104 protein-coding genes, 4 tRNA genes and 3 pseudogenes are annotated in these 115,343 nt (G+C 69.9%); 93 read left to right on the top strand and 18 right to left on the bottom strand.

Features of this window, described 5'->3' with window-relative positions; all coding sequences use genetic code 11:
• Positions 1-299 precede the first annotated feature (299 nt).
• The 3 genes from ACWC09_RS02875 to ACWC09_RS02865 are packed head-to-tail and all read left to right on the top strand — an operon-like array spanning position 300 to position 2,466.
• The gene (locus tag ACWC09_RS02875; RefSeq protein WP_450847836.1) at positions 300-1,076 is read left to right on the top strand and encodes a hypothetical protein; all 777 of its coding nucleotides are present in this window, start codon (positions 300-302) and stop codon (positions 1,074-1,076) included.
• 51 nt (positions 1,077-1,127) lie between these two features.
• Positions 1,128-1,616 (top strand): ribose-5-phosphate isomerase, encoded by a 489-nt coding sequence (locus tag ACWC09_RS02870; RefSeq protein WP_450847834.1) that lies wholly within the window; start codon positions 1,128-1,130, stop codon positions 1,614-1,616.
• 40 nt (positions 1,617-1,656) lie between these two features.
• The gene (locus tag ACWC09_RS02865; RefSeq protein ID WP_450847832.1) at positions 1,657-2,466 is read left to right on the top strand and encodes an Fpg/Nei family DNA glycosylase; all 810 of its coding nucleotides are present in this window, start codon (positions 1,657-1,659) and stop codon (positions 2,464-2,466) included.
• 1 nt (position 2,467) lies between these two features.
• Here ACWC09_RS02865 and ACWC09_RS02860 read toward each other — a convergent pair whose 3' ends face one another.
• Complete coding sequence (locus tag ACWC09_RS02860; RefSeq protein ID WP_450847830.1) at positions 2,468-3,697, bottom strand: GNAT family N-acetyltransferase; 1,230 nt, start codon at positions 3,695-3,697, stop codon at positions 2,468-2,470.
• 162 nt (positions 3,698-3,859) lie between these two features.
• Between ACWC09_RS02860 and ACWC09_RS02855 the strand changes: the two genes are divergently transcribed.
• From ACWC09_RS02855 to ACWC09_RS02845, 3 genes and pseudogenes are all read left to right on the top strand, one after another.
• Positions 3,860-5,038, top strand: coding sequence for a PP2C family protein-serine/threonine phosphatase (locus ACWC09_RS02855; RefSeq protein ID WP_450847828.1), 1,179 nt, complete (start codon positions 3,860-3,862; stop codon positions 5,036-5,038).
• Positions 5,039-5,113: 75 nt separating this feature from the next.
• A pseudogene (locus ACWC09_RS02850) lies at positions 5,114-5,296 on the top strand (hypothetical protein); the annotation flags it as partial.
• Positions 5,293-5,748 (top strand): HD domain-containing protein, encoded by a 456-nt coding sequence (locus ACWC09_RS02845; protein ID WP_450847826.1) that lies wholly within the window; start codon positions 5,293-5,295, stop codon positions 5,746-5,748. The pseudogene ACWC09_RS02850 and the gene ACWC09_RS02845, both read left to right, overlap by 4 nt.
• Positions 5,749-5,757: 9 nt before the next feature.
• Here the strand turns inward: ACWC09_RS02845 and ACWC09_RS02840 are convergent, their stop codons facing one another.
• The gene (locus ACWC09_RS02840) at positions 5,758-6,939 is read right to left on the bottom strand and encodes an acyltransferase family protein (protein ID WP_450847824.1); all 1,182 of its coding nucleotides are present in this window, start codon (positions 6,937-6,939) and stop codon (positions 5,758-5,760) included.
• Positions 6,940-7,419: 480 nt separating this feature from the next.
• On the opposite strand from ACWC09_RS02840, the gene ACWC09_RS02835 reads away from it, so the two are divergent.
• Both ACWC09_RS02835 and ACWC09_RS02830 read left to right on the top strand, forming a co-directional pair.
• Positions 7,420-7,614: a hypothetical protein gene (locus ACWC09_RS02835; RefSeq protein ID WP_026178055.1), complete on the top strand. Its 195-nt coding sequence runs from the start codon at positions 7,420-7,422 to the stop codon at positions 7,612-7,614.
• A 14-nt stretch (positions 7,615-7,628) separates the two neighbouring features.
• Positions 7,629-7,781, top strand: a complete 153-nt coding sequence (locus tag ACWC09_RS02830; protein ID WP_450847822.1) for a hypothetical protein — start codon at positions 7,629-7,631, stop codon at positions 7,779-7,781.
• A 258-nt stretch (positions 7,782-8,039) separates the two neighbouring features.
• Here ACWC09_RS02830 and ACWC09_RS02825 read toward each other — a convergent pair whose 3' ends face one another.
• Positions 8,040-8,459 carry a DUF6083 domain-containing protein gene (locus tag ACWC09_RS02825; protein WP_450847820.1) on the bottom strand — a complete coding sequence of 140 codons (420 nt, stop codon included), beginning with the start codon at positions 8,457-8,459 and terminating at the stop codon, positions 8,040-8,042.
• 199 nt (positions 8,460-8,658) lie between these two features.
• On the opposite strand from ACWC09_RS02825, the gene ACWC09_RS02820 reads away from it, so the two are divergent.
• Positions 8,659-8,877 (top strand): hypothetical protein, encoded by a 219-nt coding sequence (locus ACWC09_RS02820; protein WP_450847818.1) that lies wholly within the window; start codon positions 8,659-8,661, stop codon positions 8,875-8,877.
• 461 nt (positions 8,878-9,338) lie between these two features.
• Here the strand turns inward: ACWC09_RS02820 and ACWC09_RS02815 are convergent, their stop codons facing one another.
• Positions 9,339-10,097: a GntR family transcriptional regulator gene (locus tag ACWC09_RS02815; RefSeq protein WP_450847816.1), complete on the bottom strand. Its 759-nt coding sequence runs from the start codon at positions 10,095-10,097 to the stop codon at positions 9,339-9,341.
• Positions 10,098-10,287: 190 nt separating this feature from the next.
• Between ACWC09_RS02815 and ACWC09_RS02810 the strand changes: the two genes are divergently transcribed.
• From ACWC09_RS02810 to ACWC09_RS02740, 15 genes are all read left to right on the top strand, one after another.
• The gene (locus tag ACWC09_RS02810; RefSeq protein WP_450847814.1) at positions 10,288-10,617 is read left to right on the top strand and encodes an SCO3933 family regulatory protein; all 330 of its coding nucleotides are present in this window, start codon (positions 10,288-10,290) and stop codon (positions 10,615-10,617) included.
• Between the two features lie 2 nt (positions 10,618-10,619).
• Entirely contained in the window at positions 10,620-11,939 is a 1,320-nt protein-coding gene (locus ACWC09_RS02805) for an FtsK/SpoIIIE domain-containing protein (protein WP_450847812.1), read from the top strand.
• 12 nt (positions 11,940-11,951) lie between these two features.
• Positions 11,952-12,185 (top strand): hypothetical protein, encoded by a 234-nt coding sequence (locus ACWC09_RS02800; RefSeq protein ID WP_450847811.1) that lies wholly within the window; start codon positions 11,952-11,954, stop codon positions 12,183-12,185.
• 5 nt (positions 12,186-12,190) lie between these two features.
• A complete protein-coding gene (locus ACWC09_RS02795) occupies positions 12,191-12,361 on the top strand; it encodes a hypothetical protein (RefSeq protein ID WP_450847809.1) in 171 nt (56 codons plus the stop codon).
• A gap of 22 nt (positions 12,362-12,383) precedes the next feature.
• Positions 12,384-13,037, top strand: a complete 654-nt coding sequence (locus tag ACWC09_RS02790; RefSeq protein WP_450847807.1) for a DUF2637 domain-containing protein — start codon at positions 12,384-12,386, stop codon at positions 13,035-13,037.
• Positions 13,038-13,056: 19 nt separating this feature from the next.
• On the top strand, positions 13,057-13,245 hold the full coding sequence (locus tag ACWC09_RS02785) for a mobile element transfer protein (RefSeq protein WP_450847806.1): 189 nt from the start codon (positions 13,057-13,059) through the stop codon (positions 13,243-13,245).
• Positions 13,246-13,262: 17 nt separating this feature from the next.
• Complete coding sequence (locus ACWC09_RS02780) at positions 13,263-13,418, top strand: hypothetical protein (protein ID WP_450847804.1); 156 nt, start codon at positions 13,263-13,265, stop codon at positions 13,416-13,418.
• 24 nt (positions 13,419-13,442) lie between these two features.
• A complete protein-coding gene (locus ACWC09_RS02775; RefSeq protein WP_450847802.1) occupies positions 13,443-13,745 on the top strand; it encodes a SpdD protein in 303 nt (100 codons plus the stop codon).
• Position 13,746: 1 nt separating this feature from the next.
• The gene (locus tag ACWC09_RS02770; RefSeq protein ID WP_450847800.1) at positions 13,747-13,965 is read left to right on the top strand and encodes a hypothetical protein; all 219 of its coding nucleotides are present in this window, start codon (positions 13,747-13,749) and stop codon (positions 13,963-13,965) included.
• Positions 13,966-14,058: 93 nt separating this feature from the next.
• Complete coding sequence (locus ACWC09_RS02765; protein WP_450847799.1) at positions 14,059-14,238, top strand: hypothetical protein; 180 nt, start codon at positions 14,059-14,061, stop codon at positions 14,236-14,238.
• Positions 14,239-14,242: 4 nt separating this feature from the next.
• Positions 14,243-14,485, top strand: a complete 243-nt coding sequence (locus tag ACWC09_RS02760; RefSeq protein WP_450847797.1) for a hypothetical protein — start codon at positions 14,243-14,245, stop codon at positions 14,483-14,485.
• Entirely contained in the window at positions 14,478-14,672 is a 195-nt protein-coding gene (locus ACWC09_RS02755) for a hypothetical protein (RefSeq protein ID WP_450847796.1), read from the top strand. Before ACWC09_RS02760 ends, ACWC09_RS02755 begins: the two co-directional genes overlap by 8 nt.
• Positions 14,669-16,093, top strand: coding sequence for a replication initiator protein RepSA (repSA, locus tag ACWC09_RS02750; RefSeq protein WP_450847794.1), 1,425 nt, complete (start codon positions 14,669-14,671; stop codon positions 16,091-16,093). Before ACWC09_RS02755 ends, repSA begins: the two co-directional genes overlap by 4 nt.
• Positions 16,090-16,314, top strand: a complete 225-nt coding sequence (locus tag ACWC09_RS02745) for an excisionase family DNA-binding protein (RefSeq protein WP_450847792.1) — start codon at positions 16,090-16,092, stop codon at positions 16,312-16,314. Before repSA ends, ACWC09_RS02745 begins: the two co-directional genes overlap by 4 nt.
• The gene (locus ACWC09_RS02740) at positions 16,314-17,483 is read left to right on the top strand and encodes a tyrosine-type recombinase/integrase (RefSeq protein WP_450847790.1); all 1,170 of its coding nucleotides are present in this window, start codon (positions 16,314-16,316) and stop codon (positions 17,481-17,483) included. The genes ACWC09_RS02745 and ACWC09_RS02740 overlap by 1 nt, the downstream gene beginning before the upstream one ends.
• Positions 17,484-17,549: 66 nt before the next feature.
• Here ACWC09_RS02740 and ACWC09_RS02735 read toward each other — a convergent pair.
• Positions 17,550-17,623 (bottom strand) — tRNA-Gly (locus ACWC09_RS02735).
• Between the two features lie 177 nt (positions 17,624-17,800).
• On the opposite strand from ACWC09_RS02735, the gene ACWC09_RS02730 reads away from it, so the two are divergent.
• The 5 genes from ACWC09_RS02730 (at position 17,801) to clpX (ending at position 22,490) form a co-directional block, all read left to right on the top strand.
• A tRNA-Pro gene (locus tag ACWC09_RS02730) sits at positions 17,801-17,877 on the top strand.
• 148 nt (positions 17,878-18,025) lie between these two features.
• A complete protein-coding gene (tig, locus tag ACWC09_RS02725; protein ID WP_450847788.1) occupies positions 18,026-19,438 on the top strand; it encodes a trigger factor in 1,413 nt (470 codons plus the stop codon).
• Positions 19,439-19,685: 247 nt separating this feature from the next.
• The gene (locus ACWC09_RS02720; RefSeq protein WP_356345138.1) at positions 19,686-20,294 is read left to right on the top strand and encodes an ATP-dependent Clp protease proteolytic subunit; all 609 of its coding nucleotides are present in this window, start codon (positions 19,686-19,688) and stop codon (positions 20,292-20,294) included.
• Between the two features lie 50 nt (positions 20,295-20,344).
• The gene (locus ACWC09_RS02715; RefSeq protein WP_450847787.1) at positions 20,345-21,025 is read left to right on the top strand and encodes an ATP-dependent Clp protease proteolytic subunit; all 681 of its coding nucleotides are present in this window, start codon (positions 20,345-20,347) and stop codon (positions 21,023-21,025) included.
• Between the two features lie 178 nt (positions 21,026-21,203).
• Positions 21,204-22,490 (top strand): ATP-dependent Clp protease ATP-binding subunit ClpX, encoded by a 1,287-nt coding sequence (gene clpX / locus ACWC09_RS02710; protein WP_450847785.1) that lies wholly within the window; start codon positions 21,204-21,206, stop codon positions 22,488-22,490.
• 76 nt (positions 22,491-22,566) lie between these two features.
• Here clpX and ACWC09_RS02705 read toward each other — a convergent pair whose 3' ends face one another.
• Positions 22,567-23,511 carry a hypothetical protein gene (locus tag ACWC09_RS02705; RefSeq protein WP_450847783.1) on the bottom strand — a complete coding sequence of 315 codons (945 nt, stop codon included), beginning with the start codon at positions 23,509-23,511 and terminating at the stop codon, positions 22,567-22,569.
• A gap of 137 nt (positions 23,512-23,648) precedes the next feature.
• On the opposite strand from ACWC09_RS02705, the gene ACWC09_RS02700 reads away from it, so the two are divergent.
• The 15 genes from ACWC09_RS02700 (at position 23,649) to ACWC09_RS02630 (ending at position 42,528) form a co-directional block, all read left to right on the top strand.
• Positions 23,649-26,273, top strand: coding sequence for a valine--tRNA ligase (locus ACWC09_RS02700; RefSeq protein WP_450847781.1), 2,625 nt, complete (start codon positions 23,649-23,651; stop codon positions 26,271-26,273).
• Between the two features lie 89 nt (positions 26,274-26,362).
• Entirely contained in the window at positions 26,363-27,847 is a 1,485-nt protein-coding gene (folC, locus tag ACWC09_RS02695; protein ID WP_450847779.1) for a bifunctional tetrahydrofolate synthase/dihydrofolate synthase, read from the top strand.
• A gap of 5 nt (positions 27,848-27,852) precedes the next feature.
• Positions 27,853-28,209: a DUF4233 domain-containing protein gene (locus tag ACWC09_RS02690; protein ID WP_450847777.1), complete on the top strand. Its 357-nt coding sequence runs from the start codon at positions 27,853-27,855 to the stop codon at positions 28,207-28,209.
• Positions 28,210-28,287: 78 nt separating this feature from the next.
• Positions 28,288-28,701 carry a nucleoside-diphosphate kinase gene (ndk, locus tag ACWC09_RS02685; protein WP_450847775.1) on the top strand — a complete coding sequence of 138 codons (414 nt, stop codon included), beginning with the start codon at positions 28,288-28,290 and terminating at the stop codon, positions 28,699-28,701.
• A gap of 276 nt (positions 28,702-28,977) precedes the next feature.
• Positions 28,978-29,997, top strand: coding sequence for a rod shape-determining protein (locus ACWC09_RS02680; protein WP_004931372.1), 1,020 nt, complete (start codon positions 28,978-28,980; stop codon positions 29,995-29,997).
• Positions 29,998-30,129: 132 nt separating this feature from the next.
• Positions 30,130-31,074 (top strand): rod shape-determining protein MreC, encoded by a 945-nt coding sequence (mreC, locus tag ACWC09_RS02675; protein ID WP_450847773.1) that lies wholly within the window; start codon positions 30,130-30,132, stop codon positions 31,072-31,074.
• A 16-nt stretch (positions 31,075-31,090) separates the two neighbouring features.
• On the top strand, positions 31,091-31,771 hold the full coding sequence (gene mreD, locus ACWC09_RS02670; RefSeq protein WP_450847771.1) for a rod shape-determining protein MreD: 681 nt from the start codon (positions 31,091-31,093) through the stop codon (positions 31,769-31,771).
• An 80-nt stretch (positions 31,772-31,851) separates the two neighbouring features.
• Entirely contained in the window at positions 31,852-34,104 is a 2,253-nt protein-coding gene (gene mrdA / locus ACWC09_RS02665) for a penicillin-binding protein 2 (protein WP_450847769.1), read from the top strand.
• Positions 34,101-35,300 (top strand): rod shape-determining protein RodA, encoded by a 1,200-nt coding sequence (rodA, locus tag ACWC09_RS02660; RefSeq protein WP_450847768.1) that lies wholly within the window; start codon positions 34,101-34,103, stop codon positions 35,298-35,300. The genes mrdA and rodA overlap by 4 nt, the downstream gene beginning before the upstream one ends.
• Before the next feature lie 107 nt (positions 35,301-35,407).
• Positions 35,408-36,913, top strand: a complete 1,506-nt coding sequence (locus ACWC09_RS02655) for a CYTH and CHAD domain-containing protein (RefSeq protein WP_450847766.1) — start codon at positions 35,408-35,410, stop codon at positions 36,911-36,913.
• A gap of 92 nt (positions 36,914-37,005) precedes the next feature.
• Positions 37,006-38,967 (top strand): TIGR03960 family B12-binding radical SAM protein, encoded by a 1,962-nt coding sequence (locus ACWC09_RS02650; RefSeq protein WP_450847764.1) that lies wholly within the window; start codon positions 37,006-37,008, stop codon positions 38,965-38,967.
• Between the two features lie 726 nt (positions 38,968-39,693).
• Positions 39,694-40,545 (top strand): COG4705 family protein, encoded by an 852-nt coding sequence (locus ACWC09_RS02645; RefSeq protein WP_450847762.1) that lies wholly within the window; start codon positions 39,694-39,696, stop codon positions 40,543-40,545.
• Positions 40,546-40,766: 221 nt separating this feature from the next.
• Positions 40,767-40,925, top strand: coding sequence for a hypothetical protein (locus ACWC09_RS02640; protein WP_450847760.1), 159 nt, complete (start codon positions 40,767-40,769; stop codon positions 40,923-40,925).
• Positions 40,922-41,572 carry a cytochrome b N-terminal domain-containing protein gene (locus ACWC09_RS02635; protein ID WP_450847759.1) on the top strand — a complete coding sequence of 217 codons (651 nt, stop codon included), beginning with the start codon at positions 40,922-40,924 and terminating at the stop codon, positions 41,570-41,572. Before ACWC09_RS02640 ends, ACWC09_RS02635 begins: the two co-directional genes overlap by 4 nt.
• Positions 41,572-42,528 (top strand): hypothetical protein, encoded by a 957-nt coding sequence (locus ACWC09_RS02630; RefSeq protein ID WP_450847757.1) that lies wholly within the window; start codon positions 41,572-41,574, stop codon positions 42,526-42,528. Before ACWC09_RS02635 ends, ACWC09_RS02630 begins: the two co-directional genes overlap by 1 nt.
• Positions 42,529-42,616: 88 nt before the next feature.
• On the opposite strand, the gene ACWC09_RS02625 is transcribed toward ACWC09_RS02630, so the two are convergent.
• On the bottom strand, positions 42,617-42,973 hold the full coding sequence (locus tag ACWC09_RS02625; RefSeq protein WP_450847755.1) for a hypothetical protein: 357 nt from the start codon (positions 42,971-42,973) through the stop codon (positions 42,617-42,619).
• Positions 42,974-43,435: 462 nt separating this feature from the next.
• Here ACWC09_RS02625 and ACWC09_RS02620 point away from each other — a divergent pair, with 462 nt between their 5' ends.
• Positions 43,436-43,645 (top strand): hypothetical protein, encoded by a 210-nt coding sequence (locus ACWC09_RS02620; protein WP_450847754.1) that lies wholly within the window; start codon positions 43,436-43,438, stop codon positions 43,643-43,645.
• A 22-nt stretch (positions 43,646-43,667) separates the two neighbouring features.
• Here ACWC09_RS02620 and ACWC09_RS02615 read toward each other — a convergent pair whose 3' ends face one another.
• Positions 43,668-44,384, bottom strand: a complete 717-nt coding sequence (locus ACWC09_RS02615; protein ID WP_450847752.1) for a DUF899 domain-containing protein — start codon at positions 44,382-44,384, stop codon at positions 43,668-43,670.
• A 100-nt stretch (positions 44,385-44,484) separates the two neighbouring features.
• Positions 44,485-44,916 (bottom strand): annotated as a pseudogene (locus ACWC09_RS02610) (arsenite S-adenosylmethyltransferase); the annotation flags it as partial.
• A gap of 49 nt (positions 44,917-44,965) precedes the next feature.
• Between ACWC09_RS02610 and ACWC09_RS02605 the strand changes: the two are divergent.
• The 17 genes and pseudogenes from ACWC09_RS02605 (at position 44,966) to ACWC09_RS02525 (ending at position 69,262) form a co-directional block, all read left to right on the top strand.
• Positions 44,966-45,273, top strand: a pseudogene (locus ACWC09_RS02605) (phosphotyrosine protein phosphatase).
• A gap of 130 nt (positions 45,274-45,403) precedes the next feature.
• Positions 45,404-46,144, top strand: coding sequence for a GntR family transcriptional regulator (locus tag ACWC09_RS02600; protein WP_450847750.1), 741 nt, complete (start codon positions 45,404-45,406; stop codon positions 46,142-46,144).
• A gap of 8 nt (positions 46,145-46,152) precedes the next feature.
• Complete coding sequence (locus tag ACWC09_RS02595; RefSeq protein ID WP_450847748.1) at positions 46,153-47,373, top strand: MFS transporter; 1,221 nt, start codon at positions 46,153-46,155, stop codon at positions 47,371-47,373.
• Positions 47,374-47,392: 19 nt separating this feature from the next.
• A complete protein-coding gene (locus ACWC09_RS02590) occupies positions 47,393-48,490 on the top strand; it encodes a hypothetical protein (RefSeq protein WP_450847746.1) in 1,098 nt (365 codons plus the stop codon).
• Positions 48,491-48,538: 48 nt separating this feature from the next.
• Positions 48,539-49,303, top strand: coding sequence for a TIGR03936 family radical SAM-associated protein (locus tag ACWC09_RS02585; protein WP_450847744.1), 765 nt, complete (start codon positions 48,539-48,541; stop codon positions 49,301-49,303).
• 277 nt (positions 49,304-49,580) lie between these two features.
• Positions 49,581-53,690, top strand: coding sequence for an Rne/Rng family ribonuclease (locus ACWC09_RS02580; RefSeq protein WP_450847742.1), 4,110 nt, complete (start codon positions 49,581-49,583; stop codon positions 53,688-53,690).
• Positions 53,691-54,049: 359 nt separating this feature from the next.
• The gene (locus tag ACWC09_RS02575; protein WP_450847740.1) at positions 54,050-55,351 is read left to right on the top strand and encodes a hypothetical protein; all 1,302 of its coding nucleotides are present in this window, start codon (positions 54,050-54,052) and stop codon (positions 55,349-55,351) included.
• Between the two features lie 219 nt (positions 55,352-55,570).
• Positions 55,571-55,891, top strand: a complete 321-nt coding sequence (rplU, locus tag ACWC09_RS02570) for a 50S ribosomal protein L21 (protein ID WP_007381993.1) — start codon at positions 55,571-55,573, stop codon at positions 55,889-55,891.
• Between the two features lie 14 nt (positions 55,892-55,905).
• Positions 55,906-56,160: a 50S ribosomal protein L27 gene (gene rpmA / locus ACWC09_RS02565; protein ID WP_017944923.1), complete on the top strand. Its 255-nt coding sequence runs from the start codon at positions 55,906-55,908 to the stop codon at positions 56,158-56,160.
• A 123-nt stretch (positions 56,161-56,283) separates the two neighbouring features.
• Positions 56,284-57,726 (top strand): GTPase ObgE, encoded by a 1,443-nt coding sequence (obgE, locus tag ACWC09_RS02560; RefSeq protein ID WP_450847871.1) that lies wholly within the window; start codon positions 56,284-56,286, stop codon positions 57,724-57,726.
• 143 nt (positions 57,727-57,869) lie between these two features.
• Positions 57,870-59,351 carry a VCBS repeat-containing protein gene (locus tag ACWC09_RS02555; protein ID WP_450847738.1) on the top strand — a complete coding sequence of 494 codons (1,482 nt, stop codon included), beginning with the start codon at positions 57,870-57,872 and terminating at the stop codon, positions 59,349-59,351.
• A gap of 117 nt (positions 59,352-59,468) precedes the next feature.
• Entirely contained in the window at positions 59,469-60,947 is a 1,479-nt protein-coding gene (locus ACWC09_RS02550; protein ID WP_450847736.1) for an FG-GAP-like repeat-containing protein, read from the top strand.
• Positions 60,948-61,164: 217 nt separating this feature from the next.
• Positions 61,165-62,715 carry an alkaline phosphatase D family protein gene (locus tag ACWC09_RS02545; RefSeq protein ID WP_450847734.1) on the top strand — a complete coding sequence of 517 codons (1,551 nt, stop codon included), beginning with the start codon at positions 61,165-61,167 and terminating at the stop codon, positions 62,713-62,715.
• Positions 62,716-62,840: 125 nt separating this feature from the next.
• Positions 62,841-63,998: a hypothetical protein gene (locus ACWC09_RS02540; protein WP_450847732.1), complete on the top strand. Its 1,158-nt coding sequence runs from the start codon at positions 62,841-62,843 to the stop codon at positions 63,996-63,998.
• Between the two features lie 123 nt (positions 63,999-64,121).
• Complete coding sequence (locus ACWC09_RS02535) at positions 64,122-65,618, top strand: D-ribitol-5-phosphate cytidylyltransferase (RefSeq protein ID WP_450847730.1); 1,497 nt, start codon at positions 64,122-64,124, stop codon at positions 65,616-65,618.
• Positions 65,619-65,769: 151 nt separating this feature from the next.
• Entirely contained in the window at positions 65,770-67,854 is a 2,085-nt protein-coding gene (locus ACWC09_RS02530) for a hypothetical protein (protein WP_450847728.1), read from the top strand.
• 163 nt (positions 67,855-68,017) lie between these two features.
• Positions 68,018-69,262, top strand: a complete 1,245-nt coding sequence (locus ACWC09_RS02525; RefSeq protein WP_450847726.1) for a glycosyltransferase family 2 protein — start codon at positions 68,018-68,020, stop codon at positions 69,260-69,262.
• 75 nt (positions 69,263-69,337) lie between these two features.
• On the opposite strand, the gene ACWC09_RS02520 is transcribed toward ACWC09_RS02525, so the two are convergent.
• Entirely contained in the window at positions 69,338-70,723 is a 1,386-nt protein-coding gene (locus ACWC09_RS02520) for a polysaccharide pyruvyl transferase family protein (RefSeq protein WP_450847724.1), read from the bottom strand.
• A gap of 241 nt (positions 70,724-70,964) precedes the next feature.
• Here ACWC09_RS02520 and proB point away from each other — a divergent pair, with 241 nt between their 5' ends.
• The 5 genes from proB to ACWC09_RS02495 all read left to right on the top strand — a co-directional run bounded on the left by proB (position 70,965) and on the right by ACWC09_RS02495 (position 76,262).
• On the top strand, positions 70,965-72,071 hold the full coding sequence (gene proB / locus ACWC09_RS02515; protein ID WP_450847869.1) for a glutamate 5-kinase: 1,107 nt from the start codon (positions 70,965-70,967) through the stop codon (positions 72,069-72,071).
• A gap of 586 nt (positions 72,072-72,657) precedes the next feature.
• A complete protein-coding gene (locus ACWC09_RS02510; RefSeq protein ID WP_450847722.1) occupies positions 72,658-73,086 on the top strand; it encodes a hypothetical protein in 429 nt (142 codons plus the stop codon).
• Positions 73,087-73,147: 61 nt separating this feature from the next.
• Positions 73,148-74,434, top strand: a complete 1,287-nt coding sequence (locus ACWC09_RS02505; RefSeq protein ID WP_450847720.1) for a glutamate-5-semialdehyde dehydrogenase — start codon at positions 73,148-73,150, stop codon at positions 74,432-74,434.
• 84 nt (positions 74,435-74,518) lie between these two features.
• Positions 74,519-75,085: an SCO2584 family spore wall biosynthesis protein gene (locus ACWC09_RS02500; protein WP_450847718.1), complete on the top strand. Its 567-nt coding sequence runs from the start codon at positions 74,519-74,521 to the stop codon at positions 75,083-75,085.
• 106 nt (positions 75,086-75,191) lie between these two features.
• Positions 75,192-76,262 carry an SCO2583 family membrane protein gene (locus ACWC09_RS02495; protein ID WP_450847717.1) on the top strand — a complete coding sequence of 357 codons (1,071 nt, stop codon included), beginning with the start codon at positions 75,192-75,194 and terminating at the stop codon, positions 76,260-76,262.
• Between the two features lie 39 nt (positions 76,263-76,301).
• Here ACWC09_RS02495 and ACWC09_RS02490 read toward each other — a convergent pair whose 3' ends face one another.
• Positions 76,302-77,405, bottom strand: coding sequence for a M48 family metallopeptidase (locus tag ACWC09_RS02490; RefSeq protein ID WP_450847715.1), 1,104 nt, complete (start codon positions 77,403-77,405; stop codon positions 76,302-76,304).
• 129 nt (positions 77,406-77,534) lie between these two features.
• Here ACWC09_RS02490 and ACWC09_RS02485 point away from each other — a divergent pair, with 129 nt between their 5' ends.
• The 10 genes from ACWC09_RS02485 to ACWC09_RS02440 all read left to right on the top strand — a co-directional run bounded on the left by ACWC09_RS02485 (position 77,535) and on the right by ACWC09_RS02440 (position 82,602).
• Positions 77,535-77,696 carry a hypothetical protein gene (locus ACWC09_RS02485; protein WP_450847713.1) on the top strand — a complete coding sequence of 54 codons (162 nt, stop codon included), beginning with the start codon at positions 77,535-77,537 and terminating at the stop codon, positions 77,694-77,696.
• Positions 77,697-77,804: 108 nt separating this feature from the next.
• A complete protein-coding gene (locus ACWC09_RS02480; protein ID WP_450847712.1) occupies positions 77,805-77,960 on the top strand; it encodes a hypothetical protein in 156 nt (51 codons plus the stop codon).
• Positions 77,961-78,038: 78 nt separating this feature from the next.
• Entirely contained in the window at positions 78,039-78,725 is a 687-nt protein-coding gene (gene nadD / locus ACWC09_RS02475; protein ID WP_450847710.1) for a nicotinate-nucleotide adenylyltransferase, read from the top strand.
• Positions 78,726-78,742: 17 nt separating this feature from the next.
• Positions 78,743-80,446, top strand: a complete 1,704-nt coding sequence (locus ACWC09_RS02470; protein ID WP_450847708.1) for a LytR C-terminal domain-containing protein — start codon at positions 78,743-78,745, stop codon at positions 80,444-80,446.
• A 113-nt stretch (positions 80,447-80,559) separates the two neighbouring features.
• Positions 80,560-81,003 carry a ribosome silencing factor gene (gene rsfS / locus ACWC09_RS02465; RefSeq protein ID WP_450847706.1) on the top strand — a complete coding sequence of 148 codons (444 nt, stop codon included), beginning with the start codon at positions 80,560-80,562 and terminating at the stop codon, positions 81,001-81,003.
• Complete coding sequence (locus ACWC09_RS02460) at positions 81,003-81,674, top strand: histidine phosphatase family protein (RefSeq protein ID WP_450847705.1); 672 nt, start codon at positions 81,003-81,005, stop codon at positions 81,672-81,674. Before rsfS ends, ACWC09_RS02460 begins: the two co-directional genes overlap by 1 nt.
• 74 nt (positions 81,675-81,748) lie before the next feature.
• A tRNA-Ala gene (locus ACWC09_RS02455) sits at positions 81,749-81,821 on the top strand.
• 195 nt (positions 81,822-82,016) lie between these two features.
• Positions 82,017-82,190, top strand: coding sequence for a hypothetical protein (locus ACWC09_RS02450; protein ID WP_356357244.1), 174 nt, complete (start codon positions 82,017-82,019; stop codon positions 82,188-82,190).
• Between the two features lie 3 nt (positions 82,191-82,193).
• Positions 82,194-82,427: a hypothetical protein gene (locus ACWC09_RS02445; protein WP_019523121.1), complete on the top strand. Its 234-nt coding sequence runs from the start codon at positions 82,194-82,196 to the stop codon at positions 82,425-82,427.
• A 102-nt stretch (positions 82,428-82,529) separates the two neighbouring features.
• Positions 82,530-82,602, top strand: a tRNA-Ala gene (locus tag ACWC09_RS02440).
• 63 nt (positions 82,603-82,665) lie between these two features.
• Here ACWC09_RS02440 and ACWC09_RS02435 read toward each other — a convergent pair.
• Together ACWC09_RS02435 and ACWC09_RS02430 are read right to left on the bottom strand one after the other, a co-directional pair.
• Positions 82,666-84,282, bottom strand: coding sequence for an NADH-ubiquinone oxidoreductase-F iron-sulfur binding region domain-containing protein (locus ACWC09_RS02435; protein WP_450847702.1), 1,617 nt, complete (start codon positions 84,280-84,282; stop codon positions 82,666-82,668).
• Positions 84,279-85,607 carry a ferric reductase-like transmembrane domain-containing protein gene (locus ACWC09_RS02430; RefSeq protein ID WP_450847701.1) on the bottom strand — a complete coding sequence of 443 codons (1,329 nt, stop codon included), beginning with the start codon at positions 85,605-85,607 and terminating at the stop codon, positions 84,279-84,281. Before ACWC09_RS02430 ends, ACWC09_RS02435 begins: the two co-directional genes overlap by 4 nt.
• 425 nt (positions 85,608-86,032) lie before the next feature.
• Here ACWC09_RS02430 and leuS point away from each other — a divergent pair, with 425 nt between their 5' ends.
• The 9 genes from leuS to holA all read left to right on the top strand — a co-directional run bounded on the left by leuS (position 86,033) and on the right by holA (position 97,876).
• Positions 86,033-88,909: a leucine--tRNA ligase gene (leuS, locus tag ACWC09_RS02425; RefSeq protein WP_450847699.1), complete on the top strand. Its 2,877-nt coding sequence runs from the start codon at positions 86,033-86,035 to the stop codon at positions 88,907-88,909.
• A 176-nt stretch (positions 88,910-89,085) separates the two neighbouring features.
• On the top strand, positions 89,086-89,820 hold the full coding sequence (locus ACWC09_RS02420; RefSeq protein WP_450847697.1) for a hypothetical protein: 735 nt from the start codon (positions 89,086-89,088) through the stop codon (positions 89,818-89,820).
• A gap of 72 nt (positions 89,821-89,892) precedes the next feature.
• A complete protein-coding gene (locus ACWC09_RS02415; RefSeq protein WP_450847695.1) occupies positions 89,893-90,738 on the top strand; it encodes a DegV family protein in 846 nt (281 codons plus the stop codon).
• A gap of 127 nt (positions 90,739-90,865) precedes the next feature.
• Entirely contained in the window at positions 90,866-91,873 is a 1,008-nt protein-coding gene (locus ACWC09_RS02410; protein ID WP_450847693.1) for a helix-hairpin-helix domain-containing protein, read from the top strand.
• Positions 91,870-94,707 carry a ComEC/Rec2 family competence protein gene (locus ACWC09_RS02405; protein ID WP_450847691.1) on the top strand — a complete coding sequence of 946 codons (2,838 nt, stop codon included), beginning with the start codon at positions 91,870-91,872 and terminating at the stop codon, positions 94,705-94,707. Before ACWC09_RS02410 ends, ACWC09_RS02405 begins: the two co-directional genes overlap by 4 nt.
• 4 nt (positions 94,708-94,711) lie before the next feature.
• Positions 94,712-95,524: an arylamine N-acetyltransferase family protein gene (locus tag ACWC09_RS02400; RefSeq protein ID WP_450847689.1), complete on the top strand. Its 813-nt coding sequence runs from the start codon at positions 94,712-94,714 to the stop codon at positions 95,522-95,524.
• 136 nt (positions 95,525-95,660) lie between these two features.
• The gene (locus tag ACWC09_RS02395) at positions 95,661-96,542 is read left to right on the top strand and encodes a YceI family protein (protein WP_450847867.1); all 882 of its coding nucleotides are present in this window, start codon (positions 95,661-95,663) and stop codon (positions 96,540-96,542) included.
• A gap of 50 nt (positions 96,543-96,592) precedes the next feature.
• On the top strand, positions 96,593-96,838 hold the full coding sequence (locus tag ACWC09_RS02390) for a hypothetical protein (RefSeq protein WP_450847687.1): 246 nt from the start codon (positions 96,593-96,595) through the stop codon (positions 96,836-96,838).
• A 48-nt stretch (positions 96,839-96,886) separates the two neighbouring features.
• A complete protein-coding gene (gene holA / locus ACWC09_RS02385; protein ID WP_450847685.1) occupies positions 96,887-97,876 on the top strand; it encodes a DNA polymerase III subunit delta in 990 nt (329 codons plus the stop codon).
• A 224-nt stretch (positions 97,877-98,100) separates the two neighbouring features.
• Here the strand turns inward: holA and rpsT are convergent, their stop codons facing one another.
• Positions 98,101-98,367 (bottom strand): 30S ribosomal protein S20, encoded by a 267-nt coding sequence (gene rpsT / locus ACWC09_RS02380; RefSeq protein WP_450847683.1) that lies wholly within the window; start codon positions 98,365-98,367, stop codon positions 98,101-98,103.
• A 243-nt stretch (positions 98,368-98,610) separates the two neighbouring features.
• Between rpsT and lepA the strand changes: the two genes are divergently transcribed.
• Together lepA and ACWC09_RS02370 are read left to right on the top strand one after the other, a co-directional pair.
• Positions 98,611-100,479: a translation elongation factor 4 gene (gene lepA, locus ACWC09_RS02375; RefSeq protein WP_450847681.1), complete on the top strand. Its 1,869-nt coding sequence runs from the start codon at positions 98,611-98,613 to the stop codon at positions 100,477-100,479.
• A gap of 248 nt (positions 100,480-100,727) precedes the next feature.
• Positions 100,728-102,602 carry an AMP-dependent synthetase/ligase gene (locus ACWC09_RS02370; RefSeq protein ID WP_450847679.1) on the top strand — a complete coding sequence of 625 codons (1,875 nt, stop codon included), beginning with the start codon at positions 100,728-100,730 and terminating at the stop codon, positions 102,600-102,602.
• 101 nt (positions 102,603-102,703) lie between these two features.
• Here the strand turns inward: ACWC09_RS02370 and ACWC09_RS02365 are convergent, their stop codons facing one another.
• Positions 102,704-103,282 (bottom strand): response regulator, encoded by a 579-nt coding sequence (locus tag ACWC09_RS02365; protein ID WP_450847677.1) that lies wholly within the window; start codon positions 103,280-103,282, stop codon positions 102,704-102,706.
• A 12-nt stretch (positions 103,283-103,294) separates the two neighbouring features.
• The gene (locus tag ACWC09_RS02360) at positions 103,295-107,425 is read right to left on the bottom strand and encodes a HAMP domain-containing protein (protein ID WP_450847676.1); all 4,131 of its coding nucleotides are present in this window, start codon (positions 107,423-107,425) and stop codon (positions 103,295-103,297) included.
• A gap of 102 nt (positions 107,426-107,527) precedes the next feature.
• Between ACWC09_RS02360 and ACWC09_RS02355 the strand changes: the two genes are divergently transcribed.
• From ACWC09_RS02355 to ACWC09_RS02345, 3 genes are all read left to right on the top strand, one after another.
• Entirely contained in the window at positions 107,528-109,489 is a 1,962-nt protein-coding gene (locus ACWC09_RS02355; protein ID WP_450847674.1) for a SpoIIE family protein phosphatase, read from the top strand.
• 31 nt (positions 109,490-109,520) lie between these two features.
• Positions 109,521-110,753 carry a radical SAM family heme chaperone HemW gene (gene hemW / locus ACWC09_RS02350; protein WP_450847672.1) on the top strand — a complete coding sequence of 411 codons (1,233 nt, stop codon included), beginning with the start codon at positions 109,521-109,523 and terminating at the stop codon, positions 110,751-110,753.
• A gap of 99 nt (positions 110,754-110,852) precedes the next feature.
• Positions 110,853-111,431: a Uma2 family endonuclease gene (locus ACWC09_RS02345; RefSeq protein ID WP_450847671.1), complete on the top strand. Its 579-nt coding sequence runs from the start codon at positions 110,853-110,855 to the stop codon at positions 111,429-111,431.
• On the opposite strand, the gene ACWC09_RS02340 is transcribed toward ACWC09_RS02345, so the two are convergent.
• Positions 111,409-112,224 (bottom strand): DUF3097 domain-containing protein, encoded by an 816-nt coding sequence (locus tag ACWC09_RS02340; protein WP_450847669.1) that lies wholly within the window; start codon positions 112,222-112,224, stop codon positions 111,409-111,411. The two genes, ACWC09_RS02345 and ACWC09_RS02340, sit on opposite strands and share 23 nt — an antisense overlap.
• Before the next feature lie 43 nt (positions 112,225-112,267).
• Positions 112,268-112,999 (bottom strand): MBL fold metallo-hydrolase, encoded by a 732-nt coding sequence (locus ACWC09_RS02335; RefSeq protein ID WP_450847667.1) that lies wholly within the window; start codon positions 112,997-112,999, stop codon positions 112,268-112,270.
• Between the two features lie 152 nt (positions 113,000-113,151).
• On the opposite strand from ACWC09_RS02335, the gene hrcA reads away from it, so the two are divergent.
• Together hrcA and dnaJ are read left to right on the top strand one after the other, a co-directional pair.
• On the top strand, positions 113,152-114,168 hold the full coding sequence (gene hrcA, locus ACWC09_RS02330; protein WP_450847665.1) for a heat-inducible transcriptional repressor HrcA: 1,017 nt from the start codon (positions 113,152-113,154) through the stop codon (positions 114,166-114,168).
• Entirely contained in the window at positions 114,169-115,305 is a 1,137-nt protein-coding gene (gene dnaJ / locus ACWC09_RS02325; RefSeq protein WP_450847663.1) for a molecular chaperone DnaJ, read from the top strand.
• Positions 115,306-115,343 lie beyond the last annotated feature (38 nt).

Below are 115,343 nucleotides of genomic sequence, written 5' to 3'. Positions count from 1 at the left end.
CCCCCGACACATCCGCCACGCCCGCGCTCTCACCGGCGGCCTCCGCCACGCCCACGCGCTCGCCGGAGGCACCCGCCACATCCACTCCGCCCCACCCCGCGCCCCCACAGTCACCCCCCACCTCCAACGCCTCCACCGAAGTCCCCTCCGAACTCCGCTCCGAGGTCCGTTCCGAGAGCCCGTCGGCCGCCATCGCGCACCCGGCCACCCCGAGTCCCGCACACCCCACCGCCCCCAACCCCACGCAACCCTCCTCCACCCCTCGCCACGCCGGCATCTCCCTCATCCGAGCCCAGGCAGTGACCCAGCCTCGCCCCATCCGGGAAAACGGCGCCGCCCCTCAGCGCACCCCACACCCCCCGCAGAACCCGCCGGCCCCCCGCCCCAACCTCGGCCCCCACCCCCACCGCACCCTCCAGGCCGAACCCCTCGGCCCCACGACCCCCGCCCCTCCTCGCCGCCCCCGCCGCCGCACCGCACTCCTCGCCGGTATCGGCCTGCTCACCGCCGTCGGAGCCGTCGTCGCGGCGGTGCTCTTCTCGCACTCCGGCTCACCCGACGACAACAAGGCCGGTTCCTCGGCCTCCTCCACCTCTCCGACCTCCTCCGCCCCCACGGTCGAAGGCACTTCCAGGCCCCCCAGCCCCCCGCCGGGCACCGTCAACGAGTCCGGTCTGTTCAGCTGGGTGCCGCCCAAGGGCTGGAAGCGGACGGTGTTGAGCGGTTCGTCGGTGCAGTACACGTCGCCCGACGGCAACCAGGAGATCGTCGGCCGGGCCAGCTTGGCGACCAAGGGGACCACCCTCCTGGAGAACTGGCAGCAGGAGGAGGCCAAGCACACCAGCAAGGGCGCGGGCTACCAGCGGATCCGGCTGCGGGAGACCACCTTCAAGGGCCGTCCCGCGGTCGTCTGGGAGTACCTGGTCGACGTCCAGGGCGCCCCCTGGCACACCCGCCTCCTCGGCTTCCGCGAGGGAAAGATGTCGTACGAGATCAGCACCTGGTACCGGCCGGACGCCGAGTCCACGGCCCTCCCGGTCTACGACAAGGTCAAGGACACCTTCACCCCGCAGTGAGGCCACCACCCCGGGCTGCCGCCCCGAAACAGCCATGTCACACTCAAAGCCATGCGCGTGTATATCGGCTCCGACCATGCCGGCTTCGAACTCAAGAACCACCTCGTCGAGTGGCTCAAGGCGGCAGGCCACGACCCCGTCGACTGCGGCCCGCACATCTACGACGCCCAGGACGACTACCCGCCCTTCTGCCTCCGCGCCGCCGAGAAGGCGGCCGCGGACCCCGACTCCCTCGGCGTCGTGATCGGCGGCTCCGGCAACGGCGAGCAGATCGCGGCGAACAAGGTGAAGGGCGTGCGAGCCGCTCTCGCGTGGAGCGAGGAGACGGCGTCCCTGGGGCGCCAGCACAACAACGCCAACGTCGTCGCGGTGGGCGGGCGCATGCACACGACGGAGGAGGCGACGAAGTTCGTCGAGATCTTCCTGAACACGCCGTTCTCCGGTGACGAGCGCCACATCCGCCGCATCGACATGCTCGCGGACTATGAGACGACGGGCGAGCTGCCCCCGATCCCGGCGCACCACCCGCAGCAGGACTGAGCCGATCGCCCGGGGGGGGGCTGGGAAAGGAACAGGCACCGTGCCAGAGGGGCACACGATTCACCGGCTGGCGTCGGACTACGCCGACCGCTTCTCCGGCACGACACCACGGGTGACCAGCCCCCAGGGCAAGTTCTCCGACGCCGCCGCGCTTCTGAACGGCGCCGAACTCACCCGCACCGAGGCCCACGGCAAGCACCTCTTCCTCGGCTTCCGCGACACGGACTGGGTCCACATCCACCTCGGCCTCTTCGGCAAGGTCGACTTCGGCGCCGCCCCGCCGCCCCCGCCCACGGACACGGTCCGGCTGCGCCTCGCGAACGACACGTCGTACGTCGATCTGCGCGGCCCGACGACCTGCGCCCTCATCACGGACGCCGAGAAGCACGCCATACATGGCCGACTGGGTCCCGACCCACTGCGTGAGGACGCCGATCCGCGGGCGGCGTACCGGCGGATCTCCCGCAGTCGTACGACGGTCGCCGCGCTCCTCATGGACCAGAAGGTGATCGCGGGCGTCGGCAACGTCTACCGCGCCGAGGTCCTCTTCCGGCACGGCATCGACCCGTATCGCCCCGGCAAGGACGTCACCCCGGCCGAGTGGGACCTGATCTGGGCGGACCTCGTCGCGCTGATGCACGAAGGCGTCCGCAACAACCGCATCGACACCGTCCGGCCGGAGCACACCCCCGAGACGATGGGCCGCCCGCCGCGCGTCGACGACCACGGCGGCGAGGTCTACGTCTACCGCCGGGCCACCCTGCCCTGCCACATCTGCGGCGGCGAGATCCGCACCGCCGATCTTGCCGCCCGCAATCTGTTCTGGTGCCCCAACTGCCAGAAACGGTGACCTAGAAGCCGTGCGGCAGCCACGGCGCCACCGCGGACCCGAAGGCCAACGACGCCTCCGCGAGCGCGCCCTGGCGCAGTTCCCGTACTCGGCCGGCAGTCGCGAGTGCGTCGAGGGTCACCCCGCCGAGATACGCCGAGCCCAACTCCCGTACGGACAGGGCGAGATCGGCCGGATCCTCGGTGCGTTCACAGGACGCCCCCTTCGGGTCGCCGGTCAGCCGCCAACGCCCGCTGTTCCAGGGGCAGAAGGCGTCCTCGACCTCCACCACCATGTCCACCGGCGCCTGGTAGGTGCGGGCCTCGAGTGCGGCCGCGACATCCACCAGTCGTACGTGGAGCGAGTCCCGTATCCGCAGCGCGCACCGCCGGATGTCGGACACCATGTACTGCCAGGCCTCGTCCAGTGGCCGCGACCCCACGCTCAGCGTCGACGTCAGGTCGATCTCGAACAGGAAGCGCCACAGCGCGGCGTGCGCCGCCGGGTCCAGCGCGTCCACCTTCTGCGTCATCACCGTGCCCTTGGCCCCGGCCGGCTCCCAGTCCGCCTTGATCCGGAAGCGCGCGTACCCGACGACCCGGCCGTCCCGCTCCGCGAGCACGCACTGCAGCGGCGACGCACCGCCCCGGTCGCTCTCCGGGTCGAGCACCCCCAGCCGCTCCCAGCCCGGGGCCCGCACCAGCATCCCCGGCCGCCGCGGCACCAGTTGGGCGTACACCGCCTCGCAGGCGTCGAGCACCTCGGCCGGTTCCGCGTACCTGAGGCGTACGTCGTCGGTGCCGGGCGGCACGGTCAGCCGGACGCGGGTCGTGTCGATCTCGGCGTTCACGTGGTACGTCCCGACGCCGTAGCCGAACCGGCCGTAGATCCCGGGCTCGGAGGCCGTCAGCACGGCCAGCGGCTCGCCCCAGGACCGTACGTCGTCCAACTGCCGCCGCATCATGGACGTCAGGAGGCCGCGCCGCCGGTGCGTGGCGGCCACGCCGACCATGGTCACGCCGGCGGCCGGCACCGCGGCCCCGCCGGGTACGGTCAGCCGGAACGAGAACGCGCTCGCCGTGCCGACACAGGCGTCACCGTCCCAGGCGCCGATGGATCGTTCCGTCTCGGTCAGATCGCGCCACAACGCCCGCTCCTCGGTCGACTCCGGAACCCCGCCGAACGCGCGGAGCAGGTTGTCGTACCACTCGTCCCATTCGTCCTGTGCGAGTACCCGCAAGTCAGTCCCCATGAAACATGCCTACCAGGGCATTGCGGGACGAGCGAGGGAATTTCTCTTTGGCGGCGACGAAGCGGCCGCTCGTGAAGTTCACTGTGAAGTTGAACCTCGGACGGGGGACAAGTGGGACCTCCCGTGCCAAGCAGCTGGTCCGATGGATAGGGTCCCGAACTAATGGCAGCAGGACGAGAGCGGCGCGCGGAAGCCGAGACGTTCACGGCCCGGTTGAAGATGCAATGGCACCGGGCCCGCGTCGGCGTGCGCAGAAGCGCCGTGGACTACTTCCGGGGCGACGGCTCGGAGTGGATCGCGCTGGGCCTGCTGCTCCTCACCATCCCGGTGATCGCGGCCGTGACCCTGGCCAACTCGGTGTGGTGCTCCCCCGCCGCGCTGGTCATCCCGATCGTCGCGGGCGGCCTGCTGCTGCGCCCGGCGAGCCTGCTCGGCCTGTACGCGGCGGCGGCGACCGCGCTGATCGTGGAGTCGGTGCAGCTCGGGCCGTACACCGAGGGGCCCTCGCGGGTCACCCCGGGCGTGGTCCTGGTGGTCGCCGCCTGTGGCTTCTTCGGGCTGCTGGTGGCGCAGTTCCGCAGCCGGGTCGGCGTGCCCTGGCGGCGTGGCGGCACCATGCTGTTCGACCTGCGCGAACGCATCCGCGTCCAGAGCAAGTTGCCGAAGCTGCCGGACGGTTGGCACCGCGAGATGGCGCTGCGCCCGGCGGGCGGCCAGTCCTTCTCCGGCGACTTCGTGGTGGCGTCCCGTACGAACGGGGGGCGCACGCTGGAGGTCGTGCTGACGGACGTCTCAGGCAAGGGCATGGACGCGGGTTCGCGCGCCCTGCTGCTGTCCGGCGCCTTCGGCGGTCTGCTGGGCTCCCTGCCCCCCCACGCGTTCCTCCCGGCGGCCAACGGCTATCTGCTCCGCCAGGACTGGGACGAGGGCTTCGCGACCTCCATCCACCTCGTCCTGGACCTCGACTCCGGCGACTACGAGCTCTACTCCGCGGGCCATCCGCCGGGACTCCAACTCAGCGCGGGCAGCGGACGCTGGGAGGAGAAGCCGGCCGAAGGGCCGTTGCTGGGTGTGTACGACGGCGCCCAATTCGACCCTGTGAAGGGCTCGCTCCGCCCCGGAGACGTGTTGATGCTGTTCACGGACGGTCTGGTGGAGACCTCCGACCGCGACATCGTCGAGGGCATCGACCGTCTGACCGGGGAGGCCGACCGGTATGTGGCCGGCGGTTTCCACGGCGCCGCCTGGCATCTCATCGAGGCGGTCGCGAAGGACGTCAACGACGACCGGGCGCTGCTGCTGATCTGCCGTGAGGGCCCGACGGCGACCGCGGCCCGCTGAGCCGTCGGGTCTGCCCCCGGCGGGGCTCCCAGGTGGGGTTCACCCCCACCCCGATCCGCCGGCCGCCCTCATCGCTCAACCCTGGGCGGCTTCGCGGCCGTCGCCGCCGTCAACACCCTGGTGATGACCGTCCTCGACCGCCGCCGCGAACGCGGCACCCTCCGCCTCATCGGCTCCCCCCGCCGCCGGGTGCTGCGCATGGCGGCGGCGACCCCTCCGGCCCGAGCGGCACTCCGCAAGGAGACACTGGAGGAATGACAGAAGAGAAGGAGTGGTCGCTGCTCGACGTCGAACGCATCGCCCGCACCGCCCACGCGGACCAGACCGACAAGGCCGGGCGGCCGTACGCCGAGCATCTTCAGGCCGTCGCCGAGGGCGTACGCGCACGGGGCGGCGACGACGAGCAGATCGCGGCGGCCTGGCTGCACGACGCCGTCGAGGACGACGCGCTGTCCGAACGGTGGCTGGAGGAGGCCGCGCTGAGCCGCCGTACGAAGGACATCGTGCTCGCGGTCACCAAGCGCGCGGGGGAAGCGCCCGAGGCGTACGCGGGGCGCGTTCTGGCCACGCCCGGCGCGCTGCTGGTCAAGGAGGCGGACCTGGCGCACAACGCCGACCCGGCCCGCCTCGCCCGCCTCGACGACGCGGCCACCCGCACACGACTGACCGAGAAGTACGCACGCATGCGCGCACTTCTCGGTCTGGAGTGACAGCAGCGGCTAGGCGTTGGCCAGTTCGCGCCGACGGGCCTTTTCGGCCTTTTCCCGCTCCCGCGCCACCTCTGCCGGGTCGCGCTTGAACGCCCACTTCATCTCCGGCTCCATCGCGAACCTGAACACCCGCTGCACCGGCTTGGTGCACAGCACGGTGACCACGGCGGCCGCGACGACCGTCACAAGGATCTCGCCGAGCGGCCGGCGCATCCAGCCGTGGTCGAACCAGCCGTAGAAGTCACCGGCCTTGACCACGAAACCGTGCAGCAGGTAGCCGTACAGCGTGCCCGCGCCGAGCGCCGTGAACCACATCCTCCGGCGCGGCACCCAGGCGAAGAAGCAGGCCGTCAGCAACAGCGAGCAGCCGAAGAGGGCGAGCGCCATGACCGGCCCGGACCACCAGGGCGCAGCCAACTCCTGGGCGGCGTCCCGGTGGTAGAACCAGGCGGTGTTCATCCGCGGCACCGCCCACCAGCCGACGACGAGCGCGGTCGCGAAGATCGGCACCGACGCGATCCGCATCTTCCGGGTGCGCACCATCCGGAAGTGCTCGGGCTTCATGCACAGACCCAGCACGAAGTACGGCAGGAACTGCAGGACGCGCTGCAGGTCGAGGTCGTCGCCGATCTCCGGCGAGACGCTGGCCAGCATGGCGATGCCGAGCGCGAGCGGCAGCGGCCAGCGGGCGATCCTCCACAGCGGGGTGGTCAACCGCCAGATGAACAGGGCGACCAGGAACCAGGTGAGGTACCACGGGTCGAGCAGGGTGATGGCCATGCCGGGGTCGTGGTCGCCGTAGCGCTTGAAGAGGGAGTACGCCGTCTCGAACACGACGTACGGCACGAGGACACCGGTGACCAGCCGCCGGAGCCGGTCGGGACGCATGTCGAAACTGCGGCTGAAGTAGCCGGAGATGATGATGAACGCCGGCATGTGGAAGGTGTACACGACGGTGTACACGCCCTCCAGGACGCGGCTGTCGCCCTTCAGCGGCTCCCAGGAGTGGGCCATGGCCACGAGCACGATCGCCAGGTACTTGGCGTTGTCGAAGAAGGAGTCACGCTGCTTGCCGGTTCTGTCCGGTTGCCCGCTCTGCGGTGAACGCGGACTCGGCACTCCGGGAGCCGGCGACTGTGCCGGGGGGAGCGGCGTTCTGTGCTGACCGGGGGGCGAGGCGGCGTGAAACATCTGAGGCACCCTAGCGTCGTCTGTGGGTTTTCGTAAAACCGTCCTGGTCATTCCTGCTTATGGCCTGCTTATGGGCTTCGAGTGCCCATGAATGGGGGAAGTTGACATCATCATCTGCTGGTCATATGCACCATTTAGTCAGGAAGAATCAGGACAACTAGGCTCAGATCGCCCCGACTTTGATGTGTCTGTGACGACAATTCGAATTAGCTGCGAACGCGTTGTGTGGAGACGGCAACGACCCCGTCGAATTCCCCGTGCGGGTGCCGTCTCGAATTGCCTTGCGGGCGGCGGGGGTTGGGGGCGGCGGCGCGGGCGGCGACGGCATGGTTCCGGCAAAGGTGCGGCACAGGTGTGTGGATGATGTCCCACCGGCCGCATACGTGGGGCCGGTTGGTGGCACGATGGTTCTGGCGGGGGTGCGCGGGGCCTGGCACCCCCGGGCCGGGAGAGCGGACCGACCGTAGGGTGTGATCAGTTGTGGCCATTTCACTGTCAGTGGTGCTGCTGTTGGCGATCATCCTGGTGGTGTTGATCCGGGGAGGCTCCATCAAGGCCGGCCCGGCGATCGTCGCGATCCTGTTCGGCTTCTTCCTCGCCTCGACGGGCATGGCCCCATCGATCAACCGCTTCCTGAACTCGATAGCGGAGACGATCAACTCGATCAGCTTCTGACCTCGGGCGCGCCGATGACTCTCTTGGCGCCGGCAGGCCTGCCGGTGTCGGCGGCGCTCACCTTCGGCGGGCTCGGCGACCGCCGCACCGGACGGCGTGCCCGGAGGCGTGCGTCCATGGGCAACGACGGAGAGCATCTCTCCCGGGTGAACCGGCGCAAGCGGTGAACCGAGCCCCATCGAACGAGTCAGGCCCAGGCGGGAGAGTGGATCTACTCTCCCGCCTGGGCCTGAGCCGTTACTGGAGCGGGCGACGGGAATCGAACCCGCGTAGCTAGTTTGGAAGATCGCGTATGCGGATGGGGCCTGAGCTGGCGAGACGCTGACCTGCCCGTTCCAAGGTCGCTCGCCGGCGTTCCCCGTTGTTCCCCGCTGGTTGCTGCTCGATCGGGCACGCTGGGGACACGGCCGCGCTCGCTCCGTGATCTACGACTCGCCCAAGTCTGGGACGCACATCATGCGGTGCGCCGGCGCTACAGGCTCGCCGGGCAGCGGATCGATTCCACGGACCCGTACGGCCACGATATCGGTCGTGATGCGGGACAGCCCCGGCAACCTCATCAGACGCCAGCGGAAGGGCTCTGGGACGTCCTTGGCGGGCATCTCCACGGTGGCGAGGCTGACCCATCGGTCGTACGTGGTCGGGTAGATCCGCACAAATGCGCCGCACTTGGGGCAAGTCGGAGGCTCGATCCATGACACGTCGTCGGGATCCGGGTCGGGCCTCGGGGGAGCGGTGGCTCCGTCGCTCATGGCCATCTCGTTCGCGAAGACGTTCCAGCACGCCTCGCAGAACCTGGCCATGAGATCGATCCGCCCGCGCTCGCGCACGGTGGGGCTCGTCACCCCGCAGCGATGGCATAAGTGCGTGTCGCGATCCTCTACCGCCCCCATGTGTTCGAGTGTGAGCGAATCTGACCGGATCGCAGTAGGTCGCAATTTGGCCTATTTAGCGGCAATGTGAGCGAGCGATGCTCCGGCGCGCAACGGGCACGACTGTCGGCCTGGTCTTGTGCGGCCTGCGGGTGCCCGGTACAACCGTTTCGTGACAAGCACTCCCAAGCTGAACGACCAGTGGACCAAGGACAAGGCTGGAGCCTTCCTGGCCGCCACAACCGGCCTCTTCTTCACTGACCCGCCAGCTCTCGAAACGACCAAGCAGTTGGTTCCGGACTACGCCCACACGGTCGCGTGGCTCGTCAGCTGCGCGGTTGCAGTCCTTGCTTACTGGGTCGGACTTGGGGTGATGAGGAAGCTCCCCTGACGGTTTCCTGTCCCCGCCTCGGCTTTGGACCTACCTTCACCCATCACTCTCCCCAGCTCCCATCCCGTCCGCCGTCGACCCACACACCGTGGAGCGGGCGTGGTTCATGGCGTCCAGGTGGAGCGCGCCACTGTACGAACGACCTGGACGCCATGGGCCGCGTCTGCTCGGCTCTGCCTGGGTTGATGGCGGTCGGGATGGGAGCTCCCCGCGCACGCCACTACGGACCCGCGGCCGCGAACGGCGCCCCCTCCATCCCGGTGCCGGCCGATCCCCCGCCGGAGGCATCGTTCTGACCGTGGCCTGCCCATTAGGGCTCTACCGTCCGGGCCGTAACATGCTTGCGGCCCCAGGGGCCAGGCCCCGGCGCCGAAGGCGCAGAGGGGCCAGGCCCAAGGGGCCAGCCCGCGCTTGCGCGGGCCCTTGATGAGGTAGAGAAACCTGTAACAGCTTGCGTTTGGCTACGCGTCGAAGTCGTACTCCAGGATGTAGGAAGCGGCATCGAGCGTCATTTCGTTGATCTCGACGGGGCGCCCTTCATCCGCGAATGCGGTCCGGCAAATGAGGATCACGGGCGTACCGGCGGAGATGCCCAACTGCGTCGCCTCATCCTTCGTGGGCATGCGAGAGCGGATCTCTTCGCGGAAGTGCACTGGCTTGTACCCGAGTTCGGCAAGGCGGGCATAGATTCCGCCGGCTCCCGGATCGGCCTGCGTGATCGCCGAGCCCGCAACCACTGAGGTGGGGAGATAGCTCGTGGCCAGCAGAACGGGCTTCTCATCCAGGACGTACCGCCTCCGCCGGACGCACACCGTCTCCTCGTCGGCCAGATCTAGCACGCGCCCAACGCCGTCCGGGGCGGCCTCTTGCGCGACCTCCACTTGATCTACCTGAAGCGTTCGGTTCTCCGTGTCGGCGGCCCAGATGGACTGGCCGCTGCCCCACTGCTCCTGTGAGAGCCGCTGGATGCCTCGGCGCCTCAGAGGGCGGAAGGACCGTACGAACACGCCGGCGCCCTTGCGTGACTCGGCAATGCCCTCGTCTTTGAGCACGCTCAGCGCTTGGCGGGCGGTCATGCGGGCCACTCCGTGGGTGGCCATGAGGTCGTTCTCTCCCGGAAGCCGATCACCGGGACCGTACTCGCCCGACTGGATCGCCTCGCGCAGAGAGTCCGCGATCCGCTGGTACTTCGGCCGACGGTCGTCGTCGGTGGTGGTCATTCGGGAGCCCTCCTCTCTTCTCTAGACAGCCTAGGCCATGGGTGTGGCGCCTGCTCTGTCGTGTAGCCACGATTCCGCTACAGCAACATCTCTAGACAGATTCTCTTGACGTCTCTAGAGACGTGTGTCTTACTGGAGATGTCTAGAGAGGTCGCGAACGGGTGGCCTCCGAGAACTGAGGGATGTGCTCATGCCGTCGTTCAAGATCGACACTTCGACTGCTGTGGTTTTCGTGGCGACCGCGCCGACGCCGAAGCTCGCGAACGCCAAGACGGGGGAGCGGGCGTTGGACCGGGAGACGGGCGCCGGCCTGTCGACGGTGGGCCTGCTGGTCTCGGACGAGGGGGAGGGGAACCTCTACCAGGTGACCATCCCGGAGACGGGTTACCCGGAGGGGCTGGCGCCGGGCATGCCGGTCACGGTCATCGGCCTGAAGGCGCGTGACTGGGAGAACGAGTTCAACGGCCAGAAGCGGCACGGGATCTCGTTCCGCGCGGTCGCTATCACCCCGGCGGCCTGATCATGGCCGACCTGACGACGTGGGCTGAGGCCACGGGGGTCATAGCGGGTGCCGGTGGTGTCGGCTATGCGAAGTACCGTGTGCCGCGCGCGTACTGGTCGATGGTCGGGCTGCCGGCCACGTGGGCCCGGTTCTCCTACTCGTACCGCTCGACGATGGATGTGTGCGGGCTGACGGTGCAGCCGTCGGGGCTGCGGGCGTTCATGGCCCGTAACGTCGCCCGTCGCGACGTGCAGCCGGTCGCGCCGAAGATCAGGGGCATCCGGGGCACGATGACCGGGCTGCGGGTGACGCTGCGGCTTCCGGCCGGCCTGGAACCGGCGGACGTGATCGCCTCCACGGAACGTCTGCGGCATGCCTGGGGTGTGCACGCGGTGCGGGTCGCGGTGACCAAGCCGGGGTTCGTGGAACTGCGGATGACCGGCTACGACGTGCTGCGCCGGGTGCGGATGCCGCGCAAGGCACAGCCTCATGACCTGGTCGTGCCGGTCGCGCTGCGGGATGACGGGACCGCGTTCGAGCGGGACTACCGCCAGGTCCCCATGGCGCTCACGCTGGGGGCGAACAACTCCGGCAAGTCCACCTTCCAGCGCAACCTGATCAAGGGGCTGGCGCAACTGCCGGTGGCCCTGGTCGGGATGGACTGCAAGCGCGGCGTCGAGCAGTCCGCGTACGCGCCCCGTTTGTCGGCGCTGGCGACCAACCCGGACGATGCCGCCTCGCTGGCCGATGTGCTGGTCGCGGAGATGGAAGACCGCTTCGACCTGCTGCACCTGCATGGCGTCTCGGACATCTGGGAGCTGCCGGAGGAGTTGCGGCCGGCGCCGATCGTGGTCCTGGTCGACGAGATCGCCGAACTCTTCCTGATCTCCCGCAAGGAGGACGAGGACCGGCGCACGCGGATCGTCACGGCGTTGATCCGGCTGGCGCAGATGGCCCGCGCGGTCGGGATCTACCTGGAGATCTGCGGGCAGCGCTTCGGCTCCGACCTCGGCAAAGGCGCGACGATGCTCCGTGCTCAGCTCACGGGCCGTGTGGTGCACCGGGTCAACGACAAGGAGACGGCCGAGATGGGGCTCAAGGATGTGGCCCCGACCGCCGTTGGGTCCGCGTGCGTGATCCCCGCGAACCGTCCGGGCGTGGCTGTGGCCACCGACGCGGGCGGCGGCTGGTGCCGCATCCGAACCCCGCAGATCTCTCGCGAGGAAGTCGCCGCGACCTGCCGTGACTTCGCTCACCTGGTGCCGGACCTGCCGTTCCTGGACGCCTTCAGGCCGCACGTCTCCGCCCCGCCCACCGACGCCGTGTCACTGGTCAAGTAGGGAGACCCCGCCATGAACCATTACCCGGACCGGGACGGGTTCGACCTGTCCCTGCACGAGCGCGACGACATGAACCGGCTCGGCTTCCTCTACGAGACCCTGAAGAACGATCTCCACGGCGGTCTGGCCCCGGACGCCTTCACTCTGGTCGTCCTCGGCGCCCCGGAAGCCGAGTGCATCGCCGGCATCAACGGCCAGTACCCGCCCGTCGGCCACGGCTACCCGCGACTGGACGAGGACGGCTGACCGCCATGGCCGCGACCAGGACCGCCGCGCCCGCCGAACCGGCGAAGTGCCCGACCTGCAAGGGCACCGGAGAGGTCTCCCGCCTCGTCCTCGTCGGCCGCAAGCGCCGTCCCGTCGGCCGGCAGACCGGCCTCTGCCTCACCTGCTTCGGCTCCGGCGAACCCCCGACCGACTGACCTCTGAAGGGAGGTGAGGACCATGGGCCGCACGCTCCGCGTGGACGCGGTGCTGATCCAAGCCGTCATCGCGGGTGCCCTGTCCTTCGCCCACCTGCACGACCTTGCCGAGGCGGCCGGACAGTCCGGCTGGAAGGCCTGGGCCTACCCGGTCTCCGTCGACCTGTTGATGGTCGCCGCATGGCGTCGGCTGCGTACCGCTCGCCGGGACCGCTCGGCTTGGACCTGGTTCGTCATCGCCCTGTCCGCCTCGCTCGGCGCCAACATCGCCACCGCCGGACTCCTCGACCTGACCGACGTGCCCGCGTGGCTGTCGATCCTGGTCGCCGGCTGGCCCGCGCTCGCCTTCCTCGGCGGCACTCTCCTCGTGCATTCGCCCGCTGAACCGGCCGTTGCCGCACAGCCTGTGGACGATGTGGCCGCGCCGGAAGTCGAGATGCACCGCACCGACGAACCCGCCCCGGACCCGGTGCCCGAACTGGCGCCCGCCACACCCGAGCCGACCCCGGTCGACGTACCGGCCGTGCCGGCCGCGCTGCTCGACCACGCCCGGAAGATCGCCGACGCGCACCATGCGGCCACCGGGTCCCCGATGCCCGCCAATGCCCTGTCGGCCCGGCTGCAACTGCCCGGCCCGATGGCGGACGCGATCGCCGCACACCTTCAACTCGCCTGATCTGAAAGGAAGTTCGCCCGTGACCGTCTACCGCCGCTTCCGTGACCGGCGCCGTATCGGCCCGGTCGAGGTCGCCACCTACAACGACCACCGTGGCCGCGAGAAGCATGCCGCCGCCTGCACCGCCCCCGGCTGCGGCTTCTCCGCCGACTACACCGACCGCGCCGCCGCCGAACTCGCCGCCAACACCCACCGCTGCACGGTCTAGAAGGGAGAACCCGCGTCATGGACGTTCCGCTCTGGCTCGCCGTGATCGTCGTCGGATGGCTCGGCGTCAAGCTCACCCGTCCGCCCGTCTGGCTCGTGGTCCTGCTCCTGCTCGGCGGCTACCTCATCGCCGGCAGCTTCCTCGGCCCCGCCGTCGGCTCCCTCGTCAAGTAACCCGCTTCCGAAGGGACAACACCCGTGTTCACCCCGAAGTACCCACCCCCCGACACCGCCCCGCCGGCTGCCACGGTCCTTCCGGCTCCGGCCCCCGGCGCCAACGCTCCTGCCCCGGCCCCGGTCGCCGCTGCGGTCTCGAACCGGCCCACGATCCAGGTCACCCCCGGCACCGTCCTCGTCCTCGTCGGCGGCGGCACCGCCGTCGTCCTCGTCGTCGGCGCGGTCCTGGTCTCCCTGCTCCTCGCGGTCGCCATCACCGGCGTCTCCGTGGCCGTGACCGCCGTCGTCCTCCGGTCGCTCCTCAACCAGGAAAGGAAGCACTGACATGCCCCTCTTCCGCAACCCCGTCAAGGCTGACCGCGAACTGACTCAGAAGATGCTCGACGACATCGGCGTAGACCTGATCGCCGGCAAGTCCGACGACTTCACCCACATCGTCACCGGCTCGTTGGTCGCCACGGCCAACGCCCAGGGCTTGGCCGACGACTGCGGGGACCCCGACGCCTATCCGCCCGCCGGCCACGGCTACTCCCGCCGCCGTTGAGCGGCCCCCGGGGCGGCTCTCTCGCCAAAGAACCGCCGCCCCGGGCGCCTGGACCACTTCCAGATCCAACGGACCCGAAAGGGCTGCCTCATCATGCCTCAGCACGTCTCGAACACGCCCGTCTGCCGCGACTGCGACGGCTTCGCCACCGCCGCCATCGACACCGGTACCCGGCACCCCGACGGCTCGCGCGTCACCCTCCGCGTCACCTGCCCGGCCTGCCGGGGCACGGGGCACACCCATCGCGCCGCCCTCGTCCGGATCGGGAGGTGACGACGTGAAGCGTCTGACCACCTCGGCCCACATCGAGCCGGACACCCGTTTCCGCGTCACGCCGTTCGCGGACCGCGTCAACCCCTTCGTCAGCCTCCGTATCGAGGGCGACACGGTCGAGATCGCGCTACTCGCCTCCCCCGGCACCTCGCAGGTCCTGCGCGCCCTCGCCGCTGCGGCGACCGAAGCCGCCGGCGCCCTGGACGCCCTCACCTCCGACGAGCCGGAGGTGACTGGCCGTGGCTGACCTCACCCCGACCCCGGAGCGTCCGGGCCTGCACGTCAGCAAGCCGTCTCCGAACACCCCCGCCACCGCATCGGCGGTCTGCCACTGCGGCGCAAGCGCCACCGCCAAGGGCGACGACCAGGTCAAGGCCCTCGTTGAGGGCTACACCGCCCACCACGGCCCCGCACACGGACGGGGGCGCCGGTGACCGACACCGCCACCCTGGCGGGCCTCGATGCGGCCACCCTCACCGACGTGCTGAGGGTGGCCAACTCGGCCCACTTCGACCGCTGGCAAGAACAGATCAAGCGCACCGGCGGCTGCTCCGACCCGATCCGCCTCACCGGCGGCACCAAGACGATCGACCCGGCGACCAGGACCGTCCTCCACGCGTACACGACCGAGACCGAGCCGGGCGGCATGCTCCGCATCGCCTGCGGCAACCGGCGTGCTTCCCGCTGCCCGGCCTGCGCCTGGACCTACGCCGGCGACACCTACCACCTCATCCGCGCCGGCCTCGTCGGCGACCCCGACAAGGGCACCCCGTACACGATCCGGGATCACCCCCGCGTCTTCGCCACCCTCACCGCGCCCTCGTTCGGCCCGGTCCACAACCGGCCCGGAAACCGGCCCTGCCGCTGCGGCATCCGCCACGGCGAGGACGCGCCCGAACTCGGCACCCCGCTCGACCCCGAGTCGTACGACTACGCGGGCGCGGTTCTGTGGAACAACCACGCCTCCGACCTGTGGCGCTACTTCACGATCTACCTCCGCCGCGAGATCGCCAAGCGCGCCGGGCTCACCCAGAAGGACGCCCGGGAACAGTCCCGCGTCTCCTTCGGCAAGGTCGCCGAGTACCAAAAGCGCGGGGCCGTGCACTTCCACGCGGTGATCCGCTTCGACGGACCGGACGGGCCCGACGATCCGCCCCCGGCCTGGGCCACCCTCGACCTGCTCACCGACTCGATCCGCGCCGCTGCCGCCCGCGTCGCGGTCGACGTACCACCGGCCCGATACCAGCCGGACCCAGACCAACCGGCCATCATGCAACCGGCCCGCACCCTGGGCTGGGGCACACAGCTCGACGTCCAGCCGATCGGCGCCTTCGGCCACGGCGAAGAGATCACCGAAGCTGCCGTGGCCTCCTACGTCGCCAAGTACGCCACCAAAGCAGCCGAGACCACCGGCACCGTCGACCGCCGCATCGGCAACAAAGAGGCCCTGGTCCTGCTCGGCGTGCCCGATCACCCTGCCCGACTGATCGCCGCGTGCCTCGACCTGCACGCGCTCTACCCGGACCGGAAGCTGCGCGACTGGGCTCACATGCTCGGCTTCCGGGGCCACTTCTCCACCAAGTCGCGCCGCTACTCGACCACCCTCGGCGCCCTTCGCCAGGTCCGCGCCGACTACCGCGCCGCCCAGCAACGCCAAGCCCTCGGCCTGCCCGACCCCGACACCGACCCGGAGGCAACCACGCTCACCCTCGCCCACTGGACCTACGCCGGCCACGGCCACACCCCCGGCGAATCCTGGCTCGCCGCCAACATCCGCCGGGACATCCAGCACAACCGCGAGATCGCCCGCGAGGAACTACCCGCCCTGCTCGAACTCGAAGGAGCCGCCGCATGACTGATCGTTTGCTGACGGTGGCTGAGGTCGCCGTTCGACTCGGGACCTGGAAGGAGAGCGGGGAGCGTTTCCCGCGTCGGCTGATCGAAGAGCGCCGGATCGCCTTCGTCAAGGTTGGCCGCTACGTCCGGATCAAGGAGAGCGTTGTCGAGGCGTTCATAGAGGCCAACACCGTGCAGCCGCGTCGACGTGGCGCCGGCCTTCGGGCGGTGGCTGCCTGATGGCTGGCAAACGTCGGCAGTTCGGCCGGGTCCGCAAGCTTCCGTCCGGTCGTTTCCAGGCTCGCTACGTGGGCCCTGACGGGCTGCTCCGGCCGGCCCCGGAGACGTTCCGCACGAAGAAGGACGCGGACGACTGGTTGGCTGACAAGCAGACCGAGATGCGGCGCGGTGACTGGCACGATCCGGACGCCGGAAAGGTGGCGTTCGGCGAGTACGCAACCGCCTGGATCAAGGAGCGTGAACTGACCGTGACCACACGGCAGTTGTACGGCTCGCTGCTGCGCCATCACCTCGAACCGACCTTCGGCGCGGTCAACGTGGTGGAGATCTCGCCCCCGTTCGTGCGGCGTTGGCGCGCTGAGAAGCTGGCGTTCGGCACCGGTCCGACGACGGTCGCCAAGGCGTACGCCCTGCTTCGCGCGATCATGGGTACCGCCGTTGCGGACCAGATGATCAGGCGCAACCCATGCGCAATCAAGGGCGCGAGCACCGTGCACACCCCTGAGCGGCCGACCGCGACGGTGCAGGAGGTGTTCGCCCTCGCCGACGCGATCCAGCCACGTTTCCGGGCCCTGGTCCTGATGGCCGGCTTCCTCGGTCTGCGCTGGGGTGAGCTGGTCGGACTGCACCGCCGGGACATCGATCTCGACCACGGCACCGTGCGCGTCCGCCGGGCGGTCGCCGAACTGAACAACGGGCAACGCGAGATCAAGGCACCCAAGAGCGCCGCCGGTAAGCGTACGGTCTCGATCCCGTCCGCGATCGTCCCGGACATTCGCGAGCACCTGAAGCGGTACGCCGAATCAGGTGCGGATGGTCGGGTGTTCGTCGGGGCCAAGGGTGCGACTCCGCGCCGCAACCACTTCAACCGGCTGTGGCACAAGGCCTGCGGCGATGCCGGGATCAAGGGCCTGCACTTCCATGATCTGCGCCACACGGGCAACACCCTCGCTGCCTCGACGGGCGCGAGCACACGGGAGTTGATGGCGCGCATGGGCCACAGCACCGCCCGCGCCGCGTTGATCTACCAGCACGCCAGTGCCGACCGCGACCGGCTGATCGCCGATGCCGTGAGCGGGCTCGTCAACAAGGGCCGCAAGAAGACCCGGAAGGGCAAGAAGAAGCAAGATCGAAAGCCCGAGGGGCACACGGGGGACACGACGGGCTGATCGGAGCCCCCGAAAACGATCAGGGCCAGGCGGAGAATTTGACCTCCGACCTGGCCCTGAGCCGTGTGGAGCGGGCGACGGGAATCGAACCCGCGTAGCTAGTTTGGAAGACTAGGGCTCTACCATTGAGCTACGCCCGCACAGCGCGCGCCGCAGGTCAGGTGACCGCGGCACTGAAAGCATCGTAGCGGGTCGGCCCGCCCCGCCGCACACCCCATTGCGCGGCACACCGGCTCGCCGGCCCCGCTCCGTGGCGGCGCTCGGTAAATGCGGCGGTCGCACAGCGTGCGGGCATGTACCCTACGTGTCGCACCAGACGGGGTGTGGCGCAGCTTGGTAGCGCGTCCGCTTTGGGAGCGGAAGGCCGTGGGTTCAAATCCCGCCACCCCGACCATCTGGCCGGTCAACACCGGCCACAGGCTCGATCGCCTCTCTTGATCGCCTTTGGGGGCTGTCGCCGCTGCCGTTACTATGCAAGCTGCATGCCCGTGTGTCTCTCTGCCGGGCACGATCCCTAAAGTCAGCCCCAAGGAGACCCAACCGTGAAGAGCGCCGTCGAGACCCTGAACCCGACCCGGGTTCGGCTCAGCATTGAGGTGCCCTTCGAGGAGCTCAAGGACAGCCTCGACGCGGCGTACAAGAAGATCAACCAGCAGGTCACGGTGAAGGGCTTCCGGAAGGGCAAGATCCCGGCGCGCGTCATCGACCAGCGGTTCGGCCGCGGTGCGGTCCTGGAGGAGGCGGTCAACGACGCGCTTCCGAAGTTCTACACGGAAGCGGTCAACGAGGCCGAGATCGACGTCCTCGGCCAGCCCGAGGTCGACATCACGGAGCTGAAGGACGGCGAGACGCTGAACTTCACCGCCGAGGTCGACATCCGCCCCAGCCTGGAGATCCCGGACTACTCCGGCATCGAGGTCGAGGTCGACGCGGTCGAGGTCACCGACGAGGACATCGAGAAGTCGGTCGAGCAGCTCCGCGAGCGCTTCGCCTCCACCTCCCCGGTCGAGCGCGCCGCCGAGGACGGCGACGTGGTCACCATCGACCTGCAGGCCAAGGTCGAGGGCGAGGTCCTCGAGGACGGCGTCGCCGACGGCGTCTCCTACACCATCGGCTCCGGTGAGCTCCTCGACGGCATCGACGACGCCGTCAAGGGCCTGTCCGCCGGTGAGGAGGCCACCTTCACCTCCGAGCTCAAGGGCGGCTCCGCGGCCGGCAAGGAGGCCGAGGTCACCGTCAAGGTCACCCAGGTCGCCGCCCGCGAACTGCCCGAGCTGGACGACGATTTCGCGCAGCTCGCCTCCGAGTTCGACACCCTGGAGGAGCTGAAGGCGGACAGCCGCAAGCGCCTCGAGAACATGAAGCAGTACGACCAGGCCACGCAGGCCCAGGAGCGCGTCCTGGAGAAGCTCCTCGAGCTGGTCGAGGTGCCCGTCCCCGAGAAGCTGCTCGAGGACGAGATCAACACCCGCAAGCACAACCTGGAGCACCACCAGCTCGGCCAGATGGGCCTCGACCTCGAGAAGTACCTCGAGATCCAGGGCAAGACGGTCGAGGAGTTCGACGCCGAGACCAAGGAAGCCGCGGTCAAGGGCATCAAGACCCAGTTCGTCCTGGACGAGCTGGTCAAGCAGGAGAAGCTGAACGTCAACCAGGAGGAGCTCACCGAGCACCTCATGCGCCGCGCCGCCTCCTCCGGCATGTCCCCCGACCAGTTCGCCCAGGCCGTCGTCGAGGGCGGCCAGGTCCCGCTCCTGGTCGGCGAGGTCGCCCGCGGCAAGGCCCTCGCGGTCGTCGTCGAGGCCGCCACGGTCAAGGACACCAACGGCGAGGTCATCGACCTGGACGACGAGGACGAGACGGAGACGGCCGCCGAGGTCGCCGCCGAGGCCACGGAGGCCGACGCCACCGAGGCCGACGCCACCGAGGCCGAGACCGAGAAGGCCGAGGGCTGACGCCCGCAGCGCCTTGTAGGTATGTACGACGGGCCCCGGGGCTTACCCCGGGGCCCGTTCGCCTTCCCGGGCCGCTACGCCCCCGGCGAACACCCCCCACTCCGGGATTCACCGAAGGGACCAGCGCGTTAGGGTCCATGAATACGGGGGCAGGGAACCCGGCGAAACAGCCCCAGGCCCCCCGCAGGGAAACGTGAGACGGCCCGGCGCCGTCGTAAGACGAGCAGGTGGATACGTGACGAATCTGATGCCCTCCGCCGCCGGCGAGCCCTCGATCGGCGGTGGCCTCGGCGACCAGGTCTACAACCGGCTGCTCAACGAGCGGATCATCTTCCTCGGCCAGCCGGTCGACGACGACATCGCGAACAAGATCACTGCACAGCTGCTGCTCCTTGCCGCCGACCCGGACAAGGACATCTTCCTGTACATCAACAGCCCCGGCGGCTCGATCACGGCCGGCATGGCGATCTACGACACCATGCAGTTCATCAAGAACGACGTGGTGACCATCGCCATGGGCCTCGCCGCCTCCATGGGCCAGTTCCTGCTCAGCGCGGGCACCCCCGGCAAGCGCTTCGCGCTGCCGAACGCCGAGATCCTGATCCACCAGCCCTCCGCGGGCCTGGCCGGTTCCGCCTCGGACATCAAGATCCACGCCGAGCGGCTGCTGCACACCAAGAAGCGCATGGCCGAGCTCACCTCGCAGCACACCGGCCAGTCGGTCGAGCAGATCACCCGTGACTCGGACCGCGACCGCTGGTTCGACGCCTTCGAGGCCAAGGAGTACGGCCTCATCGACGACGTCATCCCGACGGCCGCGGGCATGCCGGGCGGCGGCGGCACCGGGGCGGCCTGAGGCCCCCTGAAAGCCCCCAGCCGACCGCCACAGCCCCTAGGAGAGAGACAGTGAACGACTTCCCCGGCAGCGGCCTGTTCGACCGCGCACGCGCCGAGAGCACGGTGCCCGTCGCCGAGTCCCGGTACGTCATCCCCCGCTTCGTCGAGCGCACCTCGCAGGGCATCCGCGAGTACGACCCGTACGCGAAGCTCTTCGAGGAGCGCGTGATCTTCCTCGGGGTGCAGATCGACGACGCCTCCGCCAACGACGTCATGGCGCAGCTGCTGTGCCTGGAGTCGATGGACCCCGACCGGGACATCTCGGTCTACATCAACAGCCCCGGCGGCTCCTTCACCGCGCTGACCGCGATCTACGACACGATGCAGTTCGTGAAGCCCGACATCCAGACGGTCTGCATGGGCCAGGCGGCCTCCGCCGCGGCCATCCTGCTGGCCGCCGGTACGCCGGGCAAGCGCATGGCGCTGCCGAACGCGCGCGTGCTGATCCACCAGCCCTACAGCGAGACGGGCCGTGGCCAGGTCTCCGACCTGGAGATCGCCGCCAACGAGATCCTCCGGATGCGCGCGCAGCTGGAGGAGATGCTGGCCAAGCACTCGACCACGCCGATCGAGAAGATCCGCGAGGACATCGAGCGCGACAAGATCCTCACGGCCGAGGACGCGCTGTCCTACGGCCTGATCGACCAGATCATCTCCACCCGGAAGATGAACAACGCCGCCGTTCGCTAGTCGGAGGCTGTAATGTCTGCCGCCCCTTGGCACGGTAAGTGTGCTTTGACACGCTGCACGTCAAAGTGAACCGCGCCAAGGGGGGCCCGAACGGGGGGCCCGGCAAGGTACCGTCGGATTAAGGCAGCACCAGGAGCCGCTGGACGTAGGCGTCTCCCAGGCGAAGGGGAAGCACACCGTGGCACGCATCGGTGACGGCGGCGATCTGCTCAAGTGCTCGTTCTGCGGCAAGAGCCAGAAGCAGGTCAAGAAGCTCATCGCAGGGCCTGGTGTGTACATCTGCGACGAGTGCATCGACCTCTGCAACGAGATCATCGAGGAAGAACTCGCGGAGACGAGCGAGGTGCGCTGGGAGGAACTCCCCAAGCCCCGCGAGATCTACGAGTTCCTCGAGGGCTACGTGGTCGGCCAGGAGGCCGCCAAGAAGGCCCTCTCCGTAGCGGTCTACAACCACTACAAGCGCGTCCAGGCCGGCGAGAACGGCGGCGGCAGCGGCCGTGACGACGCGATCGAGTTGGCGAAGTCCAACATCCTCCTGCTGGGCCCCACGGGCTCCGGCAAGACGCTGCTGGCCCAGACCCTCGCCCGCATGCTGAACGTCCCGTTCGCCATCGCGGACGCGACGGCGCTGACGGAGGCGGGCTATGTCGGCGAGGACGTCGAGAACATCCTGCTCAAGCTGATCCAGGCGGCCGACTACGACGTCAAGAAGGCCGAGACCGGGATCATCTACATCGACGAGATCGACAAGGTCGCGCGGAAGAGTGAAAACCCTTCCATCACCCGCGACGTGAGCGGCGAGGGCGTCCAGCAGGCCCTCCTCAAGATCCTCGAAGGCACGACGGCGTCGGTCCCGCCCCAGGGCGGTCGCAAGCACCCCCACCAGGAGTTCATCCAGATCGACACGACGAACGTCCTGTTCATCGTGGGCGGTGCCTTCTCGGGCCTGGAGAAGATCATCGAGTCCCGGGCCGGCGCGAAGGGCATCGGTTTCGGCGCGACGATCCGCTCCAAGCGTGAGCTGGAGGCGAAGGACCAGTTCGAGGACGTCATGCCCGAGGACCTGGTCAAGTTCGGCATGATCCCGGAGTTCATCGGCCGCCTGCCCGTCATCACCTCGGTCCACAACCTGGACCGCGCGGCCCTCCTCCAGATCCTGATCGAGCCGCGCAACGCCCTGGTGAAGCAGTACCAGCGTCTCTTCGAACTCGACGGTGTGGAGCTGGACTTCGAGCGCGAGGCCCTCGAAGCCATCGCCGACCAGGCCATCCTCCGCCAGACCGGCGCCCGAGGCCTGCGCGCCATCATGGAGGAGGTCCTCCAGGGCGTCATGTACGAGATCCCGTCCCGCAAGGACGTGGCCCGCGTCGTCATCACGGCGGACGTGGTCCACTCGAACGTGAACCCGACGCTGATCCCGCGCGACGCGCGGGGCCGTGGCCCGGGGGAGCAGAAGACGGCGTAGGCGCCGTACCGCAGACAACCGAAGGGGCCCCGGTCAGCCAACTGACCGGGGCCCCTTCGTGGTTGAGCGCGGGGGGTCAGGCAGGCACGCGCACGTCGTTGCGGACCTTCGCGGTCAGCTCGGCCGCGTCTGCCATCGAGGTGGTCTTGCCCGCAGTCAGGGCGGCCAGGTCGTACGACAGCACATAGGTGAGGGTGCTGTGGTCACCCCAGATGCAGAACGGCATCTCCATGGTCTGACCGGACGTCGTAGTCTTGATCTGCTGGCACTTCATGACGCCGTTCTTGAAGCCGGCGGGCTTGAACTCCTGGGGGCTGCCCACGAGTTTGCCGCCGGAGGAGCTCTCCGCGGAGTCCTTCTTCATCTGCGCGAACATCGCGTCGACGACCTTCTCCGGATCGTCGATGGTGCCGTACACACCGGCGAACATCAGCTGCTTCGCCGTGAGACCGCTGCCCGAGCTGTACCCCGCACTGGCGTCCTTGGGGTTCTTGACGCCCCACGCCTCCGCGTCCTTGATGTCGTCGGAGGTCAGCGTGTCGGACTCGGCGTTGCCGCTCTTCTTGTACTCGCCGCCGACGATCGTCGCCGGAGTCGCCAGCTTGTGCGCCCCGTCGTCGGCGATGCCGCCACCGCCGGAGCTGCCCCCGCTTCCGCTGCCGAGCACGAAGTACAACGCGACCCCGACCGCGGCGACGGCGGCCACGGCACCGATGATCAGACCGGTCTTCTTGCCGCCGCCCGACGCCGGAGGCTGGGGCGGGTAGGGCTGCTGGCCGTACGGCTGCTGCCCGTAAGGGGGTTGCTGCCCATACGGATTCGGCTGCGGCGGCACCCCCTGCGGAGGCTGCTGCGGGTAGCCGTACCCGGGCTGCGGCTGCGGCTGCGTCGGCGGCTGCTGGGGGTAGCCATAGCCGGGCTGGGGCGCCTGCGGCGGCTGCTGGCCGTACGGCCCCGGCTGACCATACGGGTCGGGCTGCTGGGGCTGCCCGCCGTACGGGCCCGGCTGGTTGTAGCTCATTACTGGGTTCCCCTCCAGAATGTTTATGTGGTGCCGACATCCTGGCGCAGACACGGACAGCGCACCGCATCGGGGCCCCCACCGTTACAGAGCAAACACGTTTCGGGACACGCCCGGGACACCTCTAAACTGACCCCGTGACCGAGAACACTCAGCAGCCGCAACCAGCGCCCAGCACCGAACTGCCGACCCAGTACACGCCGGCCGAGGTAGAGGGGAAGCTGTACGAGCGCTGGGTAGACAAGGGTTACTTCGCCGCCGACGCGAAGAGTGACAAGCCCGCGTACACCATCGTCATTCCGCCGCCGAACGTCACCGGCTCCCTGCACCTGGGCCACGCCTTCCAGCACACCCTCATGGACGCGCTGACCCGCCGTAAGCGCATGCAGGAGTATGAGTCGCTGTGGCTGCCGGGCATGGACCACGCCGGTATCGCGACCCAGAACAAGGTCGAGCAGCAGCTTGCCGAGGAGGGCAAGTCGCGGCACGACCTGGGGCGCGAGGAGTTCGTCGAGCGCGTCTGGCAGTGGAAGGAGGAGTACGGCGGCAAGATCCTTGGCCAGATGCGCCGCCTCGGTGACGGCGTCGACTGGGACCGCGAGCGGTTCACCATGGACGAGGGCCTGTCCAAGGCCGTCCTCACCATCTTCAAGAAGCTCTTCGAGGACGAGCTGATCTACCGCGCCGAGCGCATCATCAACTGGTGCCCGCGCTGTCTGACGGCCATCTCGGACATCGAGGTGGAGTACCAGGAGGACGCCGGCGAGCTGGTCTCCATCCGCTACGGCGAGGGCGAGGACAGCCTCGTCGTCGCGACCACGCGCGCGGAGACGATGCTCGGCGACACCGCGGTCGCGGTCCACCCCGAGGACGAGCGCTACAAGCACCTCGTCGGCAAGCGGATCAAGCTCCCGCTGACCGACCGCACCATCCCGGTCGTCGCCGACACCCACGTCGACCCCGAGTTCGGCACGGGCGCGGTCAAGGTGACCCCGGCGCACGACCCGAACGACTTCGAGATCGGCCGCCGCCACGACCTGCCGTCCTTGACGATCATGGACGAGCACGGCGTGCTCACCGTCCACGGCCCTTTCCTCGGCCTGGACCGCTACGAGGCCCGCTCGGCCGTCGTCGGCGCCCTCAAGGAGCAGGGCCGCATCGTCGCCGAGAAGCGCCCTTACATGCACTCGGTCGGCCACTGCTCGCGCTGCAAGACCACGGTCGAGCCGCGCCTGTCCATGCAGTGGTGGGTCAAGGTCGGCCCGCTCGCCAAGGCGGCAGGCGACGCGGTCCGCGACGGACGCGTCAAGATCCACCCCGAGGACATGTCGAAGCGCTACTTCGACTGGGTCGACAACATGCACGACTGGTGCATCTCGCGCCAGCTGTGGTGGGGCCACCGCATCCCGATCTGGTACGGCCCCGACGGCGAAGTCGTCTGCGTCGGACCGGACGAGGAGCCGCCGACCGGCGAGGGCTGGACCCAGGACCCGGACGTCCTGGACACCTGGTTCTCCTCCGGTTTGTGGCCCTTCTCCACCCTCGGCTGGCCCGAACAGACCGAGGACCTGCGGAAGTTCTACCCGACCGACGTCCTGCTCACCGGCCACGACATCATCTTCTTCTGGGTCGCCCGGATGATGATGTTCGGCCTGTACGCCATGGACGGGGTCGCCCCCTTCCACACCATCGCCCTCACCGGCCTGGTCCGCGACGAGTTCGGCAAGAAGATGTCGAAGTCGAACCCGAACGCGGTCGACCCGCTGGTGTGGATGGACGCGTACGGCTCCGACGCCGTCCGCTTCACCCTCGCCAACGGCGCCAACCCCGGCGCAGACGTGCCGATCGGCGAGGACTGGGTCAAGGCCTCCCGGAACTTCACCAACAAGATCTGGAACGCCACGCGCTTCGCGCTGATGAACGGCGCGACGATCGAGGGCCCGCTGCCGGACGCCTCCCGGATGTCCGCGACGGACCGCTGGATTCTCTCCCGGCTCAACACAACCGTCGCCCAGGTCGACGCGTACTACGACGACTTCCAATTCGCGAAGCTCGCCGACGCGCTCTACCACTTCGCGTGGGACGAGGTCTTCGACTGGTACGTCGAGCTGTCGAAGACGACGTTCTTCGCGGGCGGCGAGCAGGCCGAGGTCTCCGGCCGGGTCCTCGGCGAGGTCCTGGACGTGATGCTGCGGCTGCTGCACCCGGTGATCCCGTTCGTCACGGACGCCCTGTGGACCACGCTCACCGGCGGCGAGTCCCTCGTCATCGCGGACTGGCCGAAGGACTCGGGCTTCCGCGACGAGGCCGCGGAGAAGGAGATCGAGCTGGTCCAGCAGGTCGTCACCGAGGTCCGCCGGTTCCGCAAGGACCAGGGCCTCAAGGACGGCCAGAAGGTCCCCGCCCGCCTGGACCTGGCCGACACCGCGCTCGCCCCGCACGAGGCTGCCATCCGCCAGCTCCTGCGCCTCCAGCCGGAGGAGGAGGGCTTCACGGCGACGGCGACCCTCCCGGTCGCTGGCGCCACAGTCGCCCTCGACCTCTCCGGCACGATCGACGTCGCGGCGGAACGCAAGCGCCTCGCCAAGGACCTAGCGGCCGCCGAGAAGGAGAAGGCCCAGGCCACGGCCAAGCTCGGCAACGAGGCGTTCCTGGCGAAGGCCCCGGACAACGTCGTGGACAAGATCCGTGGCCGGCTGGCCAAGGCGGAGGAGGACATCACCCGCATCCAGGCCCAGCTGGACAGGCTGCCGCCCGCCTAGAGGTCCGCACACGGTCGAAGGCCCCCGGAAGCGTCCGGTTCCGGGGGCCTTCGCCTCCGTCTGTCAGTCGGCCTCCGTAGACTGGCCCCGTGAGTGACAGCGACCCCTTCGACGAGATCATCGCGGCCGAGACCGACCGAGACCCCGATCTCGCCGTCATCGAGGCAGGCAGCCGCACCCTCCGCACCCAGGGCGGCCCGCCGGAGGCCGACGTGCCCGCACGCCCCGAGGACCCGGAGGTCGACAAGGCTCTCCGCGCGGTCGAGGCCGACCTGGCGACCCGCTGGGGCGAGACCAAGCTGGAGCCCTCGGTCAGCCGTATCTCCGCGCTGATGGACGTCCTGGGCGACCCCCAGCGCTCGTACCCCTCGATCCACATCACGGGCACGAACGGCAAGACCTCCACCGCCCGCATGATCGAGGCCCTCCTCGGCGCCTTCGAACTGCGCACGGGCCGCTACACGTCCCCCCACGTCCAGTCGATCACCGAGCGCATCAGCCTGGACGGCGCCCCCATCTCGGCCGAGCGCTTCATCGAGACGTACGACGACATCAAGCCGTACGTCGAGATGGTGGACGCACAGCAGGAGTACCGCCTCTCCTTCTTCGAGGTGCTCACGGGCATGGCGTACGCGGCCTTCGCGGACGCGCCCGTGGACGTGGCGGTCGTGGAGGTCGGCATGGGCGGCTCCTGGGACGCGACGAACGTCATCGACGCGGACGTGGCCGTGGTGACCCCCATCGACCTCGACCACACCGACCGCCTGGGCAACACCCCCGGCGAGATCGCCACCGAGAAGGCCGGCATCATCAAGCAGGACGCGACGGTGATCCTGGCCCAGCAGCCGGTGGACGCGGCGCAGGTGCTGCTGAAGAAGGCCGTCGAGGTGGACGCGACCGTGGCCAGGGAAGGCCTGGAGTTCGGCATCGTCTCCCGTCAGGTCGCCGTCGGCGGCCAGATGCTCACCCTGCGCGGTCTGGGCGGCGAGTACGAAGAGGTCTACCTGCCCCTGCACGGCCCGTACCAGGCGCACAACGCGGCGGTCGCGCTGGCCGCCGTGGAGGCGTTCTTCGGCGTCGGGGCGCAGCGCCCCGAGCCGCTGGACATCGACACGGTCCGCAAGGCGTTCGCGGCGGTGTCGTCGCCGGGCCGTCTGGAAGTCGTACGACGCTCCCCGACCGTCGTCCTGGACGCCGCCCACAACCCGGCGGGCGCCCGCGCGACGGCCGAGGCGGTCGGTGAGGCCTTCGACTTCAGCCGGTTGATCGGGGTCGTGGGCGCGAGCGGCGACAAGAACGTCCGGGAACTTCTCGAGGCCTTCGAGCCGATCTTCGCCGAGGTCGTGATCACCCAGAACTCCAGTCATCGCGCCATGGACGCCGACGAGTTGGCCGCGATCGCCGTCGAGGTGTTCGGCGAGGAGCGCGTGCAGGTGGAGCCGCGGCTGCCGGACGCGCTGGAGGAGGCGATCACGCTGGCCGAGGAGGACGGCGAGTTCGCGGGCGGCGGCGTCCTGGTCACCGGCTCGGTGATCACCGTGGGCGAGGCCCGACTGCTGCTGGGGAGGGGCTGACACCCGTGCGTACGCTCTGTTCATCGACCCTGATCGGCGAGTTCTTCGTGATCGGCTTCGCCGGTCTGGTCGCGATGAAGGACCCCGACCTGTCCGTGTCCACGGTGTGGACGGTCAGCGGCATCGCGATGTTCCTGTGCCTGCTGCTGTGCGGCGTGGTGACCCGCCCCGGCGGCATCGCCTTCGGCTGGGCCCTCCAGGCCGCGCTCATCGCCTCCGGCTTCGTGGTCCCCACCATGTTCTTCATGGGCGCGATCTTCGCGGCCCTGTGGTGGGCATCGGTCCACTACGGCAGAAAGATCGACGAGGCCAAGGCGAGATTCGCGGCACAGGCCGGCTCCTCCACACCTGACGCTGCGTAACAAGGGCCCGGACACGCCCTGTAACCTCGGGCCTGTCGTGAACACCCCGCACCATCCTTGATCAATAGGAGCCCCGCAGTGAGCCAGCGCACCCTCGTCCTGCTCAAGCCCGACGCGGTCCGCCGTGGCCTGACCGGCGAGATCATCAGCCGTATCGAGCGCAAGGCCGGCTGGCAGATCACCGCGCTGGAGCTGCGTTCCCTGGACCAGGAGACGCTGGAGCAGCACTACGGCGAGCACAAGGGCAAGCCCTTCTACGAGCCGCTGGTGGAGTTCATGTCCTCCGGTCCGGTCGTCGCGCTGATCGTCGAGGGCGAGCGGGTCATCGAGGGCGTGCGCCAGCTCGCCGGCCCGACCGACCCGATCGCCGCCGCGCCCGGTTCCATCCGCGGTGACTACGGCGTCATCGTCCGCGAGAACCTGATCCACGCCTCCGACTCCGAGGAGTCCGCCGAGCGCGAGGTGAAGATTTTCTTCCCCGGCCGCGCGTAGGGATCCGAGAAGCTCTCGCAGCTCACAGCAGGAAGTCTGGGGAACCTCCCCGGACTTTCTGGCATATGCGTGGCGATCGAGGGAACGAGCACCCCCGAACGCCCCTCTCACCAAGCGAACCCACCCAGCATCTGCTGACAATGGCGGAGACCCTTACGCAGTGTCCGTGCGGGCGCCATTACGATGGAACCCTTCACGTCACAGCACCCACTTCGCCGACCTGACAAGCCCTCAAAAGCTCCCGGGAAGGCCAGACGAATCCTGATGGGGAACTCAATGTCGTTCATCGGCCGTGACATGGCTGTCGACCTCGGGACCGCCAACACGCTGGTGTACGTCAGGGGTCGCGGGATCGTACTCAACGAGCCGTCCGTCGTCGCGATCAACACCAACACCGGTGGCATCCTCGCGGTCGGCGCCGAAGCGAAGAAGATGATCGGGCGCACGCCCGGCAACATCGTTGCCGTGCGTCCGTTGAAGGACGGCGTGATCGCCGACTTCGAGATCACCGAGCGGATGCTCCGCTACTTCATCCTGAAGATCCACAAGCGGCGGTATCTCGCGAGGCCGCGCGTCGTCGTGTGTGTCCCCTCGGGCATCACCGGCGTCGAGCGCCGTGCCGTCATCGAGGCGTCGTCCCAGGCGGGCGCCCGGCAGGTGCACATCATCGAGGAGCCCATGGCGGCCGCCATCGGCTCCGGCCTGCCGGTCCACGAGGCCACGGGCAACATGGTGGTGGACATCGGCGGCGGCACCACGGAGGTCGCGGTCATCTCGCTCGGCGGCATCGTCACCGCCCAGTCCATCCGCGTCGCGGGCGACGAGCTGGACAACGCGATCATCCAGCACATCAAGAAGGAGTACAGCCTCCTTCTGGGTGAGCGGACGGCCGAGCAGATCAAGATCACGATCGGTTCGGCGTACGACCTCGATGCTGACGAACACACCGAAATCCGAGGCCGGGACCTGGTGTCCGGACTGCCCAAGACCGTCGTCATCTCGGCCGCCGAAGTGCGCAAGGCGATCGAGGAACCCGTCAACGCGATCGTCGACGCCGTCAAGACGACCCTCGACAAGTGCCCGCCGGAGCTCTCCGGCGACATCATGGACCGCGGAATCGTTCTGACCGGCGGCGGCGCCCTGCTCCGCGGCCTGGACGAGCGGCTGCGCCGCGAGACCGGCATGCCGATCCACATCGCCGAGGACCCGCTGGACAGCGTGGCGCTCGGCTCCGGCAAGTGCGTCGAGGAGTTCGAGGCGCTCCAGCAGGTGCTGGACGCCCAGCCGCGCAGATGACGTAACTCTTCGATTCCGCCGTACGAGATGATCTCCTCTCGTACGGCGGATCGTCGATATAGAGGCATAAGCTCCGTCAAAGAACTCTGTTGCCCCAAAAGAACTCTATTGAGGAAGGCACGGCCGCCGCACGTGAGGGACACACGAGAGAGCCGGCTGCTCCTGGTGCTGCTGGTCGCCGTCGCGTTCGCGCTGATCACGGTGGACATCCGCGGCGGGGAGGACTCACCGGTCGACGGTGCCCGCCGGGCCGCGGCCACCGTGTTCGGCCCGATCGAGAACGCCGTGTCGGCGGCGGTCGACCCGGTCGGCAACGCCGTCTCCGCGATCCGCGACTCCGGCGCCAAGCACGACCGCCTCGCCCGGCTGGAGAAGGAGAACGCGGCCCTCAAGGCGAAGCTCGGCAGCGACGACCGCAACTCCAGCCGCCTCAAGCAGCTCGACAAGATGCTGAAGATCGCCGGTGAGGGCCAGTACGGCATCAAGGGCGCCGAGGTCATCGCCATAGGAGCGGCCCAGGGCTTCTCCTGGACGATCACCATCGACGTCGGCGCCAACGACGGCATCAAGCGGGACATGACCGTGCTGAACGGCGACGGCCTGGTCGGCCGCGTCACCACCGTCGGCCCCGACTCCTCCACCGTCCTGCTCGCCAACGACCCCGACTTCACCGTCGGCACCCGCATGGAGGCCGGCGACGAGCTCGGCTTCGCCTCCGGCCAGGGCGACCGACCGCTGCGCGTCGAACTCCTCAACGGCAAGGCGAAGGTGAAGAAGGGCGACCGCCTGGTCACCTTCGGCTCCGAGGCCGACAAGCCCTTCGTGCCGGGCGTCCCGGTCGGCGTGGTCTCCCGCGTCGAGCCCTCCGAGGGTGGCCTGACCCGCACCATCTACGTCACGCCGTACGTCAGCTTCACCAAGCTCGACATCGTCGGCGTCGTCGTCGAGGCCCCCAAGAAGGACCCGCGCGACACGGTGCTCCCCGCCAAGCCCAAGCCGACCCCGACGCCGACGGTCACCGTCACGGTCACCCCGTCCGCGAACGCGTCCGTCGACGGCCAGCAGCAACAGCAGTAGGAGCTGAGTTTTCCCCATGCGTGTCAACCGGATCCTGCTCTCCTCGGCCCTGGTCGTCGTCGCCCTGGTGGTCCAGGTGAGCGTCCTGTCCCGGCTCCATCTCCCGGGCGCCGTACCCGACTTGCTGCTGCTGACCGTCCTGGGCCTCGCCATGGTCTACGGCCATGTCGGCGGCGCCCTCGTCGGCTTCGGCGCCGGACTCCTCGCCGACCTCGCGCCACCGGCCGACCACGCGGCGGGCCGCTACGCCCTCGTCCTGTGCGTCATCGGCTACCTCGCCGGACTGATCAAGCCGGAGAACGGCAGACTCAAGTCGGCCACCGGCCCCATGGTCGTCGTGGTCGCCGCCGCCATCGGCTCGACCCTGCTCTACGCCGGTGTCGGCGCCCTCGTCGGCGACACCGCCGCCCGCCATGTGGGCCTGGCCAGCCTGCTGTTCACGGCCGCCCTGTACGACCTGCTGCTCGCCCCGTTCGTGGTCCCCGGAATCATGGCCCTGGCCCGGCGCGCGGAGAACGACCCCTTCGCGGAGACCGGTTCCTCCTCCAAGAAGGCCACCGACATTTCCTCCGGCTGGATCTCCAACGGCACCGGCCTCAAGATCGGCGGCCAGCGCGGCGGCCTCGGCGCCCTGAAGACGAAGGCGCGGACCCGCACGGCCCGGGCGGGGCGCATCAAGGGGGTCAAGCGGCTGTGAGGGCACACGAGTTGGCCGCTGGGCCGCACAGCTTCGTCGGATATGACTCGTACACGCTCTGAGAGGGGGAGGCAGCCACAGTGACCAATATTCCCGAGACCGGACGGACGCCACGCGTCCAGATCCGCCTCGTCGTCATCCAGATCCTCGTCCTCTCCCTGCTCGGCACCCTCGGCGGCCGTCTGTGGTACCTGCAGATCCGTGAGGGCGCGGAGTACCAGAAGGAGGCGTCCGGCAACCACGTCCAGCAGGTCGTCCAGCCCGCGGTGCGCGGCTCGATCCTGGACGCGCGCGGAGTGCCCCTCGCGGACAACGAGACCCGGCTCGTGGTCTCCGCCTCCCGCACCGACCTGCTGAAGATGAAGGACGACGGCAAGGCGGTCCTCACCAAGCTGTCCAAGGTCCTCGGCATGTCCCCCAAGGACGTCATGCAGAAGGTCCGGCTGTGCGACGCCAAGACGCCCCAGCCGTGCTGGAACGGCTCGCCGTACCAGCCGATCCCCATCACCGACGAGGCGACGCCCCGCCAGGCCCTGCAGATCCGCGAGCGCTCCGAGGACTTCCCCGGCATCACCGCCGAGCCCGAGGCCGTGCGCCGCTACCCGGCCCCCGGCAAGTCCAACACCGCCCAGGTCCTCGGCTACCTCTCCCCGGTCACCGACGACGAGATCCAGCAGGCCAAGGACAGCGACTCGCCCTATCTGCGCTCCGACCAGGTCGGCCGCTCCGGCCTGGAGCGCCAGTACGACAAGGAGCTGCGCGGCAAGGCCGGCGTCACCCGCTACGAGGTCGACAACCTGGGCCGCGTCATCGGCAAGGCCAAGTCGGATGCGGCCGAGCCCGGTTCGAACCTGGTCACCAGCATCGACTCCCGCGTCCAGCGCGTCGCCGAGTACCAGCTGGACAACGCGATGAAGGTCGCCCGCACCCAGTTCGACAAGATCACCGGCGAGAACTACAAGGCCGACTCCGGTGCCGTCGTCGTGATGGAGGCCAAGACCGGCCGCATCGTCGCCATGGCCTCCGCGCCGACCTACGACCCGAACGTGTGGGTGGGCGGCATCTCCGCCAAGGACTACCGGAACCTCACCGGCAAGAACTCCGACTACCCGCTCCTCAACAGGGCCATACAGGGTCAGTCCGCGCCCGGTTCGACGTTCAAGGTGGTCTCCACGGCCGCCGCGGTCGAGGCCGGCTACGAATGGGACGGCGGCTACCCCTGCACCAGCTCGTACTCGGTCGGCGGCCAGGTCTTCAAGAACTTCGAGGGCGAGAACTTCGGCCCGATCTCCCTGGGCCGCGCCCTGGAGGTGTCCTGCGACACCGTCTTCTACGGCCTCGCCGACCGCGAGTGGAAGAGGGACGGCGGTATCAACCCGAAGAAGGGCGAGCCCAAGGACTACTTCTTCAAGACCGCCCACCAGTTCGGCCTCGGCAAGGAGACCGGCGTCGACCTGCCCAACGAGGTCACCGGCCGCGTCCCCGACCGCCAGTGGAAAGAGAACTACTGGAAGGCCAACAAGGCCGCCTGGTGCAAGACCGGCAAGAAGAACGGCTCGTACGTCGAGAAGATCGCGTACGAGAACTGCCTCGAGGGCAACAAGATGCGCGAGGGTGACGAGATCAACTACTCCATCGGCCAGGGCGACACCCTCGTCACACCGATCCAGGAGGCCATGGTCTACGGGGCCCTCGCCAACGGCGGCACCGAGTACGTCCCGACCATCGGCAAGGCGATCGTCAGCGCCGACGGCAAGACGGTCACGGAGATCAAGCCCAAGGTCAAGGCCAAGCTCCCGATCAGCAAGGCCACCCACGCGGGCATGGACAAGGCGCTCGCCGGCGTCATCACCAGCGGTACCGCCGCCTGGAAGTTCGGTGGCTGGCCGCAGGACAAGATCGAGCTGCATGCCAAGACCGGTACCGCGGAGGTCTACGGCAAGCAGACCACCTCGTGGTTCGCGACCTACTCCAAGGACTACACGGTCGTCATGACGATCGCTCAGGCCGGTACGGGTTCCGGCGCCTCCGGTGAGGCCGTACGCAACATCTACAGCGCCCTGTACGGCGTCCAGGCCGACGGTTCGATCGACAAGAAGCAGGCGCTGCTGCCCACCCCGCAGAAGGGCCTGCCGAAGGTCCAGACGGACGGCACGATCGCCTCCCCGAAGGTCGCCAAGGACCCGGTCGAGGACCTGCAGAAGGCCACCGACAAGAGCACGACCGCCCCGGACGGGACCCAGCCCGGCGCGACCACCGCCTCACCGACCGCGACCAACCGCACCACCCGCAGGCGGCCTCGGAAGAGGGGAAGCCGGAGGATGCTCACATGACCGGAGCAGGCAGCTTCTCCGTCTCCGGGTACGGGCCCCAGCGGGCCGGCTGGACACGGCTGTTCGCCCGTGACTCGCTCGCCCGCCGACTGGACTGGCCGATGCTGCTGTCGGCGCTCGCCCTGTCGGGGCTCGGCTCGCTCCTCGTCTACTCCGCGACCCGCAACCGCACGGAGATCAACCAGGGCGACCCGTACTACTTCCTGATCCGGCATCTCATGAACACCGGCATCGGGTTCGCCCTGATGATCGGCACGATCTGGCTCGGCCACCGCACCCTGCGCAACGTCGTGCCGATCCTCTACGGCATCTCCCTGTTCGGGGTGCTGCTGGTCCTCACCCCGCTCGGCGCCACCATCAACGGCAGCCGCAACTGGATCGTCTTCGGCGGCGGCTTCTCCCTCCAGCCCGCCGAGTTCGTGAAGGTCTCGATCATCCTGGGCATGGCGATGCTGCTCGCGGCCCGGGTGGACGCGGGCGACCGGCCGTACCCCGACCACCGCACGGTCCTGCAGGCGCTGGGCCTGGCCGCCGTACCGATCCTGATCGTGCTGCTCATGCCCGACCTCGGGACGGTCCTGGTCCTGGTGACCATCATCCTGGGCGTGCTGCTCGCCTCCGGCGCCTCCAACCGCTGGATCTTCGGCATGATCACGGCCGGTGTCGTCGGCTGTATCGCCATCTGGCAGCTGCACATCCTGGACGAGTACCAGATCGCGCGCTTCGCCGCCTTCGCGAACCCCAGCCTCGACCCGTCCGGCGTCGGCTACAACACCAACCAGGCACGTATCGCGATCGGTTCGGGCGGCCTCACCGGCGCCGGGCTCTTCCACGGCTCGCAGACCACCGGCCAGTTCGTGCCCGAGCAGCAGACGGACTTCGTCTTCACGGTCGCGGGGGAGGAACTGGGCTTCGTCGGCGCGGGCCTGATCATCTTCCTGCTCGGCGTGGTCCTGTGGCGGGCCTGCCGTATCGCCCGCGACTCCACGGAGCTGTACGGCACGATCGTGGCCGCCGGGATCGTCGCCTGGTTCGCCTTCCAGGCCTTCGAGAACATCGGCATGACCCTCGGGATCATGCCGGTCACGGGCCTGCCCCTGCCGTTCGTGTCATACGGAGGCTCGTCGATGTTCGCGGTCTGGGTGGCGGTGGGGCTGCTGCAGTCGATCAGAGTGCAGCGGCCGATGTCGGCGTGAGAAGAAGCCGGACGAACCCCGGACGACTTGCGGTTGTCGTGAGTTTGCCCGGGGTTCACCTCATGTGGGACCTGTCGTCCCGGCTCGTCAGCCACTAGATTCAGTTCATGGCGGACACAAAGCGCGAGATCGAGCGTAAGTACGAGTCCGACGACAGCGGGCTGCCCGACCTGACCGGTGTGGCCGGCGTCGCGGACGTCCTCGACAAGGGCACCGCGCAACTCGACGCCACCTACCACGACACGTCCGATCTACGCCTGGCCGCGGCCTCGATCACACTGCGCCGCCGTACCGGGGGCTCCGACGCCGGCTGGCACCTGAAACTGCCGGTCGCGCCGGGCGTCCGGGACGAGATCCACGCCCCGCTCTCCGACACCGTCCCGGACGAACTCGCCGGGCTGGTCCGCGCCCGCGTCCGCGAGGGACAACTGGTGCCCGTGATCCGGCTGAACACGACCCGGGGGGTCCACCACCTCGTCGACACCGAGGGCCGGCTGCTCGCCGAGGTCGCCCTGGACACCGTACGAGCGCAGCGGCTGTTCGGTGGTGAGGGCGCCGCCGAGTGGACCGAGATCGAGGTGGAGCTCGCCGACGGCGGCGACCCGGCCTTCCTCGACAAGGTGGAGAAACGTCTTCGCAAGGCGGGTGTACGGCCGTCGAAGTCGGCCTCGAAGCTGGCGCGGGCGCTCGCGGAGACGAAGGGCGGCCGGCCGCGGTCGAAGGACGGGGACACGGGCGAGCCCGCCACCGCCGGAGACCACGTCCTGGCGTACGCCCGGACCCAGCGGGACGCGATCGTCGCGCTCGACCCGGCCGTCCGCCTGGACGCCGAGGAATCCGTCCACGACATGCGGGTCGCCACGCGCCGGCTGCGCAGCACCTTCCGCTCCTTCCGCAAGGTCCTCGACCGGGAGGTCACCGACCCGATCGGCGTCGAGCTGAAGTGGCTGGCCGGCGAGCTCGGCGTCGGCCGCGACAGGGAAGTGCTCGCGGAACGCCTGACGGCCGCCCTCGACGACCTGCCTCCCACCCTGGTCTCCGGCCCGGTCCGCGAACGGATGCGGAGCTGGGCCCAGGCCGAGCACCACGGCTCGCGCGCCCGGCTGATCGGCGTCCTGGACTCCGAGCGGTATCTGAAGCTGCTCGACGCCCTGGACGCCGTCGTCACCGACCCGCCGCTGCTGAAGGCGGCCGGCCGCACACCGGACAAGGTGCTCGCGAAGGCCGTACGCAAGGACTTCAAGAAGGTGTCCGCGCTGATCGAGGACGCCATGGAGCAGCCGCCCGGACCCGACCGCGACCTCGGGCTGCACGAGGCCCGCAAGAAGGCCAAGCGGACCCGGTACGCGGCCGAGGCCGCCGAGCCGGTCCTCGGCGGCCCGGCCAAGTCCATGGTCAAGTCCATGAAGTCGCTGCAGACCCTGATCGGCGAGCACCAGGACAGCGTCATGGCCCGCCAGACCCTGCGCGAGCTGTCCGCGGTGGCGCACGCGGCGGGCGAGAGCGCGTTCACGTACGGCGTGCTCTACGGGCGCGAGGAGCATCGGGCGGCGAACGCGGAGGCGGAGGTGCCCGAGGTGTGGGCCTCGGTGAAGGACGGCGCCGACATCTGAGCGTGCGGGGGAGCCGTCCGGCCGCGTTAGTCTAGATGGTCACCCCTGTCAGACCGGTTCGTCCGGTCAGCCCCTCCCACGAAGGTCGCGAGATGCCTGCCGAAGTCGCTGCGTCGGTGTTCCCGCAGCTCGAAGCTCTGCTCCCGCATGTGCAGAAGCCGATCCAGTACGTCGGCGGAGAGCTCAACTCCACGGTCAAGCCCTGGGAGTCCTGTGACGTCCGCTGGGCGCTGATGTACCCGGACGCGTACGAGGTCGGGCTGCCCAACCAGGGCGTCATGATCCTCTACGAGGTCCTGAACGAGCAGGACGGCGTCCTGGCCGAGCGCACGTACAGCGTGTGGCCGGACCTGGAGGCGCTGATGCGGGAGCACGCCGTCCCGCAGTTCACGGTGGACAGCCACCGCCCGGTGAAGGCCTTCGACGTGTTCGGGCTGTCCTTCTCCACCGAGCTGGGCTACACGAACATGCTGACCGCCCTGGACCTGGCGGGCATCCCCCTGGAGTCCAAGGACCGCACGCTGGACGACCCGATCGTCCTGGCCGGCGGCCACGCGGCCTTCAACCCCGAGCCGATCGCGGACTTCATCGACGCGGCCATCATCGGCGACGGCGAGCAGGCCGTCCTCGACATGACGCGGATCATCCGCGAGTGGAAGGCGGAGGGCTGCCCCGGCGGCCGCGAGGAGGTCCTCTTCCGCCTGGCGAAGACGGGATCGGTGTACATCCCGGCGTTCTACGACGTCGAGTACCTCGCCGACGGCCGTATCGCCCGCGTGGTCCCCAACAAGTCGGGCGTCCCGTGGCGTGTCTCCAAGCACACGGTCATGGACCTGGACGAGTGGCCGTACCCCAAGCAGCCCCTGGTCCCGCTCGCCGAGACGGTCCACGAGCGCATGTCCGTCGAGATCTTCCGCGGCTGCACACGCGGCTGCCGCTTCTGTCAGGCGGGCATGATCACGCGCCCGGTGCGGGAGCGCTCGATCACGGGCATCGGCGAGATGGTGGAGAAGGGCCTGAAGGCGACGGGCTTCGAGGAGGTGGGCCTGCTGTCCCTCTCCTCGGCGGACCACTCGGAGATCGGCGACATCGCGAAGGGCCTGGCGGACCGCTACGAGGAGGACAAGATCGGCCTGTCCCTCCCCTCCACCCGGGTCGACGCCTTCAACGTGGACCTGGCGAACGAGCTGACGAGGAACGGCCGCCGGTCCGGCCTCACCTTCGCCCCCGAAGGCGGCTCGGAGCGCATGCGCAAGGTCATCAACAAGATGGTCTCGGAAGAGGACCTGATCCGCACGGTCTCCACCGCCTACGGCAACGGCTGGCGCCAGGTGAAGCTGTACTTCATGTGCGGTCTGCCGACGGAGACGGACGAGGACGTCCTGCAGATCGCCGACATGGCGATGAAGGTGATCGCCGAGGGCCGCAGGGTCTCCGGCCAGAACGACATCCGCTGCACGGTGTCGATCGGCGGCTTCGTCCCCAAGCCCCACACCCCGTTCCAGTGGGCGCCCCAGCTCTCCGCCGAGGAGACGGACGCCCGCCTCGAGAAACTCCGCGACAAGATCCGCGGCGACAAGAAGTACGGCCGCTCGATCGGCTTCCGCTACCACGACGGCAAGCCGGGCATCGTGGAAGGCCTCCTCTCCCGCGGCGACCGCCGCATCGGCGCGGTCATCCGCGCGGTCTACGAGGACGGCGGCCGCTTCGACGGCTGGCGCGAGCACTTCTCCTACGACCGCTGGATGAGCTGCGCGGACAAGGTCCTGCCCGCCTTCGGGGTCGACGTCGACTGGTACACGACGCGCGAGAAGACGTACGAGGAGGTCCTCCCCTGGGACCACCTGGACTCGGGCCTGGACAAGGACTGGCTCTGGGAGGACTGGCAGGACGCCCTCGACGAGACGGAGGTCGAGGACTGCCGGTGGACGCCGTGCTTCGACTGCGGGGTCTGTCCGCAGATGGACACCGCTATTCAAATCGGGCCGACGGGTAAGAAGTTGCTGCCGCTGACGGTCAAGAAGGACGTTTCGGCCGGCGGACACGCTCACTGAGGTGAGTACCGCACTCGGTGCTCAGGGCAGGCGGCAGAGGTCTGTGCGGGATACGCCGAGCACGCCACTGTCGCTTCCTGGGGGCCCTTCGGACAACCACTCAGAGGTGGAGCGGGTCTGTGCTCCCTACGCCTCCTTGCGCAGTTGGATGATGTCCTGAGCCCTCTCCCTGATCGGGAGGCGGCTGGCTCGGTGGCTTTCGCGGCATCCGTGCCAAGCTGGCAGGGTGCTTCATCTGTCGGGCGCCCCTCGACCATCGCCCTGTCGGGTGGATCAGCGGGATGAAGCGGGTTCGAGCGTCCGTGTTGGGGACCTATGGAGTCGCGGACCAGGCGTGCGGTCCGCCACGAGGGATTCGGCAGGCCTGTGCCTCGTGAGGGGTGAGGTGGCCGAGATCTCTGTGGTGCCTTCGGTGCTGCCCGCTTGCCGTGAACACGCCGAGCCCGGCCGCCGTAAGACGTAGAACCGGAGGCCTTCCGGTGCCCTGACGATCCTTGGCCTCCGCTGCTTCCGGCGTGGGTGTTCGAGCTGGAGCGGCGGCTGCTACGCGAGATGCGGACGATGACGATGCAGAGGTTGACAGGTAAGGCACTGCGGGCGCGCTGACGCAAGATCCATGGTGCGCACGTCCAGGATGCGTTCAGGTTGACCTGGTCAGGGTCTAACGGAGATCCAACCCTCCCCCACAAGCACAGGAGCACCCTTTTGACGTCGACGAAGTCTGTGATGAAGAAGCTGCCCGAGGTCACGCTGGCGTTCTGGATCATGAAGATCGCCGCGACGACCCTGGGTGAGACGGCGGGCGACCTGTTCTCCCAGACGCTCAAGTTCGGCTATTTCCTCACCACGATCGCCCTGTTCCTGATCTTCCTGGTGACGCTGGTGGTGCAGCTGCGGTCCTCGCGGTACAACCCGTTCTTCTACTGGACCGTGATCCTTTCGACCAGCATGGCCGGCACGACCATGTCTGACTTCATGAACCGCGACGCCAGCGACAAGTACCTCTCGGGCGGCGCCTCTTCGCTGGGCTGGGGCCCGCAGGGCCTCGGCCTCGGTTACCCGGAGGGAGCCGCGATCCTCGTCTCCATCCTCCTGGCGATCTTCCTCGCCTGGAGGATCAGCGGGATGACGTTCCAGATCCGCGACATCGTCACCTTCAGGGGCGAGGCCCTGTTCTGGGCGGCGATCCTCGTCTCCAACACCCTTGGTACCTCGATGGGCGACTTCCTGTCCGACAGCTCCGGACTCGGCTACCTGGGCGGTGCGGCGCTGGTGTCCAGCGTGCTGGTCGTGCTGGTCGTCCTGATGAAGGCGCCCGCCGTCCCGAACGTCCTCCTGTTCTGGATCGCCTTCGTCCTCACCCGCCCCCTCGGCGCCACCGCCGGCGACTTCCTCACCAAGCCGGTCGCCAAGGGCGGACTGGACCTCGGCACCGCGGGCTCCTCGGCCGTGCTGCTCGCGATGCTGTTCGGCCTGATGGCCTACGCCCACATTCAGGAGCGCAAGGCCGTCACACCGCGCCTTGAGACTGTCGTCCCGGAGATCGCAGCGGCCCGCCAGGAAGCAAGTCAACGGTAAGCACTGATTCAGCCCTCAGGGTGTCCGTAGGGCTCACTCGGGCTGAGCGGTCGATTGCCGAGTCCCGTGTGGCTTCCCTTCCGGCTTTCCTCGGGTGATTGAGCCGTTCGGCCCATGGCCCGGGCGGGCCGGGAGGCCTAGTGTCCTGCGAGGCGCTCTAATGGCTCTCGAACTCCGAGGGGAGCCGGCTTATGACAGGACACTCTGTTTCCGATGGGCGCGTGCTTGGCGCGCCCATCGATCTCAACGGGACCGGGCACTACGTGCACTGGGGTGTGGTGCAGGTGTCCGTCGCCAACCTCGTGGTGGTCGGGGTGATGCTGGTCGTCTTCGTGGCGGCCCTGCTCCTGCCCTTCCCCCGAGGGCGAGGCCGGCGATGAGCGGGGTGCCGGAGACCGGCGGAGGGTGGACCGGAGCGGTACGGCGGAGGTCGGTGCGGGCACTGCCCCCGGACAAGCTGCTGCCGGACGCACAGCCCGTGTACATGGCGTCATGGATCTACGTCTTCGGTGTGCTCACCCTCGCCTCGCTGATCGTCGTCCTGGTCACCGGCGGGGTGCTCGCCCTGAAGGGGCCCGCCTGGTGGCACGCCTCGGACGTCGGCAAGTACGTGAACAGCCTGCATCTGTGGAGTGTCGAGCTGTTCATGTTCTTCATGGTCATCCACCTGTGGGGCAAGTTCTTCATGGCCGCCTGGCGGGGTCGGCGGGCGCTGACCTGGATCACCGGCACGGTGTGCTTCTTCGCCTCGATCGGCACGGCCTTCACCGGCTACCTGGTCCAGCAGAACTTCGACTCCCAGTGGATCGCAGGGCAGGCCAAGGACGGGCTCAACTCGGTCGGCATCGGCGCGTTCTTCAACGTGCTGGACTTCGGCCAGATGCTGATGTGGCACATCGTCCTGCTGCCCTTCGTCCTGGTCCTGCTGGCGGGCTGGCACATCCTGCTGGTCCGGCTGCGCGGGATCGTGCCGCCGATCGACGCCACCGCGCCTCCCGCGGACGGAACGACGCGGGAGGCGGCGTGATGAACCGGCACACGCGCAATGCCGCCGTGCCCGACCCGGCCACCTTTCCGACCAGGCCGTACGACCTGGTCAAGGAGTTCACGATCGCGTTGGTCGTGGTCGCGCTGCTCACCGTGGGTCTGGCCGCCGTGTTCTCGTCGCCCGACGTCAAGCCGGTGACGCTGGCCTCCTGGGCGAGGGCCGACGGTGCCGACTTCACGGCGACCGGGGTGTCCGAACTCGGTGGCACCAGCGGTACGGCCGAGTACGGGCCGCCGTACAACCACACGCCGGGTGCGGCGCAGAAGCTGGGCCCGGTCGGGCTGCAGAGCGCCGCGGGGGTCCGCATCCCGGTGGACACGGCGAACGACTTCGTACTGGGCCCGCTGCGTGACGTCCCGGAACCGCCCGCCGTCACCGCTGCCCTCGCCACCTGGGACGCCGCCTCCGCCGCCCGGCACCGGGCATGGACCGCGGCCTACTCCGACGCCCTGGCCAAGGCCCACGGCGGTGCCCCCGCACAGGGCGACTACGGCCCTGTCCCCGTCCTCATCGCACGCCTTCTCCAACTGGCTCGCAGCGGCGGGCTGGACGGCCAACTCCAGGCGCAGGGCAAGTTCTACGAGACCGACTACACCCGCTCGCTGCTCTTCATCTCCGACGGTTCCTACCTGGAGTCCCTGGCCCGTGCCGAGCACCTCGGCGGTGACCAGTGGGGGATGATGAACGAGACCGGGAACTACCCGGGCCAGGCGTGGCTGTGGCTGTACACCTTCTGGTACCAGATCGAGCCCTTCAAGTCGTCCGGCAACGCCGACGCCCTGATCTGGGGTCTGATGGCCCTGCTCAGCCTGGTCCTGGTGCTGGTCCCCTTCATCCCCGGAGTGCGCTCGGTACCGCGCTGGACGCGGGTGCACCGGTTGATCTGGCGCACGTACTACCGCGAACAGGCCGCCGAAGGCCGCCGGCGGGAGTGATGACCGCGCCCGGACAAGGGCCGGTGCGGCCAACCGGATGTCGAGGGCGGGCCCTTGGGAACGAAGAGGCTTCTGCCGCTGACCGTGGTCAACAAGTGGCGGAGTGGGCGGGCCCTGTCGCCGGCCGGTGAACGTCGGCGGCCTCGATGGTCAGGGTGTCGTGGGCGATGTCCGTGCCGTCCCGCACGGTCACCTGGACGGCGTGTTTCTCGCCCGCGCGCCCAAGACGACCGGTGACCGTCACCTTGTGGCCCTTCACCTCGACCTGCAGGTCTGATCCGGCGGGTGCGGAGGCGTTCACGATGTGCTGCGGCCCTGCGGGCCACACGGTCACGGACGAAGTGAACTCCTCTCCGACCGTGACTTCGAGGTGCGACGGAGTGAGGATCATGAAGCCTTTCAGGTGCCATGACCCGTTGCCTGGACGTATCTGATTGCCGGTCATGCTGCCAGCGTGCGCCGGTACCGCGGGTCGGAGGAGGTGACGTTCGGCCTCTGCGGAGGGCCGACCGCGGCAGCCTCGGGGCCGTTCGGCCCCCTCTCCACGCATGGGCCCGACCGGCACGAAGCTGCTGCCGCTGACGGTGAAGAACGTCGTGCCCAGTCCGAGCGGGCACGCTCACTGACGCGAGTCGGCGTGGCAGGTCGTGTTCAAAGGCGGTGCAGAGTCTGGATGATCTTGGCTGTCACGGCCTTGGTGGAGTAAGGGTTCTGTACCGTCACGATCCTGCCGTCAGCGGTGGCGAAGGGGGTCATGGGGATGGCGTTCCTCGCGGTGGGTTACACCCGTACCGGCCGGGCGCCGCTCGACGAGACGGTCACGTTCGTCGAGGGGTAGCCGTGTCGTGTTTCCCGGGGTGCGGTCGGGAGTGCGCAGCGGTACACATCGAATGACCTGGACGGCGAGGTGATCGCCGCAGCGCATGAGGCCATACGTCACCTGGTCTCACCCGCGGCGTACACCGACGTGCCCCACTCGGCCTATCTGCCGGTGCTGGAGGCTGTCGCGGCTGCCGTCGAGTACTGCGAGTTCACCGGGCACCCGGGAGGCGCTCGGTACTACCGGTACTGGCACGCCCTGTTGCTGGCCGACCAGGCCCTGCGCGAGGCGATCTGAACGCGGCGGCTCGAGCCTGCTGTCACTCGCGCCGTCCTGGTGTGCGGGCACCGCCGGAGCCCGGGCCGTAGAGCGCGGCGATGTCCTCGGACGTCGCCCACCGGGTGTAGGTGGGCGACTGGGGCCAGCCGTCGGGGGAGTCCTGCCATTGCTCCTGGCGGCCGTACGGGAGGATGTCGATCAGGGCGAAGGTGTGGCTGAGCTGTTCGGTGCCGCGGCCGTCGGTGTGCCAGGTGCGGTAGACGGTGTCGCCGTCGCGCAGGAAGACGTTGACCGCGAATCCTCCGTCGGGCGGGGCGCCGACGTCGGTGCCGAAGGAGCTGCCCGCGGTGGAGTACCACGGCATCCGGTTGCCGACCCGCTGCTTGTAGGCGAGTGCATCCTTGATGGGGCCCTGGGTGACCACGACGAATCGGGCGTCGTAGTTGTCCAGGAAGTCCAGGCGGGTGTACTGCGAGGTGAACCCCGTGCAGCCCGGGCACTGCCATTCCTTGCCGGCGAACCACATGTGGTGGTAGACGATCAGTTGCCGCCTGCCTTCGAAGACGTCCGCCAGCCGCACGGGGCCGTCCTCGCCCTCGAGGGTGTAGTCGGGCATCTCGACCATCGGCAGCCGACGACGCTCGGCGGCGATGGCGTCGAGCTCCCGCGTCGCGGCCTTCTCCCGGGCGCGTAGTGCCTTGAGCCGGTCTTCCCAGGCGGCGGTGGAGACGACGGGTGGAAGCGCGTGGTCGGTCATGTTTCCCTCACAGAGCTCGTGCACGGCTTTCGCTTGTGCAGAGGCAGACTCCGGAGGGCCACGGAACTCATCGGCCGGCGGTCGAAGAGGCCGGGCGCGGTCACGCCTGGCAGGCGCAGCCGGCGGCGGACTTCGCCTCGGCGACCGTGCGGGTCGGGTCCGTCGAGGTTTCGGCGTCCGTGCGGCAGGCGTTGGCACCGCAGCAGGAGCCGGTGGCCGCGAGGGCGCGGGGGCTGTGCGCCCCGAACGCGGCCGGCTTGGTCGCCCGCACGATGCCGGAGTGCATGCCGTCGGCGACGGGATGCGTAGGGGTGATGGTGAAGCCGACCGCTTCCAGGCCCTCGCGGTACTCCGTGAAGGAGAGGGCGCCGGCGATACAGCCGACGGAGTCGCCGCGTTCCGCCCGCTGGGGCGGGGTGAGGGTGTCGTCGGCGATCACGTCCGAGACGCCGATGCGGCCGCCGGGCCTCAGGACGCGGAAGGTCTCCGCGAAGACGGCGGGCTTGTCGGTGGACAGGTTGATCACGTAGTTCCGTGGCCCCCGCCGCTCCCTGATCCGCCCTCCCCAGGAAGACACCGCCATGAACGTTCCCGGCCACCGCCCCTCCGTCCTCTTCGTCTGCGTCCACCACGCGGGCCGTTCCCAGATGGCCGCGGCTTTCCCACCCGCCTCGCGGGGGTCGGGTGGAGGTCCGCTCGGCCGGTTCCGCCCCCGCCGGCTCAGGTGATCACGATGGGATGCGGGGGCGCCTGCCCGGTGTTTCCCGGCAAGCGGTACCTCGACTGGCAGCTCGACGACCCCGCCGGGCAGGGAGTGGACGCGGTGCGGCCGATCCGGGACGCGATCGAGCGGCGTGTGCGCGGGCTGGTGGGCGAGTTGGGTGTCTGACGGTGCCGGGGAAGGGGCGAGTGCACCGAGCGTGGTTCTACTCCAATAGTTTTCCGCGGGCCCAGTAGCTTTCCAACACCGCCTGAACCGGCGGCCGTTCCCCTCGCCACAGCCACAGGAGACCCACCGCATGCCCCGACCGGCGCCGTACCTCGCAGTCGCCGACGCGTTGAGGGCGCGGGTTCTCGCCGGGGAGTGGGGGACCGGGCAGCGGCTGCCGTCGCGGGCGCGGCTCGCCGAGGAGTACGGCGTCGGGCGCAACGTCATGCAGCGGGCCGTGGAGCGCCTCATCGGCGAGGACCTCCTGGAAGGGCGCGCGGGTTCCGGCACCTACGTCCGGGTGCCGCGCGAGCGCCTGTGGATGATCCGCTCACGGCACGGCTCCCCCTCGCTCGCCGCCATGAAGGAGCGCGGCAGGGCCGGTGCCTGGGACGCGCACAGCCAAGTGCGCGTCCCCGCTCCTGAGGACATCGCCGAGCGACTCGCCATCGGCCCCGGTGACCTCTGCGTCACCACGCAGTACGAGTTCCTCGCCGACCGGCAGCCCGTCCAACTCTCCACCTCCTGGGAGCCGTTGGCCATCACCGACGGCACACCGATCGTCCTGCCCGAGCGGGGCCCGCTCGCCGGCAAGGGGGTGGTCGAGCGCATGCGCTCCATCGGCGTCGTCGTCGCCTCCGTGACCGAACTCCCGCGCCCGGCCCGTGCCACCCGGGAGCAGGCGAACCTCCTGGGGATCGGCCCCGGCGACCTGGTCCTCCAGATCGAGCGGACCATCTACGACACCGGCGGCCGCCCCGTGGAGACCGCCGACATCGTCATCCCGGACGTACGACGGGCCGTGGTCTACGAGTTCGGGGTCGACCGGTGAGCCGCCTCTTGAGCGATCCGGATTTCCGGCGCCTGTTCGCCGCCACCGCGCTCGGCCAGCTCGGCGATCGCATCACTTTCCTCGCCCTGCCCCTGGTCGCGATCGTCGCCCTGGACGCCGAAGCATTCCAGGTCGGCATACTCACCGCGATGACCACGGCGGGTTCTCTCCTGGTCGGACTTCCGGCGGGCGCATGGGTGGAGCGGATGCGGAAGCGGTCCGTGATGATCGGCACCGATCTGGTGCGGGCGTCGGTTCTGCTGACGGTGCCGATTGCCTGGTGGGCCGGGACGCTCACCATGGGGTGGCTTTACACCGTCGCACTGGTCCAAGGCGTACTGACCGTGTTCTTCGACGTCTCCTACGTCAGTTTCCTGCCGCATCTGGTGGGGCGCCGGAATCTCGTCGAAGGGAACGCGAAACTCTCGGCCGTCCGCTCCGTGACCAGCATCGGCGGCCCGGCGCTGACAGGTCCGCTGGTCGGCTGGGCGGGAGCGCCCGCCGCGCTGCTGGCGAGTTCGGTCGGGATGGCCGCGTCGGGGCTCATCGCCGTGGGTATCCGCAGACGTGAACCGCGGCCGGTACCGACGAGCGACAGGCCTCGACTGCGACAGGACATCGGGAAGGGTCTGAGATTCGTCCTCGGGCACCCCGTTCTGCGCGCGACCGTGCTGGCAGACGCGCTCTTCAATCTCTTCCTGATCGTGTATCAGACCATGCTGCTGGTCTTTCTGGAGAGGGAGTTGGGCCTCGATTCCTTCGGTATCGGCCTCGTCCTGTCGGGAATGGGCTGCGGTGCGCTGCTGGGCGCGTTGCTGGCGGCCCGATGCGTCCGGCGGTTCGGGCAGGGGCCGGTCATCTGGCTCGCTCCGCTGGTCACCTGTCCGCCGACCGTGCTGATGCCGCTCGCACGGCCCGGCTGGAGCGTGGGCGTGGCGGCGGTCGGTCTGGCGGCTCTCTCGCTCGGCGGAGTCGTGCGTGTGGTGGCCCAGTCGAGCCTGCAACAGGCCCTCACTCCGGACGAGTTCCTCGGGCGGACGAGTGCGACGGCACGCTTCGTGTCCTGGGGCGGCATCCCGCTGGGCGGGGTGCTGGGCGGAGCCTCGGGCTCCGTGTTCGGGGCGACGGCCACCCTGTGGATCGGCGCGGCCGGCATGACGCTGAGCTTCCTGCCGAACGTCATGTCACCTCTTCGCATCATGCGCGGCGCGCCGCATCCATCCGGCTGAGTGACGCGTCTACGTCGGTATGGACCTGGAGAAACGCCCCGAGCGGCCCGTGCGGCAGACGCCCGAAGGGTGTCTCGCCGTGGCGATCCGCATTCCCGTGCGGATCGTCGTGCTCGTACTGGTCGTCCCGGTGCGGATGGTGTGGGACGCGCTCGTGGTCGTGGGCCGGTTCCTGCGGGACACGGTGTTCAGGCCGCTGGGGCGGGCCCTGCTGTGGCTGGCGCGAGCGGTGTTCGTGTGGCCGCTGATCGCGCTGTGGCGGTATGTCGTCGTACCACTCGGCAAGGCGCTCGGATGGCTCGGGAACATCCTTCTGGTCATCCCCCTCGGCCGGCTGTACCGATCCGTGCTGACACCCCTCGGCCATGCCCTCGTGACCCTGCTGACGTGGCTGTACGCGCGCGTGCTCACCCCGGTCGGGCATGCCGTCGTCTGGTTCCTGCGGGGGACCGGCGCGGTGCTCGCCGCGATCGCGGGCGCGGTGTACGCCGTCGTGGCCCGGCTGGCGCGGTACCTCCTCGTCGTACCCGCCCTGTGGGTGTACGAGTGGATCCTCGCCCCCGTCGGACGCGTGATCGCCTGGTGTGCGCAGGGGGTGGCGCGGGCCCTGGACCTGCTGTTCGACGGCGTCGGCATCGCGCTGTACTGGGTCGGCCGGGTGCTGTTCGTGCTGCCCGCGCCGGCGCTGTGGCGCTGGGTCCTCGTCCCCGTCGGACGGGTGCTCGCCGTCGTTTGGCGGGAGGTGTGGGACGCGCTCGGACACGCCTGGCGGGTGGCCGGGCGGATCTCGCTCGCCGTGGGGCGGGCACTGGCGACCCTCTTCCGGTGGACCTTCGTGGAGCCCGCGCGGTGGGCGTACCGGACCGTCCTCACCCCCGTCGGACACGTCATCAGGGACGTCCTGGTGCGGCCCGTCGCCTCCGTCGCGCGCAGTGTGGGGCGGGCGACGCGGGAGGCGCTGGCCTCCGCCCGGGAGTCCGTACGGCAGGCGCGGGCCGACTTCCGGCGGATGCTCTTCGGCGAGCCCGCGCGGGTCGAAGCCGTGGACCGGCGGGAACCAGCGGGCCGCGAGACACGTACTCTAGGTAGCAGTACGACCGCTCTCACGAAGGACTGAACGACACTGGGCAAGCGACAGCCCGAAGGCCCGCCGCCCGCACCCGCGGTGCAGCGCATCCGACTGCGCTACACCAAGCGCGGCCGCCTCCGGTTCACCAGCCACCGTGACTTCCAGCGCGCCTTCGAGCGTGCGCTGCGCCGTGCCGAGGTGCCGATGGCGTACTCGGCGGGGTTCACGCCGCATCCGAAGGTGTCGTACGCCAATGCCGCACCCACCGGCACGGGCAGTGAGGCGGAGTTCCTGGAGATCGCCCTCACCGAGGCGCGCGATCCGGAGAAGCTGAGGCTTCTGCTCGACGAGTCGCTGCCCACCGGGCTCGACATCGTCGACGCGGTCGAGGTCCGGACCTCCGGCCTCGCCGACCGGCTCACCGCTTCCGTGTGGGAGCTGCGGCTGGCCGGCGTGGAGCCTGCCGAGGCCGAGCGGGCCGTCGCCGCCTTCAACTCCGCCGAGGCCGTCGAGGTCCAGCGGATGACGAAGAACGGCGTGCGGACCTTCGACGCCCGCCCCGCGGTCGTAGATCTTGAAACGCATAGTGAACCGGCTGATAGGCCGACCGACCAGCCCTGTGCGATACTGCGGCTGGTTGTTCGGCACGTGACGCCTGCCGTACGACCCGACGACGTCCTGTCCGGTCTCCGCGCCGTGGCCGACCTGGCGCCGCCGGTCCCCGCAGCGGTGACCAGGCTGGCGCAGGGGCTGCTCGATGAAGAGACCGGCACGGTGACCGACCCGCTCGCGCCCGACCGCGAGGCAGCGACGGCCCTCCAAACGGCCGATTCCGCTGCCGCCGCGAAGGCGCCGGCGTAAGGAAGGTCCCGCGAAAGGACGGACGTCGTAGCGCCGCCCTCGTACTCGGGAGCCACCTGGGTCGGGCAGCGCACCGACCAGAAGACTTTCGCCAGGCCGTACGCAACATGCGTACGGAACCGGCGAGACAGGACACAGAGAGCTCCCGTGCGGCGCCCGCGCCCCGGACGGCGGCACACGCGCATCGCGCGGGCCGCGGACGTCAACGGCGGTCGATCCTCACGATCGACGCCGGACCAGGCGCGGCGCCCGGGAGCCTGACGGGAGATAAGCCCGCATGCTCGAACCGACCGAACCCCAAGAGGGTTCCGAACTCAACACTCCCAGCGACACCCTGCCGCCGCGTCGTCGGCGCCGTGCCGCTTCACGCCCCGCGGGACCGCCCGCCGGGGGCGCCTCCGAAACGCCGGAGGAGATCACCGCGTCGGCCATGACGGCCGACGACGACCAGAAGGCCGACGAGAACGTCGAGCCGGTGGTCGCGGCCGAGGCCGAGGAACTCGACGAGGCTGTCGAGGCCGAGGGGGCCGAGGAGGCGCCCGCCGCCGAGGAGCCCGCACCCGCCGGTCGTACCCGCCGTCGTGCGACGCGTCGCGTCTCCACGCCCGCCGGGGCCCCGGCCGCGGCCGAAGCCGCCGAGACCGTGCTGCCCGCCACCGCTCCGGCCTCCCTGGAGGAGGCCGCGGCTGTCGTCGAGACGCCGGTGAGCGCCGAGGCCGAGGAGGCCGCCGTGTCCGGTGAGGACACCGAGGACGGCGCTCCGCGTCGTACCCGTCGTCGCGCGACGCGTCGTGCGTCCGCACCGGCCGGGGCGCCCGCTGCCGTCGAGGGCGCGGAGACCGTCGTGCCCGGGGAAGCCGCCGAGAGCGCCGGGGAAGCCGCGGCCGTCGCCGAGGCGCCCGCCGAGGAGGCCGCGTCCGCCGGACGTACCCGCCGCCGCGCGACCCGCCGGGCCTCCGCGCCCGCCGGTGCACCGCAGTCGGCCGACGCCGCCGAGACCACGCAGACCGCGGAGGCCGAGCCGGCCACCGTGATCGAGGCGGCCGTGCCCACGGTGGCCGCCGAAACCGTCGTAGCCGAGGAGGATGCCGTGTCCGACGAGGCTGCCGAGGACGCCGCTCCGCGCCGGACCCGCCGTCGGGCCACGCGCCGTGTGTCCGCGCCGACCGGGGCACCCGAGGGCGCCGATTCGGCGCAGGTGCCCGAGGTCGCGTCCGGTGCGGCCGAAGCGCCTGCCGCCGAGACCCGTACGGCCGAGGTCCCTGCTTCCGCCCAGGCCGATGAGGACGCCGCCCCGAGTCGGGGGCGTCGTCGGGTGGCCCGTAAGGCCGCCACCGGCTTCTCCGCGCCCGCCGCGGTCAAGGGTGGCGGCGAGGCCGCCGAGGACGAGGAGCCGAAGCGGCCGAAGCGGCCCGCCGTGGCCGTGTTCCAGGCGCCCGTGTTCACCGAGCCGATGTTCCAGACGCCGGAGCGGGCCGCCGCCGCCGCGGCCGCCGCGGCCGAGGCCGAGGTCGAGGTCGCCGAACCGGAGGAGGAGCTCCAGGAGGAGCAGGCCGGGGCGCGCCGTCGGCGTCGTCGCCGGGGCGGCGCGTTCGGGGACGAGGCCGAAGCGGCCGGCGTCACCGAGACCGCCGCGGAGGACGAGGCGGAGGAGGCCGAGGAGTCGGTCGAGGACGCCGGTGAGGGTGACGAGGCCGAGGAGACCGGGTCGCGGCGGCGCCGTCGGCGCGGTGGCCGCCGTCGTCGGCGCGGTGAGTCCGCCGAGGCCGGCGGGGACGACGAGGCGGAGGACGGCGACGACACCGAGCAGTCCTCCCAGGACGCCGAGGACAGCGAGCAGGAGGAAGAGGACGCCGAGGACGCTCATGACGAGCCCGGCGGTTCCAGCTCCAGCCGTCGCCGCCGTCGGCGTCGCCGGCGCGCCGGCGACTCCTCCGTGGACGCGGAGCCCGGTGACGGCGACCCCGAGCGCACCGTCGTCAAGGTCCGTGAGCCCCGCCCGAAGTCCGAGCCGTCCGACGAGGTGCAGTCCATCAAGGGCTCCACGCGCCTGGAGGCCAAGAAGCAGCGCCGCCGGGAAGGCCGTGAGCAGGGCCGTCGCCGTGTTCCGATCATCACCGAGGCCGAGTTCCTCGCCCGCCGCGAGGCCGTCGAGCGGGTGATGGTCGTCCGGCAGAGCGGTGAGCGTACGCAGATCGGCGTCCTGGAGGACGGCGTGCTCGTCGAGCACTACGTCAACAAGGAGCAGGCGACCTCGTACGTCGGCAACGTGTACCTGGGCAAGGTGCAGAACGTGCTGCCCTCGATGGAGGCCGCCTTCATCGACATCGGCAAGGGCCGCAACGCGGTGCTCTATGCCGGTGAGGTCAACTTCGAGGCGCTCGGCATGGCCAACGGCCCGCGGCGCATCGAGTCCGCGCTCAAGTCGGGCCAGTCCGTCCTCGTCCAGGTCACCAAGGACCCGATCGGGCACAAGGGCGCGCGTCTGACCAGCCAGGTCTCTCTCCCGGGCCGCTACCTCGTGTACGTCCCCGAGGGCTCCATGACCGGCATCAGCCGCAAGCTGCCCGACACCGAGCGGGCCCGGCTGAAGACCATCCTCAAGAAGATCGTCCCCGAGGACGCGGGCGTCATCGTGCGCACCGCCGCCGAGGGCGCGAGCGAGGACGAGCTGCGCCGCGACGTCGAGCGACTGCAGGCGCAGTGGGAGGACATCCAGAAGAAGTCGAAGAACGGCAACGCCCCGACGCTGCTGTACGGCGAGCCGGACATGACCGTCCGGGTCGTCCGCGACATCTTCAACGAGGACTTCACCAAGGTCGTCGTCAGCGGTGACGAGGCGTGGGAGACCATCCACGGATACGTCGCGCACGTCGCGCCCGACCTCGCCGACCGGCTGTCGAAGTGGACCTCCGAGGTCGACGTCTTCGCCACGTACCGGATCGACGAGCAGCTCTCCAAGGCGCTGGACCGCAAGGTCTGGCTGCCCAGCGGCGGTTCGCTGGTGATCGACCGGACCGAGGCGATGGTCGTCGTCGACGTCAACACCGGCAAGTTCACCGGCCAGGGCGGCAACCTCGAAGAGACGGTGACGCGCAACAACCTGGAGGCGGCCGAGGAGATCGTCCGCCAGCTGCGGCTGCGGGACCTCGGCGGCATCATCGTCATCGACTTCATCGACATGGTGCTGGAGTCCAACCGGGACCTGGTGCTGCGGCGCCTCCTGGAGTGCCTGGGCCGGGACCGGACCAAGCACCAGGTCGCGGAAGTGACCTCGCTGGGCCTGGTCCAGATGACCCGCAAGCGGGTCGGCCAGGGCCTGCTGGAGTCCTTCTCCGAGACCTGCGTCCACTGCAACGGCCGCGGTGTCATCGTGCACATGGAGCAGCCGACCTCCGCCGGTGGCGGCGGCAAGCGCCGCAAGCGCGGGCGGGGCGGCGACGGGCACGAGCACGTGCACGAGGCCGCCGTGGCCGTCGAGGCTCCGGAGGCCGAGGAGGCCGAGACGGAGGCCGAGCTCGCCGCCGAGGTCGCCGAGCCGGTCGCCCTCTCCGCGCCCGTCTTCGAGCCCGACGAGGAGCTGTACAGCAGCGTCGCCGAGGCGGAGGCGGCCGTACGGGGTGGTCGTTCGCGGCGCAGGGCGAGTCGGCGGGCTTCGGCTCCGGCGGGTGCGCCGCGTGCCGAGGACCGCCGGGACGAGCGGCGTTCGGCGGGACGTGACGAGGCCCGTGCCGAGGAGAGCGCGCCGACCCCTCAGGAAGTGACGGCCGAGGTCGCGGCCGAGCTTCCGGTCCAGCCGGAGCGGGCCGCCGCGGCACACGCCGAGCCGGTCGCCGCCGAGGACCCGGTCGTCGAGGCCGCCGCTGTCGAGGAGGCCGCGCCCAAGGGCCGTACGCGCCGTCGCGCCACCCGCAAGGTGTCCGCGCCCGCCGGTTCGCCGGCCGGGGCCGAGGCCGCCGTGGTGACGGTCGCCGAGACCGCGCCGGTCGCGGAGGCCGTGCCCGCCGCCGAGACGGTCGCTCAGGAGCCCGAGGCGCCCGCCGAGAGCGCCGCCCCGGCCCGTCCGCGGCGTCGCGCGGTGCGCAAGGAGACCGCGCCCACCGCGTCCGAGGAGACGGCCGTCGTGGTCGTCCCGTCGGCCACGGAGGCCGGCGAGGGTGCCGAGGAGGGTGTCGAGGAGGCCGCTCCGGCCAAGAAGACGGCCCGGAAGACGGCCAAGAAGGCGACCGCGAAGAAGGCGGCCACCAAGAAGACGGCGGCCAAGAAGACCGCGGCCAAGAAGACCGCCGCGAAGAAGACGACGGCCAAGAAGGCTGCCAAGGTGACGGCCGCGAAGACGGCGGCGAAGCAGAGCGCCTCGGCCGTCTCGGCCTCGACGGAGGACTGACCTCCGCACCCGCGACGAAGCGGGAGCGACAGCGGCGCGGGCGTCCGGTGCGAACCGGGCGCCCGCGCCGTCGTGTGACAGGCGGCCATGGACGACCGGGCCGCGCCCATGTGCACGCCCGAGTCGACGTACGCCTCAGGTGTGCGCCCTGGCCTGCCGGTACGGGGTTCTCTGCCTGACCGGTCAAGGACTGGGCTGGACTGCCTGATACCTGCGTCCGACTGGGCGGTTTCCGTGACGGAACGAAGGCAGAGAGTAATGGACGGGACTAGCGTGGCGTCGACCGTCAAGTGATCGTCTGCCCGATCCACGCTGGCGTTGGCCACTGAGCGGGCTGCCATGCCGAAATGAGTTCGCTTATGCACGTCGCTTTCCGCCGCACGCTCCTCAACAGGACCGTCATGACCGCGTGCGGGTTGTCGGCACTGCTCGCCGCCTCCGTGACGGTCGGCTCGGGTGCCGCTGCCGACGAGCCACGTCCGGTGACGGGAGGAAGCCCCTCCCGCGAGGGGGCGGTCATCACACTGACCACCGTAAAGGTCGGCGCGCCCGGCAATCGTCCGGTAGGCATTCTCCCGTTCAAGGACGCCCTGTACCGTTCATGCGCCGACGCCCCTTCCCCGAAGGAATGCCTTCGAGTCGGCGGCGTGCCCTATCGCTACGAGATCGGTCGGCTCGAAGTCACCGTCGAACAGTGGGTGGCGTTCCTGAACACGGTCGATCCCGAGGGACGCAACCCCCATCGTCTCTATGACGAGACCGAGAGTTCGACCGCGTGGCCGAAGTACGGCCAGATCAACCTCTCCCCAAGTGCCGGTAGGGGCCGTCACTACTCGGTGGCCTTCCCGCAGTGGGCGGACAAGCCATATGGCTTCGCGAACTTCCTGAGAGCGGCACGTTTCGTCAACTCGCTCTACAACGGCCGACTGATCTCCAAGCGGGCCGACAGCAAGGGCAGCTTCACCTACGTCACGTACCAGGTCGCGTTGTCGTCGCAGACCGAGCGCGGGATGTACGACCTGGCCCGGCCGCAGACGACCCGAGTGCATCGCGCGGGGTTCGTCCTGCCAAGCCAGGACGAGTGGATCAAAGCGGCTTACTACGACCCGAGCGGCGGCGGCACCTACTCCTACTGGAAGTACCCGACCAACCCGGGAGTCTTCGGTGACGGAGAGGCGACCGCACCCGGCCCCACCATCCTCAACCCGGGCACCGGCGACGTCACCAACGCTGCGACCCAGCCGCTGGCCTCGTACCACGCGGACGGCAGACCGGCACCGAGCTGGTGCCCGACACAGCTGAGCCCCGAAGCGTGCTCCACCGTCAACCCGTTCGGATTCGACCCGACCATCTATGCCAAGGGCTACCAGGGCAGCCTCAGCACCGTCGGCGCGGCGAGGACCACATCGCCGTGGGGCACCCTTGACCAGGGCGGTAACGCGGTCGAGTGGACCGACACGATCACAGCGCCCCCTGCCGGGCAGAGTTCCGCACGGGTCTGGCGGCGGCTCCACGGCGGAATCTCCAACGCATCCGCCTACCAGATGTGGCCCTCAGCTGTTGGACTGCAGCCGCAGGACAACGTGTTCTACAACCACACCTATCCGTGGCTGGGCATCCGGATCGGGACGATCGGCGACCTGAAGCCCGGCAAGCCCTAGCCTCGATCCAGTCGTGAGAGAAATCGCGAGCACCGGGGCCCGGTTTGACCCCCTCGGCCACGGCCCCGTACTCTTGACCGTCGGCGTGTCCTTGGATATGGGCGCGCCACATCCCCGTAAACCTCATTCCTCCAGGGCACTGGGTGCTCCGGAGAGGCCGTCCGTGTCGGGTGGCTGGACTGCGGGGGTGCCGTTCCCGAGCGAGAGAGTGAGATCCGCGTGTACGCCATCGTGCGCAGCGGTGGTCGCCAGCACAAGGTTGCTGTCGGCGACATCGTTGAGGTTGACAAGATTTCCACTGCCAAGGTTGGCGACACGGTCGAGCTCTCGACCCTGCTCGTTGTCGACGGCGACGCTGTGACCAGCGACCCGTGGGTGCTGGCCGGCATCAAGGTCCAGGCCGAGGTCGTGGACCACCACAAGGGCGTCAAGATCGACATCCTTCGCTACAAGAACAAGACCGGCTACCGCCGTCGTCAGGGCCACCGCCAGCAGTACACGGCGATCAAGGTCACTGAGATCCCCGCGGCTGCGAAGTAAGGGACTGAGGAGAGATGGCACACAAGAAGGGCGCATCGTCCACCCGTAACGGTCGTGACTCCAACGCTCAGCGCCTCGGCGTGAAGCGCTTCGGTGGTCAGGTCGTCAACGCGGGCGAGATCCTGGTCCGCCAGCGCGGCACCCACTTCCACCCCGGTGCGGGCGTCGGCCGTGGCGGCGACGACACGCTGTTCGCGCTGCAGCCCGGTGCGGTGGAGTTCGGTACGTTCCGTGGCCGCAAGGTCGTGAACATCGTTCCGGTCGCCTGAGGCATCAGGTAGCTGATCGGAAGCTTTTCGCGAGGCGGACCTCACTTCCCTGGTGGGAAGGCGGGTCCGCCTTTCGCGTGTTAGTACATGAGACAGTCCCGTACGTATCTGGAGGCACACCCGATGACCACCTTCGTGGACCGCGTCGAGCTGCATGTCGCCGCGGGTAGCGGAGGTCACGGCTGTGCCTCCGTCCACCGTGAGAAGTTCAAGCCGCTCGGCGGGCCCGACGGCGGGAACGGCGGGCGGGGTGGGGATGTGATCCTCACCGTCGACCAGTCGATCACCACGCTTCTCGACTACCACCACTCCCCGCACCGCAAGGCCACCAGCGGCAAGCCCGGTGAGGGCGGCAACCGGGCCGGCAAGGACGGGCAGGACCTGGTCCTTCCGGTGCCGGACGGGACCGTGGTGCTGGACACGGCCGGCCATGTGCTCGCCGACCTGGTCGGGCACGGCACGTCGTACGTCGCCGCGCAGGGCGGCCGGGGCGGGCTCGGCAACGCGGCACTGGCCTCCGCTCGGCGCAAGGCGCCCGGGTTCGCGCTGCTCGGTGAGCCGGGGGATCTGCAGGACATCGTCCTGGAGCTGAAGACGGTCGCCGACGTGGCGCTGGTCGGGTACCCGAGTGCGGGCAAGTCCTCGCTGATCTCGGTGCTGAGCGCTGCCAAGCCGAAGATCGCGGACTATCCCTTCACGACACTCGTCCCCAACCTGGGTGTGGTGACGGCCGGTTCGACCGTGTACACCATCGCGGACGTGCCGGGTCTGATCCCGGGCGCCAGCCAGGGCAAGGGGCTGGGCCTGGAGTTCCTGCGGCATGTGGAGCGGTGCAGTGTGCTCGTGCATGTGCTGGACACGGCGACGCTGGAGTCCGAGCGGGACCCCGTCTCCGACCTCGATGTCATCGAGGAGGAGCTGAAGCAGTACGGCGGGCTCGACCGGCGACCGCGGATGGTCGTGCTGAACAAGATCGACGTACCGGACGGCAAGGACCTCGCGGAGATGGTGCGGCCGGATCTGGAGGCGCGGGGATACCGGGTCTTCGAGGTGTCGGCGGTTGCTCATCTCGGGCTGCGGGAGCTGTCGTTCGCGCTGGCGGAGCTGGTGGCGAAGCACCGGGCCGCGAAGCCGAAGGAGGAGGCGACGCGGATCGTCATCCGGCCGAAGGCCGTCGACGACGCGGGCTTCACGGTGACGCAGGAGGAGGACGGGCTGTTCCGGGTGCGGGGCGAGAAGCCCGAACGCTGGGTGCGGCAGACCGACTTCAACAACGACGAGGCCGTGGGGTATCTCGCGGACCGGCTCAACCGCCTCGGTGTGGAAGAGGAGTTGATGAAGGCCGGGGCCCGGGCGGGTGACGGTGTCGCCATCGGGCCCGAGGACAACGCGGTCGTCTTCGACTGGGAGCCGTCGATGATGTCCGGCGCGGAGATGCTGGGACGGCGTGGCGAGGACCATCGCTTCGAGGCGCCGCGGCCTGCGGCGCTGCGGCGACGGGACAGGCAGGCCGAGCGGGACGAGGCGGAGCAGGAGTACGGCGACTTCGATCCGTTCGCCGAGTAGGGGCGCAAGCAGCGGGTTAACGCCGGGGAAAATCGCGCCACACTCCAGGGCAACCCCCTCGCTCCCCGGCGAGTCGTACTGGGCACGCGGACGCAGATCTTGGATCTCGCCGCTCTCAACTGCGACAGATCCCTGGAGTTGGCGTGCCCGAGTCCGTTGTTGTGCCCAGAATCCGGCGTGCCGCGGTCGCCGTCGCGCTGCTCGCCGGGACGGCCGCCGTGGCGCCCCTCGCCCATGCGCAGCCCACCGCCGCCAAGGCGGTGCGGCAGGACTTCAACGGGGACGGGTACGAGGACCTGGCCACCGGGGCGCCGGACGCGAGTGTCGGGGGCAGGAAGGGCGCCGGTTATGTGGCCGTCGTGTACGGGTCGGCGCACGGGCTGAACCTCGCGAGCAGGAAGGTGTTCACGCAGGCCACGGCCGGTGTGCCCGGTACTCCGGAGGCGGGGGACGCGTTCGGTGCGCATCTTGTCGCCGGTGACCTGGACGGGGACGGTTTCACCGACCTCGTCGTGCCTGCGGCGGGAGAGCGGTGGACGCAGGGCGGGGTCGCCCGCAAGGGGAGCGTCACCGTGCTGTGGGGCGGTGGGCGCGGGCTCTCGGGTGGGACGATTCTGCCGGGTGACGTCGTCGACAGCTTCGCGCGTGTCGTCGTAGGCGATTTCGACGGTGACGGGCATGCCGATCTGGCCGGGCCGTCGGAGGTGGAGTCGGGGCCGTTCACGCGGAGCGGGGTGCCTGCCCGTCAGCAGGACATCTCCTTCACCGACGGCGATCTGAGGGTGCTGGACGTGGCCGTCGGGGATGCCGACGGGGACGGCATCAGTGATGTCGTCGTGCTCACCGGGCCGTTCGACTTCGACGACCCGGGCGACGAGAACTCCGGTCACAGTCTCCTTTACCTGCACGGCACTTCGGACGGCCTTGCCCCGCTGACCCACCTGAAGGACGGAGCGGGCCGGGACATCGAGGGCGGCGAGAGCCTCGCGCTCGGTGACGTCAACGGGGACGGGCGGGACGACATCGTCTTCGGGCGGCCGTTGGTCGCTCACTCGGGGGACGGGGCCGTCGATCCGAGTGAGTACGGAGAGCGTGTCGGGGTCGTGCTCGGCTCGGCGCGGGGACCCCAGGTCGCGGATCCACGGACCGTCGACCAGGGCACGCCCGGTGTCCCCGGCACGGTTGAGGGGGGCGACTACTTCGGGATGGATGTCGCCGTCGGTGATGTGAACGGCGACGGGTACGCCGACATCGTGGCCGGGAGCCCCGGTGAGGACTTCTCCGGAATCCAGGACGCGGGCACGGTCACCGTCATTCCCGGCCGCGCGGGCGGGCCGACCGGCGCCGGCTCGAAGGTCTTCAGCCAGAACACCTCCGGTGTGCCGGGAACCGCCGAACGCTCCGACGGCTTCGGCCAGGCCCTCACCCTCCTCGACGGCGACGACGACGGCCGCGCGGATCTCGTCGTCGGCGCCCCCGGCGAGAACTCCGGAGCCGGAGCGGTGTGGGCCTTCCGGTCCAGCACCTCCGGCGTCACCACCACCGGCGCTGTCTCCTTCGGCGCCAGGCAACTCGGTACCGATCCCCAACTCGCCCGTCTCGGCCGCGAGTTCACCAACCGCTGACCTCCTTCGGGCGCGCCTTGCCGCACCTGGGGGCGCCCGATGAGAACTCCTTGGCCGACTGGGCCGCCTTCGGGACGAGCCTCGCACGCTGATCCACTTCCACAGGAGAGAGCGACCATGAACAGACGAAAAGGCGCATGGCGTACGGGACTTGCCGTCGTCCTCGCGGTCACCGGGGCCGTCGCCCTCCCGGCCGCGCACGCCTCCGCCGGCACCCAGGTGACCACGGCGAAGCTGCAGGACGACTTCAACGGGGACGGCTACTCCGACCTCGCCGTCGCCGCGCCCTCGGCGACCGTCGGCGGGAAGAAGACCGCGGGGTACGTCGCCGTGGTCTACGGGTCGGCGACCGGGCTGAAGACCTCCACCAAGCAGGTGTTCAGCCAGAACAGCGCGGGTGTGCCGGGGAGTGCGGAGACCGGTGACCGGTTCGGGAGTGCGCTGAGCACCGCTGACCTGGACGGGGACGGCTATGCCGATCTCGTCGTCGGGGTGGGCGGGGAGGACACCTCGGCGGGGACCGACGCCGGGTTGACCGAGGTGATCTGGGGTGGTGCGAAGGGACTGTCCGGCGGAGCCGCGCTGGCCGGCGGGAACGCGTACGACGCCCTCGGTGCCGAGGGGCATCTCGCCGTCGGCGATGTGAACGGGGACGGCGCCCAGGACGTCCTCACCGTCGAGCACGCCCACGACCTGCGCGTCCTCAGCGGCCCCTTCGCCCGGGACGGCTCCACCGTGCACGGCGGACAGGTCGTCAAGGACCCGTTCGACAGCCGGGTCATGGACCTCGCCACCGGTGACCTCAATGGCGACGGCATCACCGACGTGGCCGCGGTCGAGAACGACGGCGACGAGTACGACGCCCGCCGCATCGTCCACTGGACGGGCACCAAGGACGGGCTCACCCCGTACACGCTGGTCTACGACATCGACGGCGCCGGCCTCCAGGGCGGCGAGAACCTCGACATCGGGGACGTCAACAAGGACGGCTATGACGACATCGTGGTCGGCCGGGCCGTCGACGGCTACGACAGCGACGCCGACAACCCGTACGTCAAGGGCGGCCGTATCACCTGGGTTCCCGGCACCGCCGAGGGACCCGACGGGACGAAGGCGAAGTTCGTCTACCAGGACACCCCGCTGGTGCCGGGCACCGCGGAGAAGGGCGACCACTTCGGGACCGACGTCTCGGTCGCCGACGTCGACGGAGACGGCTACGCCGACATCGCGGCCGGCGTGCCCGGCGAGGATCTCGGCTCGATCGCCGACGCGGGCAGCGTCGTCGTCCTGCGCGGCACCAACACCGGTCCGACGAGCAGCGGCTCCGTGGTGTTCAGCCAGAACACCACGGGCGTGCCCGGCACCGCGGAGAAGGGCGACGCCTTCGGCCTGGCCACCCATCTGGTGGACCTGGACCACGACGGCCGTGCCGAACTCGTTGTCGGCGCGCCCGGGGAGAACGCCGGCCAGGGCGGGGTGTGGGTGTTCAAGGCCAACGAACACGGCATCACAGCGGCCGGCTCCCACACCTTCGGCGCCGGCACCCTCGGCACCGTCGCCGCGGGCGCCAGGCTGGGCTCGGGGTTCGACGACTGAGCGGCCACTGAGTATCCGTCAGACACGTTGCTCTTGACTCGTTTTAGCGGACCCGTTGCGACAAGATCAGGTTCATCCTGTTGTTCCCGTGTCGCAACGGGTCTTCTGTTGTCTGCCTATTTGTCATGCACGCGAAGGCTCGCGTTCAGCGGGTGGACCGACCCGGTGCGTGAGCTTGCACGAGTCCAAGAGGCCAGCGAGGCAAGGGAGTTCGACGATGACCGGAGCAAACTCGCCCGACCGACGCCGCTTTCTGACCGCCGGTGCCGCCGTCCTCGGTGCCGCGGCCTCCGCCCAGCTGTGGCTGCCGGGTACCGCCCGAGCAGCCGAAAACACCCTGCCCGACGGTGTGTTCAGCCTTGGGGTGGCCTCCGGCGACCCCCTCCCCGACGGCATCGTCCTGTGGACCCGGCTCGCCCCGGACCCGCTGAACGGCGGCGGTATGCCCGACGAAGTGGTCCCGGTGGAGTGGGAGATCGCCGAGGACGAACGGCTGAGAAAGGTCGTCCGCCGGGGTGTCGCCCAGGCGCGGCCCGAGTACGGGCACAGCGTTCACGTGGATGTACGGGGGCTGCGCCCGGACCGCTCGTACTGGTACCGCTTCCGTACGAGTGGCCAGATCTCGACCGTCGGCCGTACCCGCACCGCCCCGCACCCGCACAGCAAGGGCGGCTCCCTGCGCATCGCGCTGGCCTCCTGCCAGAACTGGCAGCACGGCTACTTCACGCCGTACGCCGACATGCTCGCCCAGGACCCCGACTTCGTCCTCTTCGTCGGCGACTACATCTACGAGTCCACGCCGTCGTCGGCGGGTCCGCGGCGGCACGAGGGCACGGGGGAGCCGTACACCCTGGTCCAGTACCGCAACCGGTACGCCCAGTACCGCACCGACCCCGACCTCGCCGCGATGCACGCGAACGCCCCCTGGGTGGTCACCTTCGACGACCACGAGGTCGACAACGACTGGGCCGGCGAGATCCCGCAGGACCCCGGCAAGCAGTCGCACGACGCCTTCGTGGCCCGGCTGACGGCGGCCTTCCAGGCGTACTACGAGCACATGCCGGTCCGTGCGTCGGCCATCCCGAACGGCCCGCACATCCAGATGTACCGCCGTCTGGAGTTCGGCCGCCTGGCCCGCCTCAACGTCCTCGACACCCGCCAGTTCCGCAGCGACCAGGTGACCGGCCAGGCCGCCGCCGAGGACCCCTCGCTCACGATGCTCGGCGCCGAGCAGAAGCAGTGGCTCCTCGACGGGCTGCACGACTCGCCCGCCCGCTGGAACCTGATCGCCTCGCAGATCATGATGGCCGAGACCGACCTCCAGATCGGCGACGGCAAGCTCTGGTACTACGACGCCTGGGACGGCTACCAGGTCGAACGCAACGCCCTGCTCGGCGAGTTCGCCGACATCCGCAACCCGGTCGTGCTCAGCGGCGACCGGCACCTCACGATGATCAGCGACCTCAGGACGGACTACGACGACCCGGACTCCGAGGTCGTCGGCGCCGAATTCGTCGGCACGTCCATCTCCAGCAACGGCGACCAGGACCAGGCCGCCTTCCACGCCCAGTGGGACCCGCTGATGCCGGACAACCCGCACTGGAAGCTGATCGACGCCCACCGCGGCTACCACCTCTTCGACATCGACCGGCACGGCGTCGACGCACAGGTGCGGGTGGTCGACACGGTCGTACAGCCGACGGCTACGGCGAGCACGTATGCGCGGCTGCGGGTGGAGAACGGCCGGCCCGGGGTCGAAAAAGTGTGACACTTTCCCGTAAAGTGACACACTTTTGGCGAACATGAACCCTGTGTGACGGGAGCCTGGGACTCATCTGTGTCCCAGGTCTCTCTCAGGTAAGTCTCAGGTATTCCTCTTACCGTCCCTTAACCATGGAGACGGACTGTACGACACTGCCCGCGGGCACCCGGCTGCTGCACATCGGCCCGCACAAGACCGGGACCACCTCGATCCAGGGCGCGCTCTTCGCCGCGAAGGACCAACTGCCCGCGCACGGTGTCGAGTTCCCCGGGCATACCCGGCACCCGATGGAGGCCGCGCTGGCCGCCTGCGCCCGGCCCGCGATGATGGGCGACACCGTGCCCACCGACCAGCACTGGACGAAGCTGCTCCAACAGGTCGAGGCCACCGGGAAGCGCACCTCGGTGATCAGCAGCGAGTTCTTCGCCGACGCCGAGGACGATGCGACCGTCGCCCGGATCGTCGAGCAGCTCGGCGGGGAGCGCGTGCACATCCTGGTCACCCTGCGCCCACTGGCGAAGATCATGCCGTCGCAGTGGCAGCAGTACGTGCAGAACGGGCTGCGCCTGGGGTACGAGGACTGGCTGCGGCACATGCTGAAGAAGGCCCCGTACGAGAAGCCCACCCCCAGCTTCTGGCGTCGGCACCGGCATGACCGGCTGGTGGAGCGGTGGGCGCGGGTGGCCGGGCCGGAGCGGGTCACCGTCGTCGTGGTCGACGACCGCGACCGGGGCGGGCTGATGCGTACCTTCGAGACACTGCTCGGACTGCCCGAGAATCTGCTGCAGCCGGTTCCGGACACGGCAAACCGTTCCCTTACCCTCGCCGAGACCGAAATGCTGCGGAATCTTAATAAGGAATTCCGCGGCAATGGACTCCCGGACGAGCTGTATTCCAGACTCATCCGTAACGGCGCGGTCATGCATATGAAGAACGCGTGCAGCCCGACCCCGCAGGACGTGAAGATCTCCACGCCCGCCTGGGCGGTCGAGGCGGCGGCCGGGATCGGTGCCGAAATGGCCGAGAGTATCGCCCGTATGGGCGTACGGGTCGTAGGGGATCCGGCGCTGCTCTCCGCGGTGCCGAAGTCCGCCGAGCAGGCGCCGCAGGAGCCGCGGATCGCGCCCGAGGTGGCCGCCCAGGCGCTCTACGGAGCCCTCGCCGCGGCCGCGGCGGCGCCTGTGAGACACGCCACGCCGGCGAAATCCCGCACGGTTCACCAGACGTCGTCCAAGGAACTCGTGAAGGTGCTCGGTCACCGCTGTCTGCAGAAGCTGCGGTGGCACTGACTCTCTGTGCAAGGTGAATGACAGGTAGCGCGCACATATGCGGCGGACGGCGCTCACCTTGCACAGCGGTTACCGCAAGTGGGACCATTTCCAGGTTCCCTGTCGCCCCAAGGTAGGTCCTCTGTGTCCCAGCACATAGCCAAGCCCCGTACCACCGCAGTGATCCTGGCCGGTGGCACCGGCCAGCGGGTGGGTCTTTCGATCCCCAAGCAGCTGCTGAAGATCGCCGGCAAGGCAGTCATCGAGCACACCCTCACGACCTTCGAGAAGGCCGACTCGATCGACGACATCATCGTGCTGATGGCGCCGGGCTATGTGCCCGACGTCGAGAAGATCGTCGCCAAGGCCGGTTTCACCAAGGTCAAGAAGATCATCGAGGGCGGTTCGACCCGGAACGAGACCACCGAGCGCGCCATCGAGGCCCTCGGCGAGGGCCTGGCGGACGGCGAGGACCTCAACGTCCTCTTCCACGATGCCGTACGCCCGCTGCTCTCGCAGCGCGTGATCGACGACTGCGTGGTCGCCCTGGAGCGCTACCAGGCCGTCGACGTCGCCATCCCGTCCGCGGACACCATCATCGTGACCCGCACGCACGGCGAGGACGGCGAGTTCATCACCGAGATCCCGGACCGCTCCCGCCTGCGCCGCGGCCAGACACCGCAGGCCTTCAAGCTGTCCACGATCAAGCGGGCCTACGAGGTCGCCGCCGGCGACCCGAACTTCCAGGCCACGGACGACTGCTCGGTCGTGCTCAAGTACCTGCCGGACGTGCCGATCAACGTCGTCGCGGGCGACGAGTACAACATGAAGGTGACCCAGCCGGTCGACGTCTTCATCGCCGACAAGCTGTTCCAGCTCGCCTCGACCGCCGCGCCCGAGCAGGTGAGCGAGGAGGCCTACCGTGAGCTGCTCACCGGCAAGACGGTCGTGATCTTCGGCGGCTCGTACGGCATCGGCAAGGACATCGCCGAGCTGGCCGAAGCCTACGGCTCCAAGGTGTACGCCCTGGGCCGCTCCACCACCGGCACGCACGTGGAGAACCCGGAGGAGGTCGACGACGCGCTGTCCAAGGCGTACGCGGAGACCGGCCGGATCGACTACGTCGTCAACACCGCCGGCGTGCTGCGCATCGGCAAGCTGGCCGAGACCGACAACGCGACCATCGAGGAAGCGCTGAAGGTCAACTACCTGGCGCCGGTGCAGATCGCCCGTTCGGCCTACAAGTACCTCGCCGAGACCAAGGGCCAGCTGCTCCTCTACACCTCCAGCAGCTACACCCGCGGCCGCGCCGAGTACAGCCTCTACTCCTCGACCAAGGCCGCCATGGTGAACCTCACCCAGGCCCTGTCCGACGAGTGGGCCGGCGACGGCATCCGCGTCAACTGCGTCAACCCGGAGCGCACCGCGACGCCGATGCGCACGAAGGCCTTCGGCCAGGAGGCCGCGGGCACCCTGCTCTCCTCCGAGGCGGTCGCCCGTACCTCGCTCGACGTGCTGCTGTCCGAGCTGACCGGGCATGTCATCGACGTCCGCCAGCAGGACCCGACGGCGGGCGCCGCCAAGGCGTCCGGCTTCGAGCAGGCGCTGGCCTCGGTGCTGGACGTCCAGGACGGCGTGTAATAATCGACGGTAATTAGTCTTCCGTTATTCAGGCCTCTGCTTTCCGGTGTTAATGCGGTGCTGTTAGTGCAGTGCATTGACCGGGTCTTCGCAGAGGCCTGAATCCGTACCACGAACAAAACCGGCACTCCCCTCCCAGAGCAGGTTCTCCGTGATATCCACCGCTATTCGCGTCGCCCGGGTGGGCAGCGCGGCCGAGCTGGCCGCGGCGGCGCTCATGATGCTGGGCTTCCCGGCGCTCATGCTGGCCGCGCTCGTCCCGAGCGTCCCCGCCTTCGCGGCAGCGGCCGCCGTGACGTACCTGGCGGACCACTATCTGCACCGCAAGGGCAGCTACCTGGTCAACCGCCTCAGCAAGGTCCGCGCCGGTCTCTCGATCCGCTTCCTGATCCGAGAGCTGCTGCTCGTCCTGCTGCTGGCCCGGCTGTCCCTCGCGGACAACCTGATCTACTACGGCGCCGTCGCCTGCTTCATCGCGTTCTACGGCCTCCAGGCCCCGCACGGCGCCCTGGTCACCCTCATCCGCAACCGCCGCCGGATGCCGGTCGCCACCCGCAACGTCGACCTGAAGTCCCGCATCCGCATCCCGGACGCCCCGCCGCGCGGTCTGCTGAACCGTTCGGCCGAGAAGATGCTCCACCTGGACCTCGCGGCCGTCGCCGGCATCCTGGTCGCCGCCGCCATGGACACCTCCGTGCCCGGCTTCATCGGCATCGGCATCACCATCTTCCTCGGCTCCGTGTACGTCCTCGCCCTGATGCCGTACGTCCGTGGCCGCAAGACCCCGCCGAACGCCGAGAAGGTCCTGGCGGCCGTCGACAACTGGCTGCACGAGTACAGCCCGGAGACGGTGCTGTACTTCTCGGGCTCCAAGGACTCCGCGTACCAGGTCAACATGTGGCTGGAGACGATGGAGCAGCTCGACTCCAAGCCGCTGATCATCCTGCGCGAGCGCGTCATCCTCGCCAACCTGGCGCCCACCACGGTCCCCGTCATCTGCGTGCCCGGCGGTGTGCACCTGATGAACCTGGACCTGACGAACGTGCGCGTCGCGCTCTACGCGGCCAACGTCGGCAAGAACATCCACCTGCTGCGCGTCCCGACCATGAAGCACGTGTTCATCGGCCACGGCGACAGCGACAAGCTGGCCAGCGTCAACCCGTTCAGCAAGGTGTACGACGAGGTGTGGACCGCCGGCCGGGCGGGCCGCGACCGCTACGCCATCGCCGACGTCGGCGTCCGCGACGACGACATCGTGGAGGTCGGCCGTCCGCAGCTGGCGCCGATCCAGGGCTGGCAGGGTGTGCCGGACGGCCGTATCCCCACGGTGTTGTACGCACCCACCTGGGAGGGATGGGACGGCGACCCGGGCAACACCTCGATCGTGCTGGCCGGCGAGAACATCGTGAAGAAGCTGGTCAAGGCCGACCCGCCGGTCCGCGTCCTGTACAAGCCGCACCCGTTCACCGGGACGGTCAGCAAGGAGGCCGGCGTCGCGCACCAGCGCATCGTCACGCTGGTCGAGAAGGCCGCCGTCGAGCGCGCCGGCGACGCGCGCTTCCAGGCCGACGCCGCCGCCGTGCAGCAGGCCAAGGCCGAGCTGGCCCGGATCGAGGCGCGCCTCGCCGAGCTGTCCGGCACCGCCGGCGACCGGGGCGACGAGGCCGAGGCGTCCCGCGACGGCGTGGTCGACCTGAAGAAGCACGAGGAGGTCGCCGAGCTGCGCGGCGAGTGGAACGACGCCTACTGGCGCTCCTTCGGCAGCTTCGAGCACCGTGTCATCGCGGGCGCCGAGCCGCGCCTGTTCGACTGCTTCAACGTCTCCGACGCGATGGTCTCCGACATCTCCAGTGTGGTCTCCGACTTCCTCGCGAGCGGCAAGCCGTACGCGGTGACGGACTCCGCCGAGCTGGGCGTCGAGGAGTTCAAGCGGCAGAACACCGCGGTGCGCGCGGCCACGATCCTGTCCAACTCGGCCGCCGAACTGGGCGAGTTGCTGGCCGCGGTCCGCGACCCGTCCACCGACCCGCTGGCGGAGGACCGCAAGGAGCTCAAGGCGTACCTGCTCGGCCCGGACGAGCCCACCTCCATCGAGCAGTTCAACACCGCGGTCGGCGACCTGGCCCTGAAGGCCGAGACGCGCAACCTCGGCCAGGAGTCGCGGGCCGCCGCGGCCGGCACCCCCGGCGCGGACGAGCTGTCGGACGCGCTGTCGGCCCAGCCGCCCACCGCATGAGGCCCAGTATGTGAAAACGGTGAGAAGGGCCCGGTTCTCGAGGAGTGATCCTCGAAACCGGGCCCTTTTTACGTATCTGTAGGCAACCCACAGCCGTGGCCGTCCGTCTAAGAGGTAGCGAATAAGACGATACGGGGGAAACATCCCGTGACAAGGGGGAAATGTGACCGTGACGCAGCCTGATGTGACTGTCGTCATCGGGGCATACGAAGCGATGCCGTACCTGGTCGAGTGCCTCGCCTCCGTCGAGGCACAGACCATCGACCCAGGGCGCATCGAGGTCATCGCGGTGGACGACGGCTCCACCGACGGCACAGGGGAGTGCCTGGAGGAGTTCGCGGCCCGCGTCGCCATGCCGGTGACGGTGATCCGGCAGGACAACTCCGGCGGCCCCAGCGGCCCGCGCAACGTCGGCCTGGGCAAGGCATCCGGGCGCTACGTCTTCTTCCTCGACGCCGACGACCGGCTCGGCCCCGAAGCGCTGGAGCGGATGGTCGCGATGGCCGACCGCAACGGCACGGACGTCGTCCTCGGCAAGGTAGAGGGCGTCAACCGCAAGCCGCCGCAGTCGATGTGGGGCAAGACCCTGGAGCGCACGGACGTCTTCTCGTCCAACATCAAGTTCACGCTGAGCGCGCAGAAGCTGTTCCGCCGGGAGTTCCTGGAGCGGCACGGCATGCGCTTCGACGAGTCCCTGTGGACCGGCGAGGACGCGCTGTTCACCATGGAGGCCTACCTCCGCGCCGACGGCGTCTCCGTCATCGCCGACTACACCTGCTACTACCTGGTCGGCCGCGACGACGGCAAGCACGTGACGAAGAGCGGCGGTTACACCCTGCGCTTCGACTCCGCGCGCGCCCTGATGACTCTGATAGCCGACATGGTCCCGCCCGGCGAGCGGCGCGACTCGCTGATGCACCGCCCCTTCGTGATCACGCTGGCACCGCAGTTCGGCCCGAAGTACGCCAAGGACAGCGAGAGGGTACGGCGGCACAAGTTCGAGCTGGCCAAGCCGCTGATGAAGGAGTTCTGGACCGAGGGCGTGGCCCAGCGACTCAGGGTCGACGAGCGGCTTCGGCTCCACCTGGTCGCCGAGGGACAGCCCGAACTCCTGCTCCCCGTCGCGGAGTTCCTGAAGGCGAAGAAGCAGGCGGCGGCCCTCCTGGAGAAGAAGGGCCGGGAGGTCTACCTCGTCTACCCCCACTTCCGCGACGCCTCCGCGGGCATCCCCGACCGCGTCTACCTCGCCCCTGTGCGCGAGGCCCGCGCCTTCCCGGGGTACCGCGAGCACTCGCCGACGTCCGTGTTCCGCCGGGCGGCGCGTAAGGCGCGCAGGGTGCTGAAGGCGCGGACGACCGGCGGGCGGCGCAGGACGCCTACGTCGGGCGGGACTGCCACGGCGGCCTGACAGCAGCTCACAGGGCGAGGCCGACAGCGCGGGTCGCTCGCTGTCGGCCTCCGCCTCGTCATGGACGGGCCGGCGCTACTGCCGGCCCGTCTGCAGTGCCCTGCGGATCGGGCGGCCGACCACACGCCGGGCCCGGCGGTAGACGGACGTCGTCGACGTCGCCGTACCCGACCTGCCGGCGTTCCGTTCCAGCTCGCGCTTCAACTGGGCATTGTCCAGGGACAGTTCGGTGATGCGGGTCTGCATCCAGCCGAAGCGTGAGGTGAGCGAGGCGAGGTCGGCCTCGTTCCAGGGGCGGATGGCCGGCGGGAAGTTCAGCGCCTTCATACGGGCCTCGAAGGCCGCGCCGCCGTCGCCGTGCGTGAACGTGTTCTCCAGGCCGTTGCGGTCCAGGAACGCGGTGAACCGCTCGAAGCGCTCCTGGTGACCGCCGGTCAGGCCGGTGAGGTCGGCCTCCTCGTACAGGGCGGCGGGGTCCAGGTCCTCGGGCAGCCGGTCGATCCTGCGGTGCGGGATGTCGAAGTAGCGGCACAGCTCCAGCGTCCGCGAGTCCCCGCACAGCACCGTCGCCGGCGTGCCCGCGAGGAGCGCCGCGATGTTGCCGTGGATCCGGGAGCCGAACGAGAAGTCGTAGCCGCGCAGTTCGTCGATCCAGGTCACCGGGTCGATGTAGACGCGGGCCTTGTCCTCCCGGTACATCGGATGGTCCGGGTGGGTCGGTATCGAGGTCACCGCGGCGTTCGGATGCGACAGGTCCCGCCAGTGCAACTGCCGTGCGTCGCTGAGGTTCTGGCCGACGAAGGTCAGCCGCGGATAGCGGGCGTGGGCGCGGGTGATGACCCTGTCGAGGCCCTGCTTCTGCACCGCGCTGTGCGAACCGTTGACCGCGATCCGGGAGTCGGCGGTCAGCACCGGCAACCGCTTCTGTACGGGGAGTTCCTTGCCGTACAGGAACAACGACGGGCAGCCGATGACCTCGACGTCCTTGAAGCCCAGGTCCTTCAGGTACTTCTCGGTGAACTCGCCCCGCACCCCGATCGACGCGCTGCGGTCCAGCACCGCCGAGACGAACTCCCGCACCGACTGCTCCATCGGCTTCAGCCGCGCCGCGTTGTAGCTCAGCCCGGCCTGCGCACCGATGCCCGGCACCACCACGGGAATCCGCAGCCGGCCGATCAGCCGCGTCAACCGCCTCAACTGCGGCTCGAACGACGGCCGGAACGCGTTGGCCAGCGGTACGACGAAGACGTCGTACTCCTCGTTGATCCGCTCCGCCGCCGACACATCGGTCCGGATGCCGTTCGAGACGACCTCGGTGCCGGGTGTCTCGAGGATCTTGTGCGCGGCGTCGCTGAAGATCAGATTGCCGGAGTTGGTGGCGATGACGTCCTGGTCGAGGGCCTCCTCCACAGGGAAGACGTCGTAGGGGCTCTTCCCCGAGCGGAGGAGGATGCGCTTCATGCGGTGAACCTGGTGATCTCTGGGCGGCACAAAGTTCAAATTAAGTTTGCCCGTACTTTGATTTCTATAGGAAACCAGTGCAACCTTTTTGCCGTATGCGTCGCGTGAGCAACCGGTTACGTGACGTCTGTCCGGGGACTGGACCGATGCGCGCCGCCCGTGCCCGTTCGCGTAGATTGCCTGCGGGTATCCCGTGCGCGCGAGGGGACGGAAGAAGCAGGTGGCAGGGGCAAGGCAGGGCGTGGCGGAAGCCCGCAGGATCGTCGTCAAGGTGGGTTCCTCGTCGCTGACCACCGCCTCCGGCGGTCTGGACGCCGACCGGGTCGACGCGCTCGTCGATGTCCTCGCCAAGAGCCGCAGCGGCGGCGAGAGGGAGATCGTCCTGGTCTCCTCCGGTGCCATCGCCGCGGGTCTCGCCCCCCTCGGTCTGCGCCGCCGCCCCCGCGACCTGGCCCGCCAGCAGGCCGCCGCCAGCGTCGGCCAGGGCCTGCTCGTCGCCCGCTACACCGCCTCCTTCGCCCGTTACGGCGTCCGTGTCGGCCAGGTCCTGCTGACCAGCGACGACATGAGCCGCCGCGCCCACCACCGCAACGCCTCCCGCACCCTCGACAAGCTGCTCGCGATGGGTGCGTTCCCCATCGTGAACGAGAACGACACCGTCGCCACCGACGAGATCCGCTTCGGCGACAACGACCGTCTCGCCGCCCTCGTCGCCCACCTGGTCCACGCCGACCTGCTGGTCCTGCTCTCCGACGTGGACGGCGTCTACGACGGCGACCCGAGCAGGCCGGGCACCTCGCGGATAGCGGAGGTGACGGGACCGGAGGACCTCGCCGGGATCGAGATCGGCAGCGCCGGCAAGGCCGGGGTCGGCACCGGCGGCATGGTCACCAAGATCGAGGCGGCCGGGATCGCCGCCGCGGCCGGAATCCCCGTGGTCCTGACCAACGCCGTGCACGCGGCCGAGGCCCTGTCCGGCGGGGACACCGGGACCCACTTCCACGTCACCGGCAAGCGCTCCGCCGACCGCCTGCTGTGGCTGCAGCACGCCTCCACCCCGCAGGGCTCGCTCACCCTCGACGACGGCGCGGTACGGGCGGTCGTGGAGCGCCGCAAGTCGCTGCTGCCGGCCGGGATCGCCGCCGTGGAGGGCGAGTTCAGCGCCGGGGACCCGGTCGAGCTGCGGGACGGCGAGGGGCGTGCGGTGGCCCGTGGGCTCGTCAACTTCGACGCCAAGGAGATCCCCCAGCTGCTCGGGCGTTCGACCCGGGAGCTGGCACGCGAACTCGGCGCCGCGTACGAGCGCGAGGTCATCCACCGCGACGACCTGGTGATCCTGCACCCCTGACACCGGCTGCGGCCCGGGCCGGCTGCATCTTCCCGGGGGCAGCCGCTGGACTCCGGGTCGGCTGCTTTGCCGCGGGGGCAGCCCCTGGGCCTCGGGTCGGCTGCTTTGCCGCGGGGGCAGCCGCTGGACCTCGGGTCGGCTGCTTTGCCGCGGGGGCAGCCCCTGGGCCTCGGGTCGGCTGCTTTGCCGCGGGGGCAGCCCCTGGGCCTCGGGTCGGTTGCTTTTCCGCGGGGGTAGCCCCTGGGCCTCGGGTCGGTTGCTTTGCCGCGGGGGTAGCCCCTGGGCCTCGGGTCGGTTGCTTTTCCGCGGGGGCAGCCCCTGGGCCTCGGGTCGGCTGCTTTGCCGCGGGGGCAGCCCCTGGACCCCGGGTCGGCTGTATTTCCCCGGGGGCGGCCCCCCGGCCCGTTGCATTCCCCCGGAGGCAGCCCCGGACCCCCGGCCGAAAACGGGGGGAACGCCCGTTTCATCATTCGTCCTGAGGTGGACGTTCCGCAAAACCGCCCCACGAACCCTTGCGGCCTGCTCAACTTTGACTCAGGGACCCGTTCCGCACGAGCGCCGCTCGACCGTCGCAAAGGAGGCCGTCGTGAGACGAGTACGCCCTGGGGCGGCGGCGTCCCGCGGTGGTCTGACCAGCGTCACGGCAGGCGAGACCTACGAACAGCCGGCCGACCTGCCCCGCCTCTGGCACGTCACTCTCAGCGTCTCCGGCGAGGCGGCCCCCCTGCACGAGGTACGGCGCGGCCTGGAACAGCTGGCCCATGACCACCCCTTTCTGCTGACCAGCAGGTACGCGAACGACCACGCGGAGATCCGCTACTGGGAGGAGGCCCGCGACCTGCACGACGCGGCCGCCGTCGCCCTGCGCCTGTGGGGCGAACACCGCCAGACCGCGAAACTCCCGCCCTGGGAGATCGTCGGCCTGGAGGTCATCGACCGGGAGACCTATCACCAGCGGATCGCCGAGGGCTACGGCCCGCTACCGGCGACGCCTGTCGGAGTTCACCCCTTTTGAGCCTGTCTCGCGGTGTGGAACGACCGGTGGACGGCCGCGTCCGGCGCACTACCCTTCCCTCATGACCACGCTTTCGCCGTACGACTCCATGTCCCCGGTCACCCGGGCCGCCTACCGCGCCAAGGCCGCCGCCGCCGATCTCGCCCCGCTGCCGCGCGCGGTCAAGGACGACGCGCTGGCAGCCATCGCGGACGCCCTGGAGGTCCGTACGAGCGAGATCGTCGAGGCCAACGCCAAGGACATCGCCAAGGCCCGCGAGGCCGGCACCAGCGAGGCCATCATCGACCGGCTGACGCTCACCCCGGAGCGGGTGCGCGCCATCGCCTCGGACGTGCGGGACGTCGTGGCCCTGCCCGACCCCGTCGGCGAGGTCGTCCGTGGCTCGACCCTCCCGAACGGCATCGACCTGCGCCAGGTCCGCGTCCCCCTCGGCGTGGTCGGCATCATCTACGAGGCCCGCCCGAACGTCACCGTCGACGCCGCCGCCCTCTGCCTCAAGTCCGGCAACGCGGTCCTGCTGCGCGGCTCGGCCTCCGCCTACGAGTCCAACACGGCCCTCGTACGGGTCCTGCGCGACGCCGTGGGCGGCGCCGGGCTGCCCGCCGACGCCATCCAGCTGGTGCCCGGCGAGAGCCGCGACAGCGTCCGCGAGCTGATGCGGGCCCGTGGCCTGGTCGACGTCCTCATCCCGCGCGGAGGCGCCTCCCTGATCCAGACGGTGGTCACCGAGTCCATCGTCCCGGTGATCGAGACCGGTGTCGGCAACTGCCACGTCTACGTCGACGCCCACGCCGACCTCGACATGGCCATCGACATCCTGATCAACTCCAAGGCCCAGCGGCCCAGCGTCTGCAACGCCGCCGAGACCCTTCTCGTCCACCAGGACATCGCCTCCGACTTCGTGCCGCGCGCCCTGGACGCCCTCGCCGAGGCCGGCGTGACCGTCCACGCCGACCCGCGGGTGCTGGCGTACGCGAAGGACTCCAAGGCGACCGTCGTCGAGGCCACACCGGACGACTGGGACACCGAGTACCTGTCGTACGACATCGCCGCCGCCGTCGTCGACTCGCTGGACAAGGCCGTGGACCACATCCGGCTGTGGTCGTCCGGTCACACGGAGGCGATCGTCACCACCTCGCAGCAGGCCGCCCGCCGCTTCACCCAGCTGGTCGACTCCACCACCGTCGCGGTGAACGCCTCCACCCGTTTCACCGACGGCGGCCAGTTCGGCTTCGGCGCGGAGATCGGCATCTCCACCCAGAAGCTGCACGCGCGGGGCCCGATGGGCCTGCCGGAGCTGACGAGCACCAAGTACATCGTCACCGGCGACGGCCACATCCGCCGCTGACACACACCTCATGAGGTGTCTCACACAGCGGATGAATTTCCATACCGTCTGCCCAAATTGACCCCCCAGGTCTACTCTGGATTCGTGCCGGAGGACGTGGGGGGCACGCCGTTCCCTGACGGCTGGGAGCCCGACGACGACCACGACCGCGGGGTGTCGGACGAAGAGTTCGCCTCCGTGGTCTTCGACGAGGCCTTCGTACGGGCGGCCGTGGTACACGAGCCGACCGCCGTCGAGCGTCTCCTTGCCGCCGCCCAGGCGAGAGCGGAGGCCTCCGAGGCGGAGGCCCGCCGGGCCCACGGACGGGGTGAGCGGTACCAGGAGGGCTACGACCCCTCCGGTTTCGGCCATGATCCCGATCTCGAGGACCTGGATGACACCGATGTCCTCGAGGGCCGCTACGGCACCTCGGGCACCTACGGAAAAGCAGTCCGCTGGCATCGCCCGGTCGCCTGGATGCTCGCCCTCGTGATGGGGATCGGCATGGTCGCGCTGGCTTTCGCGGCCGTCTACCGGGGCGCCTCCTCGGGCACCCGGGACCAGGTTCCGCCGCCCGCCTCGACCGGACTGGAGCAGGGCAGCGCGGCGCCGCCCTCCGCCTCCGCCGACACCTCTCAGCCAGCCATCCCGGTGATCCCGCGCACCCCCTGAGTGGCGCCCCGGGTCCCGCGCTCACTTTCGATCCTGGTGAGAACCTGTCAGAACTTGTCGTGTACCAGGGCGTTTACCGGGGCTCTTGGAGACCTACCCTGAATGTATGGGCGGGCCTGGAGACCCACCTGAGGGGACACCCGAGGGCGGCCCCGGAGGTGGAGAGGACGAGTACCGATCCGTCGTGTTCGACGAGTCGTTCGTCCGTGCTGCCCGCCTCCAGGAGTTCTCCGCGCAGGAGCGCATGGCCGACCACGCCCCCGCAGTACGCCGCCGCCCGCCCCTTCGCCGGGGCCTGTCCCGGCAGGCGCTGGTCCTGGTCCTGCTGATCGCCCTCGCCTTCGGCACGGCGATCTACATGGGTATCCGCCACCCCTATCAGGCCCCCGCCGCCCAGCAGCCCGTCGAGCCCCTGCGGATGACCGTCATCCCGCTCGCCCCGCAGGGCAAGGTGCCCGGAGCGGTCGATCCCGAGTACCTGTACGCGCACAGCCCCGCCGCGCAGTTCCGCGTCGGCGCCGAAGGCATACCGCTGCCGGCCGCCCGGCGCACCGCGCACTTCTCGGACAGCCAGGTGGTGGCCGCGTTGACCACGGCCAAGGACTACATCGTCCGCTCCTCGCTCTACCCCGAGGTGATCGGCAGTCAGGACGTCCGCCCCGCGCGGGTCATGCTCAACGGGGACCAACTCGACCAGTTCGACCAGAGTTTCGACCGTCCGACCGCCGACGGGCGTCACCAGCCGACCGGTTGGCTGGTTCGCTTCGACCAGACCCGCGCCGAGCTCGCCGACTCCCGGATCCGTGTCGAGGGCACGCTGCAGGCCACGGAGACCGACTCGGCGACGCTCGAGGTGACCGCCGACCACACCTTCGTGTACGCCCTCAAGCCGACCGGCTCCGGCGCCAAGGCCCAGGCCTCCCTGTTCACCGTCCGCCGCGAACTGCACTTCCGCTTCGACCGGGACGACCTGCGACTGCACCAGGCCCAGCTGATCGTGTCGTACGTCCAGGCCGGGCCGCTGTCGTGCGCGGAGGACTCGACGAACCACTTCCACCCGCTGCTGGCCGGCCAGACGGCGAAGGCGGGAGGGCCGGCGGGCACGGATCCGTACGCGACGGGTGGCGCCACGGCGCTGTGCGGGTCGTTGGCGACCAGCGCGGAACCCAAGGTGTGAGAAGCCAACGGGACGTCTCCATCCCGATGGCTTCCCCGATCAGTTCTCGTCCCGCGGCGGTGTGTCCGTGTCCGTCGGCGGCTCGTCCTCCGTCGGTGACGAACTCGTGAAGCCGTCGAAGCCCCGCCGCACCCGGCCCCCGATCCCCCCGGCCCCGCCCGCGATGTCGCTGACCAGCTTCATCAGTGGGTCCTTGGAGTTCTTCACGTTGCCGGCGTAGCTGGCCGCCGACTCCTTGAACGAGTCCGAGACCGAGGTGTCCTTGTCCTCGGCGCGGCGCGGGTAGTGGCCGTCCATGATCCGCTGGTAGTCGCGCGACTCGGCCCACTTCTTCAGCTCGGCCGCGCGGATGGTGGTGAACGGGTGGGAGCGCGGCAGCAGGTTGAGGATCTTCAGTACGGAGTCGCGCAGGTCGCCGCCCGCCTCGTACTCCTCGGCCTGCTTCAGGAACGCGTCCACGTTCATCTCGTGCAGGTGGTTGCCGCCCGCGATCTTCATCAGACCGCGCATCGAGGCCTTCAGGTCCTGCCCGGCGAGGAGACCCGCCCGGTCCGCAGACAGCTCCGACTTGCGGAACCACTCCCGCAGCGCCGTCACGATCGCCATGATCGCGAGCGTGCCCAGCGGGATCCAGGCGACCCGGATGGCCAGCTGGGTCAGGAACAGCAGGATCGTGCGGTACACCGCGTGCCCCGACAGGGCGTGGCCGACCTCGTGGCCGATGACCGCGCGCATCTCCTCCTCGTCGAGGAGCTCGACGAGCCCGGTGGTGACGACGATGATCGGCTCATCGAGGCCGATGCACATCGCGTTCGGCTGCGGGTCCTGGTTGACGTACATCGGCGGGACCTTCTCCAGGTCCAGGATGTAACAGGCGTCCCGCAGCATGTCGTTGAGGTGGGCGAACTGCTGGTCCGAGACGCGCACCGAGTCGGACAGGAACAGCAGCCTCAGACTGCGCTCGGGCAGCAGCCCGCTGAGCGCCTTGAAGACCGTGTCGAAGCCGCTCAACTTGCGCAGTGCCACCAGCGCGCTGCGGTCGGCCGGGTGCTCGTACGCACGCGAGGAGATCCCGGGGAAACGCCTGCGCTGCCTGCTCGGTACGTTCTCGTGTCCGTTGTGCTCGTGGCCGTCGTCGGACATGTCTTTCCCCCATGTGCGTGTGAGTGGCCCTTTGCGGACCCTTGTGCGGCCCTTTGCGCCCCCGAAGCAAGCCCCAGCCTAGGCGGAGTTACCGTGGACGGGCACTACACCGAAGGAGAGTCCCGCACCATGGAGCACATCCCAGCCGCCGCCTGGCTCGCCGCGGCCGCCAGCGTCCCCCAGCACCAGGGATCGGGGTATCTGCTCCGGGTCGTCCTCGTCGTGATGATCCTCGGTTGCGCGTTGACCGGGTGGTTCCTGCTGCGTGGCTACAAGCGGAAAGACGACTGAGGACCGCCCAGGGTTCCCCGACGGCGGAGTCGGGGTGATCGCAGGCGGGGCGCCCGCTTACGATGAGCCGACATCTTTATCCCGCCCACCGGATAGGTCCTGCCGAAGATGAGCATCCACAGCACCGCTGCCCAGTTGGTCACCCTTGCCGAGGCCGAGGGCGGCAACCACGAGAGCCTCAACCCCGCGGTCACCGGCGGCAGCGCGCTTGCCATCCTGCTGCTCCTGCTCTGGATCACCACCCGCTTCAACCGCGACCGCTGAGCCCGCACCATCCGGTACCGGACATCTCGGGCCTCCGTCGAACGGAGCCCTCAGGCCGGGCCGGTAGGGTCTGCACGCATGGGAGAGCAGGACATGCCTACCGGTCCGGCGAAGGACGCGGCGAACGGCACGCAGCCCCGCCTGTTGAACGGCGTCGGGGGCGGCCCGTCGAACCCCGGCAAGCGCCGCCTGGGCGTCATGGGCGGAACGTTCGACCCGATCCACCACGGGCACCTCGTGGCGGCCAGTGAGGTCGCCGCGCAGTTCCACCTGGACGAGGTGGTGTTCGTGCCCACCGGCCAGCCGTGGCAGAAGACGCACCGCCATGTGTCCCCGGCCGAGGACCGCTACCTGATGACGGTCATCGCGACCGCCGAGAACCCGCAGTTCTCGGTGAGCCGCATCGACATCGACCGCGGCGGCGCCACCTACACCGTCGACACCCTCCGCGACCTGCGCGCGCTCAACCCCGACACCGACCTCTTCTTCATCACCGGCGCCGACGCCCTCGGCCAGATCCTCACCTGGCGCGACTCGGAGGAGCTGTTCTCCCTCGCGCACTTCATCGGGTGCACCCGCCCCGGTCACCCCCTGACCGACCACGGCCTCCCGGAGGGCGGCGTCTCGCTGGTCGAGGTTCCCGCGCTGGCCATCTCCTCCACAGACTGCCGTGCGAGAGTCGCCAAGGGTGACCCCATCTGGTACATGGTGCCGGACGGAGTCGTGCGCTACATCGACAAGCGCGAGCTGTACCGCGGCGAGTGAGCCGGGAGGGGCGAGGGGTGAACGAGCGATACGACGCGGGCCACGGCGGCGACCAGGGCGACCAGTACGTACTCGTCGGCTACGACGAGTACGGCCGGCCCGTCTACCGGCAGGCCCCGCCGCAGCAGGCTCCCCAGCAGCAGTACGACCCGTACGCCCAGCAGACACAGCAGCAGGGCTACGGCTACGACCCGTACGCGACCGGCGGGCGGCAGACGTCGCCCTACGACCCGTACGGCACCGGTCAGCAGCCCCAGGCGCCCTCCTACGACGCCTACGGCACCGGCGCGCCCCAGGGAGGCGCTCCCGCCGCCCCGTACGACCCCTACGGCCAGACCGCGAGCAGCGGCCGGCAGCCCCGCGTCGCCGAACAGACCGCCTACATCCCGCAGCAGGCCGGCCCCGCCGAAGAGCCGGCCGCCCCCGGCCGCCCCGCCGAACGGGACTACCGCACCGAGCAGTTCGCCTTCGTCGAGGAGCCGACCGACGACTCCGAGGACGTCATCGACTGGCTGAACTTCACCGAGAACCGCACCGAGCGCCGCGAGGAGGCCAAGCGCCGGGCCCGCAGCCGGCTCATCGCCCTGGTGGTGGTCCTCGCCCTGGTCGCGGTCGGCGGCGTCGGCTACCTCTGGTACGCCGGAAAGCTGCCCGGCCTGTCCAAGTCGTCGTCCAAGACCGGCACGGCGACGGCCGCGGGCGCCCAGAACCGCGACGTGATCGTCGTCCACCTGCACAACACCAAGAAGGGCGGCACCTCCACGGCGCTGCTCGTCGACAACACCACCACCAAGCAGGGCACGACCGTCCTGATCCCCAACTCCCTCTCCCTGACGGACGACGACGGCACCACGACCACGCTCGCCAAGTCGGTCGAGGACGACGGCTCCTCCGGCACCCGTGACGCCCTCGACACGGTCCTCGGCACGAACATCCAGGGCACCTGGCGGCTCGACACGCCCTACCTGGAGAACCTGGTCGACCTCGTCGGCAACATCGACATCGACACCAACACGAACGTGCCCGACCCGGCCGCCAAGAAGAAGGGCACCGCGCCCCTCGTCCACCAGGGCAAGGACCAGACCCTCAGCGGCAGCGCGGCCGTCGCCTACGCCACCTACCGCGCCTCCGGCGAGGCCCAGAACGCCCAGCTTGAGCGGTTCGGCCAGGTCATGCAGGGCGTGCTGCGCAAGCTGTCCTCCGACCCGACCGGTGCGACCACCACCGTGCAGACACTGGCTCAGATCCTGGACCCGCCGCTGACCGACAAGGACCTCGGCGCCTTCCTCGCCAAGCTCGCCGATCTCGCCAAGGGCGGCGACTACAAGACCGCCCTGCTGCCCGTCCAGAACGACGGCACGCTCAGCGCGCAGGCCAGCGCGAGCGTGGTCAAGGACGTCCTCGGAGGCAGTGCCAAGAGCCCCGACCAGGGCTCCGCGGTCCGCGTCTCGGTGCAGAACGCCAGCGGGGTGAAGGACAACACCGAGAAGGCCCGGGTCGTCCTCCTCAACGGTGGCTACACCTTCCTGGACGGCGGCACGCCCTCCGCCGCATCGGCGACGTCCAAGGTCGTCTACTCCGATGCCGCCGACAAGGAGAACGCCACCGAGGTCGCCAAGACCCTGGGCCTGCCCACCAGCACCGTCAGCAAGGGCAAGACCACCTCGAACGCGGACGTCTCGGTGCTCCTCGGCCAGAACTACAAGCCGTCGTCGTCCTAGGAAACGGCGGGTGACGCGGGCGGGCGCCCCAGGTGATCCGCCCAACACGTGGGGTGCTGTCGGCGGTCCGTGAGACCCTTGAGGCCAAGTGACCGCCGACGGAAAGCCTCGTAGTGACCGCCACTGACCGCTCCATCGAGCTCATCCACACCGCCGCCCAGGCGGCAGCCGACAAGCTCGCGCACGACATCATCGCCTACGACGTCAGCGACGTCCTGTCGATCACGGACGCCTTCCTGCTGGCCTCCGCACCCAACGACCGCCAGGTCAAGTCGATCGTCGACGAGATCGAGGAGCGGCTCCAGAAGGAGCTCGGCGCCAAGCCGGTGCGCCGCGAGGGCGACCGCGAGGCCCGCTGGGTCCTGCTCGACTACGTCGACATCGTCGTCCACGTCCAGCACAGCGAGGAGCGCGTCTTCTACGCCCTGGAGCGGCTCTGGAAGGACTGCCCCGAGCTGGAGCTGCCCGCCGACGCCAAGGCCACCCGCGGCAAGGCCGAGGAGCACGCCAAGCTGCAGGCCGCCGAGGAGGCGTCGGACCTGGGCGGTGAGTGGTGATGAGCGCCACAGGTGAGGTGACCGCGGGCCGGCCCGGGCGGGGCCGCCGCGTCATCCTCTGGCGGCACGGCCAGACGTCCTGGAACGTGGAGCGCCGCTTCCAGGGCACCACGGACGTCCCGCTCACCGAGACCGGCGTGGCCCAGGCCCGCCGCGCCGCCCGGCTGCTGGTCTCCCTCAAGCCCGACGCGATCGTCGCCTCCGACCTCCAGCGCGCCGCGAACACGGCGGCCGAGCTCGCCGTGCTCACCGCCCTGGACGTCACCCACGACGAGGGGCTGCGCGAGACCTACGCGGGCGTCTGGCAGGGGCTGACGCACGAGGAGATCATCGAGCGGCACGGCGAGGAGTACGCCGCGTGGAAGCGCGGTGAGCCGGTCCGCCGCGGCGGCGGTGAACTGGAGACCGAGGTGGCCGAACGCGCCGCCCCCGTCGTCCTCCGGCACGCCGAGAAGCTCCCCGACGACGGCACGCTCGTGGTCGTCAGCCACGGTGGCACGATCCGCACCACCATCGGACGTCTCCTCGGCCTGGAGGCCCACCACTGGGAGAGCCTCGGCGGCCTCTCCAACTGCTGCTGGTCCGTCCTCGGCGAGGGCGCCCGCGGCTGGCGCCTGCTGGAACACAACGCCGGCACGCTCCCGGAGCCGGTGCTGGGCGACGACGACTAGCGGATTTCACTTTCCGGCAGGTCGCAGGCTAGAGTTCTTCTTGTTCGCCCCGCCCGGTGGGGGGTGAAGAGCAAGGGGCTATAGCTCAGTTGGTAGAGCGCCTGCATGGCATGCAGGAGGTCAGGAGTTCAATTCTCCTTAGCTCCACTTGATCAGGATCCCGTCTCCGTCAGGAGGCGGGATCTTCTGCATGATGCTTGAGTGACTTGGCCCCTGGAGGCGTATACCTCTGTGGACGGGGCGCCGTGTCCGGACTGGTACTGAGGCGTCGCTGACCGTATTGGCCCGGCCATGGCAGAATCAAACGGCCGGAGGGGCGCGGCCCGACGGGAGGGAGCAGTGATGCCTGCGAGCATCCTCGAGGAGGTCGGCCACCTCCTCGAAGCGGCGTCGACACGAGACACGGTGATCCGCCTGAGCTGCCCTTCCTGTGGTTCCGTCCACGTCGCCCAGGTCCTCGGCGACAACGGCGGGGTCTCCTACGTGTGCACGGCCTGCGGCCACAGCTGGAGCTGATCGATGGGTGCACACAGGCGAAAGTGCGACTGGTGCGGCAGCGGTACGCCGATCGTCCGCGACATGGAACCGCTCAACCCCGACTACCAGTACTGGTGCGAGGAGTGCGCGCGGGCGCTGATCATAAAGGGCGACCCGATCGAGACGTACCGCGAACTGGAGGGCGAGCCGATCTACGGCCGTCTCCTGGAGGAGCACTGCACCCTCAAGCGGTTCTACTCGTTCGTGACGGCCTGACTCGGGCCGTCCAGGGCGGGTGGGAAACGATTTGGTGTTCCACCCGGTGGACCGTGTAATGTTGGCGTCGCCGCCGGGGGGAGACGCCGGGGGGCACAGCAAGGGGCTATAGCTCAGTTGGTAGAGCGCCTGCATGGCATGCAGGAGGTCAGGAGTTCAATTCTCCTTAGCTCCACAGGAATTGAAGGCGGGCCATCCGATCGGATGGCCCGCCTTCTTCGTGTCTTGCGGTCCGTGCTCAGCGGCCCAGGGCGCGCCGTCCGCGGCCCTGGGAGAGGACCGGCAGGTTGCGGGACGGGGCCCGGTCCCGGGGGGCCTCCTCCTCGATGCGCAGAGCCAGCGCCGGGCAGCGGCGCACCGCGCGCACCGCCTTGGCCTCCGCGTAGCGCGGCACCTGGGCCTGGGCGACGGTCGGGAAGCCGTCGGCGCCGAGTTCGAAGACCTCCGGGAGGATGTCCGCGCACAGGCCGTGGCCGCGGCAGAGCGTCCAGTCCACGTAGATCTTCTGGCGGCTCGCTCCGTTCTCCTGTGGCGCCTCTCCACCGCCCGGGATGCCCGTAGGCATCTTGCCGCCCTCGAAGAGCGGCAGAACGCCCTCCACGGGCCGTCCGCAGCCGTTTCCGAGGACATGGGCGGCGAGGTCGTCGGTGAACGCCTTGATGGTCGACTCCAGGAACATCGCGGAGCCGTCCGGGTGCGAGCACGCGCCGCGCCGCTTCACGTTCTTGGCGACCTGCTTGAGCGCTTCCAGGGCGGCCGGTCCGCCGCCGTTGATGATGTCCTCCATGCCGCGCGCGGCGGCCGGCAGACCGAGGTAGCAGGGGCCGCACTGGCCCGCGCTCTCCTCGGCCAGCCACTGCGCCACGCGCAGCGACTCGCCCAGCGGGCAGGTCTCCTGACTGATCGGCAGGATCGCACCGGCGCCGAGCGCGCCGCCCACCGCGTCCAGCGAGTTGCGGGAGATGATCGCCTCGTCGACGGTCGCCGCGTCGATCCACTTGCCGTGGTAGCCGCCGGTCAGCACACCCTGCGGAACCGGCGGGGCGCCGGCGAGCTGGAGGACGTAGCGCAGCGGCACGCCCGTGGGGACCTCGATCACCATGGGGCGCGCGACCGCGCCGGAGACCGTGAGCATGACGGTGCCGGGCTCGTCGTAGAGACCGGTGTTGCCGTAGCGCTCGGGGCCGATGCGGGCGGCGATGGCCAGCTGGGCGAAGGTCTCGGCGTTCGACAGCAGGGTGGGTGCGCCGCCGACGCCGTTCTGCGAGGCGCTGACCTTGCGGCCGGGCGGGATCGCCGGGCCGCCGTCGATGGAGCGGATCAGCGACGCCGCCGCTCCGGTGACCATGCGGACCGGGTTGCGCTGGACGAAGGCCTTCAGGGCCGACCGGCGGCCGTTGCTCAGGCCGCGTTCGGAGAGCGCGGCCTCCATGGAGCGCTGGGTCGACTCCCGGGTGACCCCCACCACGAGCGTGCGGGCACCCAGCGCCTCCGCGACCAGCAGCGCGCCGTCCAGGATGAGATGCGGGGCACGGTTGATCAGCACCGTGTCCTTGCGGCAGGCCGGCTCGTCCTCGCTGCCGTTGACGACGACGACCGGCCGTACGCCGCGCTTGATCGCCGCCTCGGCCACCGAGCGCAGCTTCTTGTGGAAGGGGAAGCCCGCGCCGCCGCGGCCCTTCAGGCTGATGTTCTCGGCGAGCTTGGCCAGCTGCTCGCCGCCCAGGGGTTCGAGCGGTCCATGCACCTTGAGGTGCATGGACAGGTCGAGTCTCTCTACAAGGTCGAAGCCCGACGTGAGCTGTGGAAGCCCGACCACGCGGACTTCTGGGACGTCGGGCAGGGCCTCGTTCACCTATAGCCTCCGGAAGGCGTGTTCCAAGGTTCGCCCGAACCCGGTGCGTCGAAGGACTCACCGGGCATTGGTTCGTTGGCGGGACCGCTGTTGTACGTGTCGTTCGGGTTGTACGTGCCGTAGGGGGTGTTTGTCTCACCGGTGTCGTACACATCACTGTTCCGGTACGCGGCGGTGCCCTGACTGCCGTAGGCCGGGATGTTGTTGTAGCCGGTGTCCTGCATCGGGTCGTACGCCGACGGAGGGGCCTCGCCGACCGGCGGGGGCGAGGGGACCGGCCAGCTGCCCGAGGTGCTGTTGTCGACCCGGGGGACCGACGCGGTGGCCTGCATGTCCATGGGCAGGTCCATGCGGGCGGTCTGGTCGGCACCGTAGGGCTGCTGACCGCCCTGCTGGGGTGTGACCGCGCGGTAGGCGGCCGCGAAGCCGTTCGAGGGCTCCGGGGTCATGGTGCGTGAGGCGGGGGTCTCGTAGAAGGACGCGGCGGGCGTCGACATGGTGTCGGCGGGGGACTGCCGGGGCGCACGGGCGTTCTCGTAGCCGAGCAGGGAGGTGGAGCCCTCCGCCACGCGGGCGCGGCTGGCCTCGAGCTCCTCGCCGCGGGCCATGCCGGGCTCGTTGCCCAGGATCACGGCGAGGCGGTCGGCGACCTTCCGCTTGAACGGGCGCGGGGCCGCGCGCAGGGCGAGTGCCGCGACGATCCCGGCCAGGCACAGCTCGTACGAGATCATGAAGAACGGCTTCGCGGGGCGGCCGGCGAACAGGCCGTGGATCACCGCGAAGCACAGAGCCGGGTAGGCCAGCATGTGCATGGCCCGCCAGCGCGCCGCGACCGGTGCCGGGGAGGCGAACTGGTTGCGCAGGGCCCCGGTGATGCCGACGAAGATCATCAGGTACGCGGCCATGGAGCCCATGCCGATGAGGGCGCCGCTGCCCGGGTTCGCGTCACCGTTGCCGGTGAGCACGAGGCCGAACGGGATCAGGGCCGCGACCCAGCCGGCGTGGTCCAGCGCGATCTTGACTCCGATGTGGACGAAGAGGAACGCGATCGAGGCCACGGCGGTCACCCGGTGGATGCCCTGGGCGACGATCCGCTGGCGGATGTTGAGGATGAGGCGGTCCTGGGCGACCAGGCCCCAGATGCACGAGCTGGTGAGGCAGACGAGCGACAGAACGCCGGCACCGAAGTTGAGGAAGTCCTGGAGCCAGCTGCCTCCGAGCAGCACGACGACGGGTATGAGCAGCAGGACGACAGCCGTCCCCACCCCGTAGGCCGAGCGGCCGGGTTTGGGGAGCGAGCTGTTGGTACTACGACGAGGGTTCATGGGGGCAACTCCGAAGCAGTTCGGGAAGGCGGTCCCGCTGCCGAACTCTAAGTGGCTCCATACCGATCGGTACGAGGTTTGAGTTATTGCGTTGTTATCAAGGGACAACGGGATTGTTGCGATGTCCCAGAAGTAGGTGTTACGCGAAGTAACTTTTGACCTGTGTTCAGTTTTTGTCGGCTGGCGGCGGTGTGGCGTCGGTGCCAAGGAGCCATACGCAAGCGCGTCGCATCGTGCTCAAGCGCTGGGGTACCCTAACCGCATGCGTGCCGTACGCCTTCTGCTTAGCGAGCCGCGCTGATCAGTCCCGACCACCGGCAACCGGATGGTCGGCATCGGCGCGGCGTCCCCTCCTGTGCGAGGGGATTTTTCGTTTCCGGAACGACAAAGCCGCTGGCAGAGACGATCGATGGAGCTTAAGGACCATGAGCGAGACGAACCCCGCTGCCGCCGTCGAGGTGGCCGCGCCGCACCGCTACACGGCCGCCCTGGCGGCCGAGATCGAGGCACGCTGGCAGGACTTCTGGGACGCCGACAGCACCTACGCGGCGCCGAACCCCAAGGGCGACCTGGCCGGTGACCCGGCGGTCGTCGCCCGGCCCAAGAAGTTCATCATGGACATGTTCCCGTACCCCTCTGGCGCGGGCCTGCACGTCGGCCACCCCCTGGGCTACATCGCCACCGACGTCTTCGCGCGCTTCCAGCGCATGACGGGCCACAACGTCCTGCACACCCTGGGCTTCGACGCCTTCGGCCTGCCCGCCGAGCAGCACGCCGTGCAGACCGGCGAGCACCCCCGGATCACCACCGAGGCCGCCATCGGCAACATGAAGTCGCAGCTGCGCCAGCTGGGCCTGGGCCACGACCGGCGCCGGTCGTTCGCCACGATCGACCCGGACTACTACAAGTGGACCCAGTGGATCTTCCTGCAGATCTTCAACTCCTGGTACGACGACGAGGCGAACCGGGCCCGCCCGATCTCCGAGCTGATCGCCCAGTTCGAGACCGGTGAGCGTGCGGTACCCGGCGGCCGATCCTGGGACGCGCTGAGCGCCGCCGAGCGCGCCGACGTCCTGGGCGAGTACCGCCTGACGTACGCCTCCGACGCGCCGGTCAACTGGTGCCCGGGCCTGGGCACCGTGCTGGCCAACGAGGAGGTCACCGCCGACGGCCGCTCCGAGCGCGGCAACTACCCGGTCTTCAAGGCCAAGCTGCGCCAGTGGAACATGCGCATCACCGCCTACGCCGACCGGCTGCTGGACGACCTGGACGCGCTGGACTGGCCCGAGGCCATCAAGCTGCAGCAGCGCAACTGGATCGGCCGCTCCGAGGGCGCCCGCGTCGACTTCCCGATCGACGGCGAGCGCATCACCGTCTTCACCACGCGCCCCGACACCCTGTTCGGCGCGAGCTACATGGTGCTGGCCCCCGAGCACCCCCTGGTCGAGAAGTTCACGCCCCAGGAATGGCCCGAGGGCACGCACGACGTCTGGACCGGCGGTCACGCCACCCCGGCCGAGGCCGTCGCCGCCTACCGCGCGCAGGCCGCCTCGAAGTCCGACGTCGAGCGGCAGGCCGAGGCCAAGGACAAGACCGGCGTCTTCATCGGCGCGTACGCGACCAACCCGGTCAACGGCGAGCAGGTCCCGGTCTTCATCGCCGACTACGTCCTGATGGGCTACGGCACCGGCGCGATCATGGCCGTTCCGTGCGGCGACCAGCGCGACTTCGAGTTCGCGCGCGCCTTCGAGCTGCCGATCCACTGCATCGTGGAGCCGACCGACGGCCGGGGCACCGACACCTCGACGTGGGAGAACGCCTTCTCGTCGTACGACGCGAAGATCATCAACTCCACCGGTGAGGGTGTGTCGCTGGACGGCCTGGACGTCGCCGAGGCCAAGGCGCGCATCACCGAGTGGCTGGCGCGCAAGGGCGTCGGCGAGGGCACCGTCAACTTCCGCCTGCGCGACTGGCTGTTCAGCCGCCAGCGGTACTGGGGCGAGCCCTTCCCGATCGTCTACGACGAGGACGGCATCGCCCACGCCCTGCCCGAGTCGATGCTGCCGCTGGAGCTGCCCGAGGTCGAGGACTACTCGCCCCGCACCTTCGACCCGGACGACGCGGACACCTCCCCGGAGACGCCGCTGTCGCGCAACGAGGACTGGGTCAACGTCACCCTGGACCTGGGCGACGGCCGCGGTCCGCAGAAGTACCGCCGCGAGACCAACACCATGCCCAACTGGGCCGGTTCCTGCTGGTACGAGCTGCGCTACCTGGACCCGCACAACAGCGAGCAGCTGGTCGACCCGGAGATCGAGCAGTACTGGATGGGCCCGCGCGAGGGCCTGCCGCACGGCGGTGTCGACCTGTACGTCGGCGGTGCCGAGCACGCCGTGCTGCACCTGCTGTACGCGCGCTTCTGGTCCAAGGTGCTGTTCGACCTGGGGCACGTCTCCTCCGCGGAGCCGTTCCACAAGCTGTTCAACCAGGGCATGATCCAGGCCTACGTCTACCGCGACAGCCGTGGCATCGCGGTGCCGGCCGCCGAGGTGGAGGAGCGTGACGGCGCTTACTTCCACCAGGGCGAGAAGGTCTCCCGGCTGCTGGGCAAGATGGGCAAGTCCCTGAAGAACGCGGTCACTCCGGACGAGATCTGCGCCGAGTACGGCGCCGACACCCTGCGCCTGTACGAGATGGCGATGGGCCCGCTGGACGTGTCGCGGCCGTGGGACACGCGCGCGGTGGTGGGCCAGTTCCGGCTGCTGCAGCGGCTGTGGCGCAACATCGTCGACGAGGCCACGGGGGAAGTGACCGTGGTCGACGCCGAGCCCGACGAGGACACGCTGCGTGCCCTGCACAAGGCGATCGACGGGGTGCGCCAGGACCTGGAGGGCCTGCGCTTCAACACCGCCATCGCCAAGGTGACCGAGCTGAACAACCACCTGACGAAGGCGGGCGGCGCGGTGTCGCGATCGGTCGCCGAGCCGCTGGTGCTGCTGGTCGCCCCGCTGGCCCCGCACATCGCCGAGGAACTGTGGCGCACGCTGGGCCACACCGACTCGGTCGTCCACCAGGACTTCCCGGTCGCCGACCCGCGGTACGTGGTCGATGAGGCCGTGACCTGTGTCGTGCAGATCAAGGGCAAGGTCAAGGCGCGGCTGGAGGTGCCGCCGACCATCTCCGACGAGGAGCTGGAGAAGGTGGCGCTGGCCGACGAGAACGTGGTCAAGGCGCTGGGCGGGGCCGGCATCCGGAAGGTGATCGTGCGGGCGCCGAAGCTGGTGAACATCGTTCCCGCGTAGCCGTCCCAGCAGGTCGTCCACGGTCCGGGGCGGTCGTCCACGGGCCGGGGGCGCAGATGTCGGGGTAGTCCCCTACGGGCAGGTTCGGGGTTCTTCTGGAACTCCGGGCCTGCCCTTCTCGTTTACCGTGGAAGAGCGGTGCGGGATGTGCCGCGACGGGCCGGAGGAGGAGCACGGTGGAAGCAGTGATCGCAGTCTTCGCCCTGCTCTTCGTGTTGTTCCTGGTGCTCGGCGTCTACGCCGCGGTGAAGGTGGTCGGTGCCGCCAGGCGCGGGGTGGACCGCACCATCGAGCAGGCCCGGCGCACGGTCGAGGACCACACCCTGCGCGCGAAGACATTCGTGCCCGGCCCCGCGAGCGAGGTCGCCCAACTGCGGCTCAAACTCCGTACCTCCATGCGCGCCACGCAGGACGCGCTGCAGGTGGGCGCGCAGGACGACGAGTCCCTGAAGGAGTCCCTGGCGCTGTTCCAGCGTCTCAGCGCGCACGGCCACGAACTGGACGGCGAGCTCAAGCGCCTGGAGTCCGAGCCCGACCGCACCACGCTCGCCCAGCGCCTGCCCGACCTGCGCGCACGCACCGAGCGCATCACACAGTCGGCGGACTCCCTTCGCTGGGCGGCCCGCGACCGGGCCCGCCGCTTCGCCGACGACGACCTGGACACGCTGAGCGCACAGATCGACGTGGAGGCCGGCGCCCTACGGCACTGGACGACCGCGGAACCCGCTTCGACCCCGCCGCCGTGGCCCGAGGCCCCGGCCGCCGAGGAGGCCGGGACGGCTCAGCAGACCTGGCCCGAGACTCCCCGCTCGCGCCCTGCCGAGGAGCCGAAGCGCGCCGCGATCACCCCGCCGGTGCAGCGTCCGACCTACCCCTGGCAGAAGAAACCCCGTCCCGAGAGCACTACTTGATCCGGTCAAGGGCAGACCAGGTGAGCGGGGCCGGGCTGCCGTCAGGGCGCTACGGCAGGTAACCTCCAGCTCATGTCCCGCCATGTCGCGATCGTCACCGATTCAACGGCCTACCTGCCGCCCCGGACGATGGAGCGCCACGGCATCACGGCGGTGCCCCTGACGGTGGTCCTCGGCGATCAGGCGCTGGACGAGGGCACCGAGATCTCCACCCGCTCCCTCGCCCAGGCCCTGCAGAAGCGACGCCCCGTCACCACCTCGCGGCCCAGCCCCCAGCTCTTCGCCGAGACCTACCGCAAGGTCGCCGAGTCCGGCGCCACCGGCATCGTCTCCCTCCACCTCTCCGCCGAACTGTCGGGCACCTACGACGCGGCGGTCCTCGCGGCGCGCGAGGCGCCGGTGCCGGTGCGGGTGGTGGACACCGGGACGGTCGCGATGGCGCTCGGGTTCTGCGCGCTCGCCGCGGCGGAGGCGGCGGAGGCGGGCGGCACCGTGGACGAGGCCGTCACGGCCGCCGAGAAACGGGCCTCGGGCACGTCCGCGTACTTCTACGTCGACACCCTCGACTATCTGCGCCGCGGCGGCCGGATCGGTGCCGCGCAGGCGCTGCTGGGTTCCGCGCTGGCCGTGAAACCGCTGCTCCAGCTGGACGGCGGCCGGATCGAGCTTCTGGAGAAGGTCCGCACGGCCTCGAAGGCGATCGCCCGCCTGGAGGAGATCGCGGCCGACCGGGCCGGCAGCGCACAGGTCGACATCGCCGTCCACCATCTCGCCGCCCCCGAACGGGCGTCGGCCCTGGCGGACCGGTTGCGGGCACGGGTGCCCGGGGTGGCCGACCTGCATGTGAGCGAGGTCGGGGCGGTGATCGGGGCGCATACGGGGCCTGGGCTGTTGGGGGTCGTGGTTTCACCACGGTGACGTCTCACGGCGTCCGACACGGGGCTCCTCATCCGTGCGGGTGACGGAGTTATCCACAACTGGGGAGTAATCCCCGGGAATTGAGCAAGATCATCGCCGATGCGGCCAGGTGCCCGATCCTCGGCGCATGGCACTTCGATCACGCACTCGCACAGTGGCCGCGACCAGTGGGCCAGGACGCGCTCCCGCCTCCGACGGCCGGATTCGGCACCGCCGCCCTCCGGCGAAGGGCCGGGCTCGGCATCGCCACGCGTCGGAGGAACTGCGTCGGCGTGCGCAGGTGTTGTTTCCCGAACGTGTGGGGGAGTGGCGGGAGTCGGGGGCGGGGCCGCCGGGGTTGCTCGTGGAGGACGAGGAGCAGCCCATTTCTCCGGTGGGCGGAGAGGACGCGATTCCGCAGGTGCGGCAGCGGCCCGGAGACTCCTGGCGGGTGCGGGCCGGGCTCGCCCTGCGTGAGCGGATGCCGGTGTGGTTGCAGACGCGGTGCGGGCTGGAGCGGCGGAGTGCCGTCGCGCTCGGGGTAGTGCTCGTCGTCGCCGCCGTGTTCGCCGTGCAGCACTTCTGGACGGGACGGACCCAGTCTGTCCGGGCGCCCGAAGTGGTGCGGGCGGTGGCGCCGTTGGGGAAGGGGAGCGCGAGCGGGGAGCCCGCGCCGGAGGCCTTCGGCAAGACGCCGGGCGCGGTGGGTTCGGCCGGGCCCGAGATCGTCGTGGACGTCAGCGGCAAGGTCCGCGATCCAGGCATCCACCGCCTTCCGGCAGGCTCGCGGGTCGACGACGCGCTGCGCGCGGCCGGCGGCGTGCGGCCCGGCACGAGCACGGAAGGACTCAACCGGGCCCGCTTCCTGGTGGACGGGGAGCAGGTGGTGGTCGGAGGCCCCGCCGCCCCGGCGCCGGGTCCTGCCGGGGCGGCGGCGGGAGGAACGCCAGGAGGGGCACCCACGGCTCCCGTCTCCCTCAACACGGCGACCGTGGACCAGCTCGACACGCTGCCGGGTGTAGGCCCCGTGCTGGCCCAGCACATCGTCGACTACCGCACCCGGCACGGCGGTTTCCGCTCGGTGGACGAACTGCGCGAGGTCAACGGCATCGGTGACCGCAGGTTCGCCGATCTACGGGATCTGGTACGGCCATGAGCCGCGCGTCCGACCTCACGGCCGAGCGAGCCCCCGTGCACGCCGCCTCCGAAGCACGGCTCGGTGCCGCCCACCCTCGGCAGGAAGGGCCGACGGACCTGCGACTCGTGCCGCCGGCGCTCGCGGCTTGGGGGACGGCGGCGTCGATGCTGGGTGCGACGCCGGGGTGGGTCACGGGGACGGCCGTGGTGTGCCTGGTCGCCGCATGTGTGCTGTTGCTCGCACAGCGCCGCGGTGAGGCGGACGGCGGAGGGACTGCGCTCGGGCGGTCGCCGCACCCGTCCGGGCAGGGAGCACCCCGTGGGCATTCGCCGGCGCCTGGACGACCGGCGCCTGCGGCCTGGCCGCGAGTCCCGGTCGCCGCCGTGCTGCTCTGTGTCGCCGCGGCCGCCGTGTCCGCCGGGCTGCACGGGGCTGATGTGCGGCGGGGGCCCGTGCCGGGGCTGGCGCGCGAGTACGCCACGGTGACCGCCGACGTCGAGATCACGTCCGATCCACGGCTCACCCGTCCCCGGATCAGCGGGGACCACGCCGCTCCCGCCTCCGTGCTGGCCGAGGGGGAGGTGCGACGGGTGGAGGAGGCCGACGGGACGGTCGTCTCGACGCGGGCGCCGGTGCTGGTGATCGTCGATGTCGGGAGACATGGGGCGGGTGCCGCAGGGGGCGGGGAATCCAGCGGCTCGACCACGCCGCAGCCCTCCGGGCCGCCCTTCACCGGCTCACGCTCCACCGCTGAGACCGAGCCGACGGCGGCCGGTGGCCGACGGCCCTTCGCCGACGGCTCGTCTCCGCCACCCTTTGTCGAGGATCGGCCGTCCCCCGCCGGGTTTTCGTCGCACCCCGGCGGGTCTTCGTCGCCCCCCGCCGGGATTTCGTCGCCCCCCGCCGGGAAGCAACCGCGGTCCCCCTGGCTCGACCTGCTCCCCTCCACCCGCGTCCGTGTCTCGGCGCGGGTCGTGCCCGCCGTGGTCGGTGGGGATCGGGTCGCGGGGGTGCTGCGGGTGCGGGGGCAGGGGGTGCCGGTGGTGGTGGGTGGGCCGTCGGCGGCGCAGCGGTTCGCGGGGCGGTTGCGGGGTGGGTTGCGGGAGGCGACCGACGGGCTGGCGGCGGATGCGCGGGCGCTGCTGCCGGGGCTGGTCGTCGGGGACACCTCGCGGATCACTCCGGAGCTGGACGAGGCGTTCAAGGAAACCGACCTGGCGCACACCCTCGCCGTGTCCGGGAGCAACCTCACGATCATCCTCGCCCTGCTCATCGGACCGCCGGGTATGGCGCAGCTGGTGGAGCGGCGGGGGCTCGCGCCACGGCTCGGCATCCCGTTGCGGACGACCGCGGTGCTCGGCGGGGTCCTCACCCTCGGGTTCGTGGTCGTGTGCCGGCCTGACCCGAGCGTGCTGCGGGCCGCGGCCTGCGGTGCCGTGGTGTTGCTGGCCCTGGCGACCGGGCGCCGCAGGTCTCTCATCCCGGCGCTGGCGACGGCCGTACTGCTGCTGGTGCTCTACGACCCCTGGCTGGCCAGGAGTTACGGCTTCCTGCTCTCCGTGCTGGCCACCGGCGCCCTGCTCACCCTCGCCCCGCGCTGGAGTGAGGCGCTGCGCCGGCGCCGGGTTCCGCCGAGGCTGGCCGAGGGGCTGGCCGCGGCGGCCGCGGCACAGGCGCTGTGTGCGCCGGTCGTCGCCGTGCTGTCGGCGCGGGTGAGCCTGGTGGCGGTGCCGTGCAATCTGCTCGCGGAGGTCGCGGTGGCGCCGGCCACGGTGCTGGGCTTCGCGGCGCTGGCGACGGCACCGGTGCTGATGCCGGTGGCCAAGGCGCTGGCCTGGTGCGCGAGTTGGCCCGCCGAGTGGATCGCGGGCGTCGCGCGTACGGGGGCGGCGTTGCCGGGCGGGGGAGTGGACTGGCCGGGCAGTTGGAGTGGGGCGCTGCTGCTCGCCCTGGTGACGGGGGTCGTCCTGCTGGTCGGCCGGCGGTTGCTGCGGCATCCGTGGCTGTGCGGGTCCTGCGCGCTGCTGCTCGTGCTGGTGGTGGTGCAGCCGCCGCCGTTGACCAGGGTGATCACGGGGTGGCCGCCGCCGGGGTGGCGGTTCGCGATGTGCGATGTCGGGCAGGGCGACGCCACCGTGCTCGCGGCGGGGGAGGGCAGCGGGGTGGTCGTGGACGCCGGGCCCGATCCGAGGCTCGTCGACCACTGCCTGCGCACGCTCGGCATCACGAAGATCCCGCTCGTCGTGCTCACGCACTATCACGCCGACCACGTGGCCGGGCTGCCCGGAGTGCTGCGTGGGCGGTCGGTGGGGGCGATCGAGACCACGGGGTTCGAGGAGCCCGCGGACCAGGTCGCGTTCGTACGGAGAGAGGCGGCGGCGCGGCACATTCCGATCAGCCATGCCGTCGCCGGGGAGCAGCGGCGCACCGGGGCGCTGTCCTGGCAGGTGCTGTGGCCCCCGCCAGGACCGGCACCGGAGCCGGACGGGCCCAACGACGCCAGCGTGGCCCTGCTGGTCCGCTCGGCCGGGCTGCGGCTCCTGCTGCTCGGGGACCTCGAACCCCCGGCCCAGCAGGCCCTGTTGAGGTCACCGGAGGGAGCGCTGCTGGGCGGGGTGGATGTGCTGAAGGTCGCCCATCACGGGTCGGCGTATCAAGATCCGGAGCTCATACTCAGGGTGGCGCCACGGGTCGCGTTGATCTCCGTCGGGGCGGACAACACCTATGGTCACCCGGCCCCGAGCACCGTCGCGGCGCTGCGGGCCGAGGGCGCGGTGGTGCTGCGGACGGACCGGGACGGGGCGCTGGCCGTCACGGACACGGGCGGGAGGCTGAGCGTGGCGCGAGACTGAGGGCATGAACTCTGCACAGGCCGATGCCTACCTCCGCCGGCTGGGAGTCGAGCGCCCGGTGCGGCCCACCGGAGCCACCGTCCACGTACTGCGCGAACTGCACCTGCGCCATCTGCGGGCCGTGCCCTTCGAGAACCTGTCCGTGCACCTCGGCGAGGAGATCGTGCTGGAGGAGAAACGGCTGCTGGACAAGGTGGTGGGGGCACGGCGGGGCGGGTTCTGCTACGAACTGAACGGGGCGTTCGGGGCGTTGCTCGATGCGCTGGGGTTCGAGGTGACGCTGCTGGCGGCGCGGGTGCACGGGGGCGGGGGGCGGCTCGGGATTCCGTACGACCATCTGGCACTGCGGGTGCGGACGGTGGACGGGGGCGAGTGGCTGGCCGACGTCGGGTTCGGGGCGCACAGCCACCTTCCGCTGGCGTTCGGGGAGCGGGGCGAGCAGGAGGACCCCGGCGGGGTGTTCCGGATCGTCGAGGCGGGACCGGACCTGGATGTCCTCATGGGGGGTGTGCCGCAGTACCGCCTGGAGACGCGGCCGCGTGAACTCGGCGACTTCGTGGCCGGGGCGTGGTGGCACAGCACCTCGCCCGTCTCGCACTTCACGCAGTCGCTGGTGTGCTCCAGGGTCACGGAGGACGGCGGGAGGATCACCCTCAGCGGGCGCACCTTCAAGGTGACGGGCGCCGACGGAGCGCGGGAGGAAAGGGAGTTGGGGACGGACGCGGAGGTGCTCACGGTGTATCGGGAGCGGTTCGGGATCGAGCTCGGCTCTGTGCCGACGGTGCGAAATCCCCATCGGCCGGATCGGAACGACTGATTGGGGGATCAGTTGGGGCCAGTCGTTGCTACTCGTGCGTAGGTGTCCTGTGTTGCCTCGAATGCCGCATCGGTGATCGAATGCGTCTTCGGCAACAGGTGATCGGGTGATGTCGAGGCGTACAGGGGTGGCGTGGATGTTCGGGCGTTGGCGGGGAAATCGAATGAACCGGGTGCAGCGGACGGGCCCCCTGGCGGCGGTGCAGACGCCGGCGAGCGCCGGGGTGCTGAGCTGCCGGGTGCTGGATCCGGTCAATGAGCCGGTGACGCACGCGGAGTTCGCGGTCAGCGACGCCATGGGGCGCAAGGTGGTCGGTGGCGAGACGGACCCCTACGGGTCGTTCGTGACGACCGTGCCCGCGGGGGAGTACCGGCTGGCGGTGTCGGCCGACGGGTTCACGCCGTACCGGGCGAGGGCGACCGTCGGGGAGAACGCGCTCGCCTCGCTCGGCGATGTGACCCTTCAGGTCGCGCGGCCGCCGGAGCTGCCGGCGGCGGGCGACTGGGACATCGAGGCGACGCACTCCTCCATCGGGTTCACCGCGCGGCACATCGGGCTGGCGCGGATCCACGGGCGGTTCAACTCGTTCGCGGGGGTCGTGCGGATCGCGGACCAGGTCGAGCAGTCGGCCATGCATGTGGTGATCGACGCGGCGTCCATCGACACGAACGTGCGGATGCGGGACGACCATCTGCGGTCGCCGGACTTCCTGGACGTGGCGCAGTTCCCGACGCTGGAGTTCTACAGCGAGCGGTTCGTGCACAAGGGCGGGAACCGGTGGGCGGTCACCGGGGCGCTGTCCCTGCACGGGGTGACGCGGACGGTCACGCTGGACACCGAGTACCTCGGGCTCGGCCACGGCATGGAGGGCGAGGTGCGGGCGGCGTGCCGGGCCACGACGGAGCTGCACCGGGACGACTTCACCGTCAGCTGGCAGACGATGCTGGCGCGGGGGATCGCGGTGGTGGGACCGAGCATCCGGGTCGACCTCGATGTGCAGATCGTGCGGAAGGGCTGACGCGGGCGTCGGGGACAAGGGTGTGACGCGGGCATCGGAGAATGGGGCTCGTGAGCGATGTGAGACATGTGCTGGTGCTGCCCGACCGCGATGCCGCGGAGGAGGTGGCAGGGGCGCTGGGGGAGCGGTTCGGGGTCGTCGAGGAGCCGCGGCTGGTGCGGGACGCGCTGGCCGGTGAGGACGACGCCGAGGACGCGCAGTGGCTCGTCGTCCTGCGGGACGAGGAGGGGCGGCTGGATCCGGGGGAGCTGGACGCGTTCGCGGGGGAGTGGGACGGGTGGCGGGAGGAGCCGTAGCCCTACGTCGGCGGCCGGGTGTCAGTGGCGCGTGCCATGCTGTGAGCGATGGCCAAGAAGACTGCGAATGACGACCCTCTCGCCCCGGTGACGCTCGCCGTGGGCCAGGAGGACCTGCTGCTCGACCGTGCCGTGCGGGAGGTGGTGGCCGCCGCCCGGGCCGCCGACGCCGACACGGACGTACGTGACCTGACCTCGGACCAGCTGCAGCCCGGCACCCTCGCCGAGTTGACCAGCCCGTCGCTCTTCGCGGAGCGCAAGGTCGTGGTCGTACGCGATGCGCAGGATCTCTCGGCCGACACGGTCAAGGACGTGAAGGCGTATCTCGGGGCGCCCGCCGAGGAGATCACCCTGGTGCTGCTGCACGCGGGGGGAGCGAGGGGGAAGGCGCTGCTCGACGCCGCCAGGAAGGCGGGGGCGCGGGAGGTGGCCTGTCCGAAGATGACCAGGCCGGCGGATCGGCTGGCGTTCGTGCGGGGGGAGTTCCGGGCGGCCGGGCGGTCCGCGACGCCGGAGGCCTGCCAGGTGCTGGTCGATGCCATCGGGAGTGATCTGCGGGAGCTGGCGGCGGCCGTCTCTCAGCTGGTCGCCGATGCCGAGGGGACCATCGACGAGGCCGTCGTGGGCCGGTACTACACCGGCCGGGCCGAGGCGTCGAGCTTCGAGGTCGCCGACCGGGCGGTGGAGGGGCGGGCGGCCGAGGCACTGGAGGCGTTGCGCTGGGCGCTGTCCACCGGCGTCGCACCGGTGCTGATCACCAGCGCGCTCGCACAGGGCGTGCGGGCGATCGGGAAGCTGTCGTCCGCGCGTGGGGGGCGGCCGGCGGATCTCGCGCGGGAGCTCGGGATGCCGCCGTGGAAGATCGACCGGGTGCGGCAGCAGATGCGGGGGTGGACGCCGGACGGGGTTTCCGTCGCGCTGCGGGCGGTGGCCGAGGCGGATGCGGGCGTCAAGGGCGGCGGGGATGATCCCGACTACGCGCTGGAGAAGGCGGTTGTGGTGATCGCGAGGGCGGCGCGGTCCCGGGGGCGGAGTTAGGGCCTTTCGCAACAGGCCCCGGACGAGCGTCACCGGTGTTCCGTCCGTCGAGAACGCCGAAGGCCCCGCCACCCGCCCTGGGGAAGGGAGGGTGCCGGGGCCTCGGTTCACAGCTGTCGAGTCCGTACCCGCGTGGCGAACGCAGGCCGCGTACGGACTCTGGGGGCCGGTCGGGAGCGGATGAGAGAGGGCCCGCTCGGGTCCTTCCGGCGTCCAATCAAGTGTCAGGCCTTGAGGGACTCGACCTTGGAAGCAAGCGCCGACTTCTTGTTGGCGGCCTGGTTCTTGTGGATGACGCCCTTCGAGACGGCCTTGTCGAGCTGACGCGCGGCAGCGCGCTGGTACTCGGTGGCCTTCTCGACGTCACCCGCGGCAGCGGCCTCACGGGCCTTGCGGATCGCGGTCTTCAGGGAGGACTTGACGGCCTTGTTGCGCAGCCGGGCCTTCTCGTTGGTCTTGATCCGCTTGATCTGGGACTTGATGTTCGCCACTGATTGAGCCTTTTCAGGTTCAGGCACGGGGCCAGGAGGACTCCAAGAAAGGAGACCCGGGTTCCGTGCCAGGTGATTTCCGATGATGTGCCTCGCGCTGAGAGGGCATGAGACACAGCCACCCAGGCTACCAGTGGCCGGGCCGACGGCCCAAAACGGTTCCCGGTCGCCCGCCGTGGGACCATGGAGCCTACGTATCGATCCGACCCGAGGCATAAGGCGCCTCAAGAGACAGGACCCTGCGTGCCCGCGACCCCTAACAATGTGCCCGAGCCGAGCCGTACCGCCCCGGCTCTGATCCGCAATTTCTGCATCATCGCGCACATCGACCACGGCAAGTCCACGCTCGCCGACCGGATGCTCCAACTGACCGGCGTCGTCGAGCAGCGCCAGATGCGTGCTCAGTACCTCGACCGCATGGACATCGAGCGCGAGCGCGGCATCACGATCAAGTCCCAGGCGGTGCGGCTGCCGTGGGCTCCCACCCACGACAAGACCAACACGCACATCCTGAACATGATCGACACCCCGGGGCACGTCGACTTCACCTACGAGGTCTCGCGGTCGCTCGCCGCCTGCGAGGGGACCATCCTCCTCGTCGACGCCGCCCAGGGCATCGAGGCCCAGACTCTCGCCAATCTCTACCTGGCGATGGAGAACGACCTCACGATCATCCCCGTACTCAACAAGATCGATCTTCCGGCCGCCCAGCCCGAGAAGTTCGCCGAGGAGCTCGCCAATCTCGTCGGGTGCGACCCCGATGACGTGCTGCGGGTCTCCGCGAAGACCGGTGTCGGCGTCGACGCGCTGCTCGACCGGGCCGTCCGGGACATTCCGGCGCCGGTCGGCGTCGCGGACGCCCCCGCCCGAGCGATGATCTTCGACTCGGTCTACGACTCCTACCGCGGTGTCGTGACGTACGTACGAGTCGTCGACGGTCAGCTCAACAAGCGTGAGCGGATCCGGATGATGTCCACCGGCGCCACGCACGAGCTGCTGGAGATCGGGACCAACTCGCCCGAGATGCTCGGCGCGGACGGGCTGGGTGTCGGTGAGGTGGGGTACATCATCACCGGGGTGAAGGACGTCCGGCAGTCCAAGGTCGGTGACACCATCACCAGCCTGGCGAAGGGCGCGACCGAGGCGCTCGGGGGATACAAGGACCCCAAGCCCATGGTCTTCTCCGGGCTGTATCCGCTGGACGGGTCCGACTACCCCGAGCTGCGTGACGCCCTCGACAAGCTGCAGCTCAACGACGCCGCGCTCGTCTACGAACCGGAGACGTCCGCGGCCCTCGGCTTCGGCTTCCGTGTCGGCTTCCTGGGCCTGCTGCACCTGGACGTCATCCGCGAGCGCCTGGAGCGCGAGTTCGGGCTCGACCTGATCGCGACCGCGCCCAACGTGGTCTACCGCGTGGTCATGGAGGACGGGACCGAGCACACGGTCACCAACCCCAGCGAGTTCCCCGAGGGTAAGATCAACGACGTGTACGAGCCGGTCGTGCGCGCCACGATCCTCGCGCCGTCGGAGTTCATCGGCTCGATCATGGAGCTGTGCCAGACCCGGCGCGGCACCCTGCTGGGCATGGACTATCTGTCGGAGGACCGCGTCGAGATCCGCTACACACTGCCGCTCGCCGAGATCGTCTTCGACTTCTTCGACCAGCTGAAGTCCAAGACGCGCGGCTATGCCTCCCTGGACTACGAGCCCACCGGCGAGCAGTCCAGCTCCCTGGTCAAGGTCGACATCCTGCTGCACGGCGACAAGGTCGACGCCTTCTCGGCGATCACGCACAAGGACGCGGCCTACGCGTACGGCGTGCGGCTCGTCGCCAAGCTGCGCGAGCTGATCCCGCGGCAGGCCTTCGAGGTGCCGATCCAGGCCGCCATCGGCTCCCGGGTGATCGCCCGCGAGACCATCCGCGCCATCCGCAAGGACGTCCTCGCCAAGTGCTACGGCGGTGACATCTCCCGTAAGCGGAAGCTGCTGGAGAAGCAGAAGGAGGGCAAGAAGCGGATGAAGATGGTGGGTTCCGTGGAGGTTCCGCAGGAGGCCTTCATCGCCGTACTGAGCAGTGATGACAGCGCGGGGTCGGTCAAGGGCAAGAAGTAACCGCCGGTAACAGAGGGTTGCCTGGCAAATCGCCGCAACAGGGGTCCGTCGTGCGAAAGTGCGGCGGGCCCCTACGCGTGCGTAAGGTCGCTCTCTGTAGGAACTGACAGGCGGACGCCCCTTACGAACCGGCCGGTCGGGCTCTACTCTGATCTCTGCTCGATAGTTACTCGCGAGTTAAACAAACGCTACTGCGTGAAGCCAGCCGCAATTGAGCCAGCCGCACTGCCGCGGGCCCGGAGGATGTCGTGAGCGACACACAGACACTGATCGAGAACCGTCCGCCGAGCGTGGCGAACCTCTTCCTGGAGCGCGTGGCGGCCACGCCGGACGCCGAGGCGTACCGCTACCCGGTGCCCGCCGCTTCCGGTGCGGGCCCCGACGACTGGAAGTCGCTGAGCTGGGCCGAGACAGCCGAGCGGGTCTACGCGATCGCGGCCGGTCTGATCGAGCTCGGGGTCCAGCCCGAGCAGCGGGTCGCCCTCGCCTGCTCCACCCGGGTCGAGTGGATCCTCGCCGACCTCGGCATCCTGTGCGCGGGCGCCGCCACGACCACCGTCTATCCGCAGACCAACGCCGACGAGTCGGCGTTCATCCTCTCCGACTCCGAGAGCCAGGTGCTGATCGCCGAGGACGCGGCGCAGCTGGCCAAGGCGGTCGAGAAGCGCGCCGAGCTGCCCGCGCTCACCCATGTCGTCGTGATCGACCCGGCGGGCGTGGAGACCAGTGACTGGGTCCTCACGCTCACCGAGCTGGAGGCCCGGGGCGCCGCGCGCCTGGAGAAGGACCCCGACCTGATCAAGGAGCGGGTCGGTGCGATCACCAAGGACCAGCTCGCGACGCTGATCTACACCTCCGGCACCACCGGCCGGCCCAAGGGCGTCCGGCTCGCGCACGACGCCTGGTCGTACATGGCGAAGTCGATCGCCTCGACCGGGCTGATCAGCGCCGAGGACGTGCAGTACCTGTGGCTGCCGCTCGCGCACGTCTTCGGCAAGGTGCTCACCTCGGGGCAGATCGAGGTCGGTCATGTCACCGCCGTCGACGGTCGTGTCGACAAGATCATCGAGAATCTGCCGGTCGTGCAGCCGACGTACATGGCGGCCGTCCCGCGCATCTTCGAGAAGGTCTACAACGGGGTCGCCGCCAAGGCCCGTGCGGGCGGCGGGGCCAAGTACAAGATCTTCCAGTGGGCCGCGGGGGTCGCCCGCGAGTACGCCAAGGTCGCGCAGGACAACTTCCGGCGCACGGGGACGGCTTCGGTTCCGTTCTCGCTCGGTGCCAAGCACAAGACGGCCGACGCGCTGGTGTACGCCAAGATCCGGGAGGCGTTCGGCGGGAACCTGCGGGCGTGTGTGTCCGGGTCGGCCGCGCTCTCTCCCGAGATCGGGTACTTCTTCTCCGGCGCCGGGATCCACATCCTGGAGGGCTACGGGCTGACGGAGTCCTCGGCCGCCTCCTTCGTGAACCCGGGCGAGGCCTACCGCACCGGTACGGTCGGCAAGCCGCTGCCCGGCACGGAGGTGCGGATCGCCGACGACGGGGAGATCCTGCTGCGCAGCCCCGGCATCATGCAGGGCTACCACGGGCTGCCCGAGAAGACCGCCGAGGTGCTGGAGGCCGACGGGTGGTTCCACACCGGGGACATCGGTGAGCTCTCGCCCGACGGGTACCTGCGGATCACCGACCGCAAGAAGGACCTCATCAAGACGTCCGGCGGCAAGTACATCGCGCCCGCCGAGGTCGAGGGGCAGTTCAAGGCGGTGTGCCCGTACGTGTCCAACATCCTGGTGCACGGGGCCGACCGGAACTTCTGCACGGCGCTGATCGCGCTGGACGAGCCGTCGATCCTGGAGTGGGCCAAGGAGAACGGGCTGGAGGGGAAGTCGTACGCGGAGGTCGTGGCCGCGCCGGAGACGGTCGCCATGGTCGACGGGTACGTCAAGGAACTCAACCAGGGGCTGCAGAAGTGGCAGACCATCAAGAAGTTCCGGTTGCTGCCGCGTGATCTCGACGTGGAGCACGGCGAGATCACGCCGAGCCTGAAGCTGAAGCGGCCGGTGGTGGAGCGGGAGTACAAGCACCTCATCGACGAGATGTACGCGGGTACTCGCGAGGCGTAGCGCGGAAGCGGAGGGGTGGCGGGGGCTGAGGCGGCTGACGGTGTGTGGGGGCTGGTCGCGCCCACGCGGCGGAGCCGCACATCGATTCAGCCCCGCGCCCCTCAGGGCGTTGAGCGGCCCCTGTTGACCAGGTGACGTAGCTCTCGGACCTGCGTGCGCAAGCGCGTCAGGTCCGGGGGGTTCTCCTGCTCCAACTGGGCCTCCAGTTCCGCCATTTTGGTGGCCACCTCGCCGTACTCCGCCTGTTCCTGGGCCAGCAGGCGCTCCAGTTGCTGGTTCTTGCGGTACAGGTCGAGGAAGACGGTGACCTTCGCCCGTAGCACCCACGGGTCGAACGGCTTGGTCAAGTAGTCGGCCGCTCCGGTCGCGTAGCCGCGGAAGGCGTAGCCGGAGTCGTCCTCCGCGCCGGTCAGGAAGATGATCGGGACGTCCTTGGTCTGGTCGAGCCGCTTGATGTTCGCGGCCGTCTCGAAGCCGTCCATGCCCGGCATACGGACGTCGAGGAGGACCAGGGCGAACTGCCGGCGCAGCAGCGCCTTCATCGCCTCCTCACCCGAACGTGCGCGGACCAGCGGCTCGTTGAGGGATCCCAGGACGGCCTCCAGCGCGATCAGGTTGTCCTCCATGTCGTCCACGAGGAGGATGCTGGCGCGCTCGTCGGTCGTTGCCTCAGCGCTCATGGTGACGGTGCCTCATTCCGTCTCGGGCGTCCGAGCGGCCGCCTCGACGTCCGCCTGCTCGTCCTGCCCCACGCTCTCCGGATCCAGGAGTGCGCAGACGACGGTCAGCAACTGGTCGACGTCCACCGGCTTGGGTACGTAGTCGTTCGCGCCCCGCGCGATGGACTTCTCCCGGTCGCCGGGCATCGCCTTCGCGGTGAGCGCGACGATCGGCAGGCCCGTCCAGCGCGGGGTGCGACGGATGGCGGCGATGGTCTCGTAGCCGTCCATCTCCGGCATCATGATGTCCATCAGGACGAGTTCGACGTCCGGGTTGCGCTCCAGGGTCTCGATGCCCTCGCGGCCGTTCTCCGCGTACAGGACCGGCATGCCGACGCGGCCGAGGACATGGGTGAGGGCGAAGACGTTGCGGATGTCGTCGTCGACGATCAACACCCGCCGTCCGGGCAGCACTTGACCAGCCCGTCCGGACTTCCACGCCTCCAGCTTGGTCGGGGCCGGCCAGGAGTCGTCCACGTCGTGCGTGGCCGTGTACGGCTCGGTCGACAACTGGGCGGGGACGGGGAGCGTACGGTCCTCGGGGACCGGGCCGGTCGCCGAGTGGCCGGGGCTGACGACGGGGACGTAGAGAGTGAAGGTGGAGCCGTGGCCGGGCTCGCTCTCCGCGACGATACGGCCGCCCAGCAGGCCCGCGATCTCCCGGCTGATGGACAGGCCGAGCCCCGTGCCGCCGTACTTGCGGTTGGTGGTGCCGTCCGCCTGCTGGAACGCCTCGAAGATCACCGGGAGTTTCTCGGCCGCGATGCCGATGCCGGTGTCGGAGACGGCGAAGGCGATGATCTGGTCGCTGCCCGGGACATAGCGGTGGTCCGCGTCGATGACCCTTGTGACCCGCAGCTCGACCCGGCCCGTCGCGGTGAACTTGATCGCGTTGGAGAGCAGGTTGCGCAGGATCTGCTGGAGGCGCTGCTCGTCCGAGTACATCTCGCGCGGCACGTCCTCACCCACCGCCACCTCGAAGGCGAGCCCCCGGTCCAGGGTGAGCGGGCGGAAGGTCGCGTGGACATAGTCGAGCAGCTTGATCAGCGGCAGCTTCTTCGGGCGTACGTCCATCCGGCCGGCCTCGATCTTGGAGAGGTCGAGGATGTCGTTGATCAGTTGCAGGAGGTCCGATCCCGACCTGTGGATCGTCGTCGCGAACTGGACTTCCTGGTCCGAGAGATGGCCGTCCGGGTTGTCGGAGAGCAGCCTCGCCAGGATCAGCAACGAGTTGAGTGGTGTACGGAGCTCGTGCGACATGTTCGCCAGGAACTCCGACTTGTACTGGGAAGAGGTGGCCAACAGAGCCGCCTTCTCCTCCAGTTCGGCGTTCGAGCGCTGCAACTCCGCCTGCTGCTTCTGGAGTTCGTCCGAGCGTTCCTGCAGCTGCATGGCGAGGCGCTGGGACTCGCCGAGCAGGGACTCGGTGCGGGAGTTGGCGATGATCGTGTTGATCGCGACGCCGATGGTGTTCACGAACTGGTCGAAGAAGGCCAGGTGGACATCGGAGAAACGGGAGAAGGAGGCCAGCTCGATCACGCCGAGGAGCTTGTCCTCGAACAGGATCGGGATGATGACCACGCTGGCCGGTGCGGCCTCGCCGAGCCCGCTGTTGATCTTGATGTAGTCCGGCGGGGCCTCCTCCACCAGGATCCGCTTCTTCTCCCGGGCCGCCTGGCGGACCAGGCCGTGGACCGGCATGCCGCCCGTGTCGACGGTCGCGCCCTGCGCCGAGCCGTAGCCGGCGATGAACGCGAGTCCCTTCGCAGGAACGGTTGTGCGCAGAGAGGCACTGTCCTCGTCCGGGTCGGCCAGGAAGAACGCCCCGTACTGGGCGTTCACCAGCGGCGTCAGCTCGCGCAGGATCAGGTCGGCGACCTCCATCAGGTCCCGGTGGCCCTGCATCAGGGCGGCGAGGCGGGCCAGGTTCGACTCCAGCCAGTCCTTGGCGCGGGTCGTCTCGCGGAGGTTGGCCACCATCAGGTTGATGTTGTCCTTGAGCTCGGCGACCTCGCCCCGGGTCTCCACCGTGATCGAGCGGGACATGTCGCCCTGGGCCACCGCGGAGGCGACCTCGGCGATCGCGCGGACCTGGGTGGTCAGGTTCGAGGCCAGCTCGTTCACGTTCGTCGTCAGGCGCTTCCAGGTGCCGTAGACCCCCTCGACCCTTGCCTGGCCGCCGAGTTGGCCCTCGGAGCCGACCTCGCGGGCCACGCGGGTGACCTCGGAGGAGAACGAGGAGAGCGTGTCCACCATGGTGTTGATGGCGGTCTTCAGCTCCAGGATCTCGCCGCGCGCGTCCACGTCGATCTTCTTCGACAGGTCGCCGTTGGCGACGGCGGTGGTGACCTGGGCGATGTTGCGGACCTGTGAAGTCAGGTTGTCCGCCATGTAGTTGACGTTGTCGGTCAGGTCCCGCCAGACACCGGAGACGCCCAACACCTGCGCGCGTCCGCCGAGTCGGCCGTCCGTGCCGACCTCGCGGGCCACCCGGGTCACCTCGTCGGCGAAGGCGCGCAGCTGCTCCACCATGGTGTTGACGGTGTCCTTGAGTTCCAGGATCTCGCCGCGCGCGTCGACGGTGATCTTCTTCGACAGGTCGCCGTTGGCGACGGCGGTGGTGACCTGGGCGATGTTCCGCACCTGCGAAGTCAGGTTCAGCGCCATGAAGTTGACGTTGTCCGTGAGGTCCTTCCAGACGCCCGACACCCCCCGCACCTGCGCCTGGCCACCCAGGTTTCCCTCGGTGCCGACCTCGCGGGCGACGCGGGTGACCTCGTCGGCGAAGGCGGAGAGCTGGTCCACCATCGTGTTGATCGTGGACTTCAGCTCCAGGATCTCGCCCTTCGCCTCGACCGTGATCTTCTTGCCGAGGTCGCCCTGGGCGACGGCGGTGGACACCAGCGCGATGTTCCGCACCTGTGAAGTCAGGTTGTCCGCCATGAAGTTGACGTTGTCGGTGAGGTCCTTCCAGACGCCGGAGACCCCCCGCACCTGGGCGCGCCCGCCGAGGTTGCCTTCGGTGCCGACCTCGCGGGCGACGCGGGTCACCTCGTCCGCGAAGGCGGAGAGCTGGTCCACCATCGTGTTGATGGTCGACTTCAGCTCCAGGATCTCGCCCTGTGCGTCCACGGTGATCTTCTGCGAGAGGTCGCCGTTGGCGACGGCGGTCGTCACCTGGGCGATGTTCCGCACCTGCGAGGTCAGGTTCGAGGCCATGAAGTTGACGTTGTCGGTCAGGTCCTTCCAGACCCCGCTCACCCCCCGCACCTGGGCGCGCCCGCCCAACTGGCCCTCCGTGCCGACCTCGCGGGCCACCCGGGTCACCTCGTCGGCGAAGGCGGACAGCTGGTCGACCATCGTGTTCACGGTGAGCTTCAGTTCGAGCAGCTCGCCGGTGGCCTCGACCGTGACCGTACGGGTCAGGTCGCCGCGTGCCACCGCCGTCGTCACCAGGGCGATGTCCCGCACCTGTGCGGTCAGCCGGGAGGCCATGGTGTTGACCGCCTCGGTCACGTCCCGCCAACTCCCGGACAGGCCCTGCACCTTGGCGCGTCCGCCGAGCCGCCCCTCGGTGCCGACCTCGCGGGCGACCCGGGTCACCTCGCCGGTGAACAGCGACAGCTGGTCGACCATCTTGTTCACGGCCCGGCCCAGGCGCCGCAGATCACCGCGGAGCTGCCGGTTGCCGTCGTGCAGATCGACCCGCTGGGTCAGATCGCCGCCGGCCACCGCGTCCAGCACCCGGGTCGCGTTCGCCGCCGGGGCCACCAGGGCGTCGAGCAGCTGGTTGACATCGTTGACCCGGGCGGTCCAGGCACCCTGGCCCGGGCTGGCCGACAGACGCTCGTCGAGCCGCCCGTGCCGCACCAGCTCCCGCTTCACCCGTTGCACCTCGTTGTTGAAGTGCGTGTTGCGGTCGGCGATCTGGTTGAAGACCGCGGTCAGTTCGGCCACTATGCCGTGCCCGGTCTCCGGCACCTTCGTGAAGTCGCCGTCCCGGGCGGCCGTCATCGCGGCGAGCAGCGGGCGCAGCTCCGATGCTCGAACTTGTTCCGGTTTTTGTCCGTCTTCGAGCGCACGTGTAGCACTGTTCTCACTCATGGCGGCCCACTTCGGTAACTCGGCGCTTATGGGCGGGGCCAGTCTGTCACTCTGTCCGCATCGACCGAGGTGTATTCGTCCGAACTGCTCGGGGAGCTGGACATGGGGGCCATTCCGACTCAACGGGAGACCGCTTCCCGTGTCTCCGATGCGCCTGCGCACCCGGAAGCGACCGGCGCGCCAGGAGGCGCGCAGGCGCATGCCACCCTCGCCGGAAGCGCCCTCGCGCCGGGCTCCGCCCGTGCCCTCGTGCGCTCCGCCGTCGACGAGTGGACCGAGGCCGGGCTGCCCGGCGCCGAACACCTCACCGAGCGCCTCGCCGACGACGCCGTCCTCGTCGTCAGCGAACTCGTCACCAATGCCGTCGTGCACGCGGGCACCGACATCCAGGTGGCCTGCCGGCTGGAGGAGGCGACCGGCGCCCTCGTCGTCGAGGTCCGCGACCACCATCCCTCCCGGCCGCCCCGGGACGCGGAGGCCGAACCGTCGTACGGGACGCACGAGTCGGGCCGCGGACTGCGCCTGGTCGCCACGCTCGCCGAGTCCTGGGGCGTCAGCTACCGCAGGGGCGCCAAGACGGTGTGGGCGCGGCTGCTCGCCGAACAGGGCGCGGACGCCGACGAGTTGGACGCCTACACCCTGGAACGGCGCCTGGACCTCGTCGGGATCCTCGCGCCCGATCCTCCCCCACCCTCGAATGAGTTCGGCCGGGGGGACCCCCATCGCGCCGAACGCGACCGGGACTGGCTCAACCGGGGCGCCCTGTCCTTCCTCGCCGAGGCCTCCGACCTGCTCGCCGGACAGCTGGACGAGCACCTGGTCGCCGCCCTCGCCGGACAGCTGATCGTGCCGAGGCTCGCCGACTGGTGCGCCGTATGGCTGGAGGACGAGGTGATGGGCCGCTGGGAGACCCCCGATCCCGGCGGCTGGGCGGGCGACGGCACCGCCGGCACGGGCCCGCGGCTCGCCCGCGTCTGGCACGGCAGCGAGAACCGCATCGAGGAGCTGCGCCGGGCCCTGGAGAAGGACCCGCCGCGGCCGCCGCCCGGGGCCCTCCAGTCCGGGCCCGTCGCCCACCCCTGGCCCGGCGAGGCGCTGGACGCCCGGGACACCCACGGCGCGGCACTGGCGTACCGCCTGATCGCCGGCGGCCGCCCGCTCGGCACCCTCGTCATCGGCCGCGCGGGCCTGCTGCGCTTCCCCGACGAGGTCACCGGCCTGGTCGAGGACCTCAGCCGCCGGGTGGCCCTGGCCATCGGCGCGGCCCGCCAGTACGCCCGCCAGGCCACCATCAGCCGGGTCCTGCAGCGCGGCCTGCTGCCCGTCGCCGTCGCCGAGATCCCCGGAGTGCACAGCGCCCTCGTCTACGAGCCCTGCGACAAGGGCGGCCCCAGCGGCGACTTCTACGACCTCTTCCCGGCCGGCGACGGCCGCTGGTGCTTCGCCGTCGGCGACGTCCAGGGCAAGGGCCCCGAGGCCGCCGTCGTCATCGGCCTGGCCCGTCCCTGGCTGCGCCTGCTGGCCCGCGAGGGCTACGGCGTCGCCGACGTCCTCGACCGCCTCAACCGGCTCCTCCTCGACGACGCCACGGAGGCCGCCGACGCGGCGGCCCGCGCACTCGTCCAGCAGGGCGCCCCCGGTGACGGCCCGCAGACCCGCTTCCTCTCCCTCCTCTACGGCGAGCTGGCCCCCTTCGACGGCGGCGTCCGCTGCACCCTCGCCTCCGCCGGCCACCCCCTCCCGCTCCTCCTCGGCCCCGACGGCGACGTCCGCACGGCCGCCCGTCCCCAGACGCTCCTCGGCGTCATCGACGACGAGACCTACACCAGCGAGACCTTCGAGCTGCGCCCCGGCGACAGCCTCCTCTGCGTCACCGACGGCGTCACCGAGCGCCGCTCCGGCTCCCGCCAGTTCGACGACGGCGACGGCCTCGCCGCCGCGCTGGCCGACTGCGCGGGCCTGAGCGCCCAGCTGATCGCGGAACGCATCAAACGCCTGGTCCACGAGTTCGGCGGGCGGCCTCCGGAGGACGATCTGGCGCTGCTGGTGCTGCAGGCGGAGTAGGTACGCGCACGCGTGCCGGACAATGGAAGGCATGCCTTCCGCACTCCCCGACGGCGAGCCGGTCCCCGCCGACGGCTCCCTCCCCGCCTCCGCGCTCGCCGGGTCCGCCGACCGACCCCTCGGCTTCTACCTGCACGTCCCGTACTGCGCGACCCGCTGCGGCTACTGCGACTTCAACACCTACACCGCCACCGAGCTGCGCGGCACGGGCGGAGTGCTGGCCTCCCGCGACAACTACGCGGACACCCTGATCGACGAGATCCGCCTGGCGAGGAAGGTGCTGGGCGACGACCCGCGCCCGGTCCGCACGGTCTTCGTCGGCGGCGGTACGCCGACGCTGCTGGCGGCCGACGATCTCGTACGCATGCTGCAGGCGATCCGCGACGAATTCGGCCTCGCGCCCGACGCCGAGGTCACGACGGAGGCGAACCCGGAGTCCGTCGACCCGGCCTATCTGGCGACCCTCCGCCACGGCGGCTTCAACCGGATCTCCTTCGGCATGCAGAGCGCCAAGCAGCACGTGCTGCGCGTGCTGGACCGCACCCACACCCCGGGCCGCCCCGAGGCGTGCGTCGCGGAGGCCCGCACGGCCGGCTTCGAGCATGTCAACCTCGACCTGATCTACGGCACCCCGGGCGAGTCGGACGACGACTGGCGGGCCTCGCTGGAGGCGGCGATCGGGGCCGGCCCGGACCATGTCAGCGCCTATGCCCTGATCGTCGAGGAGGGCACGCAGCTGGCCCGCCGCATCCGCCGGGGCGAGGTCCCGATGACCGACGACGACGTCCACGCCGACCGGTACCTGATCGCGGAGGACGTCCTGTCCGCGGCCGGCTTCGACTGGTACGAGGTCTCCAACTGGGCCACCTCCGAGGCGGGACGCTGCCTGCACAACGAGCTGTACTGGCGGGGCGCCGACTGGTGGGGCGCGGGTCCCGGAGCGCACTCGCACGTGGGCGGGGTGCGGTGGTGGAACGTGAAGCATCCGGGGGCGTATGCGGCGGCGCTGGCGGCGGGGAAGTCGCCGGGTGCGGGCCGCGAGCTGCTGTCCGACGAGGACCGGAGGGTGGAGCGGATCCTGCTGGAGCTGCGGCTGCTGGAAGGGGTGCCGTTGGAGCTGCTGAAGCAGGACGGACTCGCGGCTTCCCGGCGGGCGCTGGGGGAGGGGCTGCTGGCGGGCGGGCCGTACGAGGCGGGGCGGGCGGTGCTGACGCTGCGGGGGCGGTTGTTGGCGGACGCGGTGGTCAGGGATCTGGTGGACTGATCACTCGGGCGAGTGAATCGGTGCGGAACGGGGGTTCGGTGCCTAACCTGATTCGTAGGCTGCCGCTAAAAGTACGCGGCGGATGTGGAGGCCACGGAGATGACCGCTGTGGACGAGCGTGGGATTGCCAAGTTCTTCGAGGAGTTCGAGCCTCCCGAGGGCGTCAAGGCCGAACTGCTCCGGGGGGAAATCGTGATGATGGCCACTCCCGATCTGGTGCACAACCGGATCGTGGCGGACGTGGTGGACCAGATCCCGCGTAAGCGCTGGGAACGGCTTCAGGTGACGGACGTGGACATCATCGGTGAGACCAGCGAGCCCATTCCGGACTTGGTGGTGGTGGAACGTGGTGTTGCCCCGGACTCAGGCCATCTACTGCCGTCCCAGTTGGTCACGATGGTGGTGGAGGTGGTCTCCAAGACCAGCGTCCAGCGGGACTACGAGATCAAGCGGTCGATTTACGCCGCCGGTGAGATCTACGCCTACCTCATCGTGGACCCGATCATGGCGCAGTGTGTCCTGCTGACGAGGCCTGTCGGGAGGGGGGAGAACGCCGACTATCAAAGGCAGCAGATCACGAAGTTCGGGGCGCCGCTGCCGCTGGAGGAGCTCGGACTGGAACTGGACACCACCGAGTTCGGCACCTACAAGAACGTCAGGCCCCACCGCTACCCGTGACGAAGTCGATCAACTCCTCCACCCGGCCCAGGAGTTCGGGCTCCAGGTCCTTGTAGGAGCCCACCCGCTTCAGAATGGCCTGCCACACCGCCCCGGTGTTCTCCGACGGCCAGCCCAGTGCCCGGCACACCCCCGTCTTCCAGTCCTGCCCGTGCGGCACCCGCGGCCACGCCTCGATGCCCAGGGACGACGGCTTCACGGCCTCCCAGATGTCGATGTAGGGGTGGCCCACCACGAGCGCGTGCTCGCTCGTCACCGCCTCCGCGATCCGCCACTCCTTCGTGCCGGGGACGAGATGGTCCACCAGCACGCCGAGCCGGGCGTCCGGGCCGGGTGCGAACCCGGCGACGATCGACGGGAGATCGTCCACGCCCTCCAGGTACTCCACCACCACGCCCTCGATGCGCAGGTCGTCGCCCCACACCCGCTCGACCAGTTCGGCGTCGTGCCGGCCCTCGACATAGATGCGCCCGGCGCGGGCCACCCGCGCGCGTGCGCCGGGGACGGCGACCGAACCGGAAGCCGTACGGGTGGGACGTACAGGCCCGTCACCGGTGGGGCGTACGAGCGTCACCACCCGGCCCTCCAGCAGGAAGCCCCGCGGTTCCATCGGGAACACCCGGTGCTTGCCGAAGCGGTCCTCCAGGGTCACCGTGCCCGCCTCGCAGCGGATCACCGCGCCGCAGAAACCGGTGCCGGGCTCCTCGACCACCAGACCGGGCTCCGCCGGGACCTCGGGGACGGGCTTCGGCTTCTTCCAGGGAGGGGTCAGATCGGCGGAGTACTGGCGCATTCGGATGACGATAGGAGAAGCGCGGCCCCCGGTGCCGCAGCGATTACCGCGACACGCCGAAACGCGCCGCCAGGGCGTCCCGCTGCGCCCGCACGAACCTCGCGTCCACCACCGCTCCGTGACCGGGCACGTACAGCGCGTCCTCGCCGCCCAGGTCGAGCAGCCGGTCCAGCGCGGCCGGCCAGTGCGACGGTACGGCGTCCGGGCCGGCCTGCGGTTCGCCCGACTCCTCGACCAGGTCGCCGCAGAAGACGACCTCCGGCGAGCCGGGGACCAGGACCGCGAGGTCGTGGGCGGTGTGGCCGGGGCCGACGTTCGCCAGCAGCACCTGTCGGTCGCCGCCCAGGTCGAGGGTCCACTCGCCGGAGACATGATGGCGGGGCGGGAGCAGGGAGGCCACGGCCTCCTCGGCCAGGCGCGCGTCCAGCCCTTCCCGTACCGCGTCCTCGCGCAGCTCCTCGCGCGCGTGCCGGGCGTCGAACAGGGCGTCCATGCCGACGGGGCCGTACACCTCCGCGCCCGTGAACGCCGCCGCCCCGAAGACATGGTCGAAGTGGGGGTGGGTGAGCGCGAGATGGGTCACACGCCGGCCGGCGAGCGCCTCCGCCTGCCTCCGCAGCCGCGCGCCCTCCACCAGGCTCGACCCCGCGTCGATCACCAGCGCCGTGCCGTCCCCGACGACCAGCCCCGCCGTGCAGTCCCAGCCCGGCAGCCGGCACCGCCCCACCCCGGCCGCGACCCGCTCCCATCCGAGCTCTTCCCAAGTCACCGTCATACGGCGACGCTAACCGTACGACCGCGTCAACAGGGGCCGACCTTGCCCCGGGTGTACCCCACAGCCGTACACTGGGCCGGGGAACGCTGGCACTCGAATGGACAGAGTGCCAGGCAAAGCGCCCAGGGGACGACTTTCTGGAGGTGTGCGCGATGCTGAGTGAACGACGGCTCCAGGTCCTGCGCGCCATCGTCCAGGACTATGTCGGCACCGAGGAGCCGGTCGGGTCGAAGGCCCTGACCGAGCGGCACAACCTCGGGGTCTCCCCGGCGACGGTCCGCAACGACATGGCGGTCCTGGAGGACGAGGGGTTCATCGCCCAGCCGCACACCAGTGCCGGGCGGATTCCGACCGACAAGGGCTACCGGCTGTTCGTCGACAAGCTCGCGGGCGTCAAGCCGATGACCGCGCCCGAGCGGCGGGCCATCCAGAACTTCCTCGACGGCGCCGTGGACCTCGATGACGTGGTGGCGCGGACCGTGCGGCTGCTCGCGCAGCTCACACGGCAGGTGGCCGTCGTCCAGTACCCCTCGCTGACCCGGTCCACCGTCCGGCACGTCGAGCTGCTCTCGCTCGCCCCCGCGCGCGTGATGCTCGTGCTGATCACGGACACCGGGCGGGTCGAGCAGCGGATGGTCGACTGCCCGGCGCCCGTCGGGGAGGCCTCGCTCGCGGACCTGCGGGCGCGGCTGAACAGCCGCGTCGCGGGTCGGCGGTTCACGGACGTCCCCCTCCTCGTGGAAGACCTGCCCGAGGGCTTCGACGTCGAGGACCGGGGTACGGTCTCGACGGTGCTCTCCACCCTTCTGGAGACACTCGTCGAGGAGAACGAGGAGCGGCTGATGATCGGCGGTACCGCCAATCTGACCCGCTTCGGACATGACTTCCCCCTCACCATCCGCCCCGTCCTGGAGGCGCTGGAGGAGCAGGTCGTGCTCCTCAAGTTGCTTGGTGAGGCGGGGGATTCGGGCATGACCGTACGCATCGGTCACGAGAACGCCTATGAGGGACTCAACTCCACTTCCGTGGTGTCGGTCGGCTACGGTTCGGGCGGCGAGGCAGTAGCCAAGCTCGGCGTGGTCGGACCGACCCGCATGGATTACCCGGGAACGATGGGAGCGGTACGCGCAGTGGCACGGTACGTCGGACAGATCCTGGCGGAGTCGTAAGTGGCCACGGACTACTACGCCGTTCTCGGCGTGCGCCGCGACGCGTCGCAGGAAGAGATCAAGAAGGCCTTCCGGCGGCTCGCGCGCGAGCTGCACCCGGACGTCAACCCGGATCCGAAGACCCAGGAGCGGTTCAAGGAGATCAACGCCGCTTACGAGGTGCTCTCGGACCCGCAGAAGAAGCAGGTCTACGACCTCGGCGGCGACCCCCTCTCGCAGGCGGGCGGCGCGGGAGCGGGCGGCTTCGGCGCGGGTGGCTTCGGGAACTTCTCGGACATCATGGACGCGTTCTTCGGTACGGCGTCGCAGCGGGGCCCGCGGTCGCGTACGCGGCGCGGCCAGGACGCGATGATCCGGCTGGAGATCGAGCTCGACGAGGCGGCCTTCGGCACGACGAAGGACATCCAGGTCGACACGGCGATCGTCTGCACCACCTGTAACGGTGAGGGCGCGGCGCCGGGGACCTCCGCCCAGACATGTGACATGTGTCGCGGTCGCGGTGAGGTCTCGCAGGTGACGCGGTCCTTCCTGGGCCAGGTCATGACCTCGCGTCCCTGCCCGCAGTGCCAGGGCTTCGGCACGGTCGTTCCGACGCCGTGCCCCGAGTGCGCGGGCGACGGCCGGGTGCGGTCCCGCCGTACGCTCACCGTCAAGATCCCGGCCGGTGTGGACAACGGCACGCGTATCCAGCTCGCGGGCGAGGGCGAGGTCGGCCCCGGCGGCGGCCCCGCCGGCGACCTGTACGTCGAGATCCACGAGCTGCCGCACAGCACCTTCCAGCGGCGCGGCGACGACCTGCACTGCACGGTCACCATTCCGATGACCGCGGCGTCCCTCGGCACCAAGGTGCCGCTGGAGACGCTGGACGGCATGGAGGAGGTCGACATCCGGCCCGGCACCCAGTCCGGCCAGTCGATCCCGCTGCACGGCCGGGGCGTCACGCATCTGCGCGGCGGCGGACGCGGTGACCTGATCGTCCACGTCGAGGTCCAGACCCCGACCAAGCTGGACCCCGAGCAGGAGCGCTTGCTGCGCGAGCTGGCCAAGCTGCGAGGCGAGGAGCGGCCGCAGGGGCAGTTCCAGCCTGGGCAGCAGGGGTTGTTCTCGCGGTTGAAGGATGCGTTCAACGGTCGCTGACGTGGGCTGGAGGTGGCTGCTGGGGGTCCGGGGGTCGT

The organism is Streptomyces sp. NPDC001617, from assembly GCF_053596855.1.
This window is presented reverse-complemented; position numbering and strand designations above follow the sequence as displayed.

Bases quoted from the DNA above. Each gene is read 5' to 3' on its own strand.
- ACWC09_RS02430 (WP_450847701.1), bottom strand. From the start codon at position 85,607: ATGAACCCTCGTCGTAGTACCAACAGCTCGCTCCCCAAACCCGGCCGC.
- ACWC09_RS02335 (WP_450847667.1), bottom strand. From the start codon at position 112,999: ATGACGGTGACTTGGGAAGAGCTCGGATGGGAGCGGGTCGCGGCCGGG.
- ACWC09_RS02450 (WP_356357244.1), top strand. From the start codon at position 82,017: ATGCCTGCGAGCATCCTCGAGGAGGTCGGCCACCTCCTCGAAGCGGCG.
- ACWC09_RS02655 (WP_450847766.1), top strand. From the start codon at position 35,408: ATGGCGGACACAAAGCGCGAGATCGAGCGTAAGTACGAGTCCGACGAC.
- ACWC09_RS02575 (WP_450847740.1), top strand. From the start codon at position 54,050: ATGCACGTCGCTTTCCGCCGCACGCTCCTCAACAGGACCGTCATGACC.
- ACWC09_RS02395 (WP_450847867.1), top strand. From the start codon at position 95,661: ATGTTCGGGCGTTGGCGGGGAAATCGAATGAACCGGGTGCAGCGGACG.
- ACWC09_RS02815 (WP_450847816.1), bottom strand. From the start codon at position 10,097: ATGACCACCACCGACGACGACCGTCGGCCGAAGTACCAGCGGATCGCG.
- ACWC09_RS02780 (WP_450847804.1), top strand. From the start codon at position 13,263: ATGGACGTTCCGCTCTGGCTCGCCGTGATCGTCGTCGGATGGCTCGGC.
- ACWC09_RS02490 (WP_450847715.1), bottom strand. From the start codon at position 77,405: ATGTCCGACGACGGCCACGAGCACAACGGACACGAGAACGTACCGAGC.
- ACWC09_RS02795 (WP_450847809.1), top strand. From the start codon at position 12,191: ATGGCCGCGACCAGGACCGCCGCGCCCGCCGAACCGGCGAAGTGCCCG.
- ACWC09_RS02615 (WP_450847752.1), bottom strand. From the start codon at position 44,384: ATGACCGACCACGCGCTTCCACCCGTCGTCTCCACCGCCGCCTGGGAA.
- ACWC09_RS02845 (WP_450847826.1), top strand. From the start codon at position 5,293: ATGACAGAAGAGAAGGAGTGGTCGCTGCTCGACGTCGAACGCATCGCC.
- ACWC09_RS02590 (WP_450847746.1), top strand. From the start codon at position 47,393: ATGGACCTGGAGAAACGCCCCGAGCGGCCCGTGCGGCAGACGCCCGAA.
- ACWC09_RS02625 (WP_450847755.1), bottom strand. From the start codon at position 42,973: ATGACCGGCAATCAGATACGTCCAGGCAACGGGTCATGGCACCTGAAA.
- ACWC09_RS02870 (WP_450847834.1), top strand. From the start codon at position 1,128: ATGCGCGTGTATATCGGCTCCGACCATGCCGGCTTCGAACTCAAGAAC.
- ACWC09_RS02830 (WP_450847822.1), top strand. From the start codon at position 7,629: ATGACTCTCTTGGCGCCGGCAGGCCTGCCGGTGTCGGCGGCGCTCACC.
- ACWC09_RS02365 (WP_450847677.1), bottom strand. From the start codon at position 103,282: ATGAGCGCTGAGGCAACGACCGACGAGCGCGCCAGCATCCTCCTCGTG.
- ACWC09_RS02345 (WP_450847671.1), top strand. From the start codon at position 110,853: ATGACCGCTGTGGACGAGCGTGGGATTGCCAAGTTCTTCGAGGAGTTC.
- ACWC09_RS02705 (WP_450847783.1), bottom strand. From the start codon at position 23,511: ATGAGCTACAACCAGCCGGGCCCGTACGGCGGGCAGCCCCAGCAGCCC.
- ACWC09_RS02545 (WP_450847734.1), top strand. From the start codon at position 61,165: ATGACCGGAGCAAACTCGCCCGACCGACGCCGCTTTCTGACCGCCGGT.
- ACWC09_RS02360 (WP_450847676.1), bottom strand. From the start codon at position 107,425: ATGAGTGAGAACAGTGCTACACGTGCGCTCGAAGACGGACAAAAACCG.
- ACWC09_RS02680 (WP_004931372.1), top strand. From the start codon at position 28,978: ATGTCGTTCATCGGCCGTGACATGGCTGTCGACCTCGGGACCGCCAAC.
- hemW (WP_450847672.1), top strand. From the start codon at position 109,521: ATGCCTTCCGCACTCCCCGACGGCGAGCCGGTCCCCGCCGACGGCTCC.
- ACWC09_RS02635 (WP_450847759.1), top strand. From the start codon at position 40,922: ATGAGCGGGGTGCCGGAGACCGGCGGAGGGTGGACCGGAGCGGTACGG.
- holA (WP_450847685.1), top strand. From the start codon at position 96,887: ATGGCCAAGAAGACTGCGAATGACGACCCTCTCGCCCCGGTGACGCTC.
- ACWC09_RS02810 (WP_450847814.1), top strand. From the start codon at position 10,288: ATGCCGTCGTTCAAGATCGACACTTCGACTGCTGTGGTTTTCGTGGCG.
- ACWC09_RS02540 (WP_450847732.1), top strand. From the start codon at position 62,841: ATGGAGACGGACTGTACGACACTGCCCGCGGGCACCCGGCTGCTGCAC.
- ACWC09_RS02860 (WP_450847830.1), bottom strand. From the start codon at position 3,697: ATGGGGACTGACTTGCGGGTACTCGCACAGGACGAATGGGACGAGTGG.
- ACWC09_RS02765 (WP_450847799.1), top strand. From the start codon at position 14,059: ATGCCTCAGCACGTCTCGAACACGCCCGTCTGCCGCGACTGCGACGGC.
- ACWC09_RS02770 (WP_450847800.1), top strand. From the start codon at position 13,747: ATGCCCCTCTTCCGCAACCCCGTCAAGGCTGACCGCGAACTGACTCAG.
- ACWC09_RS02650 (WP_450847764.1), top strand. From the start codon at position 37,006: ATGCCTGCCGAAGTCGCTGCGTCGGTGTTCCCGCAGCTCGAAGCTCTG.
- ACWC09_RS02855 (WP_450847828.1), top strand. From the start codon at position 3,860: ATGGCAGCAGGACGAGAGCGGCGCGCGGAAGCCGAGACGTTCACGGCC.
- ACWC09_RS02460 (WP_450847705.1), top strand. From the start codon at position 81,003: ATGAGCGCCACAGGTGAGGTGACCGCGGGCCGGCCCGGGCGGGGCCGC.
- ACWC09_RS02355 (WP_450847674.1), top strand. From the start codon at position 107,528: ATGGGGGCCATTCCGACTCAACGGGAGACCGCTTCCCGTGTCTCCGAT.
- ACWC09_RS02485 (WP_450847713.1), top strand. From the start codon at position 77,535: ATGGAGCACATCCCAGCCGCCGCCTGGCTCGCCGCGGCCGCCAGCGTC.
- ACWC09_RS02840 (WP_450847824.1), bottom strand. From the start codon at position 6,939: ATGTTTCACGCCGCCTCGCCCCCCGGTCAGCACAGAACGCCGCTCCCC.
- rpmA (WP_017944923.1), top strand. From the start codon at position 55,906: ATGGCACACAAGAAGGGCGCATCGTCCACCCGTAACGGTCGTGACTCC.
- ACWC09_RS02415 (WP_450847695.1), top strand. From the start codon at position 89,893: ATGTCCCGCCATGTCGCGATCGTCACCGATTCAACGGCCTACCTGCCG.
- ACWC09_RS02580 (WP_450847742.1), top strand. From the start codon at position 49,581: ATGCTCGAACCGACCGAACCCCAAGAGGGTTCCGAACTCAACACTCCC.
- ACWC09_RS02630 (WP_450847757.1), top strand. From the start codon at position 41,572: ATGAACCGGCACACGCGCAATGCCGCCGTGCCCGACCCGGCCACCTTT.
- ACWC09_RS02445 (WP_019523121.1), top strand. From the start codon at position 82,194: ATGGGTGCACACAGGCGAAAGTGCGACTGGTGCGGCAGCGGTACGCCG.
- ACWC09_RS02520 (WP_450847724.1), bottom strand. From the start codon at position 70,723: ATGAAGCGCATCCTCCTCCGCTCGGGGAAGAGCCCCTACGACGTCTTC.
- ACWC09_RS02740 (WP_450847790.1), top strand. From the start codon at position 16,314: ATGGCTGGCAAACGTCGGCAGTTCGGCCGGGTCCGCAAGCTTCCGTCC.
- hrcA (WP_450847665.1), top strand. From the start codon at position 113,152: ATGCTGAGTGAACGACGGCTCCAGGTCCTGCGCGCCATCGTCCAGGAC.
- ACWC09_RS02805 (WP_450847812.1), top strand. From the start codon at position 10,620: ATGGCCGACCTGACGACGTGGGCTGAGGCCACGGGGGTCATAGCGGGT.
- ACWC09_RS02410 (WP_450847693.1), top strand. From the start codon at position 90,866: ATGGCACTTCGATCACGCACTCGCACAGTGGCCGCGACCAGTGGGCCA.
- ACWC09_RS02645 (WP_450847762.1), top strand. From the start codon at position 39,694: ATGAAGAAGCTGCCCGAGGTCACGCTGGCGTTCTGGATCATGAAGATC.
- ACWC09_RS02550 (WP_450847736.1), top strand. From the start codon at position 59,469: ATGAACAGACGAAAAGGCGCATGGCGTACGGGACTTGCCGTCGTCCTC.
- ACWC09_RS02340 (WP_450847669.1), bottom strand. From the start codon at position 112,224: ATGCGCCAGTACTCCGCCGATCTGACCCCTCCCTGGAAGAAGCCGAAG.
- ACWC09_RS02495 (WP_450847717.1), top strand. From the start codon at position 75,192: ATGGGCGGGCCTGGAGACCCACCTGAGGGGACACCCGAGGGCGGCCCC.
- nadD (WP_450847710.1), top strand. From the start codon at position 78,039: ATGGGAGAGCAGGACATGCCTACCGGTCCGGCGAAGGACGCGGCGAAC.
- ACWC09_RS02720 (WP_356345138.1), top strand. From the start codon at position 19,686: ATGCCCTCCGCCGCCGGCGAGCCCTCGATCGGCGGTGGCCTCGGCGAC.
- ACWC09_RS02745 (WP_450847792.1), top strand. From the start codon at position 16,090: ATGACTGATCGTTTGCTGACGGTGGCTGAGGTCGCCGTTCGACTCGGG.
- ACWC09_RS02600 (WP_450847750.1), top strand. From the start codon at position 45,404: ATGCCCCGACCGGCGCCGTACCTCGCAGTCGCCGACGCGTTGAGGGCG.
- ACWC09_RS02480 (WP_450847712.1), top strand. From the start codon at position 77,805: ATGAGCATCCACAGCACCGCTGCCCAGTTGGTCACCCTTGCCGAGGCC.
- ACWC09_RS02800 (WP_450847811.1), top strand. From the start codon at position 11,952: ATGAACCATTACCCGGACCGGGACGGGTTCGACCTGTCCCTGCACGAG.
- mreD (WP_450847771.1), top strand. From the start codon at position 31,091: ATGCGTGTCAACCGGATCCTGCTCTCCTCGGCCCTGGTCGTCGTCGCC.
- rodA (WP_450847768.1), top strand. From the start codon at position 34,101: ATGACCGGAGCAGGCAGCTTCTCCGTCTCCGGGTACGGGCCCCAGCGG.
- ACWC09_RS02505 (WP_450847720.1), top strand. From the start codon at position 73,148: ATGACCACGCTTTCGCCGTACGACTCCATGTCCCCGGTCACCCGGGCC.
- obgE (WP_450847871.1), top strand. From the start codon at position 56,284: ATGACCACCTTCGTGGACCGCGTCGAGCTGCATGTCGCCGCGGGTAGC.
- leuS (WP_450847699.1), top strand. From the start codon at position 86,033: ATGAGCGAGACGAACCCCGCTGCCGCCGTCGAGGTGGCCGCGCCGCAC.
- ACWC09_RS02405 (WP_450847691.1), top strand. From the start codon at position 91,870: ATGAGCCGCGCGTCCGACCTCACGGCCGAGCGAGCCCCCGTGCACGCC.
- ACWC09_RS02400 (WP_450847689.1), top strand. From the start codon at position 94,712: ATGAACTCTGCACAGGCCGATGCCTACCTCCGCCGGCTGGGAGTCGAG.
- ACWC09_RS02790 (WP_450847807.1), top strand. From the start codon at position 12,384: ATGGGCCGCACGCTCCGCGTGGACGCGGTGCTGATCCAAGCCGTCATC.